The 107,007-nt window shown below is 56.3% G+C and carries 95 protein-coding genes, 2 pseudogenes and 2 riboswitches; of the genes and pseudogenes, 84 read left to right on the top strand and 13 right to left on the bottom strand.

Annotated elements, in window-relative coordinates:
* Positions 1-186: pseudogene (locus tag BLQ24_RS10045) on the top strand (hypothetical protein); the annotation flags it as partial.
* A gap of 411 nt (positions 187-597) precedes the next feature.
* Here BLQ24_RS10045 and BLQ24_RS03825 read toward each other — a convergent pair.
* Positions 598-1,563, bottom strand: coding sequence for an AEC family transporter (locus tag BLQ24_RS03825; RefSeq protein WP_090162835.1), 966 nt, complete (start codon positions 1,561-1,563; stop codon positions 598-600).
* 238 nt (positions 1,564-1,801) lie between these two features.
* Here BLQ24_RS03825 and BLQ24_RS03820 point away from each other — a divergent pair, with 238 nt between their 5' ends.
* The 12 genes from BLQ24_RS03820 to BLQ24_RS03765 all read left to right on the top strand — a co-directional run bounded on the left by BLQ24_RS03820 (position 1,802) and on the right by BLQ24_RS03765 (position 18,380).
* A complete protein-coding gene (locus tag BLQ24_RS03820) occupies positions 1,802-3,553 on the top strand; it encodes a hypothetical protein (RefSeq protein ID WP_143004245.1) in 1,752 nt (583 codons plus the stop codon).
* 28 nt (positions 3,554-3,581) lie between these two features.
* Positions 3,582-5,003 carry a zinc ribbon domain-containing protein gene (locus BLQ24_RS03815; protein ID WP_090162832.1) on the top strand — a complete coding sequence of 474 codons (1,422 nt, stop codon included), beginning with the start codon at positions 3,582-3,584 and terminating at the stop codon, positions 5,001-5,003.
* Positions 5,004-5,096: 93 nt separating this feature from the next.
* The gene (locus tag BLQ24_RS03810; RefSeq protein ID WP_090162830.1) at positions 5,097-7,952 is read left to right on the top strand and encodes a UPF0182 family membrane protein; all 2,856 of its coding nucleotides are present in this window, start codon (positions 5,097-5,099) and stop codon (positions 7,950-7,952) included.
* 87 nt (positions 7,953-8,039) lie between these two features.
* Positions 8,040-9,380: a D-serine ammonia-lyase gene (locus BLQ24_RS03805; RefSeq protein WP_090162829.1), complete on the top strand. Its 1,341-nt coding sequence runs from the start codon at positions 8,040-8,042 to the stop codon at positions 9,378-9,380.
* A 258-nt stretch (positions 9,381-9,638) separates the two neighbouring features.
* The gene (locus tag BLQ24_RS03800; protein WP_090162827.1) at positions 9,639-10,328 is read left to right on the top strand and encodes a response regulator transcription factor; all 690 of its coding nucleotides are present in this window, start codon (positions 9,639-9,641) and stop codon (positions 10,326-10,328) included.
* Between the two features lie 151 nt (positions 10,329-10,479).
* Positions 10,480-11,736, top strand: coding sequence for a serine hydroxymethyltransferase (locus tag BLQ24_RS03795; protein WP_090162825.1), 1,257 nt, complete (start codon positions 10,480-10,482; stop codon positions 11,734-11,736).
* Between the two features lie 290 nt (positions 11,737-12,026).
* A complete protein-coding gene (locus BLQ24_RS03790; RefSeq protein ID WP_090162823.1) occupies positions 12,027-13,229 on the top strand; it encodes a M20 metallopeptidase family protein in 1,203 nt (400 codons plus the stop codon).
* Between the two features lie 3 nt (positions 13,230-13,232).
* Positions 13,233-14,063, top strand: a complete 831-nt coding sequence (locus BLQ24_RS03785) for a DUF3100 domain-containing protein (protein WP_090162821.1) — start codon at positions 13,233-13,235, stop codon at positions 14,061-14,063.
* Between the two features lie 44 nt (positions 14,064-14,107).
* Entirely contained in the window at positions 14,108-14,575 is a 468-nt protein-coding gene (locus BLQ24_RS03780) for a hypothetical protein (RefSeq protein ID WP_173327752.1), read from the top strand.
* A 63-nt stretch (positions 14,576-14,638) separates the two neighbouring features.
* On the top strand, positions 14,639-15,292 hold the full coding sequence (locus BLQ24_RS03775) for an SGNH/GDSL hydrolase family protein (protein ID WP_173558218.1): 654 nt from the start codon (positions 14,639-14,641) through the stop codon (positions 15,290-15,292).
* A 13-nt stretch (positions 15,293-15,305) separates the two neighbouring features.
* Positions 15,306-16,658, top strand: coding sequence for an alanine/glycine:cation symporter family protein (locus tag BLQ24_RS03770; RefSeq protein ID WP_090162818.1), 1,353 nt, complete (start codon positions 15,306-15,308; stop codon positions 16,656-16,658).
* Positions 16,659-16,916: 258 nt separating this feature from the next.
* On the top strand, positions 16,917-18,380 hold the full coding sequence (locus BLQ24_RS03765) for an alanine/glycine:cation symporter family protein (protein WP_090162816.1): 1,464 nt from the start codon (positions 16,917-16,919) through the stop codon (positions 18,378-18,380).
* Positions 18,381-18,479: 99 nt separating this feature from the next.
* On the opposite strand, the gene BLQ24_RS03760 is transcribed toward BLQ24_RS03765, so the two are convergent.
* Complete coding sequence (locus BLQ24_RS03760; protein ID WP_090162814.1) at positions 18,480-19,988, bottom strand: histidine kinase; 1,509 nt, start codon at positions 19,986-19,988, stop codon at positions 18,480-18,482.
* 210 nt (positions 19,989-20,198) lie between these two features.
* On the opposite strand from BLQ24_RS03760, the gene BLQ24_RS03755 reads away from it, so the two are divergent.
* From BLQ24_RS03755 to BLQ24_RS03730, 6 genes are all read left to right on the top strand, one after another.
* On the top strand, positions 20,199-21,524 hold the full coding sequence (locus BLQ24_RS03755; RefSeq protein ID WP_173327747.1) for a bifunctional folylpolyglutamate synthase/dihydrofolate synthase: 1,326 nt from the start codon (positions 20,199-20,201) through the stop codon (positions 21,522-21,524).
* Between the two features lie 153 nt (positions 21,525-21,677).
* Positions 21,678-23,354 carry a formate--tetrahydrofolate ligase gene (locus tag BLQ24_RS03750; protein WP_173452365.1) on the top strand — a complete coding sequence of 559 codons (1,677 nt, stop codon included), beginning with the start codon at positions 21,678-21,680 and terminating at the stop codon, positions 23,352-23,354.
* Between the two features lie 81 nt (positions 23,355-23,435).
* On the top strand, positions 23,436-24,074 hold the full coding sequence (locus BLQ24_RS03745) for a cyclodeaminase/cyclohydrolase family protein (RefSeq protein WP_090162810.1): 639 nt from the start codon (positions 23,436-23,438) through the stop codon (positions 24,072-24,074).
* A gap of 1 nt (position 24,075) precedes the next feature.
* Positions 24,076-24,942: a bifunctional 5,10-methylenetetrahydrofolate dehydrogenase/5,10-methenyltetrahydrofolate cyclohydrolase gene (locus tag BLQ24_RS03740; protein WP_090162808.1), complete on the top strand. Its 867-nt coding sequence runs from the start codon at positions 24,076-24,078 to the stop codon at positions 24,940-24,942.
* An 86-nt stretch (positions 24,943-25,028) separates the two neighbouring features.
* Positions 25,029-25,126: riboswitch (THF riboswitch) on the top strand.
* Between the two features lie 93 nt (positions 25,127-25,219).
* Positions 25,220-25,774, top strand: coding sequence for a folate family ECF transporter S component (locus tag BLQ24_RS03735; RefSeq protein ID WP_090162806.1), 555 nt, complete (start codon positions 25,220-25,222; stop codon positions 25,772-25,774).
* Between the two features lie 44 nt (positions 25,775-25,818).
* Positions 25,819-27,150: a bifunctional folylpolyglutamate synthase/dihydrofolate synthase gene (locus BLQ24_RS03730; protein WP_090162804.1), complete on the top strand. Its 1,332-nt coding sequence runs from the start codon at positions 25,819-25,821 to the stop codon at positions 27,148-27,150.
* Positions 27,151-27,193: 43 nt separating this feature from the next.
* On the opposite strand, the gene BLQ24_RS03725 is transcribed toward BLQ24_RS03730, so the two are convergent.
* Entirely contained in the window at positions 27,194-27,781 is a 588-nt protein-coding gene (locus BLQ24_RS03725; protein WP_090162802.1) for a 5-formyltetrahydrofolate cyclo-ligase, read from the bottom strand.
* Between the two features lie 190 nt (positions 27,782-27,971).
* Here BLQ24_RS03725 and serS point away from each other — a divergent pair, with 190 nt between their 5' ends.
* From serS to BLQ24_RS03665, 12 genes are all read left to right on the top strand, one after another.
* A complete protein-coding gene (gene serS / locus BLQ24_RS03720) occupies positions 27,972-29,255 on the top strand; it encodes a serine--tRNA ligase (protein WP_090162801.1) in 1,284 nt (427 codons plus the stop codon).
* 142 nt (positions 29,256-29,397) lie between these two features.
* Positions 29,398-30,945, top strand: a complete 1,548-nt coding sequence (gene cls, locus BLQ24_RS03715; protein ID WP_242869577.1) for a cardiolipin synthase — start codon at positions 29,398-29,400, stop codon at positions 30,943-30,945.
* A 25-nt stretch (positions 30,946-30,970) separates the two neighbouring features.
* Positions 30,971-32,461 carry an aminotransferase class I/II-fold pyridoxal phosphate-dependent enzyme gene (locus BLQ24_RS03710; protein ID WP_090162799.1) on the top strand — a complete coding sequence of 497 codons (1,491 nt, stop codon included), beginning with the start codon at positions 30,971-30,973 and terminating at the stop codon, positions 32,459-32,461.
* Positions 32,462-32,652: 191 nt separating this feature from the next.
* Positions 32,653-33,969 carry an electron transport complex subunit RsxC gene (gene rsxC, locus BLQ24_RS03705; RefSeq protein WP_090162797.1) on the top strand — a complete coding sequence of 439 codons (1,317 nt, stop codon included), beginning with the start codon at positions 32,653-32,655 and terminating at the stop codon, positions 33,967-33,969.
* Positions 33,969-34,964: an RnfABCDGE type electron transport complex subunit D gene (locus BLQ24_RS03700; protein ID WP_090162795.1), complete on the top strand. Its 996-nt coding sequence runs from the start codon at positions 33,969-33,971 to the stop codon at positions 34,962-34,964. The genes rsxC and BLQ24_RS03700 overlap by 1 nt, the downstream gene beginning before the upstream one ends.
* A complete protein-coding gene (locus BLQ24_RS03695; protein ID WP_090162793.1) occupies positions 34,964-35,533 on the top strand; it encodes an RnfABCDGE type electron transport complex subunit G in 570 nt (189 codons plus the stop codon). The genes BLQ24_RS03700 and BLQ24_RS03695 overlap by 1 nt, the downstream gene beginning before the upstream one ends.
* Positions 35,533-36,210 (top strand): electron transport complex subunit RsxE, encoded by a 678-nt coding sequence (gene rsxE, locus BLQ24_RS03690; RefSeq protein ID WP_090162790.1) that lies wholly within the window; start codon positions 35,533-35,535, stop codon positions 36,208-36,210. Before BLQ24_RS03695 ends, rsxE begins: the two co-directional genes overlap by 1 nt.
* A gap of 6 nt (positions 36,211-36,216) precedes the next feature.
* On the top strand, positions 36,217-36,801 hold the full coding sequence (locus tag BLQ24_RS03685) for an electron transport complex protein RnfA (RefSeq protein WP_090162788.1): 585 nt from the start codon (positions 36,217-36,219) through the stop codon (positions 36,799-36,801).
* Between the two features lie 16 nt (positions 36,802-36,817).
* Positions 36,818-37,690 (top strand): RnfABCDGE type electron transport complex subunit B, encoded by an 873-nt coding sequence (locus BLQ24_RS03680; RefSeq protein ID WP_173327743.1) that lies wholly within the window; start codon positions 36,818-36,820, stop codon positions 37,688-37,690.
* Between the two features lie 158 nt (positions 37,691-37,848).
* Positions 37,849-38,700, top strand: coding sequence for an MBL fold metallo-hydrolase (locus BLQ24_RS03675; protein ID WP_163427759.1), 852 nt, complete (start codon positions 37,849-37,851; stop codon positions 38,698-38,700).
* Between the two features lie 75 nt (positions 38,701-38,775).
* On the top strand, positions 38,776-39,726 hold the full coding sequence (locus BLQ24_RS03670) for an alpha/beta hydrolase (RefSeq protein ID WP_090162784.1): 951 nt from the start codon (positions 38,776-38,778) through the stop codon (positions 39,724-39,726).
* A gap of 220 nt (positions 39,727-39,946) precedes the next feature.
* Complete coding sequence (locus tag BLQ24_RS03665; protein WP_090162782.1) at positions 39,947-40,885, top strand: putative manganese-dependent inorganic diphosphatase; 939 nt, start codon at positions 39,947-39,949, stop codon at positions 40,883-40,885.
* A gap of 896 nt (positions 40,886-41,781) precedes the next feature.
* Here BLQ24_RS03665 and BLQ24_RS03660 read toward each other — a convergent pair.
* A complete protein-coding gene (locus tag BLQ24_RS03660) occupies positions 41,782-42,327 on the bottom strand; it encodes a Gx transporter family protein (RefSeq protein ID WP_090162780.1) in 546 nt (181 codons plus the stop codon).
* Positions 42,314-42,748 (bottom strand): NusG domain II-containing protein, encoded by a 435-nt coding sequence (locus tag BLQ24_RS03655; RefSeq protein ID WP_090162778.1) that lies wholly within the window; start codon positions 42,746-42,748, stop codon positions 42,314-42,316. The genes BLQ24_RS03660 and BLQ24_RS03655 overlap by 14 nt, the downstream gene beginning before the upstream one ends.
* Positions 42,749-42,847: 99 nt before the next feature.
* Here BLQ24_RS03655 and BLQ24_RS03650 point away from each other — a divergent pair, with 99 nt between their 5' ends.
* Positions 42,848-43,882, top strand: a complete 1,035-nt coding sequence (locus BLQ24_RS03650) for an FAD:protein FMN transferase (protein WP_090162776.1) — start codon at positions 42,848-42,850, stop codon at positions 43,880-43,882.
* Between the two features lie 46 nt (positions 43,883-43,928).
* Here BLQ24_RS03650 and BLQ24_RS03645 read toward each other — a convergent pair whose 3' ends face one another.
* Together BLQ24_RS03645 and pdxR are read right to left on the bottom strand one after the other, a co-directional pair.
* Entirely contained in the window at positions 43,929-44,834 is a 906-nt protein-coding gene (locus BLQ24_RS03645; RefSeq protein ID WP_090162774.1) for a DMT family transporter, read from the bottom strand.
* Entirely contained in the window at positions 44,831-46,261 is a 1,431-nt protein-coding gene (gene pdxR, locus BLQ24_RS03640; protein ID WP_090162772.1) for a MocR-like pyridoxine biosynthesis transcription factor PdxR, read from the bottom strand. The genes BLQ24_RS03645 and pdxR overlap by 4 nt, the downstream gene beginning before the upstream one ends.
* Before the next feature lie 129 nt (positions 46,262-46,390).
* Here pdxR and BLQ24_RS03635 point away from each other — a divergent pair, with 129 nt between their 5' ends.
* The 21 genes from BLQ24_RS03635 (at position 46,391) to BLQ24_RS03535 (ending at position 64,454) form a co-directional block, all read left to right on the top strand.
* On the top strand, positions 46,391-46,963 hold the full coding sequence (locus BLQ24_RS03635; RefSeq protein WP_090162770.1) for an ECF transporter S component: 573 nt from the start codon (positions 46,391-46,393) through the stop codon (positions 46,961-46,963).
* A 192-nt stretch (positions 46,964-47,155) separates the two neighbouring features.
* Complete coding sequence (locus BLQ24_RS03630; RefSeq protein WP_090162767.1) at positions 47,156-47,767, top strand: hypothetical protein; 612 nt, start codon at positions 47,156-47,158, stop codon at positions 47,765-47,767.
* Positions 47,768-47,795: 28 nt separating this feature from the next.
* The gene (locus BLQ24_RS03625) at positions 47,796-48,521 is read left to right on the top strand and encodes an NAD-dependent protein deacylase (protein WP_090162765.1); all 726 of its coding nucleotides are present in this window, start codon (positions 47,796-47,798) and stop codon (positions 48,519-48,521) included.
* A gap of 1 nt (position 48,522) precedes the next feature.
* Positions 48,523-49,299 carry a 5'/3'-nucleotidase SurE gene (gene surE, locus BLQ24_RS03620; RefSeq protein ID WP_090162763.1) on the top strand — a complete coding sequence of 259 codons (777 nt, stop codon included), beginning with the start codon at positions 48,523-48,525 and terminating at the stop codon, positions 49,297-49,299.
* Between the two features lie 67 nt (positions 49,300-49,366).
* Positions 49,367-50,311, top strand: coding sequence for a DUF2156 domain-containing protein (locus BLQ24_RS03615; protein WP_090162761.1), 945 nt, complete (start codon positions 49,367-49,369; stop codon positions 50,309-50,311).
* 133 nt (positions 50,312-50,444) lie between these two features.
* On the top strand, positions 50,445-50,957 hold the full coding sequence (locus BLQ24_RS03610) for a ferritin (protein WP_090162759.1): 513 nt from the start codon (positions 50,445-50,447) through the stop codon (positions 50,955-50,957).
* A 124-nt stretch (positions 50,958-51,081) separates the two neighbouring features.
* Complete coding sequence (locus tag BLQ24_RS03605) at positions 51,082-52,341, top strand: CCA tRNA nucleotidyltransferase (RefSeq protein WP_176755856.1); 1,260 nt, start codon at positions 51,082-51,084, stop codon at positions 52,339-52,341.
* Between the two features lie 167 nt (positions 52,342-52,508).
* Complete coding sequence (locus BLQ24_RS03600; protein ID WP_090162846.1) at positions 52,509-54,161, top strand: glutamine--tRNA ligase/YqeY domain fusion protein; 1,653 nt, start codon at positions 52,509-52,511, stop codon at positions 54,159-54,161.
* A gap of 252 nt (positions 54,162-54,413) precedes the next feature.
* Entirely contained in the window at positions 54,414-55,133 is a 720-nt protein-coding gene (locus BLQ24_RS03595; RefSeq protein ID WP_163427023.1) for a prepilin peptidase, read from the top strand.
* Between the two features lie 125 nt (positions 55,134-55,258).
* Entirely contained in the window at positions 55,259-55,558 is a 300-nt protein-coding gene (yhbY, locus tag BLQ24_RS03590) for a ribosome assembly RNA-binding protein YhbY (protein ID WP_090162752.1), read from the top strand.
* Positions 55,559-55,605: 47 nt separating this feature from the next.
* Positions 55,606-56,382, top strand: a complete 777-nt coding sequence (gene truA / locus BLQ24_RS03585; protein ID WP_090162750.1) for a tRNA pseudouridine(38-40) synthase TruA — start codon at positions 55,606-55,608, stop codon at positions 56,380-56,382.
* 3 nt (positions 56,383-56,385) lie between these two features.
* On the top strand, positions 56,386-56,856 hold the full coding sequence (locus tag BLQ24_RS03580; RefSeq protein ID WP_090162748.1) for a deoxycytidylate deaminase: 471 nt from the start codon (positions 56,386-56,388) through the stop codon (positions 56,854-56,856).
* Positions 56,853-57,983, top strand: coding sequence for a glycosyltransferase family 4 protein (locus BLQ24_RS03575; protein WP_090162745.1), 1,131 nt, complete (start codon positions 56,853-56,855; stop codon positions 57,981-57,983). The genes BLQ24_RS03580 and BLQ24_RS03575 overlap by 4 nt, the downstream gene beginning before the upstream one ends.
* A 261-nt stretch (positions 57,984-58,244) precedes the next feature.
* Entirely contained in the window at positions 58,245-58,853 is a 609-nt protein-coding gene (locus BLQ24_RS03570; RefSeq protein ID WP_163427022.1) for a transglycosylase SLT domain-containing protein, read from the top strand.
* 171 nt (positions 58,854-59,024) lie between these two features.
* Entirely contained in the window at positions 59,025-60,191 is a 1,167-nt protein-coding gene (gene mtnA, locus BLQ24_RS03565) for an S-methyl-5-thioribose-1-phosphate isomerase (protein WP_090162740.1), read from the top strand.
* Positions 60,181-60,996, top strand: a complete 816-nt coding sequence (locus tag BLQ24_RS03560) for a segregation and condensation protein A (RefSeq protein ID WP_090162738.1) — start codon at positions 60,181-60,183, stop codon at positions 60,994-60,996. Before mtnA ends, BLQ24_RS03560 begins: the two co-directional genes overlap by 11 nt.
* Complete coding sequence (gene scpB / locus BLQ24_RS03555) at positions 60,997-61,584, top strand: SMC-Scp complex subunit ScpB (RefSeq protein WP_090162736.1); 588 nt, start codon at positions 60,997-60,999, stop codon at positions 61,582-61,584.
* 3 nt (positions 61,585-61,587) lie between these two features.
* Positions 61,588-62,121: a shikimate kinase gene (locus tag BLQ24_RS03550; protein WP_242869575.1), complete on the top strand. Its 534-nt coding sequence runs from the start codon at positions 61,588-61,590 to the stop codon at positions 62,119-62,121.
* Between the two features lie 66 nt (positions 62,122-62,187).
* Positions 62,188-62,331, top strand: coding sequence for a six-cysteine ranthipeptide SCIFF (scfA, locus tag BLQ24_RS03545; protein WP_090162843.1), 144 nt, complete (start codon positions 62,188-62,190; stop codon positions 62,329-62,331).
* Entirely contained in the window at positions 62,331-63,743 is a 1,413-nt protein-coding gene (gene scfB, locus BLQ24_RS03540; RefSeq protein ID WP_090162734.1) for a thioether cross-link-forming SCIFF peptide maturase, read from the top strand. The genes scfA and scfB overlap by 1 nt, the downstream gene beginning before the upstream one ends.
* A 6-nt stretch (positions 63,744-63,749) precedes the next feature.
* Positions 63,750-64,454 (top strand): pseudouridine synthase, encoded by a 705-nt coding sequence (locus BLQ24_RS03535; RefSeq protein ID WP_090162732.1) that lies wholly within the window; start codon positions 63,750-63,752, stop codon positions 64,452-64,454.
* An 84-nt stretch (positions 64,455-64,538) separates the two neighbouring features.
* Here BLQ24_RS03535 and BLQ24_RS03530 read toward each other — a convergent pair whose 3' ends face one another.
* Positions 64,539-65,837: an alanyl-tRNA editing protein gene (locus tag BLQ24_RS03530; RefSeq protein WP_090162730.1), complete on the bottom strand. Its 1,299-nt coding sequence runs from the start codon at positions 65,835-65,837 to the stop codon at positions 64,539-64,541.
* Between the two features lie 44 nt (positions 65,838-65,881).
* A complete protein-coding gene (locus BLQ24_RS03525; RefSeq protein WP_090162728.1) occupies positions 65,882-67,225 on the bottom strand; it encodes a hypothetical protein in 1,344 nt (447 codons plus the stop codon).
* A gap of 171 nt (positions 67,226-67,396) precedes the next feature.
* A riboswitch (SAM riboswitch) is annotated at positions 67,397-67,523 on the top strand.
* A 130-nt stretch (positions 67,524-67,653) separates the two neighbouring features.
* On the opposite strand from BLQ24_RS03525, the gene metK reads away from it, so the two are divergent.
* Positions 67,654-68,835 carry a methionine adenosyltransferase gene (metK, locus tag BLQ24_RS03520; RefSeq protein WP_090162726.1) on the top strand — a complete coding sequence of 394 codons (1,182 nt, stop codon included), beginning with the start codon at positions 67,654-67,656 and terminating at the stop codon, positions 68,833-68,835.
* A gap of 150 nt (positions 68,836-68,985) precedes the next feature.
* Here the strand turns inward: metK and BLQ24_RS03515 are convergent, their stop codons facing one another.
* The 3 genes from BLQ24_RS03515 to BLQ24_RS03505 are packed head-to-tail and all read right to left on the bottom strand — an operon-like array spanning position 68,986 to position 72,124.
* Positions 68,986-69,984, bottom strand: a complete 999-nt coding sequence (locus BLQ24_RS03515; RefSeq protein ID WP_090162724.1) for an acyl-CoA dehydratase activase — start codon at positions 69,982-69,984, stop codon at positions 68,986-68,988.
* A gap of 2 nt (positions 69,985-69,986) precedes the next feature.
* On the bottom strand, positions 69,987-71,066 hold the full coding sequence (locus BLQ24_RS03510) for a hypothetical protein (RefSeq protein WP_090162720.1): 1,080 nt from the start codon (positions 71,064-71,066) through the stop codon (positions 69,987-69,989).
* Positions 71,063-72,124: an acyl-CoA dehydratase activase-related protein gene (locus BLQ24_RS03505; RefSeq protein ID WP_090162719.1), complete on the bottom strand. Its 1,062-nt coding sequence runs from the start codon at positions 72,122-72,124 to the stop codon at positions 71,063-71,065. The genes BLQ24_RS03510 and BLQ24_RS03505 overlap by 4 nt, the downstream gene beginning before the upstream one ends.
* 293 nt (positions 72,125-72,417) lie before the next feature.
* Between BLQ24_RS03505 and BLQ24_RS03500 the strand changes: the two genes are divergently transcribed.
* From BLQ24_RS03500 to BLQ24_RS03380, 25 genes and pseudogenes are all read left to right on the top strand, one after another.
* Positions 72,418-73,734, top strand: a complete 1,317-nt coding sequence (locus tag BLQ24_RS03500) for an aspartate kinase (RefSeq protein ID WP_090162716.1) — start codon at positions 72,418-72,420, stop codon at positions 73,732-73,734.
* A 905-nt stretch (positions 73,735-74,639) separates the two neighbouring features.
* A complete protein-coding gene (locus BLQ24_RS03495) occupies positions 74,640-75,212 on the top strand; it encodes a MarR family winged helix-turn-helix transcriptional regulator (protein WP_176755855.1) in 573 nt (190 codons plus the stop codon).
* On the top strand, positions 75,209-77,548 hold the full coding sequence (locus tag BLQ24_RS03490; protein ID WP_090162713.1) for an ABC transporter ATP-binding protein: 2,340 nt from the start codon (positions 75,209-75,211) through the stop codon (positions 77,546-77,548). Before BLQ24_RS03495 ends, BLQ24_RS03490 begins: the two co-directional genes overlap by 4 nt.
* A gap of 63 nt (positions 77,549-77,611) precedes the next feature.
* Positions 77,612-79,402 carry an ABC transporter ATP-binding protein gene (locus BLQ24_RS03485; RefSeq protein ID WP_090162841.1) on the top strand — a complete coding sequence of 597 codons (1,791 nt, stop codon included), beginning with the start codon at positions 77,612-77,614 and terminating at the stop codon, positions 79,400-79,402.
* 147 nt (positions 79,403-79,549) lie between these two features.
* The gene (locus BLQ24_RS03480) at positions 79,550-80,167 is read left to right on the top strand and encodes a cytidylate kinase-like family protein (protein ID WP_163427009.1); all 618 of its coding nucleotides are present in this window, start codon (positions 79,550-79,552) and stop codon (positions 80,165-80,167) included.
* A gap of 38 nt (positions 80,168-80,205) precedes the next feature.
* Positions 80,206-80,403 (top strand): hypothetical protein, encoded by a 198-nt coding sequence (locus tag BLQ24_RS03475; protein WP_090162708.1) that lies wholly within the window; start codon positions 80,206-80,208, stop codon positions 80,401-80,403.
* A gap of 24 nt (positions 80,404-80,427) precedes the next feature.
* Positions 80,428-82,383: pseudogene (metG, locus tag BLQ24_RS03470) on the top strand (methionine--tRNA ligase); the annotation flags it as partial.
* A gap of 135 nt (positions 82,384-82,518) precedes the next feature.
* On the top strand, positions 82,519-83,352 hold the full coding sequence (locus BLQ24_RS03465) for a TatD family hydrolase (protein WP_090162704.1): 834 nt from the start codon (positions 82,519-82,521) through the stop codon (positions 83,350-83,352).
* A gap of 200 nt (positions 83,353-83,552) precedes the next feature.
* Complete coding sequence (gene ftsH / locus BLQ24_RS03460; RefSeq protein ID WP_090162701.1) at positions 83,553-85,736, top strand: ATP-dependent zinc metalloprotease FtsH; 2,184 nt, start codon at positions 83,553-83,555, stop codon at positions 85,734-85,736.
* 25 nt (positions 85,737-85,761) lie between these two features.
* A complete protein-coding gene (locus BLQ24_RS03455; RefSeq protein WP_090162699.1) occupies positions 85,762-87,345 on the top strand; it encodes a PucR family transcriptional regulator in 1,584 nt (527 codons plus the stop codon).
* A gap of 11 nt (positions 87,346-87,356) precedes the next feature.
* Entirely contained in the window at positions 87,357-88,181 is an 825-nt protein-coding gene (locus tag BLQ24_RS03450) for a type III pantothenate kinase (RefSeq protein WP_090162697.1), read from the top strand.
* Positions 88,181-89,197, top strand: a complete 1,017-nt coding sequence (dusB, locus tag BLQ24_RS03445; RefSeq protein WP_336433256.1) for a tRNA dihydrouridine synthase DusB — start codon at positions 88,181-88,183, stop codon at positions 89,195-89,197. The genes BLQ24_RS03450 and dusB overlap by 1 nt, the downstream gene beginning before the upstream one ends.
* Positions 89,198-89,372: 175 nt before the next feature.
* Entirely contained in the window at positions 89,373-89,777 is a 405-nt protein-coding gene (locus tag BLQ24_RS03440; RefSeq protein WP_090162695.1) for a Fur family transcriptional regulator, read from the top strand.
* Positions 89,778-89,882: 105 nt separating this feature from the next.
* The gene (locus tag BLQ24_RS03435; RefSeq protein ID WP_090162693.1) at positions 89,883-90,434 is read left to right on the top strand and encodes an NADH peroxidase; all 552 of its coding nucleotides are present in this window, start codon (positions 89,883-89,885) and stop codon (positions 90,432-90,434) included.
* A 367-nt stretch (positions 90,435-90,801) separates the two neighbouring features.
* Complete coding sequence (locus BLQ24_RS03430) at positions 90,802-91,740, top strand: LysR family transcriptional regulator (protein WP_090162692.1); 939 nt, start codon at positions 90,802-90,804, stop codon at positions 91,738-91,740.
* A 114-nt stretch (positions 91,741-91,854) separates the two neighbouring features.
* A complete protein-coding gene (locus BLQ24_RS03425) occupies positions 91,855-92,094 on the top strand; it encodes a NifU family protein (RefSeq protein ID WP_090162690.1) in 240 nt (79 codons plus the stop codon).
* The gene (gene pepV, locus BLQ24_RS03420; RefSeq protein WP_090162688.1) at positions 92,078-93,583 is read left to right on the top strand and encodes a dipeptidase PepV; all 1,506 of its coding nucleotides are present in this window, start codon (positions 92,078-92,080) and stop codon (positions 93,581-93,583) included. Before BLQ24_RS03425 ends, pepV begins: the two co-directional genes overlap by 17 nt.
* A 70-nt stretch (positions 93,584-93,653) precedes the next feature.
* Positions 93,654-94,214: an ECF transporter S component gene (locus tag BLQ24_RS03415; protein ID WP_205508017.1), complete on the top strand. Its 561-nt coding sequence runs from the start codon at positions 93,654-93,656 to the stop codon at positions 94,212-94,214.
* Positions 94,215-94,267: 53 nt separating this feature from the next.
* Positions 94,268-94,687 (top strand): tRNA (adenosine(37)-N6)-threonylcarbamoyltransferase complex ATPase subunit type 1 TsaE, encoded by a 420-nt coding sequence (tsaE, locus tag BLQ24_RS03410; RefSeq protein ID WP_090162686.1) that lies wholly within the window; start codon positions 94,268-94,270, stop codon positions 94,685-94,687.
* Positions 94,675-95,409, top strand: a complete 735-nt coding sequence (gene tsaB / locus BLQ24_RS03405; RefSeq protein ID WP_090162684.1) for a tRNA (adenosine(37)-N6)-threonylcarbamoyltransferase complex dimerization subunit type 1 TsaB — start codon at positions 94,675-94,677, stop codon at positions 95,407-95,409. Before tsaE ends, tsaB begins: the two co-directional genes overlap by 13 nt.
* Before the next feature lie 12 nt (positions 95,410-95,421).
* Positions 95,422-95,904 (top strand): ribosomal protein S18-alanine N-acetyltransferase, encoded by a 483-nt coding sequence (gene rimI / locus BLQ24_RS03400; protein ID WP_090162682.1) that lies wholly within the window; start codon positions 95,422-95,424, stop codon positions 95,902-95,904.
* Positions 95,905-95,911: 7 nt separating this feature from the next.
* The gene (gene tsaD, locus BLQ24_RS03395) at positions 95,912-96,928 is read left to right on the top strand and encodes a tRNA (adenosine(37)-N6)-threonylcarbamoyltransferase complex transferase subunit TsaD (RefSeq protein ID WP_090162680.1); all 1,017 of its coding nucleotides are present in this window, start codon (positions 95,912-95,914) and stop codon (positions 96,926-96,928) included.
* Positions 96,929-96,970: 42 nt separating this feature from the next.
* Positions 96,971-98,977 (top strand): ribosomal protection-like ABC-F family protein, encoded by a 2,007-nt coding sequence (abc-f, locus tag BLQ24_RS03390; RefSeq protein WP_090162678.1) that lies wholly within the window; start codon positions 96,971-96,973, stop codon positions 98,975-98,977.
* Between the two features lie 120 nt (positions 98,978-99,097).
* Positions 99,098-99,325 (top strand): acyl carrier protein, encoded by a 228-nt coding sequence (gene acpP, locus BLQ24_RS03385; protein ID WP_090162676.1) that lies wholly within the window; start codon positions 99,098-99,100, stop codon positions 99,323-99,325.
* Positions 99,326-99,412: 87 nt separating this feature from the next.
* Positions 99,413-100,084: a redox-sensing transcriptional repressor Rex gene (locus BLQ24_RS03380; RefSeq protein ID WP_090162674.1), complete on the top strand. Its 672-nt coding sequence runs from the start codon at positions 99,413-99,415 to the stop codon at positions 100,082-100,084.
* A 98-nt stretch (positions 100,085-100,182) separates the two neighbouring features.
* On the opposite strand, the gene BLQ24_RS03375 is transcribed toward BLQ24_RS03380, so the two are convergent.
* The gene (locus BLQ24_RS03375; RefSeq protein WP_090162673.1) at positions 100,183-100,359 is read right to left on the bottom strand and encodes an indolepyruvate ferredoxin oxidoreductase subunit alpha; all 177 of its coding nucleotides are present in this window, start codon (positions 100,357-100,359) and stop codon (positions 100,183-100,185) included.
* Between the two features lie 128 nt (positions 100,360-100,487).
* Here BLQ24_RS03375 and BLQ24_RS03370 point away from each other — a divergent pair, with 128 nt between their 5' ends.
* From BLQ24_RS03370 to guaA, 5 genes are all read left to right on the top strand, one after another.
* Positions 100,488-101,237, top strand: coding sequence for a hypothetical protein (locus BLQ24_RS03370; protein ID WP_090162671.1), 750 nt, complete (start codon positions 100,488-100,490; stop codon positions 101,235-101,237).
* Positions 101,238-101,515: 278 nt separating this feature from the next.
* Positions 101,516-101,794: a co-chaperone GroES gene (locus tag BLQ24_RS03365; RefSeq protein ID WP_090162669.1), complete on the top strand. Its 279-nt coding sequence runs from the start codon at positions 101,516-101,518 to the stop codon at positions 101,792-101,794.
* Between the two features lie 58 nt (positions 101,795-101,852).
* Positions 101,853-103,490: a chaperonin GroEL gene (gene groL, locus BLQ24_RS03360; protein WP_090162667.1), complete on the top strand. Its 1,638-nt coding sequence runs from the start codon at positions 101,853-101,855 to the stop codon at positions 103,488-103,490.
* Between the two features lie 255 nt (positions 103,491-103,745).
* Entirely contained in the window at positions 103,746-105,254 is a 1,509-nt protein-coding gene (locus BLQ24_RS03355; RefSeq protein WP_090162665.1) for an IMP dehydrogenase, read from the top strand.
* Positions 105,255-105,368: 114 nt separating this feature from the next.
* A complete protein-coding gene (guaA, locus tag BLQ24_RS03350; protein WP_090162662.1) occupies positions 105,369-106,910 on the top strand; it encodes a glutamine-hydrolyzing GMP synthase in 1,542 nt (513 codons plus the stop codon).
* Positions 106,911-107,007: the final 97 nt, after the last annotated feature.

The following is a 107,007-nucleotide window of genomic DNA, read 5'->3' as shown; positions in this document are numbered from 1 at the left end:
GGAATTTTCCCGAATACGGGTTCTCTGATCCGCCTGATGGGTGCGGTACTGATCGAGCAGAACAGCATCAGGCAGTCCCGAAAATCGATCTTCAGCCAGAAGTACTACCGGAAGATGCAGGAGGCGGGCACGAAGGAGAAGCTCGTCAGAATAGCAGAAGAACAGATCGCGCTTCTGGCGGCATGACTTTTGGCTGGCACATCGTCGCAGTTCTGTCAAGGAAACCTCTTCGAGGTGCATTCTGCATCCTTGACAGACCCGCTCCGGTGCGCCGGCGGTCAGGTAGTGGATGCAGGGCATCCCCTGCATCCAAAGATGCCTAAAGGCAATTTACACACAAATCAGGACTTGACTGGCGTACGCCGGATTACATGCGAAATCGGCCGAAAGGGTCCATTCCGCACCATGCATAAATAGATCGGGAAAAAATAGGCGAAGCATTCATGTATAGGTGTATAATCTTTTATCGGTTTGATGTGATAAAGCACCTGCAGTCCACCCGCAGTCCGCCTGCAGTCCACCCGCAGTCCACCTGCAGTCCGCCCGCAGTCCACCCGCGGTCCGCACCATGCCCGCCAATCAGCCGACCTCCCCGCACTACAGGTATCCCAGCGTGCGAAGCAGGAACAGCCAGCCGGTCAGTGTCACAGAACTCAGCAGCGTGGTAATGAGGACCGCAGCACCGGAAAGATCGCCGTTATTGCCGAAGCCTTTCGCCATGACGAAGGAAGTGACGGTGGTAGGAGAACCGCACATGATGACGGCGGCCAGCAGTGTGTCATTCCGGAACCCCAGCCAGACGGCGACGGGGATGAAGATCATGCCCAGCCCCGCCAGCTTCAGGAACACAGCGATAAGCGTCAGTTTCAGACGGGAAAGAATGCGGCCCGCCCGGATGGAAGCGCCCAGAGCCAGAAGGCCCAGGGGGGTGGCGGTAGCGCTGATGCTGGAAAGGGTCCGGTCGGCAATCACAGGGAAACGGGTGCCGGACAGAGACCAGGCAAGGCCCAGAAAAATACTGATGATCAGGGGGTTCTTCAGGATGTTCAGCAGTGTGTGCCGGAGCAGATCATGACTGACCGCCTGATCTTTTTCGTTTTCCTTCGGACCGTACACGATCAGAACCACCACGGCGAAGGCGTTGTACAGCGGGACGGCTCCCAGAATCATCATCGGGATCATTCCCGCATCCCCGTACATATTTTCGGCCAGCATCACACCCAGAATGGCAGCGCTGCTGCGGTAGGCCGCCTGAATGAATTCGCCCCGTTCCTCCGGTGCTTTGCGGCAGAGGGGGCCGGAGATCAGGGTGATCCCGCCGATGGAGAGCAGGGTGGCGGCGAAACAAAAAAACACAAACCGCCCGTTCCACGCCTCCCGGAAATTCTTGGACGCCAGATCATAGAACACCATCACCGGCAGCGGAAAAAGGAAGACGAAGCGGTTCAGTTTCGCAGTGAAGTCCTCCGGCATCAGTCCGGCCCTGCTCAGTGCCAGTCCCAGCAGGATCAGCACGAAGGCCGGCAGTGTGGTGTTGATGCATGTGATGAAGTTTTCTGCCATGTCGTTCTCCTTGTCTGTCCGGGGATCCTTCCCGGACAAAAAATATCAGACGGACGTTCGTTCGGATTTTTTTGTCAATGGAATCCATTATACGCTTTCAAACTGCAGCGTGCAAAAACCCGCTGACATTTCTGCATGGATGCGGCAGAAATGTCGGCGGGTTTGTTTGCACCCGGCACGAGATTATTGTATAATAAACTGAATTGTTATCGATAGCCGAGGGAGGGAAAATCACGAGATGAACGGTGGATTTCCGACTAACAGCTTAATATTGCTCGGACTGGCGGCGGTTGCTGTGATACTGCTGGCGGTCATCCTTTCGAAGGTGGTCCGGGGAAATCGGGAACGGAATGAGATGCTGTCCGATATCAGAGGGTCAGTGGATCAGATCCGGGATCAGGTGAACCGGCCGGAACCGGAGGATGGGAGAGGCCCTGCGGGCGGCGGACCGGGTAAGCCGGAACGGAAGAAGCAGGCAGAATCCCCGCTGAAAGCTGTGTATGTGGATAACCGGGTGCCGGGTATGGCCGGCGCTCCTGCGGGTGAGCAGGGTGGAATGCCGGAGGCGGCTGCCCAGGATGCCGGACCGGAACCGGAAGTGCCGGAGATCGCTGCGGAAGCGGCGACTGCGGAAGCGGCTTCGGACCGTCCGGCCGGGAAGGCTCCGGAGACGGAAGAATTCCATCCGGATGAATTTAATGATGTCATTTACTGGGACGGTGAGCTGGAGCGTCATGAACTGGTGCCGAAGGATTACCGGATCGTTGCCGTTGTGCAGCCGGAAACGCCGGCAGGATTTCTGGTTCGGGTTCCGCGTCCGATGCGCGTTGTCTGTGTGACCCATCCGGCTGTGCCGGCGGGGGTGCGGATACAGATTGCTCATCCGCTGGTGCCGGTGGCATTCGTGCAGCCGCAGACGCCGGCAGGCACACTGGCTCAGGTGGAGCGTCCGCTGGTTCCGGTAGTGGTGGAGCAGCCGGAGACACCGAAAGGTATTCTGGTGGCGCTGGAACCGGAATGGACAGTGAAGGAAATCGGGCAGCCGGAAACGCCGCACACGATCTCTGTGACTGTGCAGCCTGATCAGGAAGCGGAAGCCGTACAGGAAGCGGAAGAGCCGGAAATGCAGAATGTACCGGCAGAAGTGCCGGAAGCGGCAGCGTCGGCGGAAGCAGAGGTGCCGGAGGTAACGGAAGCACCGGAAGAACCTGCGGAAATGCCGGAAACCGTACCGGCAGCGGCGGCCCGGACAGAGACAGCACCGGAACCAGAGACGGCAGAAGCAGCGGATGCCGCAGCGCAGATCCGTCGGAATGCGGAGGATCTGGAGGCTCTGTTTGCCGAAATCGAAGCGGAGGCGAAGGCCAGAGGTTTCATCGATCCGACTGTGAATCTGACTGCAGCGCTGCGTCATGAGAACGAAGCGGCGGAAGCGGCGAGCGAAGAAGCGGCGCCGGCAGAAGCAGAAGCACCGAAGGCGGCAGAAGAAACGGAAGCTCCTGCGGAAGAACTCCCGGAGACACCTGCGGCAGGAAGAGTTCTGGCAGGCCGGGTGAAGGCGAATGCAGGAAATTACGAAGAGGACCGGTATCCGGAATCCGCCGGGAAGCCGGAGGATGATCGGTATCTGGGATTCCTGCAGAAGTCGGAGGAGGATCAGTATCCGGGATTCCTGCAGAAGTCGGAAGAGGATCAGTATCCGGAGTTCCTGCAGAAATCGAAGGAGGATCAGTATCCGGAGTTCCTGCAGAAACCGGAAGACAGCGAATATCCGGAGTTCCTCCGGGCAGATACACGTTTTGCTGCGGGACAGGGAATTGTCAGACAGGAGCCGAGAACGGAAAGAACGGGCAGAAGAGCGGCTGCGGCCATGGCCGGCAGAACGTCTGCCATTACGACATCCGCTGTGAAGTACGATGCGCGGGACTGTGCAACGGACAAGCACGGGAAGTCTTATACACTGGAGGAGCTGAGAGAACAGATCCGATAGTCAGGAGTAGTTAAATCTGGAGGAGAGCATGTCAGTGATACATTGTAGAAACTGCGGTCAGGAGCTGAGCGAGGGCGCCCGGTTCTGTTCCAACTGCGGGACGAAGGTGGAGGAAACGCCGTCATCCCCGCGGCAGGAACGGCCGCAGCCGCAGACGAAACTCGATGTCGAAGCTGAGCGGATCAGTTCGGAACGGGCCTCTCGTCTGTATGAGGCAGATCAGGAACGGAAGAAGAACCGTCAGACATATAACATTGATGATTTCAGCTGGGATCTGAACGGATACCCGAGCCAGGGAAGCCACCGGACGGAAGAAGTGGATTTTCACTGGGATAACCAGCGTCCGGAACGGAAACCGGAGCCGGAAGAGGATGTCATCGACTTCAGCCGGCCGGTCGAGCAGGAAGAAGTGATCGATTTCCGGCCGGAGCCGGAGGATAAGCCTGCCGAAGCAGAGGCGGCCTTCACGGAGGCGCCGGAAAGTGATCATCTCGGAGAAGAGCTGGCGGCAGAGGAAGACGGATTCGATGCGGACCATGCGAGACACAGTGAAGAGAAGATCGATAAGTTCTTCACTTACAGCACGAAGAATGCGGCGTTCCAGGATCTGCTGGACAAGGAATATTCCAAACTGGCGGATGATGATAACGTCCGGGAACGGCAGGAAACCCGCAGAATTGCAGAGGCGCACCAGTCTTCAATTCAGCAGGATCTGGATAAGCTGATGGGTCTGGTGGATTCGGCGAAGAAGGCAGACGAAAGTGCGCCGGCGGCCCCGGCCGGTTCGGCGGAGAGTCTTCCTGCGGAGGGTATTTCGGCGGAAGAAGCAGAAGTGCCGGAAGCGGAGGGAACCCAGACGGCACCGGCGAAAGCCCGTCCGGCGGAAACGGAAGAACCGGACGCTGAGCCGAAAGCGGAAGTGACGGCCGGACAGGAAGCGGCGGAAACCCAGGCGGCACCGGCGGAAGCCCGGCCTGCGGAAACGGAAGAGCCGGACGCTGAGCCGGAAGCGGAAATGACAGCCGGACAGGAAGCGGCGGAAACCCAGGCGGCGCCGGAAGACCGGCCGGCGGAAACGGAAGAATTGCCGGCGGCAGTTTCTGCCGGATCGCCGGCGAAGCGGGAAGAAACACCGGTGAAACCGGCACAGGCGCCGGAGCGGGAGCAGGCGGAGACACCGGTTTCCCGGGGCGGCGTGACGTCGAAGCCGCACGAACCAGAAGCGCGCCGGAAGGATTTCAACGATATTTTCTCGGATGACAACAAGCCGGAGCCGCCGAAGCGGAAGCATCCGGTTCTGACGGTCATCGGTATCATCGTACTGCTGATCATTCTTTTCGAGGTCGTTGTGATCTGTGTGAAGCAGTTCGCACCGAACAGCGCTTTCGGCCTGCAGATTCAGGCATTTTATGATAAGATCTTCGATCTGATCAGCGGCATAACAGGATAGCCGGCACGGAAATACCGGTACATACGAACGGAATGGAGGGACCGGTCAGAAGTGAATACTGACCGGTCCTTTATTTGTGAAGGAGGTTGCAAGATGAAGGTTGTGAAAGTCGGGCGAAAGCCCCGGGGAGGGTCCCGATGGGGCATCGTGCTTGTCGTTCTGCTGTTGATCCTGGGCCTGTTCGCAGCGCTGACCACATTTATCACGGACTGGATGTGGTTCCGGGAGATGGGTTACGTCAGTGTATTTTTCAAGAAACTGATTACCCAGCTTCAGATCGGGATTCCGCTGTTCATTGCGGTGTCCCTGCTGATTGATCTGTATCTGCGGCACCTGAAGAAACGATATTTTGAAAAAATCGAATCCCACGAGGAGACGGATCTGAAGAGACTGACCCGGATTACCCGGATCATCGCTGTCATCTTCGGTGCTGTCATTTCGCTGTATGCGGTGGAAAAACTGTGGTTCAATCTCCTTCAGTTCCTGAACAGCACGAAGGTGGAAACGAAGGATCCGATATTCCATCTGGACATTTCCTTCTACCTGTTCCGCCTGACCTTCCTGAAGGACCTGAACGGGCTGCTGATCAGCGTCATTCTGATCTTCATTCTCATGACCCTGCTGTATTACGGCGTCTTGATCAAACTGCACAGTCCGGATGTCTTCGAGCGGGACTATACGGCGGTGCCGCCGGGACAGGAGAGTACCGGTCCGGAGGGCGCATTCTGGGAAACTCCGCTGGGGCAGGCTTCCCAGGAGGTCCGGGAGCGGTTCGGCAAAAAGCGGGGGCGCCGGTTCGATCGGGACAATGTGATCGGTCTCGGTTCCATCGCTTCTGCACAGCTGATTACCCTGGGCGTGATCTTCTACCTCATGCTGGCGCTGGAGTTCTTTTTCCGGCAGTTTGATCTGCTCCATGATCATACCGGAGCAGTCTACGGCGCCGGATTCGTGGACGTGAATGTCCGGCTGTGGCTGTACCGTCTGCTGGTGCTGATCTGCCTCGCCGGTGCGTTTACGGTGGTGCATCATATTCACAAGCGGGAGTTCAAGAAACTGGTCCGGGTACCGGTGGTCCTGATGGCAGTGGGACTGGCCGGCAGCCTTGTGGCGGTGGGCGTCCAGAACCTGATCGTGTCTCCGGACGAACTGAACAAGGAATCGGCATATCTTTCCCGGAATATTAAATATACACAGTTTGCCTATGATCTGGACCACGTGAAGGTGGACCGGTTCCCGGCCGACGAAAATCTGACTTCTGCGGATATCTCGAAAAACGAGCAGACGTTCACCAATGTCCGGATCAACGACTACGACCCGGTGAAAACGTTCTACAACCAGACACAGAGTATCCGTCAGTATTACACATTCAATGACGTGGATGTGGACCGCTACCAGATTAACGGCAAGCTGACCCAGACTTATCTGTCGCCACGGGAGATTGACGAGTCGAAGATCAGCGGGACATGGCTGAATCATCATCTGAAGTACACCCACGGATACGGCGTGACCCTGTCCCAGGTGAATGCCGTGACGGCCAGCGGCCAGCCGGATGTTCTGGTGAAGAACATTCCGCCGGAATCCTCTACGAAGAGCATTCAGATCAGCCGTCCGGAAATCTATTTCGGCGAGATGACGAATGATTATACCCTGGTGGACACGAAGGAAGACGAATTCGATTACCCGGACGGCAGCCGGAACCGTTACACGAAATACACCGGGAAAGCAGGCATCCGCCTGAATCCGTTCGCCCGGATCATGTTCGCACTCAGGGAACACAGCTTGAAGCTGCTGGTCTCCACCAACCTGAACAGTCAGTCCCGGATCATGATCAACCGGAATATCGAGAAACGGGTGAAGACCATCATGCCGTATCTGAAGTATGACGACGACCCGTATGCTGTGACGGTGAACGGACGGATCTACTGGATCGTGGATGCGTATGCAACCAGCTCGCTGTATCCGTATTCGGAGCCGTACAGTGATGAAGTGGGTACCAGCAACTATATCCGGAATTCCGTGAAAGTTGTGGTGGATGCCTATAACGGAGATGTGAATTACTACATCGTGGACCAGGATGAGCCGATTGCCCGGACATACCAGAAGATCTACCCGAAACTGTTCAAAGATTTCGATCAGATGCCGAAGGAACTCCGGTCCCACATCCGGTATCCGAATGATATGTTCACGATTCAGGCCCGGATCTACAGTAAGTATCACATGAATAATGTGAAGGTCTTCTATCAGGATGAGGACCGCTGGGACATCGCCAACGAAATCTACGGCACGAAGCAGACGGCCATGACGCCGAACTACTTCATTGTGAAACTGCCGGGAGAGAAGAAGGCCGAGTTCATCAATTCTGTTCCGTTCACACCGAAGTCGAAGCAGAATATGACGGCGCTCCTGATCGCACGGAACGACGGGGATCATTACGGGAAACTGATTCTGTACCAGTTCCCGAAGTCCAAGACCGTCTACGGACCGATGCAGGTGGAGGCCCAGATCGACCAGAATACGAAGATTTCCCAGGACTTCTCGCTGTGGAGTTCCTCCGGATCCCAGTACAGCCGGGGCAATCTGTTCGTGATTCCGGTGGAGGATTCCCTGCTGTATGTGGAGCCGGTCTATCTGGAAGCGTCCAATTCGGCCATTCCGGAAGTGAAGCGGGTGATCGTGGTCTATGGTGACCGGATCGCCTACGAGTCCACTCTGGGAGATGCACTGGAATCTCTGTTTGGCAGCACCGGCGGCACGACTACGGAGGAAAATGCCAAGGACGACGGGAAAGAAAGCCGTTCCGGGGAAACCAAGACCACCATGGACTATATCCGGGATGCCCAGAAAGCATACAATGCGGCGCAGGATGCCCTGAAGGACGGAAACTGGAGCGAATACGGAAAACAGATGGATGCTCTGGAAGAGGCCCTGAACAGTGTCAAGAAATAGCGAAGATCCGGGAAGGAAACGCATCTTGCGGAGAATCCTGTTTTCCGGGGAACGTGTATGATATATTTGTGTTACAGGAGGTGTGAAATGGACAATCAGTTCGATGTCAATGCACTGGCGGAGAAGGCGCCGGTGGTGAAACAGATTGCAGCCGGGGAGGAAGTCGTCTGGGTCAACCCGAAGAAGGCGCCCCGGTTTGCGGACGTTCAGGACAGTCTCCCTTTGTCCATGGCTGATGTGAAGGATGCGGCGGACCGGCTGGACCGCTTCGCTCCGTTCATCATGAAGAAGTTCCCCGAGACGGCACCCCGGCATGGCCTCATCGAGTCGGCGCTCACGCCGATTCCGCAGATGCAGAGGCGTCTTCAGGAAAAGTACGGCGCAGATCTCGGGGGCCGGCTGCTGCTGAAGCGGGACAGCGATCTGGCGGTGGCCGGGTCCGTGAAGGCCCGGGGCGGCATATATGAAGTGCTGAAGCACGCTGAAGATCTGGCCCTGGAGCATGGTCTCCTGAAACCGGGGGATTCCTACGAGAAACTGGCGTCCGGGGAGGCGATGGAATTCTTTTCCCGGTACAAGGTGCAGGTGGGCTCCACCGGTAATCTGGGGCTGTCCATTGGTATCATGAGTGCGGCGGTGGGATTTCAGGTCATCGTTCACATGTCGGCAGATGCCCGGCAGTGGAAGAAGGATCTGCTCCGTTCGAAAGGCGTCATCGTGAAGGAATACGAGAACGATTACAGCGTGGCGGTGCAGAACGGGCGGAAGGAGTCGGATGCGGATCCGATGTCCTATTTCGTGGATGACGAGAATTCTCAGAATCTGTTCCTGGGTTATGCGGTGGCGGCGGAGCGTCTGAAGGCCCAGCTGGATGAGCAGGGAATCACTGTGGACGCTGCGCATCCGCTGTTTGTCTATATTCCGTGCGGGGTGGGCGGCGCCCCGGGCGGCGTGACGTTCGGTTTGAAGCAGCTGTTCGGGGATGACGTTCACTGCTTCTTCGTGGAACCGACCCAGGCGCCGTGCATGACCCTCGGGATGGCTACGGGCCTGCAGAACGGCATTGCGGTGACCGACGTGGGGCTCACCGGGATGACGGAGGCCGACGGTCTGGCGGTGGGCCGGCCGTCCGGGTTCGTAGGCAGTGTGATGGATCCGCTGCTGAGCGGGGCGTTCACGGTGGAAGATGGAAAGTTATATGAGTATATGCGGGATCTCATGGAGACCGAAGATATCTTCATTGAGCCTTCTTCCTGTGCATTATTCATCGGACCGGAGAAGCTGACCCGGGCGCCGGAGACCGCAGCGTATCTACGGGAAAACGGGCTGCTGGAGAAGATGAAGCAGGCCGTCCACATCGGCTGGGCGACCGGCGGGGCGCTGGTTCCCCCGGAGGTCCGGAAGAAGTATATGGAAACGTATCTGTAGTTTGTGCCGGGGCGGACGCTCCGCCCCGGTATGTACCAGAATCAGCCGGGATGACATCATTCGAATACACAGCAGGAAAACTTTCCGCGGCATCAGAAAAGCTGCGGAAAGTTTTTTTATGTGGCTGGATTGTACAGGATATCAAAATCGGTCAATGTTTTGCCGAGAATCAACATGGTCCCGCGAAAAGGGTTACGGTAGACTACAGGAAAGAGAATCGTTGTGAGGATCTGCTGACGGGGGCAGGGGTAGGATAACATGATCAAAACAATAATCGTGGATGATGAGCCGATGGTCGCTGAAATCATCCGGTATTTTGTGAAAAAAGGGGATCTTCCGCTGGATATTGTGGGAACTGCAGACAACGGAATCATCGCAGAGGAACTGATCCGGAAGTATCAGCCGGATCTGGTTTTCCTGGATATTCAGATGCCGATGAAGAACGGGTTTGAAGTGATGCGGGATCAGCCGGACACGAAGTATATCATTGTCACCGCATTTGACACATTTGATTATGCACAGCGGGCTCTCCGGCTCGGTGCGATGGATATTCTGTTGAAACCGATTGATTACGAGCAGCTGAAGCAATCTGTGTCCCGGGTGGTGGGCTGGAATTTTACGGCGAATGACACCGTCAACGATATTGTGGAATATATCAATCATCACTATGCGGAGGATATTTCCCTCACCGATCTGTCGGAGCAGTTCTTCCTGACATCCAGCCATATTGCCCGGCTGTTCAAGAAGTATATGGGGGAAAGCGTCATCAACTATGTTAACCGTGTCCGGATTGACAGTGCGAAAGTGCTGCTGGACAAGGGAATGAGTGTGAAAAACGTATCGGAAGCCGTAGGGTATCACAGCCTGAACAATTTTTATAAGCATTTCCGGAAGCTGACAGAAACCACACCGGCAGCATACTGCAGCCGGAAAGGGAACAGGGGATAGTCAAGATCGGTATATTCCAGCGCAATTGCGTGAATAGCCCCGCAGTCTGCCCGGTGATACGATGGGGACAGTTCAGAAATGAAAATCCCGGAAGGAGTATTGCTGAGACGGGGGACAGAGGTCTGCTCCCGAGAGAAAGGGTAGGTTGGAAATGCTGAAAAATACGAGAAAGTCAGATCCGGAAGTCTATGAACTTGTCTGTGAGGAATTGGAACGGCAGGAACACAACATCGAGATGATCGCTTCGGAAAGTACTGCCCCGCTGGAAGTGATGGAGCTGAGCGGTTCGGTGTTTACGAACAAGACACTGGAGGGTTACCCGGGAAAACGATTCCAGGCCGGGTCGGAAGTTGCCGACAAGGTGGAGGAACTGGCGTGGGCCCGGGCGAAAGAATTATTCGGTGCAGAACATGTCAATATTCAGTCCTACTCGGGATCCACTGCGAACTACAGCGTCTTCGCCTCGGTGCTGGAGCCGGGAGACAAGATTCTGTCCATGCGTCTGGATCAGGGCGGTCATCTGACCCACGGATCCCCGGCGAACTGGATGTCGAAATTCTATCATCATGAGTTCTACGGGGTGGATCCGGAAACAGAGCAGATTGATTACGATGCTCTGGCGGAGCATGCGAAGCAGTTCCGGCCGAAGCTGATTATCGCCGGTGCGTCTTCCTATCCGAGACTGATCGATTATGAAAGAATGGCGGAGATTGCTCATGGTGTGGGGGCATATCTGATGGTTGATATGGCCCATATTGCGGGACTTGTTGCGGCGAAAGTTATTCCGAGCCCGATTCCGTATGCGGACTTCGTATCTTCATCGACGACAAAGACTTTCTGCAGTGCGCGTTCGGGAATGGTGTTCTGCAAAGAGAAATACGCAAAAATGCTGGACAAAGGGACTTTTCCGGGCTCCCTGGGATCCCTGCAGTTCCAGACCATGGCGGCGAAATGCTGGTCCTTCAAGTATGCGCAGTCCGAGGAATTCCGGCAGATCATGCAGCGGGTTCTGGATAATGCGAAGTGCCTTGCGGCGGAACTGGAAAAGAAGGGATTCCGCTGCGTCAGCGGAGGAACAGACAATCACCTGGTTCTCTTAGATCTCAGGCCGATGAATGTGACGGGAAAGGTGATGCAGAATGCACTGGACAACATCGGCATCACAGTAAACAAGAACCAGATTCCGTTCGATCCTGCATCACCGTTTGTAACCAGTGGCATCCGGATTGGTCTGACTTCGGTATCCCAGAGAGGTCTGGGAGAACCGGAGATCAAGCTGATCGCCGACATCATGGCGCGGGTGGCGAGAGAACCGGAGAATGAGGAGGTTCTGGCCCGCTGCCGGGCGGAAGCACAGGAAATGATTGCGAAATTCCCGCTGTATCCGGAAGGCAGTTTCGACGATTAAATTCCGCCGAGCAAATTCTGTGTACTCGAAGCAGAGGCTGGAGAATATGACCGCCTGAATAATTCACCAATATAGAGTCAGAGGAGAGATCCCCGCCCGGGAAGTGAGCATACGGGCGGGGATCTTTCTGTATAGGTGTCTCCCGTATTTTGACCTGCTCTGCTTCTGTATGCATCAATAACGTTCTAAAGGGGGATAAAATGCAGAATTATCCATATTCTTTGGAAAAACTATAATTCAATCAAACCGTTATTGAAAAGCAACCGCAAAGGAAAAAGGAGGTGCAGCGGATGGGAGATATCGGAGATCGTGTTCGAAAACTGATGGATGAGACAGAAACAGCGGTCATCGAGGATTTTAAGTATATTCACCAGCATCCGGAATTAAGTTTTCAAGAGCATAATACGACAGAATTGATCAAAAAAAGACTTCAGGAGTTGGACATTGAACTGTTGGATTATGGTCTTGAAACCGGTGCAGTAGGTCTGCTTCGCGGCGCAGCGGACGGTCCCTGTATTGGCCTGAGAGCGGACATTGATGCTTTGCCGGTGAAGGAACAGTCCGGCTGTCCCTTCCCGTCTCTCAATGAGGGGGTAATGCATGCCTGCGGTCACGACTCCCACACAGGTTCTCTTCTGGCAGCAGCACGAATCCTCTCTGCCATGAGAGAGGAAATACACGGCAGTGTCAAGTTCCTCTTCCAGCCTGCTGAAGAATTAAATCTGGGGGCGAAGTTGATGGTGAAACAGGGATGTCTGGAGAACCCGCATGTGGATGCATTATTTGGTCTGCATAACTCACCGGAGATCCCGGCGGGGACCGTGGCCGTAAAGAACGGGCCATTGATGGCGGCGGTGAATCGGATCAATATGAAGATTACCGGTGCCGGAGGACATGGGGGGATTCCCCAGAGAAATGTGGATCCGATTGTCTGTGCAGCTTCCATCATATTATCGGCGCAGACGATTGTCAGCCGGAACACCAGCCCGTTTGATCCCTGTGTGCTTTCGATCTGCAATGTGCGTGCAGGAGAAGGAACGACGAATAATGTGACGCCGAATGAAGTGAGAATGTATGGAACGGTCAGGGCCTTTCGGGAAGAGGATATCGATCTTATCGAAAAGAGACTGCGTGAAATCATCGAAAATACCGCAGCTGCCTATCAGTGTGAAGGAGAACTGGAATTTATCCGTGAACTGAGTGTGACAGGGGCGAAGGAACTGTACCCTGTGGGGCTGGCGGCGGCCTCCGAAGTGGCTGTGCCGGTTGATCCGGTTCCATCCACCGGCGGAGAAGATTTCTCTGTTTTCCAGGATGCCGGAGCCAACTGTTTCTTCTACTGGCTGGGAACACGAAATGAGGAAAAAGACTGCGTCTATTCCTGGCACAGTCCGAAATTCCAATTCGATCCGGCATGTCTGAAGATCGGCGGCGGCCTGTACAGTATGTCGGTATTTAAGGCAATTGAATATCTGAAATCAGAGGAGGCGTGATGCATGAAATTTGAAAACACTAAGAAAGTCCTGCAGTCCTGGCCATTGGTACTGACTTGCTTCGTTATCGTTTGCATCAGTGAGAAGATCAACATCATCACCATCCCTGTGGGGCAGGCAAATATCATGTTTCTTCCGCTGCTCTATGCCATGGTTCTGGGTTTGCTGTGCTTCCTGATCAAACCGATTAAATGGATTGATGTGGAGTCGAGTCATAAGGCGAATACATTCGTTGTAATCGGCATCTCTGTTTTTATTGCAAAAGTTGCCGTGAACTCCGGTGCGGCGATCATCGTGATTGCGAAGAGCGGATATGTGGTCCCGCTCATCGCACAGGAATTCGGCAATCTGGGCACGATCCTCGTTGCACTGCCGGTTGCAGTCCTGCTGGGATTCAAGAGGGAAGCCGTCGGTATGACCCATTCGATTGCAAGAGAGCCGAATGTGGGGCTGATTGCACAGAAATACGGACTGGATTCACCGGAAGGCCGGGGAGTGCTGACGACATATACGGTCGGAACAGTCATCGGGACTATTTTCATGAATCTTCTCGTATCGTTTCTGGCGGCATTCACGCCGATTCACGTGTATGCCCTGGCCATGGCCTGCGGGGTGGGATCCGGCAGTATGATGGCGGCGTCCAGTGCACCGCTTCTGGCAATGTTTGAAGAGGGATCAGCACAGTACAATATGATTTCCACGCTGGCGGGTTTGAGCAACACGTTCTCGACGGCAGACGGCATTCTGATGTCGATTCTGATCGGCCTGCCGCTCTGTAACTGGTGGTACAAAAAGCTGGATCGTTATCGGTCGAGAAGGTCCGGGAAGCAGTAGTGCGGCATTTGGATAATAGAACGGGATATCAGGAGGAAAACAGTATGAAGAAAGAAATGAGTCTGGATAAATTCCTGGAAGGGCTTCTGGTCATGTTGATTACCGCAGCCATTGCGTTAGTCGGAAACTGGATCACCAGCGGATTTGCAATTCAGTTTTCGAAGGCGATTCCGGGGATGCTGATTCTGCTGGTGATAGCGGTTGCCGGGATGTTTCTGGGGGATATCACTCCGATCCCGGGCGTTATCTGGATCACCATCATTGGTATTCTGGCGGCCGTTCAGGGAAGCCCGACGGCGACGGTCGTGAATGAGTATGTGGGTCAGATCGGTTTGCTTCCGCTGGCGACGCCGGTGCTGGCCTTCGCAGGGGTGAATATCGGAAAGGACTGGGTGGAATTCAAAAAAATCGGCTGGCGGGGCGTTGTGGTTACGCTCTGTGTCATGGTCGGAACTTTCGTCGGATCGGCCTTGATTGCATGGGGACTGCTGGAAGGAATGGGAATCATTTAGGATTCCCGTTCCGGGATGAGGTCTGAAGTGCGAGATGTGCAGAAGAGTGGGGAGGTGGTGCGGATGAAAAATGTATTATGCTACGGCGACTCCAACACCTGGGGATATATCCCTGGCAAAGGCGGAGAGCGCTACGACTGGAAAACCCGGTGGACAGGACGGCTTCAGGATCTGCTGGGTGATGACTGCCATGTAATAGAAGAAGGGTTGAACAGCAGAACAACCGTGTTCGATGATCCGGTGAAGGGATACAAAAGCGGGCTGGCATATCTTCCGCCGTGTCTGGCCAGTCATAAGCCGCTGGATCTGGTGATTGTGATGCTGGGAACCAATGATCTTCATGAGCGGTTCGGCATGAATGCATACAATGTCGGAGAAGCGATGAAAAGACTGGTGGAGGAAATCCTGCATTCGGGCTGCGGGGCGGACGGAAAAGCGCCCGCCGTACTGCTGGTGTCCCCTGTCCGTATTTTAGAAACGGTCATGGATAATTTCATCGGCCAGGAAATGGGAGCGTCCTGTGTGGAAAAATCCAGGGGGTTAAGTCAGCAGATCAAACGAATTGCGGATCTGGAAGGCATATCCTTCTTTGATGCAGAAAGTGCTGTCTGTGCAGATCCGGCGGACGGGGTGCATATGAATTCTGATGCGCATGCTGCTCTGGCGGGAGCGCTGTGCCCGGTAGTACAGAAGATACTGAGGAATGTTTCGAAGTGAGGAGGTGTGACAGATGGAAGGAATAAATACGGTTCTGACGTCCATCACCGGTGTCCTGTTCGGTCCGTACATGCTGGCGGTCTATTTTGGTACGGGTCTGTACCTGACAATTCGAACGAGGGGCATTCAGTTTCGGAAAATAGGGCTGGCTTTTCGGTCGATGTTTCGGACGAAAACCAGCGGTGAGGGAGAAATCCGGCCGTTCTGGGCATTAGCTTCTGCGCTTTCCAGCTGTATTGGTGTCGGAAACATTGCAGGGGTGGCGGCGGCGATTGCCACCGGAGGACCGGGTGCGATTTTCTGGATGTGGGTTGCGGCGATCCTGGGGATGGCGACGAAATACACGGAAATCGTACTGGCAATGAAGTTCAGAGAGCAGGATGAAACCGGCCAGTGGCACGGCGGCTGCATGTATATCTGGAAAAACGGAATGAAATCCCATCCGTATCTGGCGAAAGTGCTGGGGGGAATATTCGCTTTCGCAGCAGTGTTTGTGGGACTGGTGAGCTGTAATATGCTGCAGACCAATACGGTTGTCTCTTCTCTCAGCAGGTATCACGTTCCTGGATGGACTGTAGGCATTCTATTTGCAGTACTGACAGGTGTGATTATACTCGGGGGTATTAAGAGACTTGGAAGGGTTACCTCTGTGCTGACGCCGGTGATGGGATTGATCTATGTGGCAGGCTGTATCGTCATCCTGATTCTTCACGGAAATCGCATTATCCCTGCGTTCGGACTGATTTTCTCGGCAGCGTTTAACGGACAGGCGGCAGTAGGCGGTTTTTCCGGAGCGTCCATCGCATTCGCAGTCAGGATGGGCGTTTCCCGGGGCATTATGAGCAATGAGGCGGGAATTGGTTCCTCAGCCATGATCCATTCGACGACATCGGCAAAAAATCCGTGTGAACAGGGACTGTTCGGCATTCTCGAAGTGTTCTTCGATACGATCGTGGTATGTACTGCCACTGCGCTGGTCATCATAACAACGGGTGTTTGGCATTCCGGCGCAACTTCTGCGGCGCTGAGCGCAGAAGCGTTCCGGCTGGGACTTCCGGGGAACTGGGGACATATTGTTGTTATCGTGGCCACGGTATTGTTCTCCTATTCGACTCTGCTGGGCTGGTCCTGGTATGCGGAGACCGGTGTGTCATTCCTGCTCGGCAGCAGTGTGGTCAAGCCGTTCCGGGTGATATGGTGTGTCTTCGCATTCCTCGGAGCGATCATCAATATTACTGTTGTGTGGAATCTGGCGGACACGGTAAATGGCATTATGGCCCTTCCGAACCTGTTGTCCCTCTGGGTGTTTGCCGGTGCGGCCATGAAACTGACGAAGGAACACTTTTCGAAAGGGGATAAACAATAACACAGATACTGGGATGCCAGGCAATCCAATACCGTCCACGGAAATCCGCAAGCGATTTCTGCGGACGGTATTGCATGAATTTGACGGGGAAAACCGGAGAAATAATCAAATTACATACATAAGATGCGGGATCAGAGTATATCTGAAGTGAAAAAATTCGGATAAATTATCGGTAAGGTAATTTTCTGTCTGAGTTCTGCGCAGGAGAAAAAACGGGATTTTCATAAGTGAGCAGAAACGAGAGGGAAGGAGAACAGAATGGAAACCTTTAATACCGTTATTAATACGATCAACGGGATCATCTGGAGCAATGCGCTGGTGATTCTGTGCCTGTGTGCAGGCATCTTTTTCTCGATCCGAATGAAGTTTCCTCAGTTCCGGCTGTTCCGGGAGATGGGGCGGCTCATTGTGGCAAAACCGGATACCGACAAGGGAATTACCCCGTTTCAGTCATTTGCGGCGACGGTAGGCTCCCGGGTCGGTATGGGGAATGTAGCAGGGGTTGCGACGGCGATTTACTTCGGCGGTCCGGGTGCTGTGTTCTGGATGTGGGCGATTGCACTGATCGGAGCAGGCTCCGCATTTTCCGAGACTGCTCTGGCACAGGCTTACAAGAGAATCCATGAAGGAGTGTACGTGGGCGGCCCTGCCCATTTCATGGACCGGGGACTGCATCTGAAACCGCTGGCAGTGGTTTTCGCCTGTGCGACCATTCTGGGACCGGGACTCCTGATGCCGGGGGTGCAGGTCCAGTCCATCGCTGCCACCTTCGACAATGCGTGGCACATTCCGTACTGGGTCATCGGTGTGGCATGTGTCATCCTGGTCGCTCTGGTGACATTCGGCGGCGTGAAGCGGATCAGCCGTGTGGCAGAGCTGTTGGCACCGGTCATGTGTGTGATTTATCTGGTGCTGGCCATTGTCATCATTGTACTCAATATTCGCAGACTGCCGGGCGTCATCGCCCTGATCTTCCAGTCCGCATTCGGTGCGAAATCAATCTATGCGGGGATCATGGGAAGCACGATTGCCTGGGGCGTGAAGCGCGGCGTGTATTCCAATGAAGCCGGTCAGGGTTCCGGTGCAATCATTTCCGCCTCTGCAGAGTGCAGTCATCCGGCGAAACAGGGACTGGTTCAGGCCGGATCCGTATATATTGATACGCTGCTGGTGTGTTCCTGCACCGCATTTATCATCCTGCTGACCGGAACGTATAACGTGGCGGACGCAGGGGGTAAATTGATCACCGCAAATGTGCCGAACATCACATACGGCGTGCTGTGGACACAGACTGCGCTGATGCGTTCGCTGGGAGCCTGGGTCGGAAAACTGCTGGCGGTAATTATCATCCTGTTTGTGTTCACCAGTCTGATGGGATACTACTACCAGGCGGAGTCCAATGTCCGTTACCTGTCGAAGGAAAACAAGGCCTGGACTTATGTTTTTCGCTGCGTCTTCCTGGTTTCCTGCTATGCCGGAGTTGTTGTGAACAGTCAGGTCGTCTGGAGTATGGGCGATATCGGCTGCGGCGGAATGGCATGGTGCAACATCATTGCGATTCTGCTGCTGTCCAACAAGGCGGTAAAGATTCTGCGGGATTATGAAAAACAGAGGAAAGCGGGTGTGGATCCGATGTTTGACCCGGAAGTGTTCGGCATTGACGATCCGGATGGCGTCTGGGACGAGTATGCAAAGAAGAGAAAAGAGTATCATCTGGATTAGATCGGGTAATTTCAACGGGGCTGCGGGTCAGCCCCGTTTTTGCGTGCAGGAACGGACACAGAAAGATGAAACGAACGGGGATCAGAAAAATGAAAATTCTCATGATCCGGTGGTGATCGGAATCTGCAGAAGTATGCAGGTCTTTCCGCCTTTCAGAATGCGGATGTCCATGGAGAACTGTCCTGCGAATGAATATTGCAGCTTGTCGTAGATCAGTGAAAGACCATGACCGGAATGGGATGCCCAGCCTTCCCGGATCTGCTTCAGTTCCGCAAGTCCCGGCGGAATCCCGTTGTTGATGACTTCAATGCAGATATTCTCCTGCTTCGGCGCCACGTTAATGCAGACGTACTTTTCGTAATCGTAAGACATGAATCCGTGGGTGAATGCGTTCTCGACGATGGGCTGCAGGAAATTAAACGGAACAGGGGTGTTCAGGCAGTGATCGTCGATGTTGTATTCGATCCGGAGACCGTCGCCGTACCGCAGTTTCTGGAGACTCAGATAGGTCTGCAGGTATTCGATTTCCCGTTTCAGGGACACCATTTTCATGTCTGTGACCATGGTGTACCGGAACATCTTTGAAAGATTGACGATGCTGGTATAGAGGTCATAGCGGTCTCCGGTCAATGCCATGGCTGCCATACTGTTCAGCGTGTTGAACAGAAAATGGTGATTGATTTTCAGATTTGTGATCTTTTCCTGTACTTCATTCAGATTCTTTTTCAGTGCCGTGTTCTCCTGGGCACTTGCGTTCAGCAGATGCTTCTGGTCTTCCAGCTTCGATATTGAAGAACACATCATGCAGTAACTCTGTATGCTGTTTTGAATCTGCTCCATCACATGAAGGATTCCCTGCTCTGTGCTGCGCGGCGTATCATAGTTTTCGCTCTGCCCGCCGGCGGGGTTCGGCGAAGAATAGTGCTGTCCGCCCCGCAGTACACCGATCATCCTGTCCCCGAGCCGGATAGGCATGAGATAGCATTTCATCTGCTTCGAACAGGTGAAGACGTAGTGATTCTCCTCCGGAGCGGCATTGGTAAGGGATGCGGAATAGCACGCACACGCTTCGGGATGAAATGCGGGATTGCAGCACTTGTGGCAGAGTTCGGGGTAGGAGGCATTGTGCAGAACAATCTGCTTCTTTTTGTCATACAGACAAAAAGGAATGCATATGTCGTTCAGCAGCCGGGGTTTCAGTTCACTGACAGCATTGTACAGAAGATGACGGAGCCGGTCGTTCTGACCGGGATCGTAGGCCTGCCAACTGACCGGACCGGTGGGTCCGGGAGAAACTTGAAGAGGAACGGGTACTGAGATCAATATTTCCCGAAGAGGGATCTCTCCGGTATTGATGACTTCATGAATGGAATTCGGGCGGATAGCCCGGTACATACCCGGATGGATCCGGGCCTCTTCCCCGTTGATCCTGGAAATACCGGTCCCCTCCAGAACATACAGAAATTGTTCGTGCCCGTAATGTACATGGGGAGACTGGGTGCTTCCGGGGAGAATTGTTGTAATCCCGACGCTCATCCAGCGGTTCTCTTCGTCCTTTTCGGGAAGGTACTCCCAGTCAATGTAACCCCATTCCGTTTCCTGTCTCATGTTCCCCTCCTTTCGCAATCGTATCGTCCTTTTCACATCATGCTTATTTTTTGATATTTTATCATCGGTTGTCAAGATTTGCGAAGACTATCCGGAATTGATCAAGATTGATCAATAATGACATGGCGGAGAGAAACGAAAAGATCGGAGAAGATGGTATAATCGAGGAAAAAAGAGAGTTGTACCAGTGCGGCTATGGAGGAGCAGTGTATGGATTATGAGCAGGCGATGGAATATCTCCATTCTCCGGAGTTCCTGGCGACGAAGCCGGGATTGCATACCATCCGGGAGTTACTTCACCTTCTGGGCGATCCGCAGGAGAGTTTGAAATACATCCACATTGTGGGAACGGACTGGAAGTGGGCTACGGGCGCTTTTCTGAAGAGCCTGCTGCAGCGGGCAGGTATCAGAACGGGTCTGTTCACCGCTCATTATTTCCGGTCGATCCGGGAAAGAATCTGTATCGGAGACATGCCCATTCCGGAAGAAACCCTGGGGGAGCTGACAGAAGTCCTTCGGGAGGCGGTGGACGAATTGCGCCGGGCCGGCGGTGAAACACCGACGATTTATGAACTGTTTGTGGCACTGTCATTTCTGTATTTCCGGGAAAATCGCCCGGACATTGTGATCATGGAGGCGAATCTGGGCGGGGGTGAGGATGCCACAAATGTGATACCGGAGCCGGAGGCGACGGTGGTCACACGGATTTCCTATTTCCATTTCAGCAGGCTGGGGAATACCCTGACTGATATTACCGAAGCGAAGGCAGGTGTCGTTCGGGAGGGGATCCCGGTGTTTTCCTGGATGCAGGAAACGGAGGCCCGGAGCGTACTGGAGCGGGTCTGCGAAGAAAAAAATGCGCCGCTTCACTTCGTCCAGCCGGAGGATGTCGCTCTGCTGGGCAGCCTGCAGGACGGGCAGCGAGTCCAGCTGGGAGACGATCCTGTTATGAAAATCCCGTTTTTCGGAGATTATCAGGCATATAATGCGGCACTGGCCGTGGATGTCTTTCGCTATCTGGCAGCGAAGCACGGCTGGAATCGGGGAAACAACGTTGTGGCGGAGGGTCTGGCAGAGACCCGGCTGGACGGACAGCTCACTGTGGTGAACCGGAAGCCGCTGGTGATCATTGATAATGCAAAGAATGAGGAACTGGCAGAGGTACTGTACGAATCGCTGGATACCATGTTTCCTGCACGTCAGATCACATTCGTTGCCGGTTTCGTCCGGGCGAACTTTTCGGATCAGACGATGATGGAGATGTTCATGGAACTGGGGCCGATTACGAAGCGCGTCCTCGCTGTCACGCCGGAAGGAAATCAAGTGGTTCCGGGTTCCTATGTGGCAGAAAAGCTGCGGGAGAAAGGGTACGATGCGGAGGCATTTCCTTCCGTTTCGGAAGCACTGGAGAAATGCCGCAGGTCCTATCGTGACGAAATTATCTGCTGCTTCGGATCATTCTCCCTGATTCGAAGCGTGGAACGGGCATTTCAGGAAAAATCGTGCGTCAGAGAAACGATGCATCAATTTTCGTGAATGATTATTCCGGAAAAGAGAACGAATCCGCCGTCATTTGCGGTATAATCAGATTACATGCAAAAAGAGTACGAGAAATCGGAATTCGTTTGAAAATCCGTCCGAACGGACCGGATGTGCAGCTGCGCAGGAGAAGAACAGGAGGAATCACCCATGGAAATCAAATCCGATATTCAGATCGCCCAGGAGAATACGCCGGAGAAGATCAATGTGATCGCCGACCGTCTGGGCATCAGCGATGACTACGTGGAGAACTACGGAAAGTTCAAGGCGAAGATCGACTATAACATTCTGAGGGAGAAGGCCGGACAGCCGGACGGAAAGCTGATTCTGGTGACAGCCATTACACCGACGCCGGCAGGGGAAGGGAAAACCACCACTTCCGTGGGCCTGACCGACGGACTGAACCGGATCGGAAAGAAAGCGGTGGCTGCCCTCCGGGAGCCGTCCCTGGGACCTGTGTTCGGCATCAAGGGCGGTGCGGCCGGCGGCGGCTATGCGCAGGTGGTTCCGATGGAGGACATCAACCTGCACTTCACCGGCGATATGCATGCGATCGGTGCGGCGAACAACCTTCTGGCTGCAATGCTGGACAATCACATTCAGCAGGGGAATGCGCTGGGCATCGACCCGAAGAAGATCACCTGGAAGCGGTGTGTGGACATGAATGACCGGCAGCTCCGCCATATTGTGGACGGCCTGGGCGGCCGGATGCAGGGTGTTCCGCGGGAGGATGGCTACGACATCACCGTCGCCAGTGAGATTATGGCGATTCTTTGTCTCGCATCGGATATTGACGATCTGAAGGCCCGGATTGCCCGGATTGTCGTCGGGTACACCTATGACAACCGGCCGGTGACGGCGGCGGACCTGAAGGCCCAGGGTGCCATGACGGCGCTGCTGAAGGATGCGCTGAAGCCGAATCTGGTACAGACGCTGGAGCACAATCCGGCATTCATCCATGGCGGTCCGTTTGCCAATATCGCCCATGGCTGCAACTCCGTCATGGCGACCCGGATGGCGCTGAAATTCGGAGACTATGTGGTGACGGAGGCCGGATTCGCTGCGGATCTGGGCGCAGAGAAGTTCTTCGATATCAAGTGCCGGATGGCGGGACTTCATCCGAGTGCCGTGGTGCTGGTGGCTACGGTTCGGGCGCTGAAGTATCACGGCGGCGTGGCGAAGGCGGATCTGAACGAGGAGAATCTGGAGGCACTGGAGAAGGGAATGCCGAATCTGCTGCAGCACCTCCGGAATATGAAGGAAGTCTATAAACTGCCGGTGGTGGTGGCGATCAATGCATTCCCGACGGACACGAAGGCGGAACTGGACCTGGTGGAGGCGAAGTGCCGAGAGCTGGGTGTGAATGTGGCTCTGTCCGAAGTATGGGCGAAGGGCGGAGAAGGCGGCGTCGCACTGGCAGAAGAGGTGGTTCGCCTCTGCGAGGAACCGAATGATTTCTCCTTCTCCTATGACGTAAACGACAGCATCGAAGAGAAGCTGAATGATATTGCGAAGAAGATCTATCACGCAGACGGTGTGGACTTCACGCCGGGGGCGAAGAAACAGATGAAGGAACTGACGGAGCTGGGCTTCGGCGCCACGCCGATCTGCGTAGCGAAGACCCAGTACAGCTTCTCGGATAACCCGAAGCTGCTGGGAGCGCCTTCCGGATTCCGGATCACAATCCGCAATCTGAAGATCAGTGCCGGTGCGGGATTCATCGTCGCCCTCACCGGGGATATCATGACCATGCCGGGTCTGCCGAAGGTGCCGGCGGCGGAGAAGATCGACGTGGACAGCACGGGAAGAATTTCGGGACTGTTCTAAGAGGAACGGACAAAAAGAAACGGGATGGGGCGTTCTGCCGCCCCGTCTTTTTTCACAGCAGCAGATCGACGGAGGGCGGAAATGATATTTACAGAACTGAAGGCGAAGGAATTCGTGGAAGTGCTGGCGTCGAAGGCACCGGTGCCCGGAGGCGGCGGTGCGTCGGCGCTGGTGGGCGCCATCGGCATGGCACTGGGGAATATGGTAGGTTCTCTGACCACGGGAAAGAAGAAATACGCCGACGTCCAGGGAGACATCACGGAACTGATGGGCCGGGCGGAACGGATTCAGGGGGAACTTCTGGATCTGGTGCAGGCGGATGCGGAGGCGTTCGAACCCCTGTCCCGGGCGTACGGCCTGCCGAAGGAAACGGAAGAAGAACGGGCCAGGAAGGCGGAAGTAATGGAGCGCTGCCTGGAGGACGCCTGCAGCGTGCCGATGCAGATCATGGAGAAATGCTGTGAGGCGATCGATGTGACGGAAGATTTTGCCGAAAAAGGCACGAAGATCGCCATCAGTGACGCCGGAGTCTCGGCCATGATGCTCCGGGCGGCACTGGGCGGCGCCAGTCTGAATGTGTTCATCAACACGAAGTCCATGAAAAACCGGGAGCGGGCCGCAGAGCTGAATGCCCGGGCGGAGGAGATGATCCGGGTTTATACGCAGAAGGCGGACCGGATCAGTGAAATGGTTCTGCAGCAGTTCCGGAAGGAGGCGTGATATGGCGGAAATTTTGAAGGGCGCAGAAGTAACCCGTTCCCTGAACGAGGATCTGGCCCGGCGGACCCGGATGCTCCGGGAGCAGGGTACGGAACCGGTGCTGGGGATCGTCCGGCTGGGGGAACGGCCGGATGATCTGGCCTATGAGCGGGGGGCAATGAAGCGGGCCGAAAAGGTCGGCGTCACCGTGAAGCAGTTCGTGTTTCCGGCGGATATGACCCAGGATGCACTGCTGGAGGAGATCAGGAAGATCAACCGGGATGATCAGATCCACGGGGTGCTGCTGTTCCGCCCGCTGCCGCCCCAGATTGACGATGAGGCTGTCCGAAACGAGCTGGCCCCGGAGAAGGATGTGGACGGCATCACGGATATCTCCCAGGCCGGTGTGTATGCCGGGACGGAGGACAAAGGTTACCCGCCTTGCACGGCGGAGGCCTGTATGGAGATTCTCCGGCACTACCACATTCCGCTTCGGGGAAAGAATGCGGCGGTCATCGGCAGGAGCCAGGTGATCGGAAAGCCGGTGGCCATGATGCTGCTCCGGGAAAATGCCACTGTGACGATCTGTCACACGAAAACGGTGAAGATGGACGAGATCTGCCGCCGGGCGGATATTCTCATTGCGGCGGCGGGGCATATCGGAACTGTTACGAAGGAATTCCTGAACCCGAAGCAGACAGTCATCGATGTGGCCATCAATTTCGACGAGGAAGGAAAGATGAAAGGGGACGTGGTCTTCGAAGATGCGGAGCCGGTGGTGCACAGTATTACACCGGTGCCCGGCGGCGTCGGCACCGTCACCACCAGCATTCTGATGAAGCATGTGGTGGAGGCTGCGGAGCGGGCACAGGGTTCCCGCCGGAAATAAGTCAATTTTCGTATGGATATTGCTTGTTTTTGTGGTATGATAACTAACGAAACATTACTAATATAGTGTTGACGACGAAAGTCGGATTTAGAGTAGATCTGTATGCGTGAAGTACCGGGCGGACGGGGAGTTGCCGCCGGGCGAAAAGCGAAGGCTTGCGGTATACAGATCGCATCCCGCTGCAACACTGCTGTATGACCGGGGTGCGGAGAGTGAAACTCGACGCACCCCTTTTCGTACCTCTGGTGTAGCTGTTGAACGTACAGGAGGTACGTATATGAAAGAAAAAGGTATTTTTCACAGTTCCGCCCGCAGTCTGCGGGACATCCGCACGCTGACCACCTGCGCCATGCTGGGGGCTGTCTCCATTATTCTGGGGTATTTCACGATCCAGATCGGTGATTTCCTGAAGATCACATTCACGTCTGTGCCGGTTTCGGTGTGTGCTTATCTGTTCGGACCGGTGGCAGCGCCGGTGCTGGGCGCTTCCATGGACATCATCAATTACATGATGAAGCCGACAGGCGCCTTCTTTCCGGGATTCACCCTCTCCGCCGCAGTGCAGGGGCTGATCATGGGGGCTCTTCTCTACCGGAAACCGCTTTCTCTGAAGCGGACACTGGTTGCTACTCTCATCGTCATGCTGCTGGTGGACATGGTGATGAACACCCTGTGGCTGACTATTCTGTACGGCCAGGCTTTCTATGTCATCTTCCCGGCCAGAGCACTGAAGAATATCATCATGTGGCCGATTCAGACCGCCGTGCTGTTTGCCGTGCTGAAGGGACTGGAGCGGGCCGGCATCTTCCGTCTGTTCGGCGAACGGGCATAGAAGAATACTTTTTGTAAAAGGAAACGGGGAGGAAAAGCAAATTGATGACCTATGAAGAGGCAGTAGAATTTCTGAACGCACCGAAATATTCGGAGACCCGCCCGGGGCTGGGACCTGTGACGGAACTGATGGAGCGGCTGGGGAATCCCCAGGATCAGTTGAAATATGTACATATCGCAGGGACGAACGGGAAGGGATCTACGGCGGCTTACATGGACAGCGTGCTCCGGGCGGCAGGGTACCGCACCGGGCTGTATACTTCCCCGTTCCTGGAGCAGTTCAACGAGCGCATCCGGGTGAACGGTGAAAGCATCGGAAATGAGGAGCTGGCCCGCATTACCACCCGGGTCCGGGATGCGGTGGAGCAGATGGAGAAAGATGGGAGTACGGCACCCACGATCTTCGAGATGGTGACTGCCGTGGCCTTTCTGTATTTTCTGGAGAGGCAGTGCGACATCGTTGTGCTGGAAGTGGGCATGGGCGGCCGTCTGGATGCTACGAACATTATCCGCCATCCGGAGGTAAGCATCATTACGAAGCTGGGCATGGATCACATGAATTTCCTGGGAAACACGCTGGGAGAAATCGCCTGGGAGAAGGCGGGCATCATGAAGCAGGGAACACCCTGCGTTTCCTGGCCCCAGGAGGAAGAAGCGGCGGCAGTGCTGGTCCGGGAAGGAAGGAAAAGATCCGTTCCGCTGACCTTCGCCGATCTGGAGAACGTGCGTATTCTGTCCTCGGATCTTCACGGCCAGCGCTTCCGGTTCCGGCCTTCCCCGGAGAATGATCCGGCCGAAAAGGAAATCCATATCGGAATGCTGGGAGAATATCAGGTCGGAAATGCAGTGCTGGCGCTGACAGCGCTGGAGACCATGAAGAGGAGGGGCTGGAAGATCCCGGAACCGGCGCTGGAACGGGGCATGGAAGCAGCCCGGTGGCCGGGCCGCTTCGAGCGTCTCATGGAAAACCCGCTGATGATCATCGACGGGGCTCATAACCCGGACGGCGTGGGCTCCCTGGTCCGGGGGCTTCAGAAACTGTTCCCGGAGAAGAAACTTCTGTTTGTGGCCGGTGTGCTGGCGGACAAGGATTATGACACCATGTTCCGTCTGGTCCGGCCGCTGGCGGAGCAGTTCTTCTGCGTCACGCCGGAAAGCCATCGGGCACTTCCGGGGGCGGATCTGGCAGCCCGCCTTCGGGAAGGGGGATCTCCGGCGGAGGCGTACGCTTCTGTGCCGGAGGCGGTGGATGCCGCAGTGGAAACGGCCCGCCGCAGAACGTCCGCCGGTGAAGAGCCGGTGATCGTGGCCTTCGGCTCCCTGTACTATATCGGGGAAGTCCGGACCTATGTGCGGAAACAGTACGGGGTCCGCTGACCTGCGTGGATGGGCAGGGGGTGACCTGTGCCCGACTGCGTCGCTAAATGCCCGGACGAAGGACGCCCTGTTCGGAAATCACCGCATCCATCCGAAGATCGTATTCCCCTGTCGGGATATCCTCCCGGAGCAGCCGGCCGTAGCAGATCAGCGCCCGGAAGGCATCCGTCCGCAGCAGGAAGCGGTCGTAGAAACCGCCGCCGAAGCCCAGCCGCCTTCCGTCCGGGGCGGCGGCGCAGCAGGGAACGATCACCAGGTCCAGTTCTTCCGGCGAAACCGGAAGAATCCCTTCCCGGGGTTCGGGAATATTCCAGGTGCCCGGTTCCAGATCTTTTTCCATGGAGGTGATCGGGTATGCTTCCATATGTCCGAGGGAGAGACATTTCGGAACGCATACCCGCTTATTCTTTGTCAGTGCATCCCGGATCAGAGGGTGCGTGTCGACCTCGGAAGGCATGCTGACGAAGCAGAAGATGGTTTCTGCCTCCCGGTACTCCGGCATCGCCGTGACCGCCCGGAAGACGGCATCGCTGGCGGACCTGCGGTATTCCGGGGCCAGAGATGCGGCCAGGGCCTTCGCTTCGGTGCGGATCTTTTTCTTCATTTCCTTCAGCTGCGGGTGATCAGACATAGTAATCTCCTTTCCCGGCGGGTCATCCCGCCTTTTCCTACAGCATAACAGAAAAACCGGGCAAATCCGTTGAAAGTTTCCGGCTTTTTGTAATATAATATTGAAATATATATGGGGTGCTGCATCAGCGCGGCCATGCTAACCCAAAAAAATCGGATCATCCGCTCCGGCGGGGAATGGAGTTGAGAATATGCTGGACATCAAGCGAATCAGAGAAGACTATGAACACGTGAAGGAAAGAGTCGAATTCCGCGGCAAGGGCAGTTTCGGTCTGGAGAAGGCGAAGGAACTGGACGAGAAGAGAAGAGCCCTGCTGGCTGACGTGGAGGCGAAGAAGAACAAGCAGAACACCGTTTCCAGAGAGATCCCGAAGATGAAGAAGGCCGGAGAGGACACTTCCGCTGTGATGGCGGAGATGAAGCAGCTGTCCCAGGAAATCAAGGAAATGGACGGCAGACTTTCCGAAATCGAGGACGAGCTGCATGAAGTCATGCTGAACATCCCGAACACACCGCATGAGCTGGTGCCGTTCGGAAAGGACGATACAGAGAATGTGGAGATCCGCAAGTTCAAGGAACCGACGACCTTCGACTTCGAGCCGAAGGCGCACTGGGACATTGGAACGGATCTGGACATCCTGGATTTCGACCGGGCTTCCAAGCTGACCGGCGCACGGTTCACGGTTTATAAGGGACTGGGCGCCAGACTGGAGAGAGCTCTGACGAATTTCTTCCTGGATACACATATCTATGAGCAGGGGTATACCGAGATCCTGCCGCCGTTCATGGCCAATGTGAAGACCATGACCGGTTCCGGCCAGCTGCCGAAATTTGAAGAGGACATGTTCCGCCTGAACAAGCGGGATTACTACCTGATCCCGACGGCAGAAGTGCCGCTGACGAACCTGCACTCCGACGAAATCCTGGACGAATCGGAGCTGCCGATGTATCTGACGGCATATACACCTTGCTTCCGGGCGGAAGCGGGTTCCGCCGGCAGAGACACGAGGGGCATCATCCGGCAGCACCAGTTCAATAAGGTGGAGATGGTGAAGATCTGCAAGCCGGAGGATTCCTGGGATGAACTGGAGAAACTCACCAACGACGCAGAGGCACTGCTCCAGAAACTGGGCCTGCCGTACCACGTGGTCAGACTGTGCTCCGGCGACCTGGGATTCGGCGCAGCCATGACCTACGACATTGAAGTCTGGATGCCGAGCTACGGCAGATACGTGGAGATTTCTTCCTGCTCCAACGACACCGACTTCCAGGCGAGAAGAATGAACATGCGCTTCCGCAGAGACGGCGGCAAGCCGGAATTCGTCCATGCGCTGAACGGCTCTGGCCTGGCGGTGGGCAGATGCACGGCGGCGGTTCTGGAGAATTACCAGCAGGCCGACGGCAGCGTGGTCATCCCGGAGGTGCTGCGTCCGTACATGGGCGGTCTGGAGAAGATCGAGGCGCCGCAGAAGTAGCCTGATCTGGCCTGCGTTTCCGGACAAAGAACAACCAGGCAGGCGGACGGAAAATGAACATCAGATAACGAAAGGCCGGATGGATCGATGATTCCTTCGGCCTTTTTGAAAGGAGGCGGGCCGGCGAAATACCGGCGTCGGGATGGACAGATTTCGAAGCATATTCTCAAAGATTTTCACATCCATATTCAATCGCCTCACCATCATCGTGGTGCTGTTCCTGGCCCAGGTTATGTACTTCGGCTTCATCATCTACCGGTTCGCAGCCTATGCCACTTGGATCAACATGGGATTTCGGGCCGTGTCGGTGCTGTTTGCCCTGTACATTATCTGGCGCCCCGCCAATCCGGAATACAAGATCGGCATGATCCTGGGCATGGCCATCTTCCCGGAAATGGGGGTCATGCTGTTCCTGCTTTTCGGCATGAGCCGCCGTTCCCGGACCCTGAGCCGGAGAATCGGCGATGCGGATGTCCGCAGCCGGCAGGAACTGAAACAGCAGTCCGACATCGCCGGGATCCGGGACCGGAGGCGCCGGGGCACAATCCGGTATCTCAACCGCTGGGCCGGATTCCCGGCCTGGGATCACACCACCGCCCGCTACTATCCGGTGGGGGATACCATGTTCCGGGATATGCTGGAAGACCTGAAACATGCGGAACACTTCATCTTTCTGGAGTATTTCATTGTATCTCGAGGAGAACTCTGGGACGCCATCTATGCCATTCTGAAGGAAAAGGCCGCTTCCGGCGTGGATGTCCGTCTGATCTACGATGACATCGGCAGCATCCATCACATCCCCCGGCACATTCAGCGGGATCTGAAGGCGGACGGCATCCGGGTCATGGCATTCAACACCGTGAAGCCCTTCCTCTCCCTGGTCTATAACAACCGGGACCACCGGAAGATTTCCGTTATTGACGGCTGGGTGGGCTACACGGGAGGAGCCAATGTGGCGGACGAGTACGTGAACCGCATCGTCCGGTTCGGCCACTGGAAAGATGCCGGTGTCAGGCTGGAAGGGGAAGGGGTCTGGAACCTGACCGTGATGTTCCTGACCATGTGGAATGCCTTCTCGGAAGACGACGCCGACTTCAGCATGTACCGGCCCCACGTGTGGCATCCGGAACCTTTCCCGTCGGACGGCATGATCCAGCCTTTCTCCGACAGCCCGCTGGACGACGAACAGACCGGGGAAAACACTTACATCGATATCCTGAACCAGGCCCGTCATTATGTCTATATTTACACGCCGTATCTGATCATCGACGACGATATGGAGCGGGCCCTCCGGCTGGCGGCGAAGAGAGGGGTGGATGTGCGGATTGTCACGCCGGGCATCCCGGACAAGCCGCTCATCTTTGCCATCACCCGTTCCTACTACCGGAGCCTGATGGAGGCGGGAGTGAAGATCTACGAATATACCCCGGGGTTCATTCATGCAAAATGCTGTCTGAGTGACGATCAGGTGGCCGTGGTGGGCACCATCAACTTCGACTACCGCAGTTTCTACCTTCATTTCGAGTGCGGCTGTCTCTTCACGGAGACCGAAAGCGTGATCCGGGATCTGTCGGCCGACTGCCGGGAGACCCTGCGCCGGAGCCGGCAGGTCCGGAAGGACGATTTGAAAAAGCATCCGTTCGGCACGATGGCGGCGTTCTTCTTCCGGATCTTCAGCCCGCTGTTCTGACCGCCGTCCAGGGGAGGGTACCAGTATGCAAAAAAAACAAAGCGAAAAACGACCGCCGGACCGGGCCGCCGCTTCGGCGGCAGGAAGCGCCCTGGGGCGCTTCCTGGGCGGCTACGCCGCCCGGGGCCCGGTCCGGTTTCATATGCCCGGTCACAAGGGGGCCCGTTTTTTTCGGAAACTGGGATACGGGGAACTTCTGGGGGAGCTCCCGGATCTGGATATTACAGAAATTCCGGGGGCGGACAATCTGTTTCATCAGGAAGAAGGGGGCGTGCTCCGGGAAATGTCGGAGCAGTACCGGCGGATCTACGGCGTCCGTGCCAGTTTTCCTCTGGTGAACGGGTCCAGCTGCGGTCTGGAAGCCGCAATTTACTATGCGGCCCGGCAGATCCGGCCGGTTTTCCTGACGGCCCGGAACTGTCACAAGGCCGTGTTTAACGGTCTGGAGATGGCCGGGGCGAAAACCAGTTGGGTGTATCCGGAAGTGCTGCCGGAAGGGATCAGCGGCCCGCTGACCCCGGAGGAAGCGGAGCGTGGGTTCCGGGAAATGCCGGAGGCCGCAGCGCTGATCGTCACCAGCCCGAATTATTACGGAATCCGCAGTGACATCCGGCGCCTGGCGGAGACGGCCCACCGATGGGGAGCAATCCTGATTGTGGACCAGGCCCACGGCGCCCACCAGGTTCTTTTCGACCGGGTGGAGGGAAGCCGGTATGCGGCGGAAAACTGCGGGGCGGACATTGTCATCGACAGTACCCACAAGACCATGGCCTCCTTCACCCAGACGGCGCTGGTGAACCTGAACGGAGACCGGGTGGATCCGGATGTGTTCGGAAATGTGCTGGAGAAGTTCGAGAGCAGCAGCCCCTCCTATCTGATGATGCTGTCTCTGGCTGTGAACGGGGAAATCACGGAGCACCGGGGAGAGGGGCTGGTCCGAAGGTGGGCAGGGGATCTGGACTGGTTCCTGCCCCGGGCGAAGCGGATCCCCGGGCTCAGGGTGCTGGAACACCCGATGCTGGACCGGACGAAGATCGACCTGGATATGAGCCGCCGGGGGCTGAACGGACAGCAGCTGGCGGCGGAACTGGAACGGCGGGAAATTGTGTGTGAGATGGCATCGGGGAATTTCGTGATGTGTCTTTCCGGAATCGGGAACGAGCGCCGGGATTACGAACGGCTGCTTCGCGCACTGGAAGAGATTGCGGCGGCCGGGAAGGCGGGGGGGACGGACGGAAATGCGGCCGGTTTTGTCCCCGGTTCCTTCCGGCTGGAGCAGCGGGACATTCCGACGCAGTGCGAATGGGTGGCTCTGGACCGGGCGGCAGGAAGGGTCTGCGGCAGACAGGTGACGCCCTATCCCCCGGGAATCCCGGCGGTATGCCCGGGGGAAGTGATGACGGAGGCGGCGCTGGAAGCGGTCCGGGGATGCCTGGAGCGGGGAGAAGAAGTGATGGGCATCCGGAGGGATCCGGCAGAAAACGGCGGCTGGACAGTGTACTGCGGGATGAAGTGATGTACTTTTTTTGGTGCACGATGTGCCAATGTGTTAGGAATGTGTTAGATTTCTGCGGTTCCGGTGTGATTAAGGTGATGGGCACGGCTGATTTGCCGTGCTTTTTTTTATAAACCGATGTATAATGTATGCGTATGGTTATCTGTCGGAATAATTATTAAGTATTTTTTTAGGAAAGGAAGGTTTCAGAGATGAGTTCTAATGCTAAGCATTTGCCAAGCATTAATGCCGGTCATTATAAGAACACGGCTGCTTGTGAAACCGAAATCATGCCAGTACCTGCTGTGGTGAGAATTCCGCTTTCCCAGCATATTGGTAAGCCATGCGATCCTGTCGTTCAGAAGGGCGATGAGGTGAAAGTTGGCCAGCTGATCGGTGACACGGATGCTTTCGTGAGTGCACCTATTTATTCGAGCGTGTCTGGAACAGTTACGGGGATCGACACGATTCGTTCTGCAAACGGCGGGTATGATACCCGGATCGTTATTGAGACAGACGGAAAGCAGACCCCGTGGGAGGGCATCAAGGCCCCGGAAATCACAGATTTCCAGAGTTTTGTGAAGGCAGTCAGGGACAGCGGCCTCGCCGGCATGGGCGGTGCGTCTTTCCCGGCACATGTCAAGTTCAGCCCGAAGAATCTGGACGAAGTTGATACGCTGATTGTCAACGGCGCAGAGTGTGAGCCGTTCATCACATCAGACCATAGAACGATGCTGGAAGCACCACAGGATGTCATCGACGGTGCGAAGGCGATCGTGAAGTGGATGGGCATGAAGGAAGGATACATCGGCATCGAGGAGAATAAGCCGGATGCGATTGCCAAGCTGCAGGGAATGATCAAGGAGCAGGGAATTGACAATCTGCATGTGTTCCCGCTTCTGTCCAGATACCCGAAGGGAGCAGAGCGTGTACTGATTCAGGAAGTTACGGGCCGTGTCTGCGATGCAGGCGTTCTGCCGGCGGATGTGGGCGTTGTGGTTTCCAACGTTTCTTCTGTCGCTTTCCTGGGACAGTATTTCAGAGACGGTATGCCGCTGATTCAGAGAAGAGTCACTGTGGACGGCAATGCAGTGCAGAACCCGAAGAATGTCATGGGTCTGTTCGGCACACCGGTGAAGGATATCATCGATTTCTGCGGCGGATACAAGGGAACGCCGAAGAAGATCATCATGGGCGGACCGATGATGGGCCGTGCGACGATCACAGACGAGATTTCCCTGGTGAAGAACAACAACGCCATCCTGGTATTCGATGAGTCCCAGGCGTTCATTCCGGACGAAACACCGTGCATTAACTGCGGAAGATGCCACGAGGCATGCCCGTTCGGTCTGATGCCGATGAAGTTCGCAGACGCCTATCTCCACAAGGACGTGGACGTTTTGAATAAGTATGCAATCATGCAGTGTATGGGCTGCGGCAGCTGCTCATTCATCTGCCCTGCGCACCGCCCGCTGAGTTTCATGAACACGCTGGCGAAAGGACTGGTTAAGGAGGCGTCGAAGAAGTAATGGATAATAAATCATTGACCGGAACATTATCAGTATCTTCAGCACCTCATATTGTCACCAAGCTGGATACTGCGAAAACAATGCAGTGGGTGCTGATCGCACTGGCCCCTGCGTTCATCATGAGTATCGTAAACTTCGGAGTGAGATCCGCTCTGCTGACCATCGTCTGCGTGGCGGCATGTGCTTTCTTCGAATGGGGTTACGAGAAGTTAATGCACAAGGATATCACCGTAGGTGATTTCTCCGCCTGTGTTACAGGTGTGATCCTGGCATTCAATATGCCGTCCAACTTCCCGTTCTGGATGGCGATTATCGGCTGCTTCACAGCGATTGTTGTGGCGAAGCAGCTGTTCGGCGGCATCGGCAGAAACTTTGCCAACCCGGCGATCGTGGGACGTATCGTTCTGCTGCTGTCCTTCACAACACAGATGACCACCTGGCCGGTTTCGAAGGTTCATCCGGCTGTGGATGCAGCCACAGGTGCGACACCGATGTCCTTCGTGAATCTGGGCGCAACACCGAAGAACCTGCCGGCACTCAGTGACATGGCCCTCGGTTTCACCGGCGGTGCCATGGGTGAAGTCAGTGCAGTTGCCATTCTCATCGGTCTTATCATTCTGATCTGGAAGAAGATCATCAGCCCGATCATTCCGTGCTCCATGATCGCAACGATCTTCGTCATCGCACTGATCTACTACGGTGTGAAGGGCGGAGACTACAGCGCACTGCACATGGCTATGTACCATGTACTGGGCGGCGGTGCCATGTTCGGAGCGGTATTCTGTGCGACAGACTATGCCACTTCCCCGAACATGAAGTCCGCGAAGCTCATCTACGGTATCGGATGCGGTGCTGTGACGATGGTAATTCGTCTGATGTGCTCCTATCCGGAAGGTGTTTCTTTCGCAATCCTGTTCATGAACGTGGCAACACCGCTGATTGACAAGTATGTGGAAGAGCGTCACTTCAGAAAGAGATTCGGAGGTGAGAAGTAATGAAAAACAATACCTATGATGAATATATCAAGCCGGTAGTGGTACTGGTGGTGATCTGCCTGGTGGTAACAACCCTCCTGGCTCTGACCTACAGTGTAGCGAACCCGATTATCATCAAGAACACGAAGGCTGCTGCGGACAAGACGAGAACGGAGCTTCTCTCTCAGGCAGACTCTTTCACGAAGTATGACGGCAAGCTGAAGGTAGAGGAAGCGGGCAAGGTCTACGTTGATGAGTGCTACACAGCCAACAATAAGTCCGGTATCGTTTGCACCGTGAAGACGAAGTCCTTCGGCGGTCTTCTGACCATGATGGTCGGTATCGACAAGAACGGAAAGATCACCGGTGTCAGTGTGACGAACCACTCGGATACCCCGGGTGTCGGAACGAAGGATATGGAGCCGGATCATCTGAACCAGTACAAGGGACTGGACAAGCTGAAGTCTACGAACATCAAGTCGGATGATTCTGTTCAGACCATCACCGGTGCGTCTGTAACCGGCAGTGCGATTCACTACGGCGTCTACTGCGCTCTGGATCAGTACAAGTTAATGGGAGGTGTCAAGTAATGGCTAAGGAAAGCAAACTGCGGTACCTGACCAACGGTCTCATCAAGGAGAATCCGTCCCTGGTTCTGGTATTGGGAACCTGCCCGACGCTGGCGACCACTTCCTCCGTACAGAACGGAATCGGAATGGGCCTGTCCACCATGGCAGTACTCATCTGTGCGAATATCGTAATTTCAATGCTGCGGAAAGTCATTCCGGACAAGGTCAGAATCCCGTGCTACATCGTTGTGATCGCCGGATTCGTAACTGTTGTCCAGCTGCTGCTGCAGGCCTATGTTCAGGCACTGTATGCCGCTCTGGGACTGTATATCCCGCTGATCGTTGTAAACTGTATCATCCTGGGAAGAGCCGAGATGTTTGCGAATAAGCACGGCATTGTGGATTCCGCACTGGATGGTATCGGCATGGGTCTTGGCTTCACGCTGACGCTGACCATCATGGGTTCCATCCGTGAGCTGATCGGTGCGGGCACCTGGCTGGGCATTCCTATCCTGTCCAAGTTCATCCCGGGCATGGGCATCTTCAATCTGGCTCCGGGCGGATTCTTCGTATTCGCTCTGGTAATGGCTTCTGTCCACTATCTGACCAGAGACAAGTCCAAGATCAGAGAGACGGTTGGTGAAACAGACCTGTTCCGTGAAGCGCAGGAACTGAAACAGAAGAAGAAGGAGGCGTAACGGGATATGTCAATATCATCACTGGTTGTAATCGTTATCAGCATGGTGCTGGTAAATAACTATCCGCTGGCCCAGTTCCTCGGTATCTGCCCGTTCCTGGGTGTATCGAAGGATCTGGATTCCGCCAAGGGCATGGGATACGCCGTCGTCTTCGTCATGGTGGTTGCTACGGCTGCCACATGGCCGATCATGCAGGTGCTGAATCACTTCAACATCGGTTATCTGCAGACGGTGGTCTTCATCCTGGTCATTGCGTTCCTGGTACAGCTGATCGAAATGTTCATGAAGAAGAGCATGCCGTCTCTGTACACAGCGCTGGGTGTATACCTGCCGCTGATCACAACGAACTGTGCGGTACTCGGTGTTTGTATCTCTAACATCGACAGCAACTATAACTATCTGGAATCCCTGCTGAACGCATTCGGCGCCGGCGTCGGCTACATGCTGGGCATGATGCTCATGGCGGGTGTCAGAACAAAGTTCGCTGATGATTCCCACATTCCGGAGTCCTGGAGGGGATTCCCGATTGTACTTACAGCTGCAGCGATCATGTCCCTGAGCTTCATGGGCTTCAGCGGCATGTTCTCATAAATGAAGGAGGAACAGAATGAGTTCTATAGTAATTCCTGTAATACTCGTAGTGGCGGTGGGCTTCGTTGCCGCGGCGGTTCTGTCCTTCGCATCGAAAGTATTCTACGTGGCAGTTGACGAGACAGCGGCGGCAATCCGTGCGGAGCTGCCGGGTGCGAACTGCGGCGGATGCGGATTCGCAGGATGCGATGACTATGCCAACGCACTGGCTGGAGATCATGATCTGCCGTGCAACCGCTGTGCAGTCGGCGGACCGGCTGTGGCAGAGAAGATCGCAGGGATCCTGGGCGTTTCCGCCGGGGATGAAGAGCGCCAGGTAGCCGTTGTTATGTGCAACGGTGTCAACGGTGCTTCGAAGAAGGTCATGGAGTATACAGACCTGAAGTCCTGCAAGGCTGCGAAGTCCGTGTTCGGCGGTCTGAACGCCTGCACCTACGGGTGTCTGGGACTGGGGGACTGTGTGGACGCCTGCCAGTTCGATTCCATCCACGTCAGAGACGGTGTGGCCTGGGTCAACAGAGATACCTGCACCAGCTGCGGTGCCTGCGTGAAGGCATGCCCGAATCATCTGATCCGGCTGGCACCGGAGAAGAACCTGGTCTTCGTACGCTGCTCCAACAAGGACAAGGGCGGCCAGGCCATGAAGGCATGCTCCAATGCCTGCATCGGCTGCAAGAAGTGCGAGAAGGTCTGCAAGTTCGACGCAGTCCATGTCAATGATAACCTGTCTTACATCGATCCGGAGAAGTGCAAGAACTGCGGTATGTGTGAGAAGGAGTGCCCGACCGGCAACATCATCAACATGAGACTGGTTGCAAATGTGGCGAAGAAAGCGAAGGCGGCTGCTGCTGCGGCAGAGGCCCCGAAGCAGGAAGCTGCACAGGCATAACCATAACAACGGCCCGCGGAAGGCCGCTGGCGATTCCTGAGAATCGTGATCAGAAGCCGGGACCGTTGGTCCCGGCTTTTTTTGACTGTTGTCCCGTCTTTCCGGCCGGAGGGAGGAACGGGAAAGAAATGACCGGAAATCGAAAGGAGAGGGAGGATATGAAAGTCACAGTACTGATTGAGAATACGGCGGGTGACCGGCCGGAAGGGCTCGCCTGCGAGCACGGTCTCAGCCTGTATATCGAACACAGCGGCCGGAAGTATCTGCTGGATTCCGGCGGCTCCGACCGTTTCATCCAGAATGCAAAACTGCTGAACATACCCCTGCAGGAAGTGGACACGGCCTTCTTGAGCCATGGCCATTTCGACCACTCCGGGGGATTCGCAGCGTTTTTCCGGGAGAATGATCACGCACCGCTGTTCATGATGGATCATGCCGGGGCGAAATACTATTCCGCAGCCTCCGGAGAACCGGAGTACATCGGCATTCCGGACGAACTAAGGGAACACTTCAGTGACCGAATCCGCTATGTCCGTGAAAAAACAAAAATCACCGAAGGGGTCTGGCTTCTCCCCCACACCGCCCCGGGACTGGACCGGATCGGCGTCCGGGTGAAGATGTTCCGCAAATCCGGGGACGAGATGATCCCGGACGACTTTTCCCACGAAATGAGTCTGGTCATGGAAACCGAAAAAGGCCTGGCAGTGTTCAACAGCTGTACCCACAGCGGCCTGGAAGTGGTCATTGAAGAAGTGAATGCCGCCTTTCCGGGGCAGCCGGTGTCGGCCTTCGTGGGCGGCCTTCACATGCGGGGCGTAGATCCGAATCCCATGTTCTGCCTCTACACCGAGCAGGAGATTCAGCGGCTGGCCCAGTTCCTGCGACGCCGCAGGGTGGGAGCGATCTGGACCGGCCACTGCACCGGCCCGATGGGCTTCCATCTCATGGAGAAATATCTGGGGGATGAGGTAATGCACCAGCTCACCACCGGAGAGACCTTTGAAATTTAGTCCGGCGTTTCCGGAGGACAAAAAAATGAGCGCCCTTCCGATCGTTTTTTGTCCATTAAGAAAAGGAGGAGCGGAATGCGGGGATCCATCGATCCGGGAGAAAAAAACAATATCATTGTGGTGTATGACGACATCCTGTTTTCGGCGCCGCCGGGGCCGGATGGTGCGGCCCGGCCTCTTCTGCTGTCGGTGATGATGGAAAGCGGATGGCGGGATGCGAAGCGGGTCTACCGGCCGGAGGATCCGGAGGAGGATGTGTCCCGGAAGCCTTGCATTCTGTGGTTTCCCGGAGGGGGCTGGACCCACGTGGAGCGGAATTTCATGAACGGTGAAATGGCTTTCCTCGCCCGGGCGGGTTATGTGGTGGTTTCGGTGAGTTACCGGACATCTGCACAGGCACACCTGCCCGGCCAGCTGGAGGATGCCGCATCCGCTCTCCGGTTCCTGGGGGAGCATGCAGGGGAATACCGGATTGACCGGTCCCGGATCGGTGTGATGGGACGGTCGGCGGGGGCGTATTTCGCCGTATGGCTGGGTCTGAATGAGATGCTTCCGGGAACCGGGGAGATGCCGGGGCGGGACGGGCTTCCGGCGGTCCGGGCCTGCTGCGACCTGTTCGGCCCGGTGGATCTGGAAAGGCTGATCGACTACGAACTGTCTCCAAACGCATTTCCGAAGTCCCGGGTATCCAGGCCGAAGGACAGTCACGCCGGAAAACTGCTGGGACTGAACGGGAGCGAGCCGCCGGAGGAGATCCGGAGAATGGCCCGGGAGATGAGCCCGCTTCACCATATTACGGACCGGATGTGTCCCCTGCTGATTTTGCACGGGGACAACGACCCGGTGGTGCCTGCGGAAATTTCCGGGGACCGGCTGTACGATGCGGTCCGGGCGGCCGGGCTGGAGAACCGGGCGGAATATCTGACGGTCCGTCACGGGGGCCACGGATCCCGGGAATTCTTCCAGGAAGAAACGAGAGAACGGATTCTGGATTTCTTCGGGCGGACACTGGGCTGTGAGGTGTGATGCGTCTTAGCCGGGGGGATGCATGGGTCAGCGCCGGGAGATGCATGCCTGCGCCGGGGGATGCATGGGTCAGCGCCGGGAGGGTTCTTTACAAGCCTGCTCTGCTGGGGTAAAATAATCGGAGTATATTGTGAACTGCTGCCGGCGGAGGCGCCGGCGGATTCGGTCAGATCCTGCAGAAGAGGGCGGGAGCTGCGTCGATCATAAGAGAGGTAATACTATGAGTGAAGAGAAAATCATTGTAACAGGACACAAGAACCCGGATACCGATTCCATCTGTTCTTCCGTCGCCTACACCTACCTGAAAAACCAGACTGCAGGGGATCACTATGTGGCAGGCAGAGCCGGCGAGATCAGCCCGGAGACCGCTTATGTTCTGAAGCGTTTCGGCATCGAGGCGCCGGAACTGGTGGAAGACGCTTCTGGTCGGAAAGTGATCCTGGTGGACCACAATGAGACAGCCCAGGCCGTGAACGGTTTCGAGAATGCGGAGCTGGTGGAAGTGGTAGACCACCACAAGATCGGTGACATTCAGACCATTGCGCCGATCTATTTCCGCTGTGAGCCGCTGGGATGCACCTGCACGATCCTGACGAAGATGTATGACGAAGCAGGTGTGGAAATTCCGGAACAGATCGCCGGCATTCTGCTGAGCGCAATCCTGTCCGATACTCTGGCATTCCGTTCCCCGACCTGCACCGATGCGGATGTGGCGGCCGGAAAGAAACTGGCGGAGATCGCCGGTGTGGATGCGGATCAGCTGGCGGAAGGCATGTTCGAGGCCGGTGAGAATCTGGACGGGAAGACGGCAGAGGATATCTGCTACAGCGATTTCAAGATCTTCGAGCATGACGGTATGAAATTCGGTGTGGGCCAGGCCAGCTTCATGAGCCCGGCGAACCTGCAGAAGGCAAAGGATATGCTGCTGCCATATCTGCCGGAAACACTGGCGAAGGACGGCACAGCCATGGTATTCCTGATGCTGACGGATATCCGGGAGCAGAGCAGTTACGTGATCTTTGCCGGTGACCAGGCAGAAGCTACGCTGGAGAAGGCCTTCGGCCAGAAGAAGGAAGAAGGCGAAGACGGCATGCTGCTGGAGGGCGTTGTCAGCCGGAAGAAGCAGATGATTCCGCCGGTTCTGGAGGCGCTGGGTTAGGCTGCGGCATTCGAAACACGGATACAGATGATGATGGGGCTGCTGCCTTGAACGGTGAAAACCGTTTCGGGGCGGCGGCCTCTTTTTTTTTTCGTGTGAGACTGGAGCATGCGGGGGAATGTGCGGCGTGCGTGAAACCGAGATGCGGGGGATATGGGGCAGCGTGGTACGTGTGCCGCAACAGTTGGGCCAGGATACGGGTGGCAGTGGCCGAGCAGTGGACGGGCAGTGGACGGGCAGTGGACGAGTAGGGGCCGAGCAGTGGACGGGCAGTGGATTGTATACAAACCGTGATGTTAATACTGATGCATGGAAATGGAAGGGGAGAGTGTATACGAAGCGTGATTGAATAATGATGGAAGGTGCGGAATGGAGCTTTTCCCTGTTTTCGCATCTGTATTACGCCGGGCCAGGGTGCGAAAATAAAATTAAATCTTGAGTAATCTATTCCTTGTTCGCACGAAGGTGCGGAATGAGGCGAAAACGTATTTTCGCACTCTGTGGAGAGTGTGAAAATATACTTCTATTTGAATGAATATTAGATCACATCGAAAACATCATTCTGAAGTGTCCATCGGGCAGGAAATTCGTTTTGATATGTGCATACTTTCAAGCGAAATTGAATGGTTATGCGGCCGCTGAAAAAAAGCAACCGATCAATCGATGCGTGCACGAAGCGGCCAGGTGCGAAAACAGGATTTTTCGGATTTCCGCACCTGCGATTATCCGGTCGCCTTCATGGCTGGCCGAAAACAGAAGTTTGAAGGTGCGGATTCTGAAAAAAATTGGAATCCGCACCCGCCCGGTCGTCCGAACCCCATCATTCGCCCGCCTGTACTCGCCCGCCTGTGCTTGGTATTCTGTACTTGGCCGCCCGCCGCCTGCCGCCCGCCCCGCTACCGGAAAAGCTGCTTCGGCACCTTCCGGTCCAGCACCGCTGCCAGAATGCCGATCCCGATGCCGGCGGCCATGCCGGAGAATACCAGCACCGGAAAGTAGATGAACATTTTCGCATTCTCGATGACCAGCGCTGCCACAATCAGCTGTCCGAAGTTGTGGGCGACACCGGCGGCCATGCTGACGCCGATTATAGAGAACCGGCCGGTTCTGCGGAGCAGCGCCATGACCAGCAGGGAGGTCAGTCCTCCGGCCAGTGAGTACAGCATGGCGAACACGCCGCTGAACAGCAGCCCCGAAAGGCCGATGCGCACCAGATTGATGGCCAGCGCATAGCGGAAGTCCATTTCATACAGGGCGATGATGATCACCAGATTGGCGAAACCCAGCTTTATGCCGGGGATGCCGATATTAACCGGGATGAGAAATTCAATGTAGGAAAAGATCAGCGCCAGAGCGGCGAACATGGCTCCTGTGGTGAGACGCTTCGTTCGACGGGCGCTGTGGTCCCGGGGAGAGGCGCCGCCGGTATTACGAATAGACATCGATCTTTCCCTCCTTTCCCGCAGCCCGGATTTCCACGCTGACCCGGTTCGGCAGGCAGACGATGCTCTGATTGGTCTCGCTGATGGGCTTGTGATGTACGCAGATCTGATTGTGGCAGGAAGCGGAGGCCATGAACACCTTTCCGTTCCGGATCCTGACCACATTCCGGTGGCTGCCCCGGCGGATCGTAATGGTTCGGCTGACGGACAGCGGATAACTGCCGTAGATTTCTCCGTTCACCCGGATCACGGCTTCCGCACCCCGGCTCCGGCCCAGCAGGGACGCTGCAGCCAGAGCGATTCCGAGAAGGAGAAGGACCAGGAAGAGGACGATATCCGCTTTCCGGATGCTTCTCCGGAGGAACTGCCAGGTGGTGGGTTCTGATATATTCGGTTTTCGATTTTCCGGTCTTTGATTCATAAGGGTGATTATAGCATACTTGCGGCGGGATATGGTATAATCAGATATTATTGTCTGACCGGGAAGGCCGGGTCAATCTGCAAACAGGAAGAGGGAAATATGCGGGGAAACAGAAGGAAAATCGGGAGCTTGCTGGTGATTTTTTGTCTCACTCTGGGGCTGGCTCTGCCCCTGGCGGGCTGCGGGAAGACAGAACCGGTCACGAAGGAAAGCTACTACTTCGACACGGTCTGCGACATCACGATCTATGACATGGAAGGCATGTCGGAAGACCGGGCGGAGAAGGCGATCCGCGGGGCTTTCCGGCAGTGTTCGTATTATGAGGATACGCTGTCGAAGACCGTGAAGGGCAGTGATATCTGGAAGATCAATCACGCCGCAGGAAAACCGGTTAGGGTGTCCGATGTGACCCTGGAAGTGCTCCGGGATGGCATCCGGTTCGGGGATTTGACAAAGGGAACATTCGATATCACGGTCGGAAAAGCGGAAGATCTGTATGATTTTCATGCGGAAAAGCACGCAGTGCCGACGGACCGGCAGCTGGAACAGGCTGTGAAGTACATTGACTACCGGCAGATTCGGATCAGCGGAAACCGGGTGTCCATGGGAACAGCGAAGGGGGAAGTGGACCTGGGCGGTATAGCGAAGGGGTATATTGCGGACCGGGTGGCCCGGTATCTGAAGCAGAAGTGGAAGGTGTCCTCCGGCATTATCAGCCTGGGAGGCAACATCGTCTGCATCGGGTCGAAGAACGGGGAAAGTTTCAATGTGGGCATTGACCGGCCGTTCTCGGACCGCAGTGAGATCGTGGGGTCCACGAAAGTGAAGGACGCCACGCTGGTGACTTCCGGGGTTTACGAGCGGTACTTCCGGAAGAACGGGAAGCTTTATCATCACATCCTGGATCCGAAGACCGGGCGGCCGGTGAATACAGACATTCTGGGGGTGACCGTCGTGGCCCCGGACGGACGCTCCGCCAACTGCGACGCCCTGGCCACCACCTGCCTGATTCTCGGGAAGCAGGATGCGCTGCGCTTCATGAAGAAGCACTTCCCGTCGTACAAGGTGTTGATTGTGGACCGGAAGTACAAGGTCACGAAGTCGAAGAACATGGCGTTTCAGCCGGCGGAATAGGGGTGGATCAAGCGGTTGATGAAGAGGCGGAGGATTCGCCGTCCGGTCAGTCCGCCGCCCCCGCCTTCCGTTCCGGCCGGCACAGGAGAGCCAGCGCAATGATCACCACCACCAGCCCCAGGAGGGACAGGATGGAAGGAATCTCGTGGTAAATCAGCATGCCGAACACGGTGGCGGCAGAAGGCTCCCCGGCCGAGGCCAGAATCGACGCTTTTCCGGATTCCACCCGGGACAGGGCGATGTTGTACAGCAGAAACGGAAGCACGGAGACACAGAGGGCCTGCAGAAACAGGAAGGCCCAGTGGGGCACCGGCGCAGCGGCAGTGTAGGTCAGGATTGCCCGGTGATTCGCCAGCGGGAAGGTGACGATCGCCACGGACAGAAGGCTGTAGAATGTGGTGGTCAGCGGGTGGTACCCCCGGTTGGATGCAATGCGCATGGAGATGACCTGCATGCCGTAGCAGAAGGCGGATGCGATGCCGATGAGGATGTTCAGCGGCGTCACATTCCCGGCGGAACCGTTTTCCAGTACGCCGCTGACCAGCACACAGCCGAAAATGGCCAGAAACATACTGCCCACCTTTGCTTTTGTAATGGGCTCATGGAAGAGAATCCGGGCGGCGAACAGCACGAAGACCGGACTCATGCCCAGAAGCACGGCGGCCAGGGAGAGGGTCAGACGGAGAATGGTTTCCTGATAGAAGGCGTTCAGGCCCAGGGTGAAGACCGCACCGCCCAGCAGGAAGATCCAGAGATCCTCCAGCCGGAAACGAAGCAGCTTCCGGTCCACGATCAGAATCAGAATCAGCAGCATGATCACTGCTGTCAGCATCCTGCCGTACAGGATCGTCATATTGTCCCAGTGTTCATCGGCCATGGTCCGGACGAAGGTGCCGGAGGTACCCCAGAAGATGCCCGACAGCAGAGGCATCAGCGTATAGAACAGATTCATTCTTTCTTCTTCCTTTCTGATTTCTTTTCTAATTCCCTCCACCCGGCGATCATTTCCTCCACCGCTTCCCGGATTTCCCCGAGGGGGATCTGATTATAATAAAAAATCAGGTCCGCCGATTCCTGCTCCATGAGATCCGTCTGGGGGATGACCTGGAGCCGGAGCGCCCGGGCAGCGGCGCAGAGTTCCCGAGGGGACACCCCGGAACGCACGTGAAGGGTGATGTTGATGCCGGAATTCTTGTTCACAGCCCGGACGAAATCTCCGCCGGACTCTTCAATGGCCCGGAGCACCAGGCTCAGTTTCCGGGCGTAGAGTTTCCGCATCTTCCGGATTTCCGTCCGGTACCAGCCCCGGTGCATGAACTCCGCCAGGGTCAGCTGCTCGGTCTTCGAACTGGTCTGGTCGTAGCGCCTCATGATCTTTTCCCGGAAAATCCGGCTCATGTCCCCGGGGAGGATCATATAGGAAAGACGGATGCCTGCAAACAATGTGGAGGAGAAAGACCCGAGGTAAACCACGTCCGAGTCCGGACTCAGCCCCTGCAGCGCCGGCACCGGTCTGCCGAAATACCTTAGTTCGCTGTCATAGTCGTCTTCGATGATGATGCTGCGGTTCGTCTTCGCCCACTCCAGCAGTTCGTACCGGCGGCCCACCGGCATGACGGTTCCCGTGGGGAACTGGTTCGACGGCATCACATAGACGGCTGCCGGAATATTCTCCGGCAGCTTCTCAATCACGATCCCGTCTTCCGCCACCGGAATCCGGGCCACGGTGAATCCCCGGTCCCGGAAAATATTCTGCACCGGAAGGTACCCCGGATTCTCTGTGGCCACCAGCCCGATATCCATCTCCTGCAGGATCCGGGACAGATGGTTCATCAGAGACTGGGTACCGGCGCTGATCACCACCTGGTCCGGAGTGGACACGACTCCCCGGGACAGATAGGCGTACCGGGAGATTTCCTCCCGCAGCACCGGTTCTCCCTGGCGGTCTCCTTCGGACAAAAGCCGGGCGGGATGATCGGTCAGTATACTGGACATGCATTTCTTCCACTTCACGAAATCGAAGGATTCCAGATCGTAACGATACAGGGTGTCCTCTGTTCTGCGGAGGATCCGGTCATATTCCCCCTCTGCGGGAACGCCGCCCCGGGCCGGGGCCGGCGCACGCCCGGTTTTCAGGTCTGATGCGTAGTATCCGGACTGGGGATGATTCTCGATATATCCTTCCACCATCAGCTGATTATATGCCGACTGGACAGTGGTGATACTGATGCCCAGCTGGCGGGAGAGGTTCCGCAGAGAAGGCAGTTTCTCCCCCGGCTCCAGATCCCGGGTGATCAGCGCATTCTTCAGATAGTCGTATAACTGTAAGTACAGAGGTCGGGAAGAACTGTCATTGAATTCGATAGAAATCGGTTTCATTTCCGCTGTATCTCCTAACTGTATATCTGAAAAAGAAAATAATTGAGTATTTGAAAGATAACATTATGATGCTATTATATGACACAACAAAGGGATTGGCAAGAACACGCATAAGGAGGCGTATTGATTATGGAACGTGTGAAGACCGATACGAAAGTGATGCGACTGGTGCTGGCGGCCCTGATGGCCTGCCTGATCCTGGTGGGAACCAGTCTGTTCAAGATTCCGGTGCCGATGACCCAGGGATACGTTCATCTGGGGGATGCGATGATTTTCCTGGCCGTCATGCTGCTGGGCAAGCGGGACGGTGCTCTGGCAGCCGGTATCGGCTCCGCACTGGGCGACCTGCTGGGCGGATATGCCTTCTGGATGCCGTGGACATTTGTGATCAAGTTTCTGATGGCATTCCTGATGGGAATTTTCATCGAAAAGGTGGGAGCGGACCGCCATGTGACCAATGAGGGATACCGGATCACCTGGGTGGATCTGCTGGGCATGCTCGTCGGCGGAATGGAAATGGTGGCCGGCTACCTGGTGGCGGAGCGGTTCATCTACGGTAACTGGGCCACGGCAGTGATCGGTGTTCCATGGAATATCGGACAGTTCGTGGTGGGCGGTGCGCTGGCGGTCATCATCGCCGGAGCCCTCTGTAAGACACCGGTTCGGAAGTACTTCCTGGGAAAGGGCCGTCAGAATGCCTGACGGAAGGGAAGCGAAACGACAGAAAAGCAGAACGAAAAAGATAGCGAAACGAAAGCAGAATCGAGATATGCCGGGATTTCCTGCGGGGAAGCCCGGCGTTTTTCTGTGCTTGTGCGGTTATTTCCGGCAGAAACGGGTATGAAGAAGAATCAGCCGTCTTCGGCATAATGGCGGCGGAGAGGAAGATTTTCATTGAGGAAAGAACTGAACTATTTCTATATTGACGGGGAATACGGGGGAGATCAGGACTGGTTCCGGGATCCCATGATGAAGCTGGGAGGCTGCGGAGCGGCTACGGCCATGGACAGCAGCATCTGCTTCGACCGGTACAAGGGAACGGAGATCAGCCCGCTGGATGTGCACAACCTGACGCGGAAAGATTATGTGAAATTCAGCAAGGTGATGAAACCGTACCTGTCCCCGCGCTGGAGCGGCATCAACCGGCTGGACATCTATATCGACGGATACGGAAAGTATCTCCGGGACCGGGGGGAACACCGGATCACGATGACGGAACTGCCCGGCCGCACGCCGGAAGCCGCAGCCTTCGACGCAGTGAAACGTCAGATTGACGGCGGTTACGTGATCCCGGCCCTGGTGTTGTTTCACCGGAACCCGGCGATGCGGGATTATGTCTGGCACTGGTTCATTGTGAACGGATATGAAGAGGGGGAGCGGAACGGGAAGAAGGAAGCCCGGATCCGCACGGCCACCTACGGAGATTCCGAATGGGTGGATTTCCACACATTCTGGGATACCGGATATGACGAAAAGGGCGGGATGGTGCTGTACCATCTTGCATGAGTAGTTCATGGCGGACAGGAGGTGTATCATGGACGAACGACTGAAGAAGATCATTGACGAGAGCAGCAACATTGTGTTTTTCGGCGGCGCCGGGGTTTCTACAGAGAGTGGTGTGCCGGACTTCCGATCGGAATCCGGGCTGTATCATGCGAAACAGAAATACGGCCATTCTCCGGAGACCATGCTGTCCCACACGTTCTATGTGAATCACCCGGAAGCGTTCTATCAGTACTATAAGGAGAATCTGATTCACCCGGAAGCCCGGCCGAACGCAGCCCACAGGGCGCTGGCGAAGCTGGAGGAGATGGGAAAACTCCGGGCGGTGATCACCCAGAACATTGACGGTCTTCATCAGAAGGCGGGATCCAGAACGGTATATGAGGTACACGGCAGTGTGCTGCGGAATTACTGTGAGTCCTGTCATAAGTTCTACGATGTGAATTACATCATGGATGAATCCCACTGTAAGGACGGGGTGCCGTACTGCACCTGCGGGGGACGGATCAAGCCGGATGTGGTTCTCTATGAAGAGGCGCTGGACCAGCGGGTTCTGGGCGCAGCGGTGGACGCCATCGAACGGGCCGACTGCATGATTGTAGGCGGAACCTCTCTGGTGGTGTATCCGGCGGCGGGTCTGATCAACTACTTCCACGGGAAGCATCTGGTGCTGATCAACAAGTCCGCGACGCCGTACGATTCGAAGGCCGATCTGGTGATCAACGACGCCATCGGCAAGGTAATGAGCATGGAGTAATATGAATATACTGGTAACGAATGATGACGGAATCCGGGCGGCGGGGATCCGGGCTCTGGTGCAGGCTCTGTCCGGAGCGGCGGATGTATTCGTCTGTGCGCCGGACAGCCAGCGGAGCGGGAAGAGCCACTCCCTGAGCATCACGGAATCTGTTTCGGTGATGCCCGCCCGGATGCCGGGGGCGGCGTCAGCCTTTGAGACCACCGGAAGTCCGGCGGACTGTGTGAAACTGGGACTGCAGCTGGCAGAAGAAGCGGGTATGCCCATCGATATGGTCTATGCCGGCATCAATCTGGGCGGCAATATCGGCTGCGACACCCACTATTCCGGCACCGTGGGGGCCGCCATGGAGGGCGCCTTCTTCGGACTGCCGTCGGTGGCGGTGTCTGTGGAGAGCATGAACGGAAGCCATGACATCCGACATTTTGACATGGCCTGCGAGCTGGCGCTTAGGGCACTGGAGGAGGCGCCGAAGCTGCCTCCGGGCACCATTCTGAATATCAATACACCTGACATTCCCCGGGAAGAACTGCAGGGCGTCAGGCTGACCCGGCTGGGCCATCGGTATTACAACGATACCTTCCGCCGTCAGCCGGACGGCAGTTACAGGCTGGGCGGAAGCCCCCACCGGGTGAAAGAAGACGATCCGGAAGGTCTGGATGTGACGGCGGTCAGAAGCGGCTGGGCATCGGTCACACCGATCCACTACGATTACACGGATTACAGCAGTTTCGATATCGTCCGGGACTGGGTATCCGGAGACCGGGATCCGGAATAGAGGCAAACAGAAGACGAGCGATGAAGAGAAGGAGTTTTTGCCGGCGGCACCGCACCCCGGCGTTGTTATGAATAGTACAGATATCTTCGAACACTGTTTCGACCACCTCACGGAGGAGGACATTGCAACACTGAAAGCATTCTTCCGGGGATACGACTACCAGGGGGCGACCTATACGTTCCTGTCCAGCTATATCTGGCGGAAGGATTATGACCTGTGCTGGGAGGTCATCGGGGACTATCTCTGTATGGCCAGCCTGGACCAGGATCATGAGGAACCCACGGCGATCATTGCGATTCCGCTGACAAAAAACGGGACCTATGATACGGCCGGCCTCCGGGCCACGGTTCTGGAGGCGAAACGCCGGTTTGATACCCACGGGATTCCGTTCGAAATCACCAGCATTCCGGGGCATATGGTTCACCTGCTGGAGGAAGCGTTCCCGGAAGAGATGATTTTCGAGCACGAACGGGATGATGACGAATATGTCTACGAGAAGGAGAAACTCATCACCCTGAGCGGCCGGGCGCTGCACAAGAAAAAGAACCATCTCAATTTTTTTCTGAAGAACTACGAATATGAAGTCCGTCCGGTGACGAAGGATCTGCTGCCGAAGCTGTTCGCTCTGAGCGATGCAGTGGAGGGGGATCATGAACGCACCGAAGAACAGAGACACAGTATGGAAGCGGAGAAGCGGGCCATCGCCGAATTTGCAGATCATCTGGAGGATCCGGATGTATATTCTGCGGCGGTTTTCATGGACGGCCATCTCAGAGCTTTCGCCATGGGGGAGCGGCTGAGCGGCGACACGGCGGTGGAGCATTTCGAGAAAGCGGATGTCAACTACCGGGGTCTGTATCAGGTGATCTGCCGGGAGTTCTGCCGCACCCTGCCGGAAGAGATTGTCTATGTCAACCGGGAGGAAGACATGGGACTGGAAAATCTCCGTCATGCGAAGGAGGCACTGAAGCCTCATCACATGGCGGAGAAATATACCGGAACATTCCGGTAGGGCTCTGATCTCTGTTCCTGAAAATGAATTGTATATTTTTCTGCTGAAGTGGTATACTTGGGACGTAGTAGTTCGAGGGCACTGCCGGAAGGGATCATCCGATGTGCCCCCACTCATGTAGAGGAGGATAGACATTATGGATAAGAAGGTCAGAGATTTAATGAATGACCAGATCAACAAGGAGCTGTACTCTGCGTATCTGTATCTGGACTTCGCTAACTATTATGAGGAAATGGGTCTGAAGGGATTCGCAAACTGGTTCACCGTTCAGACACAGGAAGAGCGTGACCATGCGATGCTCCTGCTGCAGTATCTGCAGAAGAAGGGCGAGCATGTGGAACTGGAGCCGATCGCCAAGCCGGATGTCAAGCTGGAGAGTGCGCTGGGCGTTCTGCAGGCGAGTCTGGCCCATGAGCAGTATGTCACGGGACTGATCAACGATATTTATGCGGCGGCATACGAAGCGAAGGATTTCGCCACCATGCAGTTCCTGGACTGGTTCGTGAAGGAACAGGTGGAGGAAGAGGACAACGCCACAACGAACATTCAGAAGATGGAGATGTTCGGAAACGACTCCCGGGGCCTGTACCTGCTGGATCAGGAACTGGGTGCCCGTGTGTATGCGGCGCCGTCGCTGACGGTATAGAAGTGCATGGGACCGGCCGGATGACCAACGGGTCATGCTGAAACCGGGCGGACCCCGGAACCCGGCAATATCTGCCGGGTTCCGGGGTTTTCTGTTATTCACATCTTTTTTCAGGGAGGATCGGATGGTGCCTTTTCGGGATCACATCGCAATGAATATGCCGGAATACGTCCGCCAGGCGCTCGCTATGCTGGAGGACGCCGGGTTCGAAGCCTTCGCCGTAGGAGGCTGCGTGCGGGATTCGATTCTGGGCAGAACACCGAATGACTGGGATATCTGTACAGCGGCGCTGCCGGAGGAAACCGGGGCGGTTTTCGCCGGTTACCGCACCATCGATACCGGCATGAAGCACGGCACCTGTACGGTGCTGATGGACGGGGAATCCCTGGAAATCACCACGTACCGGATTGATGGAATTTACAGCGACGGACGGCATCCGGACCGGGTATGGTTCAGCCGGGATCTCCGGGAGGATCTGGCCCGGCGGGACTTCACGGTCAATGCCATGGCGGTGGACCGAAAGGGCCGGCTGGTGGATCCTTTCGGCGGCCGGGCGGATCTGGCGGCGCAGCTGATCCGGGCGGTGGGGAAACCGGAGGACCGGTTCCGGGAGGATGCGCTCCGGATCATCCGGGCCCTTCGTTTCGCCGCCGTGCTGGGTTTCCAGATTGAAGAAGAAACAGCGGATGCCGTCCGCAGTATGGCAGCGCTGTGCCGGGGAACGTCCCGGGAGCGGATCTTCATAGAACTGACTAAACTTCTGATGGGGGATTCTGCTGCTGCGGTTCTGACGGAGTATCGAGGCAGCATGTGCTCCTGTCTCGGCATGGAAATTGCAGAACCGGAACGGCTCGGCCTTCTCCGCCGGGCGCCCCGGGACCTGCCCCTTCGCTGCGGGATTTTCTTCGGTCCCGGGGCCGGCCGGGTCAGGAACGGTCTGAAGGAACTGAAGGCAGATAACGAATTGATCCGGGCGGCAGAGAAGGCCGCAGAACTTTCGGAAGATCCGGCGATCCGGGGGGTTCTGGAAAATGATGCGGCGAGGATGCGGCTGCTTAGGGATCATGGTCCGGAGGATCTGTGCCGGGGCATCCGGCTCCGGAGCTTGCTGTCGGAAAGTCAATCGGAAATAGACGATCGTATAGAGAGCAACCGGGTTTCCGCCGATGAATGGGAGAACGGGTGTCGGGCTGTGGAACGGATTCTGGAGCGGAAGGACGCCTGCTGGAACCGGTCTCAGCTGGCGGTGAACGGCGGCGACATCCTCCGCACCGGTGTGCCCCGGGGACCGGAAGTGGGACGGATTCTGGACGGACTGCTGGAGGATGTGATCAGCGGCCGGGTGCCGAATGACCGGGAGCGTCTGCTTCGCCGGATCCGGTGACAGAAATGAGGGCAGAATGCTGCCGGAATGCGGGGGCGATAAACAATTTCGCCGTATTCCGTCCGGTTATTTTTTGTGCTATAATCAATCTATTATCGTAGCAGATTGTCTGCCGCTGGAGGCGCCGGAGCGTCAGAGAAACGTATTACAGAATGGAGAAATGCAGAATGAGTGAAACGAATACTTCTACGAATTTCATCGAGAATATTATCGACGAGGACAATGCGAAAGGAACTTACGGGGGCAAGGTTTACACCCGGTTCCCGCCGGAGCCGAACGGATATCTGCATATCGGTCATGCGAAATCAATCTGCCTGAACTTCAGCATTGCGCAGAAATACGGCGGTAAGTGCAATCTCCGTTATGACGATACGAATCCGGTAAAGGAAGATCCGGAATATGTGAAGGCCATCGAGGAAGACGTGAAGTGGCTGGGATTCCAGTGGGAGAAACGCTGCTGGGCATCGGATTACTTCGATCAGATGTATGAGGCGGCGCTGGAGCTGATCCGTAAGGGGAAGGCCTACGTGGATGACCAGAGTGCAGATCAGATCCGGGAGACCAGAGGAACGCTGACAGAACCGGGGGTGGAGAGTCCGTTCCGCAGCCGGACGGTGGAAGAAAATCTGCAGCTGTTCGAAGAGATGAAGGACGGGAAGTACGGCAACGGAGAGAAGGTGCTCCGGGCGAAGATAGATATGTCCTCCCCGAACATCAACATGAGGGACCCGGTCATCTACCGGATCGAGCATTCTACCCACCACAATACCGGGGACGCCTGGTGCATCTACCCGATGTATGATTTCGCCCATCCGATCGAGGATGCCATCGAAGGAATCACCCATTCCATCTGCACCCTGGAATTCGAAGATCACCGTCCGCTGTACAACTGGGTGCTGCAGGAAGTGGGGTTCTGGCCGAACCCGCCGAAGCAGATTGAATTCGCCCGTCTGAATGTGACGAATACCATGACATCCAAGCGGAAACTGCGGAAACTGGTGGAAGACGGCGTGGTGGACGGATGGGACGATCCGAGAATGCCGACCATTTCCGGCATCCGCCGCAGAGGCTACACACCGGAATCCATCCGGAATTTCTGCAGTGAGATCGGCGTGGCGAAATCCAACAGTCTGGTGGATCAGGGTATGCTGGAACACTGCGTCCGCAGCGACCTCCAGAACAAGGTGGAGAGCCGGAATGTGATCGAGAATCCGATCAAGTGTGTGATCACGAACTACCCGCAGGACCGTCAGGAAATGGTGGAAGTGGAAAACAACCGCAATGTGCCGGAAATGGGAACCCGTCAGATCCCGTTTTCCAATGAGATCTACATCGATGGTGCGGATTTCATGGAGGTGCCGGTGAAGAAGTACTTCCGTCTGTTCCCGGGCAACGAAGTGCGGGTGAAGGGGGCCTACTTCATGACCTGCAACGAGGTGGTGAAGAATGAGGACGGCTCCATCCGGGAACTGCGCTGCACCATTGATCCGGCCACCAGGGGGGGCGATTCCCCGGACGGCCGCAAGGTGAAGGGTACCATCCATTTCGTGGATGCGAAGACAGCGGTGAAGATCCGGGTCAGAAACTATGATAATCTGATGCTGCAGGACGAGAACGGTGAATTCTCGGTGAATCCGGCGTCCATCTCCGAGGAGATCTGCTATGCGGAACCTTCTCTGGGGGAGGCGAAGCCGGGAGAACGGTTCCAGTTCTTCCGCCACGGATACTACATTGCGGATACGAAGCTGACGACAGATACAGAGAAGGTCTTCAACCGCATCGTCGGTCTGAAGAGCTCCTGGAAGCCGGAGAAGAAGTAACCCGGAAGAGGGAGGTGAGGCGGGAAGCGCCTTCGCCTCTCTCTTTTTTTTGGATGCCGGTAAGCCTCTGCCGAAACGGTTTCTGCCTCTTTCCCCGGCATTTTACACCGGAATAAGGTCTGATTCATCCCGGATTCCGCCGGATTCAGAAACGTTTCGTTGACATCCTGGGGATCTGTGGTTACAGTAAGTGACATAGAAAACGTGAAGTGCGGCAGGAAACGAAGGGCTGTGAACGGAAAGGAGGCCGGATTGGACGCATATATTCCCTATATTGTTGTAATTCTGCGCAGTCTGGCCGCTGCAGCGGCAGGCATATTCCTGGGAAACGGTGCAGTATATTTCTTCAACCATATGCCGCCGGTCTGGTTTACGGAATACGGAGAGGAACCGTCGGAAGAACTGCGGGACCCCTATACCCAGCGGGTGAAGAGCTGGCCGTGGAAGTTTCTGTTCTCCATGCTGTTCGTCGGCGTGGGTATCTGGATGGTGAACCGGAACTGGCGGGCGGCAGCAGTGACCCTCGCTGCCGGATGGCTGCTGGTGGAAATGGGAATTGCGGATCTGAAATACCGCATTGTTCCGGACCAGCTGGTGATTCTGCTGGCCGCATCCTCCGTGGGCATGCTGCCGTATCACGACGGCTGGAAGGATTTCCTGCTGGGGGCTCTGGCCGGCGGGGGCCTGACCTTCCTCACTGGGCTTGCCGGGAAACTTCTGACCGGCAGGTTCGGCGCAGGCGGCGGTGATATCAAGGCGTTCACCGCCATGGGGCTGGTGACCGGGCTGTACGGCATCGTATTTGTCTATATTCTCTCGGCACTGTTCGCATGTCTTCACTTCGGCGGTCTGCTGCTCAGAAAGAAGGTGAAGAGAACCGATTCCCTGCCGCTGATGCCCTATGCGGCGGCTGCATTTCTGATCTACTTCGTGTTTTTCTGGGGGCGGCTGGAGATCTGGCTCAGGATTTGAAGGGATCCGGGGGAGGCGCAGCAGAAGCGGCACGGACTGTGCGGACCGATATCGGTGGCACATACCTCTCCGCCGTGGTACAATGAATTATTACATTGGATGAAATGAATTTGAAAGGAACATATATGATCACAGGAAAACAGAGAAGTTATCTGAAGAGCCTGGCCAACGGCATTGACCCGATCGTGAATATCGGAAAGTCCGAGCTCACGGATTCGGTGGTGAATGCGGTGGATGAGGCGCTGAACGCCCGGGAACTGGTGAAGGTGAAGATCCAGGACGGTGCAGAGTGCAGGCCGAAGGAAGTCTGTGAGGAACTGGCGGGCCGGCTGAATGCAGAATTCGTCCAGGCTATCGGAAAGAAATTCGTGCTGTACCGGCAGGCCCGGAATCCGGAGAAACGGAAGATCGTTCTGCCTCGGTAGACAGGACGGAACGGAAGGCAGAACGGGACGGGAAGCAGGTATGCAGGATGAAGAACGTATTGTTAACGGTGGAGTATGACGGCACGAATTTCGCCGGATGGCAGCGGCAGCCGTCGGTCCGGACGGTGCAGGGGGTTCTGGAAGAAGGGCTCAGCACCGTGTGCGGATACCCGGTAACTGTGGAGGGGGCCAGCCGTACGGATGCCGGCGTCCACGCACTGGGCGCATCGGCGGGATTCCGGGGCGACTTCGGCATTCCCGTGGAACGGATTCCCCTGGCGGTGAACCATATCTTCCGGGGCCGGACGCCGTCTCCGGGGGTGAATGGAGACCTCCGGATTGTGCAGGCCCGGGAGGTGCCGGCGGATTTTCATCCCCGGTTCGATGCGAAGGGAAAGAAATACCGGTACATCATCCGGAACCGGAAGGAGATGCCGGTTTTTCTCCGGAACTACCGTTACCATGTGGAGAAGCCGCTGGATGTGGAACAGATGAAATCCGCTGCCGCCCAGGTGGTCGGAACCCACGACTTTGCCTGCTTTCAGGCGACGGGTTCCTATCCCAGGAGGACGACCGTACGTACCGTTTATTTTTTGTCGGTAGAGGAAGGCAGAGAAGGAGACATCGTCATTGAAGTAGGGGGCGACGGATTCCTGTACAATATGGTGCGGATCATTGCAGGCACCCTGACGGATGTGGGGCTGGGGAAGATCCCGCCGGAAGCGATGGCGGACATTATTGCGGGACGGGACCGGTCCCGGGCGGGGCACACGGCGCCGCCCCAGGGGCTCTATCTCGTGGAGGTATATTATCAGGAGGCATGAAACATGTCAGAGTATGTTGATGACAGAATATCATGGGATGAATATTTCATGCAGATGGCGGAGCTGACGGCGAAGCGGTCCACCTGCCTCCGTCGGCAGGTGGGAGCGGTGATCGTGAAGGATAAGCACATCATCGCCACAGGCTACAACGGGGCGCCGAAGGGGCTGAAACACTGTGCACAGCTGGGGGGATGCCTCCGGGAGAAGCTCCATGTGCCGTCGGGAGAACGGCACGAGCTATGCCGGGCGCTTCACGCCGAGCAGAATGCGATCATTCAGGCGGCGACCCTGGGTCAGAGCATTGAGGGCGGCACGATCTATGTGACACATCATCCCTGCAGCATCTGTGCGAAGATGATTCTGAACGCAGGCCTTGAGCGGATCGTGATCCGGGAAGGATACCCGGACACACTGGCGAAGGAGATCCTGTCCGAAGCCGATCTGGAAGTGGACAGACTGGAGAGAGAAGAATGACAGAGATCACAGTTACGAAAATGATGGTCATCCTTTCTTTTGCGGTGGCAGTGGGGATTGCGGCGTTGGTGACGCCCCTGGCGATTCGTCTGGCTCCGAAAATCGGCGCCATGGATGTTCCTAAGGACGGGCGGCGGATGCACGATCACGCCATGCCCCGGTTCGGGGGGCTGGCAATCTATGTGGGCTCCATGGTGCCGATTCTGTTCTGGCTCCACAGTGATCCCCGGATCCGGGCAGCCGCGCTGGGGGGAACCCTGGTCTATCTGCTGGGCATCACGGATGATCTGAAGAACCTGAATGCGAAGCTGAAGTTCGGATTGGAGACGTTGATTGCGATTCTGATGTACGCCATGGGTCTCCGGATCCGGTTTATTTCCACCTTCTTTTTTGGGGACGGCAACTGGCAGTTCGGCGAGGGACTCTGTTTCGTGGTCACGGTTCTCTGGATCGTGGGCATCACCAACACCATCAATCTGGTGGACGGTCTGGACGGTCTGGCGGCGGGGGTGGCATCCATCGCTGCGGTGTCCATCGCCTACGTGGCCTATATTCACGGAGACACCTACGGCATGACGGTGGTGTGTCTGGCCATGGTGTGTCTGGCGGGGGGAGCAGTGGGCTTCCTGCCGTATAACTTTTATCCTTCGAAAATTTTCATGGGGGACGGCGGTTCGCTGTACCTGGGATTCATGCTGGCCTCTCTTTCCGTGGTGGGGCCGCTGAAGCAGTCCACTCTGGTGGCGATCATTGTGCCTGTGGCGGTGCTGGGTATTCCGATTTTCGACACCTTCTTCGCCATTGTGCGCCGGCTGGTGAACCACCGGCCTATCATGGAGGCGGACAAGGGGCACCTGCACCACCGGCTCATCCGCTCCGGTTACGGACAGCGGCGGGCGGTGCTGATGATCTACGGCATCAGCGGCATCATGGGAATGACGGCGATTCTGATCAGCCGGAATCTCTACAAGGATGCCTTCGCCCTGTTCTGCATTGCCGTGCTCTATGTCTATGTGTTCCTCACTGATCCGAATCACAAGCTGCCGATGATGAAGGCGGTGGATGTGAAAGCGGAAGAGGAACGGCAGGAGAAGGCGGCGAAGCATCCGAAGACAGACAAAGAATAACCGGGCATCCGGTCGTTATGATTTCTTAAGGAACGGGACTAAGGAATCCTTAAGAAAGCCCGGATTATTAAGAAGTCTTAAGATTGATCGTATACAACAGTGGTAAATAAACAATTAACAGGCGGAAATTTAGTGTATGAGTGCTAAATTTCCGCCTGTTTTGTGTTGAGAATGTGAAAAGATTTCTTAAGAAATTGAAATACTGCCGGCGCCTCCGATATAATGGGACCATCAATTGGAAAGCAGATTGGAGGGTACGGTATGCGGAATATCAGAATGAAGAAGTGGACGGGTGTATTGCTGGTGGCGCTTCTGGCAGTGTGCATGATCCTGATTGCAGGTGCGGCACAGAAGTCCTATGGCGCTGTGAACAACAGCAAGCAGGCAGGCTATTCCGCATATATCCGGAAGGTGAATCCGCGGGTATCCAAGAAGAGTGCTGACAGCATGGCGGGATATTTCATTCAGTATGCGAAGAAGAACAAGCTGAATGAGCGCTATCTGATGGCCATGGCCCAGTGTGAGAGCACGTTCAATCAGCGTGCCTACAATTCCTGCGGTTACTACGGACTGATGCAGACCACCGCCCACCTGGGACGGATGTTCGGCGGTGTGAGCGCCGGCTCCCTGCTGAATGCGAAGCACAGCATCCGCACCGGAGCGGGTTATCTCAGATATAATATGAATGCATTCAACAACAATTATTTCAAGGCGATCTCCGGGTATGTGAACGGCACCGGCGCTGTGAAGAGCGGGTACTACAGAAAAGAACCGGCCAGAAGAAGAATTGCAATCAAGAAGAACATCGACCGTTTCATGAAGACCCACCACTACGAGGTGAAGCAGACGGTGCGTGACACACTGAAATGAAAGGAAAGCGATCTGACAGAGACGCTTTCCGTGATGAAAACCGTATGGGATCCGTTCCCGTACGGTTTTGTTTGTATGCCGGAAATATTGCCCCCTTCCGGATTCAATGCTAAAATAGGTTATTATATTTTTCGGACCGGGGCGTCCTTTCGGGAAAGGAAGAGCAGATACATGGGGATTGACGATATTTGTACGGTTTCCTACACAGAGGAAACGGGTCTGGTCATTCTGGATCAGACGAAACTGCCGAATGAAGAGGTTTACGTCCGGCTGGAAACGAAAGAAAGTGTCTGGGACGCCATCCGGAAGCTGATGGTGCGGGGGGCGCCCGCCATCGGTGTATGCGCCGGCTACGGTCTGGCGGTATCCATGGAGCGGGATGATTCCCGGGACACTGAAACGTTCCGCCGGCACGTCCGGGAGACGGCGGCATACCTGAACAGTTCCCGGCCCACGGCAGTGAATCTGAGCTGGGCGCTGGAGCGGCTGTGCAGCCGCCTGGACCGGTATCTTCAGAACCCGTCGGAAAACGCCGTGGGAAGCGCCGGAGTGGCGGAAGGAATGAGGGCGGAAGAAAAGACGGCGGAAGGCATGAGGAACGCAGGGGCCGGTACTTTTTGTCCTGACATCTCCGGGGCGAAGCGGGTTCTGTTCGACGAGGCAGAGAAGATCCGGCGGGAAGACGAAGCGGCCTGCCGGAAGATGGGCGAATTCGGCCTCACCCTTCTGAAGCCGGACATGGGCATTCTGACCCACTGCAATGCGGGGACCCTGGCCACGGCGAAATACGGCACCTGCCTCTCTCCGATCTATGTGGGGCAGGAGAGAGGGTATGATTTCCGTGTGTTCGCTGACGAAACCCGGCCGCTCCTGCAGGGCGCCCGGCTCACTTCCTGGGAACTGATGAAGGCCGGGGTGGACGTGACCCTGATCTGCGACAATATGGCAAATCAGGTGATGAAAAACGGCTGGATCGATGCCGTGGTGGTGGGCTGTGACCGAATGGCCGCCAACGGGGACGGGGCGAACAAGATCGGCACTTCCGGCGTGGCGGTGCTGGCGAAGGAATACGGGATTCCGTTCTATATGTTTGTGCCGACTTCCACCATTGATCTGGAGACGAAAACCGGAGAGGATATCGTCATTGAACAGCGGGACGGAGAGGAAATCGGCAGCATGTGGTACCAGCGGCCCATGGCGCCGGCGGGCGTGAAGAAATATAACCCCGCCTTCGATGTGACGCCGTCCCGGTACATCACTGCCGTGGTGACGGAGAAGGGAATTGTCCGCCCGCCGTACGAGGAAAATCTCAGAAAGATCATGGAAGATGAGCTATAAAGTCCGGCTCCCGGTTTTCGAGGGGCCCTTCGATCTGCTGGTGTACCTGATCGAAAATGCCCGGATGAGCATCTACGACATCCGGATTTCCGAAATCACCGGCCAGTATCTGGAATACATTCAGACCATGCGGGAACTGAATGTGAACGTCGCTTCGGAGTTCATGGTGCTGGCGGCGGAGCTGCTCCGGATCAAGTCGAAAATGATGCTGCCGGGGGTGCAGGACGCCGGCGGGAATGTGGTGGAAGAAGATCCCCGGAGTGATCTGGTGCGCCGGCTGGTGGAATACCGGAAGTGCCGGGCCGCCGCCGGGAAACTTGCCGAAGCGGAGAACGTCATGGAAGATGTCTTCACGAAGCCTCAGGAAGATATTTCGGCGTTCCGGGACAACCCGGAGGAGTATCTCCGCCTGGACATCCAGGAGTTTGCAAGGGCCTTCCGCCAGTTCCTCCACCGGAAACGGCGGCTGGAACGGGTCAGGCGGCACTACTCCGTGCTGCGCCGGGACCGGGAAACCCAGGAAAACCGGATGCGTTACATCCGGGAGCTTTTCCTGCCGGCCAACACCGGGCGGGCCGTTACCCGGCGGAATTTCGCAGAACTGGTGCCGGATGGGGGGAGCCGCCGGGATGTGATCGTCAGTTTTTTGTCTGTTCTGCAGATGACCCGGGATCATTACCTGGATGTGGAGCAGAAGTCGCTGTACGGAGAGATCTTCGTCATGAACGGCGGCCGGAGCCTGGAGCATTTCGTTCCCCGGGCAGAAACCTTCGGGGAAGAAGGCGGGGAGGAAACGGAGGAGTAATTGTTCACCAAGGAAAGAATGAAAGCCGCCCTGGAGACCATGCTTTTCGTCTGGGGCCGGCCGCTGGCGGCGAAGGATGCGGCGAATGCGCTAAATATCAGTGAACAGGAGTGCACCGATCTTCTGCTGGAGCTGGCCGGGGAATACGACGAAGCCGGCCGGGGCATCCGGATCCGCCGCATGGGACGATCCTTTCAGATGGCCACGGACCCGGCGAACGGAAGCTTCGTCCGGCGGCTCTGCACCCCGGTGAAGGTGAAGCGGCTGTCCCAGGCTGCCCTGGAGGTGCTGGCGATCATCGCCTACCGCCAGCCGGTGACAAAGGGTGAAATTGAAGCGATCCGGGGCATCCGCTGCGACCGGGTGGTGGAAGGGCTCCGGCAGAAGGACCTGATCCGGGAATGCGGACGGTCCACCGGGGTGGGGCGCCCGATTCTCTACGGAACCACAGACACATTTCTGCAGCAGTTCGGCTTCGCCACCCTAAAGGAACTGCCGGAGATCAACGATATCGGAGACGTCATCGGGATTGAGGAAGATGAAGAGGGGACGAACCCCCGGCAGATCCGCATGAAGATGGAGGAGTGAGAAATGATCGATAATGTCATACTGGTGGGGATGCCTTCCAGCGGGAAAAGCACCGTGGGCCGGGAACTGGCCCGGGTTCTGGGACTCCGGTTCGTGGATTTGGACCGGCTGATCGAGGCCCGGGAAGGAATGCTGCTGCAGGAGATCATCGATACGAAGGGGAACCACTACTTCCTCTCTGTGGAAAAATCCGTGTGTGAAACCTTCGGGGAAACCGGGTGTGTGGTGGCCACCGGCGGCAGCGCCATCTTCGCAGAAGAGGCCATCGAACGGATGCGCCGGCAGGGAAAAATTGTATATATCCGTATTTCCGAGGAGACCTGTGAGCAGCGGCTGACGAATCTGGATTCCCGGGGCGTGACCCTGGAGCCGGGTCAGACCATTGCGGATCTCTACCGCTACCGCATTCCGTATTACGAAAAACATGCGGATCTGACCGTGGACAGTGATGACCGTACAGTGGAAGAGGTGGTGGAGGAAGTGAGCTGCCTGCTGGCTCCGAGCCTTGACAAATCCCCGGGCGGCGGAGTAAAATAAAACGGGTGTAACGTGGCGGAGCAGGGCCTTCGCCAACACATAGATGCAGAGAAAGGCGTGATGAATATGAAGAGAATCAAGACCATCGAGACGAGAAACCTGAAGGCGAGCATCGCTGACGGCGGCTGCGGAGAGTGCCAGACTTCCTGCCAGTCCGCCTGCAAGACTTCCTGCGGCGTTGCCAACCAGAAGTGTGAGAAGAGCCTGTAATGGTTCATCAGTACAAGCTGAACGGCTATAACATTGTTCTGGACGTGAACAGCGGTTCTGTACATTGCGTGGATGATGTCGCTTATGACATCATCTCGTTTTTTTGTGAAGCGAAGGACCGGGGACTGGAACCGGACCGGGACCGCATCCAGCGTGAGATTCTGGCGAAATACGCTGACCGGGACGATGTGACGCCGGAGGATATTGACGATACCTTCGCAGATATCGATGAACTGACGAAGGAAGAGAAACTGTTCGCAGAGGATATCTTCGAACCGAGTGCAGGGGTTCTGAAGGAACGGCACACCGAAGTGAAGGCGCTGTGCCTCCATGTGGCCCATACCTGCAACCTGAACTGTTCCTACTGCTTCGCAAGCCAGGGAAAGTTCCACGGGGAGCGGGCCATCATGAGTATGGAAACTGCGAAGCGGGCCATCGACTTCCTGGTCGAAAACTCCGGAAACCATGTGAATCTGGAAGTGGACTTCTTCGGCGGGGAACCGCTGCTGAACTGGGACGTGGTGAAGGGTACCGTGGCCTATGCCCGGTCCATTGAGAAAGAACACGGGAAGAATTTCCGGTTCACCCTCACCACGAACGGTGTGGGCCTGAATGACGAAGTTATGGAATTCGCAAACCGGGAAATGCACAACGTGGTGCTCAGTCTGGACGGAAGGAAGGAAACCCATGACCGTCTCCGGAAGTTCGTGGACGGCCGGGGCAGCTACGATGTGATTGTTCCGAAGTTCCAGGAATTCGTGAAGCGCCGGGGGGACAAGGAATATTACATGCGGGGCACGTTCACCCATGACAATGTGGATTTCACGAAAGACCTGTTCCACATGGTGGATCTGGGGTTCGACCGGTTGTCCATGGAACCGGTGGTCTGCGATCCGTCGGAACCATATGCACTGACAGAGGAGGATCTGCCGAAGATCTACGAGCAGTATGAGATTCTGGCGAAATACATGCTGCAGAAAGAGAAGGAAGGACATCCGATTACCTTCTATCACTACATGCTGGATCTGACCGGAGGCCCGTGTATTTACAAGCGGATTTCCGGCTGCGGCTCCGGCACGGAGTACTTCGCCGTCACCCCGTGGGGGGATCTGTTTCCGTGCCATCAGTTTGTGGGTGAAGAGCAGTTCAAGATGGGGGACATCTGGAACGGCATTCAGAGAGAAGATATCCGTCAGGATTTCAAGATGTGCAACGTCTATGCCCGGGAAGAGTGCAGAGACTGCTGGGCCCGGCTGTACTGCTCCGGCGGATGCGCCGCCAATGCGTTCCACGGCACCGGCGATATCCGCGGTGTATATGAGTACGGCTGCGATATCTTCCGGAAGCGGATGGAATGTGCCATCATGATGCAGGTTGCGGAACGGATGGATCCCGTAGACGCACAGGAGTAGAAAACCATGAGGATCAATAAATATATCGCCGGCGCCGGCATCACCTCCCGCCGGAAGGCGGATGAACTCATCCGCCGGGGCCGGGTGACGGTGAACGGAAAGAAGATGACGGAGCCGGGGTATGACGTCAGGCCGGGGGATACCGTGTCCGTGGGGGGCCGGAAAATCCGGTCGGAGGAGAAGAAGGTTTACTACCTGCTGAACAAGCCCATCGGCGTCATCACTTCGGTGAATGATGAGGAGGGCCGGTACACGGTGGTGGATCTGATGCAGGACGTGGAGCAGCGGGTCTTCCCGGTGGGACGGCTGGATTACAACACCTCCGGACTTCTTTTCATGACCAATGACGGGGACTTCGCCTATCATCTGACCCATCCGAAGAACCATGTGGGAAAGACCTACATCGTCCGGATTGCGGGCAACATTACGAAGGGGAAGGTGGAACGCCTTCGCCGGGGCGTGGACATCGGCGGTTATGTGACCAGACCTGCCGATGTAGAGGTGATCATGTGGACGAAACATTCCACCCAGCTTCGGGTCACCCTCCACGAGGGGAAGAACCGGCAGATTCGCCGGATGTTCGCAGCGGTAGGGCATCCGGTGCAGGAGCTGACCCGGATTTCCTACGGCAATGTGACGCTGGGTCACCTGAAAGCGGGCCAGTACCGGAAACTGAATCCGTCGGAAGTGAATTATCTGATGGGACGTTAGCGCCCATAGAAGAAGCGGGCCGCTGCCGGCGGGGAAGGGAGTATGAAATTCTCCCTTTCCCGCCGGGGGCGGCCCGCCTTTTTTCTATTCTTCCGATGTGAAGGCGTTCAGGAAACGGTCCAGAGACGCCCGGTCCGGGAAGATCGCCCGGGCCGATTCTTTTTTGCCTCCGCCCCGTGCCCCGAAGCCTGAAGATAGATCCTTCACACAGGCGCCGCACTCCGTTCCCGGCCGGCCGTCGGACACCAGCACCACCGTACAGGCCGGGTCCGCCACCAGCGCAATCCGGTCCGGGCAGTCCGGACTGATCCGTTTCGCGATCTGAAACAGGTCGTCCACGCTCAGATCTGTATAGTGACGAACCAGCCGGGGCTTCATCACCCGGCGCAGTTCTTCCGTTTCGGCCTCGGTGAGACGCCGCTTCAGCCGGTGCAGGGTTTCCAGGGTTTCCCGGTTCTTTTCTTCGTAGGCGGCGAATTTCGCCGGAAGTTCTCCGATGCCGGAACTCAGGGCGGTGCCGATGTCATACAGGGTGTTGAACTGATCCCGGTAGTGCCGGAGCGCCCGGCCGCCGCACTCGAAAAAGATGCGGGACATGCCCTTGTTCGGTTCGATCCGGTAGATCTTCAGAATGCCGATCTGCCCGGCGGAGGAAGGGTGGGTGCCGCAGCAGGCACAGCAGTCCGCCGGGTTATCCGGGTCGCCGATGGTGACCACGGAAATGTCCCGGTCGATTTTCAGTTTCTTTCGCAGCGGCATTTTCTCTGCCTCTTCCCGGGTGGAGAAATAGTCTGTCCGGATCGGGGCGTCGCTCATGATGACCCGGTTGGCCTCCTGCTCCGCCGCCATGGCCATTTCCCAGGTCAGACGTTCATACCGGGGGCTGCCGTCCGGATTGCGCACGCTGTCTTCACACCGGAAATCAATGTCGATGGTGATGGCGTCCTCTCCCATGTGGAAGCCCCGGTTGGCGCCGCCGAACAGCCGATAGACTGCGCCGGAAAGGATGTGCTCCCCGGCGTGCCGCTGCATATTGTCGAAACGGTTGTCCCAGTCGATCTCCATTTCCACCGTGTCCCCCGGAGTTAATAACATTTTTTCGGGGTTATCGACATGTATGATGTGGACAAGTTCGTTATCCACATCGTTTACATGTACAACCGGGTAGGATTCCGGGGAATTTTTTCCCCGGTTCCGGGGATCATTTATGTGGATAACCCGGCCTGTGTCGCAGTGCTGCCCGCCTTCCTCCGAAAAAAACACGGTGCGGTCGAAGGTCACCTGGAAATCTCCGCTGCAATCCGGCCGGGGGCTGACCCCGGTGACCTCTGCCCGGGTGCGCCGGAGGGTTACATCAAGCTGGTATAATCGTTCTGCTGTCATTTCAGATCCTTCTTTCCGGGCCGGGGCCGATGCTCCGGCCGCTGTTATTTCTGTATAATCTGCTCCAGAAATGCGTTGAAATCCGATTCGCCGCTTTCCAGAAACATATTCATCACCGGTTCATTGAAAACATAGGCCTTCTCCATGGTGAGCTGGCTGTTCACCGGGGAGGCGACCAGGTTCAGCTCCATGGTGACGCTGTCCCTGTATGTACTGGCGGAGAGGATCAGCTGTCCGCTTCCTGTGATGTGGTAGATCCCCATCAGATCATCGTAGAGGTGATAGGACTTCTTCGCCACATGATTGTTGTCCTGATGGTAGATCATCAGAGAGTAGCCGTCCTCCTCATCGATGTACATGGCCCGTTTCGTCAGCTCGGTGGAGTCGATGCCGAACGCATTGGGAATTCCGTTGTACCGATATACCGTGACATATTCCTTGTGGCTGAGATTCAGGTAAGCTTCCTGATCGGAAATCTCCATGGAGGAGACCACTTCTGCCCCGGTCACCACCATATCCGGCCCTGCCATGGCCCGGGTCACATCGTCCGAGGCGTCGGGCAGGAGTTCCCGGAAGGCCCTGCGGATGTCCGCGGACATGCCCCCGGCGGCGGGTTCCCGGCCGAAGGTGAGGCGGATCACATGCAGACGGTAGCGGTAGATTCCGTTGTCATCGTACCCGGTCAGTGCCCGGCAGAGGGCGGTTTCCCCGTAGGGATCGGTTTCCACTTCGTTCTGATAGAATGACTGCAGCGGCAGCCCGGGGAATAATGCACTGTTTTCCTCCGCACCGGAAAGATACCGCAGGCCCTCTTCGTCGTGCTCGCAGGCCCGCATGATATAGTAATTGGCCAGCTCCGCCCGGTTTCTCATCATGTGGCGGACGCAGGTCATGCGGAACAGCAGCAGCCGGTCCTTCTCGGACAGCTCGTCCGCCGACCGGAGCAGGAAATCGTAACCTTCCCGTCCCTCCGGCAGCATCACCTGATGGCGGCGGCTGATCCGCACGGCTTCATGAAACAGATGCACCGCCTGATTCTCTGTGACGGCGATCTTCTCCGCTCCCAGTCCGCCGATGAAGGAGTTCTCCGTACGGGTTCGTGCGGGCTCGGTGCCGTCCAGCAGGTATTCGAACCGGTCGAACCCGAATTCGATGGCATCGAAATAGAAGTACTGATGCATTCTTTCCCAGCCGGGCTCCGTGTTCTCCCATTCCAGGCCCATGCAGACCACGCCCATGAGCCGGGTGTCCGTGACCCAGCCCCGGCAGAACCGGAGGGCATCCCGGCGCACCGGGTATTCCAGCTTCTTCTCATATTGCTTTTCGTCCTGCCCGGGGGAGGCATCCTGCAGTCCGCCCGGGAGTACTCTGAATTTGAATTCTGTCAAAAAAATACCTCACATTCGTTCGTCCGCCGGCATACCCCGCAGGACGCTCTGTTATCCTGCAAGTATACTATCTTACCGGTTTCCGGGCAAGGGGGCGGCGGATTCATACAAGGAAGCGGAATTGTATAGTGTTCCGCTGCGGGAATTCGTGTACGATACTAACGAATAAAGACCTTATCGAGAGCGGCTGAGGGAATAGGCCCGTTGATGCCCGACAACCTGTATCCACCGGAAGGTGGGTGCAAGGTGCCAAATCCTACAGGACATGACAGAGAGCCATGTGCCTGAAAGATAAGGAATGATGCGTCAGACATTCCTTTTCTTAGATCGATAAGAAAAGGTTTTTTCTTTTTTCATAACAGAATTACGTAACGGATCCGCGGTGTGGTGCTGACGACCTGCGGCCCCGGGTCCATGGAGGAATGAAGATGAAGAAATTATTTACATCAGAGTCCGTAACAGAAGGACATCCTGACAAGATCTGCGACCAGATCTCCGATGCGGTTCTGGATGCGATCCTGGCAGAGGATCCGGACGGCAGAGTTGCCTGTGAGACAACCGTCACCACCGGCCACGTTTTCGTCATGGGTGAAATCACCACCAGCGCCTATGTGGACATCCCGAAGATTGCCCGGAATGTGATCCTGGACATCGGCTATGACCGGGCGAAATACGGATTCGACGGATCCACCTGCGCCGTTGTCTCCGCCATCGATGAGCAGTCCGGCGACATCGCCATGGGTGTGGACGATGCGAAGGAACACAAGGAAAGCGAAGTGAAGGATCCGTACGATGCGATCGGTGCGGGAGACCAGGGCATCATGTTCGGCTTCGCCTGCAACGAGACGCCGGAGCTCATGCCGATGCCGATTTCCCTTGCCCATAAGCTGGCGCTTCAGCTGACAAAGGTCCGTAAGGAAGGCGTTCTGGATTATCTCCGTCCGGATGGAAAGACCCAGGTCACCGTAGAGTATGATGATGACAAGGTGAAGCGGATCGACACCGTTCTGATTTCCACCCAGCATGCGCCGGAAGTGACCCAGGAACAGATCCGGAAGGACATCATCGAGAAGGTCATCCGGCCGATCATCCCGGCGGAGCTGCTGGACGATGAGACGAAATATCTGGTGAACCCGACCGGCCGTTTCGTCATCGGCGGACCGCAGGGAGATTCCGGACTGACCGGACGGAAGATCATCGTGGATACCTACGGCGGCTACGCCCATCACGGCGGCGGCGCATTCTCCGGAAAGGACCCTACGAAGGTGGACCGTTCCGCCTGCTATGCGGCCCGTTATGCGGCGAAGAACCTGGTCGCTGCCGGTCTGGCAGACAAGGTGGAGATTCAGCTGGCCTACGCCATCGGCGTGGCGAAACCGGTTTCCATCATGGTGGATTCCTTCGGCACCGGCAAGCTCAGCGATGAAGAACTGGCAGAAGTGGTGAACCGTCACTTCGACATGCGGCCGGCTGCCATCATCGACAACCTGAAGCTGCGCCGTCCGATCTACCGTCAGGTGGCTGCATACGGCCACTTCGGCAGAACTGACATCGATGTGCCGTGGGAACACACAGATAAGGTGGAAGAGCTGAAGGCAGAACTGAAATAATGAACCAATAACGGGGCGCTGTCCGAACGAAAAACGTAATCGTTCGGGCAGCGCCCCGTTTTCATGTGGACCCGCCGCCGGCATCCGGCGGGTCAGCATATGTATTCGGGTCTGCGGGATGCCGGCCCGAATACGCAGGATGACCGGGAATCAGCGGGCATCGTCCAGCCGCTCGGAAGCTTTGATCGAAAGCTCGCCCCGCTCGCAGCGGTTGCCCCAGCCGTCGATCAGCCGGCCGTCACGGTAGACACAGATGATTTCGCAGTTGTTCGGACACCGGCCGCAGGTCACTTCCCTGGTGACGAATTCCATATCTTCGACAGAAAAGTCGAAGACTGCACGTTTCACATTGCGGCGGGCCAGGATGGCGGCGCCGATGGCGCCCATCAGATGGCCGTTCTCGTCCACGATGATCGGACAGCCCAGCTGGCGTTCGAAGGCCTTGACGACGCCGATGTTTTTCGAGACACCGCCCTGGAAGACCACCGGGGACTGAATTCGCTTTCCCTTTCCCACGTTATTCAGGTAGTTGCCCGCAACAGCCTGACAGAGCCCGGCCACAATATCCTCCTTCGTGTGGCCGACCTGGATCTTGTGTACCAGGTCGGATTCTGCGAATACGGTGCAGCGGGCGGCGATCTGTGTCGGGTGCTGGGACTGAAGGGCGATCTCCCCCATTTCCTCCACCGGAATACCGAGACGGCGGGACTGGGAGGAAAGGAATGCCCCGGTTCCTGCCGCACACAGGGTGTTCATGGCATAGTCGATGGCGATGCCGTTTTCGATGAGGATGATTTTCGAGTCCTGTCCGCCGATTTCCAGAATGGTCCGGACGTCCGGGTGGAAGGTGGTGGTTCCCACAGCGTGGGCGGTGATTTCGTTCTTTACCACCGCGGCTCCCAGGATGGTTCCCACCAGTTTCCGGGCAGAACCGGTGGTGCCGGTGGCCACGATCTGGTACCGGTCCCGGTCGAAGGGCTCTTCCAGCAGTTTCACCAGCTTCTTGACGGCACCGATGGGATTCCCCTCCGTCCAGATGTAGCTGCTGGAGAGAATGTTGTTATTTTTGTCTATAATGACGCCCTTCGTGGAGATGGACCCGACATCGACGCCCAGATAGACATATTCTTTCTGATTTTCAGGTGTCATAGCTAATTGACCTTCTTTCTCATTTCGATCATGTCATAGAATGCTTCCAGCCTGGTCATGAGACTGGCGCTTCCGGTCTGTGTATCGTAGGTCAGATACAGGATCGGAATCTTGTACTCTTCTCCGATCCGCTGCAGCACCGGCATAACATCGATCTCCGGTGTGCAGCCGGCGGACTTCAGGTGAACGATTCCGTCATACCCTTCTTCGGCACATTTCTTCGCATACCAGATGTTGGCCGTGGATGTGGGGCCCATTTCGTAGGTACAGTAGTCCTGGATCCGGACATGCAGATTCTTTTCGCCGGGGTAGTGGAGATTGCGGTTCGTCAGATTCATCCAGCGGTGGACCTCCACCCCCATATCGGCCAGTGTCTGCTCCAGATCCAGATTGGAGAATTCATCCATAATGGTGAAGTATTCCCCCACCAGACCGACCCGAAGCGGCCGGGGTCCCTTGTTCAGCGGCACCGTATCGAAGGCTTCCCGGCAGCGGTTGTAGCCGGCCTGAATATCTTTCAGACTGTTCGCCTGGGACATGTCACGATAAAACCGGCGGAGTACGTTCCGGAAAGCCCCTTTCTCCGTTTCGAACCCGCAGTTTTCGTAGTACCTCGCTTCGATGTCATCGATATCTTCGATCATCTTCAGAGCTTCCATGCCGTACTTCAGTGACCGGACCGGGCTGATGTCCGGACAGAGTTTTTTCAGCGCCTTCAGATAATCCTTGTTTTTTCCGGTGGTGTATTCTGCAAAGTTGATATAGCCGAAGGAATACCCCAGATCCCGCAGAATCTGTTCTGCCAGTTCTCCGTAATAGCCCAGACGGCAGTAGCCCATGGACATCAGCAGGGTGTCGGCACCTGCCTCCAGGGATTCGATCATACTGCCGAGGATCGTTTTGAACGGTGTGCAGACCATGTCCGGCGCATACTTCGCTCCCAGTTCCATGGTTCGTTTCGTCATGCGGGGCTGCATGACGTAGGTCTGCTCCAGTCCCTGTTCCACGAAATACCGGATGGCGTAATTGTACCGGGCAATCATGGGAAATGAGATTTTCTTCTTTTCTCTTGTCTTCGTCATGCCATTTCTCCCTCCCTCTGATCTCTCTTCGCTCCGGCACATGCGGCGACCGCACGCCTCTCTGCTTCCTCGTTCAGCCGGTCTTCCGTGTCTCCGTGATTCATCCGGAGAATGTCGATGAAACTCTCCAGACGGGTTTCTACGCCGGCAGTGCCGGACTGTGCGTCCAGCGTCAGTTGAAGAATCGGAACCCGTTTCCCGTAGGCCTTCCGGATGATCATTTCGTTGACCATGGAATCCAGGGCGCAGGGGTAGCAGGACAGGAGGATGATGCCGTCCAGATCATTGATATGCATGGCCAGGCTGCCGGCCAGTTCTTTCGAGAGCTCCCACTTCAGAGTTGGAGAAAGCTCATGGGCGGTGGCCCGGGCTTTTTTCCGGTTTACCAGGTCGGAACGGATCGGAAGTACGTCCAGCTGACGCAGTGCATCCAGCACCGGCTTTCCGATGTATTCGTCCTCGATGATATAGCTGTGCCCGGCGACCGCGACACGCAGCCGGTCTTTTTGTCGATAAAGCGCCTCGGTCTTCTTCGCAAGTTCGGCAATTTCATTCTCCATGGCCTTCTGGCTGTTCCGGTACGCCCGTTTCGCTTTCGGGCCAGGCACGCCCAGGCGGCGGCCCATTTCCAGAAAGGCGCTTTCCTCTTTCTCCCGGCACTGCACATCCACGCTGTAGGACAGGATCCGGAGATTTCGGCCCCGGAAGATGTTGCTGACGATGTCCGGCAGACCTTCGAAGGTGGTGCACATATTCCGGCGGATGCCGTAATCGACAATCCGCGGAACCAGAATCATGTCGCAGTGTCCTGCCAGTTCCTCCACATGCCCGAGGTAGATTTTCACCGCCAGGCACATTTCGTCAATGGCCGCCTTGGTGCCGTTTTCCAGGATCCGGCGGTTGGTCGGCGGACTGACGACGATTTTCATTCCCAGTTCTTCGAAGAACGTCTTCCACATCGTGATCTGACGGGGGTACAGCAGCGCCCGGGGTATCCCGATGGTGAGGGGCTCTTTGTCATGGAAAAGAGGATTTGGTTTGTATTTCTTCTGTTTCATATTCTCACCTCTATGACAGCGGATTGGCAGAAAAGATCTGCCGCCACATAATGTATTGTATTTCAGTAATGTGCGAACGGTAATACACAGAACGGGTTTTTTGTCTGAATCCCGGGGCTTTCCCGCCGGGCGGGGGATGCTGCAGAATCTCTCGGAGGACAAAGGATATAAATTTGTTGTAAACCAATAATTATCGTTGCGAAATTAGTGGATCGGAAATATAATAGTCTCGTATCGCCCGGAGGAAGGGAGGTACTGAAACAGAAATGAATCATGATCAAGGAGAGAAACATATGGGGATTAAAGTTGCGAAGTTTGGTGGATCTTCCGTGGCGGACGGCATTCAGCTGAAGAAGCTGAAGGATATCATTCAGGCGGATCCGGACAGGAAATACGTGATTGTGTCTGCGCCGGGGAAACGGTACAGCGGAGACAGTAAGATCACGGATCTTTTGTATATGTGCCAGACGCAGCGGCAGCATAATATTCCGTATGATCAGCTGTTCCAGGTCATCACGGACCGGTACAGTGCAGTGAAATATAATCTGAACATCGATGTGGATCTGGACAGCCGGTTCGAGGAGATCAAGGGGAATCTGGAGAAGGGCTGTTCGGAGGATTACATCGTCAGCCGGGGCGAGTATCTGTCGGCGATTCTGGTGGCGGCCTACCTGGACTTCGACTTCGTGGATACGCAGCCGCTGATCTTCTTCGATAAGCGGGGCCGCCTGATGGCGGAAGAGACCAATGCGGCTCTGGCAGAGGAACTGGCGAAGCACGAACGGGCGGTCATTCCGGGATTCTACGGTTCTTCGAAGGAAACCGGAGAGGTGAAGGTGTTCTCCCGGGGCGGTTCCGACGTCACCGGCTCCGTTGTCGCCCGGGCGGTGCAGGCGGATATGTACGAAAACTGGACCGATGTTTCCGGCCTGCTGATGGCGGACCCGCGGATTGTGAAGGATCCGGAGCCGATCAGCCGGATCTCTTATGTGGAACTGAGAGAGCTGTCCTACATGGGCGCCAGCGTGCTCCATGAAGATGCGGTCTTCCCGGCCCGGAAGGCGGGCATTCCGATCAACATCCGGAACACGAATGAACCGGAAGATCCGGGCACCATTATCACCACAGAGGCCGAGGAAGATCAGCAGAAGATCATCAGCGGCGTGGCCGGAAACAAGGACTTCACGGTCATCGCAATCTACAAGAACATGATGAACAAGGAAGTCGGCTTCCTCCGCCGGGTTCTCACGGTGCTGGAGGATATGGACATCAATTTCGAGCATGTTCCGACCGGCATCGACACCATTTCCGTGGTGATCTCCAATGATGAGCTGGACGGAAAGCTGGAGGATGTGGTGGATGCACTGGAGCGTCAGCTGAATCCGGACGACATTACGGTACACGAGAATATTTCCCTGATCGCAGCGGTCGGTACCGGAATGAACCGCCGTCTGGGAACGGCGGCGAAGATGTTCTCCGCTCTGGCAGAAGCGGGGGTCAACATCCGCATGATCGATCAGGGATCCAGTGAGATCAATATCATCGTCGGCGTGGACACCGAGGACTTCGAGAAAGCCATCCGGGCGATTTACAATGCTTTCGTTGCATAGCGGGGCGTAATTGAATTTCAGAGATGCCATTGCACTGAGCCATGACTCATACTCAGTGCGGTGGCATCTTTTCTTGTATGGAAAGGCCGGGCGGGGCGGTCGTCCAGGCGGTAGGGCGGTCGTCCGGCAGGTGGGGCGGTCGTCCGGCAGGTGCGAAAATCCCGTTTTTTCGAATTTCGCACCTGGTTTCCGCCGGTTTGGCCGAGAATCAGGGACGACACGATTCTGCCGGGTGCGGAAATGAAAAAATCCTCGTTTCCGCACCCGGCTGTTTGAACACCAAATTATTACATTGTAATTATTTTACTCGAATCGGACACATCGTATACAATCGCCGGATGATCCGTCTGTTCTGCCGGCAGTCACAGTGGCTGTCGGGATGATCGATCGGCAGCTCGGTTATTTTTTGTCTAACACACCCTCAAATAGGTACGATCTGTCTGCGGAGGCAGGTGCGAAAATCCGGTTTTTTCCAGTATCGCACCCTCTGAAGCGGCGGTAATATATTAATCAAGTTTTTCTGTCAGATTCGCACCCTGGAAACGGCGTTTTGGGGTGCGATTTGGGCACATTTGGGCAATTCCGCACCTGCGCCATACAGTATACACGCCAAGGCGGCTTGTGGATCGCCCGTCCGGACCTGAGAAGCGGCCGATCATAAACAGTCCGCCGCCCGGATCCGAGAAATGCCCTGATTGTATACAATCTCCCCCGCATTGCCGGATCAAGGCTGTCGGATTTACGAAAAATGGAGGGCATTTTCTCATTGACAGCAGTCCGGAATGGGGGTATGATGATTAACGCTGTGAAAACTTAACGATGTTAAGTATTGGCAGGGATAATTATTTCGGATGAAAATAGTTCCCTGTGTCCGCTGGAGGATGCGGGGGCTTTGCGAGGCAGGCATGACGAACGAGTATAAGGAACGGAATGATGAAAAAGCGGATGAAAAACGGCCGGAGGATGCGGCGGAACGGTGGGACCGGGATTTTGTCCGGGAACTGCATGCGATCCGGCGTCCGAAGATCCTGAAACGGATCCCTGGGCTGAATAACGGGGAGGTTTGGATCCTCGGGGCGATCTGGGGACTTGAACGGGAACGGCAGATGGAAAGAATCCGGGTCAGTGAGCTGGTGAAGATGATGCACTGTCCGGCGCCGGCGGTATCCCGCCAGCTGAAAAGTCTGGAATCCCGGTCCTTCATTCTGCGGGAAACGGATCCGGAAGACCGGCGGAATACGCTGGTCTCTCTGACGGATGCGGGGATTGCGAAGGCAAAGGAGATGGAAGCGTGCCTGAATGAGTTCGCCAGAGGCGTATACGAGAGAATGGGCGCGGAGGACATGGAAGAGTTGATCCGGCTGCTTCGCCGGCTGCGTCACATTCTGGAGGAAGAAGAAGGCCGATGGATGTCCGCCGGAAGAAACCGGAAGGAAGAAGCGCCGAAAAAAGGGAAGAAGAAAGGAGAAATGCGATGAGAAATCTGCTCAGGAATCTGAAGCCATACTGGAAGACGGTGATTCTTCTGATCGCCCTTCTGATGGTGCAGGCATACTGTGACATGGCACTGCCGCAGTATACGCAGGATATCATTGATACCGGCATTCAGAACAAGGGCATTGAACATATTCTGCCGGAGCGGCAGCCGGCGGACGAGTACCGGGCCGTCCAGATCTTCATGACGAAGGGGGAGAAGAAGGAATGGCAGAGTATTTATGAGAAATCCGGAACTTATTACAAATTGAAAGTAACAGATGAGAAGCGTCTGGAGAAACTGGATGAAAAGTTCATGACGCCGGTGGTGCTGACCTATCAGCTGGGACACACCAGTGTGAAGACCTTCAAGAAGACGGTGAAGCGCTCCCTGAAGCAGAATGGTTTCGGAGCTGCCGGTTCGTCCGGGGCGCAGAAGAAAGCACAGGAGGAGATGCTGAAGAAGATCGACGCCATGTCCCTCAGTGAAATGGAGAAGACGTTCCATATGGACATCCGTTCCTTCCGGGCGAAGGATGAAAACGGCCGGATGAAGACGTATGTGGATATGCGCAGCATCATGGGAGATATGATCCGGAAGGGAACCATGGACGATGCCCAGATCCGGAAGGCGAAGCGTCAGATGCAGAAGACCATCGACTCCGTCGGGAGCGAGACCCTGAAGGCCATGGGAATCCGCTATGCTGCGGAGTGCAACAAGGCGGCGGGGATCAACGTGAACCGGATGCAGAAGTCCTACCTCTGGCGCTGCGGCGGCAGAATGTTCGCCATGGCGCTGCTGATGATGCTGGTGGCATCCATGGTGTCGTTCTTTGCTTCCCGGGTAGGCGCCAATGTGGGCCGGGATCTGCGCAGGGGCATGTTCCGGAATGTCATGGCTTATTCCAATGCGGAGATGGATCAGTTCTCCACTTCGTCCCTGATCACCCGGTGCACCAATGACGTGCAGCAGGTGCAGATGGTCAGCACCATGATGCTCCGGATGGTGCTCTATGCACCGATTATGGGGGTGTGGGGCATTGTGAAAGTGGCGAACACCCACGCACATATGAGCTGGGTGATCCTGGCCGGTGTGGGAGCGATTGTGTTCCTGGTACTGATTCTGATGGCCCTGGCGCTGCCGAAGTTCAAGATCATGCAGACGCTGGTGGACAAGCTGAACGGGGTGTCCCGGGAAATTCTCACCGGTCTTCCGGTGATCCGTGCCTTCGGCAGGGAGAAGACGGAGGAAGAGCGGTTCGACCGGGCGAATGTGGAACTGAAGAAAACCCAGCTCTTCACCAACCGGGTCATGACGTTCATGCAGCCGTCCATGATGCTGGTCATGTTCAGTCTGTCCGTCCTCATCACATGGGTGGCAGCCCACCGGATCAACGACGGCACCATGCAGGTGGGTGCGATGACTGCCTTTATTACATATAGTATGATGATTGTCATGGCGTTCATGATGATCACGGTCATGTCCATCATCCTGCCTCGGGCCGGTGTGGCGGCGGACCGGATCCACGAAGTCCTGATGACGGAGACGTCCATTGTGGAGAAGGCGGATGCAGAGGCCATTGAAACGAAACAGGGCCGGATCGAATTCCGGCATGTGGGTTTCCGTTATCCGGGGGCAGAGGACAATGTTCTGACCGACATTGATTTCACGGCGGAGCCGGGACAGACGACGGCCATCATCGGCAGCACCGGATCCGGGAAGAGCACCATGGTGAATCTTATCCCGCGGTTCTATGACGTCACAGAGGGAGAGATTCTGCTGGACGGCCGGGACATCCGGGATCTGAAGCTGGCGTCGCTCCGGGAGGAGATCGGATTCGTGCCGCAGAAGGGCATTCTGTTCTCCGGTACCATTGCTTCCAACCTGCGGTTCGGAAGACCGGATGCGGCGGACGAGGAGATCCGCCGGGCGGCGGAAATCGCCCAGGCATCCGAATTCATCGACGAGAAGGAGGAAGGCTACGACAGTTATATTGCCCAGGGCGGCAATAACGTTTCCGGCGGTCAGAAACAGCGTCTTTCCATCGCCAGAGCGATTGCGAAGAAGCCGGCGCTGTTCGTGTTCGACGACAGTTTCTCTGCGCTGGATATGAAAACCGACGCAAAGCTCCGGAAGGTGCTGGCGGAGGAAGAGAAGCAGGCGACGAAAATCATTGTGGCCCAGCGGATCAGCACGATTCTGCATGCGGAGCAGATCATCGTGCTGGATGAGGGCAGGATCGTGGGCAAGGGAACCCACGAGGAACTGATGCGTTCCTGCGAAGTGTACCGGGAAATCGCCCAGTCACAGCTTTCGAAATCAGAATTGGAGGCGGTATAAGTGGCACAGAACGAAACAATAAAAAAATATAACCGGCCCCGGCACCACGGACCGGGCGCCGGCATGGCCCCGGGCGAAAAGCCGAAAAACTTCCGGAAGTCCGCCGGAGACCTCATGCGCTACATGGGGCGTTACAAGATCGGCGTGTTTTTCGTCATGATCTTCGCCGCGGCGGCCACCGTGTTCCAGGTCATCGGACCGAAGATCATGGGACGTGCCACCACGGAGCTGGCGAACGGTCTCATGCGTAAGATCGCCGGCACGGGGGGCATCGACTTCGGCGCCATCGGCAGAATCCTGCTGTTCACCCTGGGCCTCTACCTGACCAGTGCGGCGTTCAACTTCGTGCAGGGATGGATTATGACGGGAATCACCCAGAAAGTCGTCTACCGCATGCGCCGGGAGATTTCGGAGAAGATTAACCGGATGCCAATGAAGTATTTTGAGAGCCGGCCTTACGGCGAAGTCCTGTCCCGGATCACCAACGACGTGGATACCCTGGGCATGGGTCTGAACCAGAGCATCACCGCCATCATCACGGCGGTCTGCACCATCGTCGGCGTTATCGTCATGATGCTCACGATTTCACCGCTCATGACCCTGATTTCTCTGGTTATTCTGCCGTTGTCTGCAGGCCTTCTGACCCTGATCGTGAAGTTTTCCCAGAAGTACTTCAAAGTACAGCAGAGTGCGCTGGGCCGGATCAACGGTCAGATCGAAGAGAGCTTCTCCGGTCAGCAGGTCATCAAGGCCTTCAACCGGGAGCAGGAGACCGTCGGTGAATTCGACCGCACCAACGATGTTCTGTACGAATCGGCCTGGAAGTCCCAGTTCATCTCCGGCATCATGCAGCCGATGATGATGTTTGTGGGGAACCTGGGGTATGCCGGCGTGGCCATTTCCGGCGGATTCCTGGTGATCCGGGGAACCATCGGTGTGGGGGACATCCAGGCATTCATTCAGTATGTGAAGAATCTGACCCAGCCGCTGACCCAGATTGCCCAGGTGATGAACCAGGTGCAGTCCATGACGGCGGCCTCGGAGCGGGTGTTTGAATTTCTGAACGAGGCGGAGGAGTCAGAAGATCCGGCTTCCCCGGCATTAGCGGAAGGGACAAAAGGAAACGTGACCTTCGATCATGTACGCTTCGGCTATGATGCGGATCAGACCATCATCCACGACTTCAGCGTGGATGTGAAATCCGGCGAAAAGATTGCCATCGTCGGTCCGACCGGTGCCGGAAAGACCACCATCGTGAAGCTGCTGATGCGGTTCTACGATGTGAACAGCGGGGCGATCCGCCTGGACGGCCATGACATCCGGGATTTCCGGCGCCGCGATCTCCGGGACAACTTCGCCATGGTTCTGCAGGACACCTGGCTGTTCCAGGGAACGATTATGGAGAATATCCGGTACGGACGGCTGGACGCTACCGACGAGGAAGTCATTGCGGCGGCGAAGGCGGCCCATGCGGACCATTTCATTCGCACGCTGCCGGGAGGCTACAACATGGTACTGAATGAGGAGTCCTCCAACGTCTCCCAGGGGCAGAAACAGCTGCTCACCATCGCCCGGGCGATTCTGGCGGACAAGAAGCTGCTGATTCTGGATGAGGCGACTTCTTCGGTGGATACCCGGACGGAGGAATTGATCCAGTCAGCCATGGATTACCTCATGAAGGGGCGCACCAGCTTCGTCATCGCCCATCGTCTTTCCACGATTCGTGATGCGGACTGCATCCTGGTGATGAACCACGGGGATATTGTGGAACAGGGAACCCATGACGAACTACTGGCCCGGGGCGGGGTCTACGCTGATCTGTACAACTCCCAGTTTGAAGAGGCGGAAGCGTAGTCTCATAACAAAAAAATCCAAGGCAGTTTCCGGGTCGCCCGGTCATTGCAATCTGCTTTCCGGTGCGGGGAAACACGGTGATACGTGTTTCCTTTGCACCGGAAATGTTATATAATAATGAATAACTATTTAAATTGGAGGTATGCAATGAAGAAACTGATCACGATCAGCCGGGAGTACGGCAGCGGCGGAAGAATCGTCGGGGCGAAATTGGCCGAGCGGATCGGTGTTCCGTTTTATGACAGGGAGATCATCGACATGGCGGCTCAGAAGAGTGGTCTGTCCCGGGAGATCATCGAGAAGGCGGAGCTCCGGGCGAAGAGCCAATTCTCCTATACCTTGTCTTCCGCAGTGAATTTCACGGAAGGCGCTGTGGCGGACACCATGTCCATGAACGAGAAACTGTTCCTGGCGCAGTTCGACGTCATCACGCAGATCGGCGAGCTGGGAGAAGGGGTCATCGTGGGCCGCTGCGCAGACTATGTACTCCGGGATTTGCCGGGAGTGACGAATGTGTTCGTTCACGCCAGACTGGAGGACCGGATGGAGCGCTGCATTCAGGTTTACGGAACGGACCCGGCGAAGGCGAAGCGGGAGATCCTGTCCTATGACAAGGCCAGACGGAACTATTACAACTACCATACGTCCCAGAAATGGGGAGATTATGTCAACTACGATCTGGCCATCAATACCAGTCATGTGGATGAGGATTGTGCGGCGGATCTGATCGTGGAGTACATTACGAAGCGGAATAACAAGCACTGATCGGAGGATCGGCGCAGGATCACGTCAGGAGGTAGGACATGAAGAAGAACGAGAAAGACATTTCTGTGAAGGCAGCGTTGAAGGCAGCGGCGGCGATCGTCGGCGTTGGCATGGTTGCGGGAACGACACTGGTTCTCGGCATGAACAAGATCATGAAAGATATCTTCGTGAATGACGAATGGCCGGATGAAGAGTGGTCCAGTGATGACTGGGCGGATGAGGATCTGGACCAGTAATAAAGACAGAAGGAAGGATTTAGAAGAATGGCTGAAGAGAAAGCACCGAAAGGTAAGTTTTATATCACGACTCCGATCTACTATCCGAGTTCCAAGCTCCATATCGGACACACATACTGCACCGTCATGGCGGACGCCATGGCCCGGTACAAGCGTCTGTGCGGATATGACGTCCGGTTCCAGACCGGAACCGACGAGCATGGCCTGAAGATCATGCAGAAGGCGAAGGAGAAGGGGGTTACACCCCAGGAGTATGTGGATGAGATCGTCGGCGGAATTCAGGATCTGTGGAAGACCATGGAGATTTCCTATGATGACTTCGTCCGTACCACCCAGCCCCGACATGTGAAGCGGGTGCAGGCGATCTTCGAGAAGATGAATGCGAAGGGGGACATCTATAAGGGAAAGTACGAAGGCTGGTACTGCACGCCGTGTGAATCCTACTGGACCGAGAGCCAGCTGGTGAACGGCTGCTGTCCGGACTGCGGCCGCCCGGTGGAATGGACGTCGGAGGATGCGTACTTCTTCCGCCTTTCGAAGTATCAGGACCGGATCCTGGAACTGTTCGATCAGCACCCGGAGTTCCTGCAGCCGGATACGAGAAGACATGAGATGATTGAATTCGTGAAGCAGGGACTGGATGATCTGTGCATCTCCCGTTCTTCCTTCGACTGGGGTATTCCGGTACCGGGGGATCCGAAGAGTGTCATCTATGTATGGCTGGATGCGCTGACGAATTACATCACCACCCTGGGATATCCGGATGACACGGCGGAATTCGAGAAGTACTGGCCGGCGGATTATCATCTGGTGGGGAAGGAAATCGTCCGGTTCCATTCTGTGATCTGGCCGGCGATGCTGATGTCCCTGGAACTGCCGCTGCCGAAGCATGTTCTGGGCCACGGCTGGCTGCTGATCGACGGCGGAAAGATGAGTAAATCCAAGGGGAATGTGGTGGATCCGGTTTTCCTGATCGACCGCTACGGCATCGATGCGCTGAAATATTTCCTGCTCCGGGAGTACACATTCGGTCAGGACGGCGTCTTCACGAACGAAGTCATGCTGAAGCGCATGAACTTCGATCTGGCTAACGACCTGGGCAATCTGCTGTCCCGTACGGTTGCCATGATTGAGAAATACAACGACGGCATCACGCCGGATGCAGCGACAGAGGACGACATCGACCGGGAGTTGAAGGAAGTGGCTCTGGGGGTTGTGCCGAAGATGGACGCCCACATGGATGATTTCCAGTTCAACTATGCGCTGGAGGACATCTGGGAACTGGTTCGCCGGGCGAACAAGTATATCGACGAGAAGACACCGTGGATTCTGGCGAAGGACCCGGAGAAGAAGCCTGAGCTGGACACCTGTCTGCACAACCTGGCAGAGTCCCTGCGCATCATCTCCATCCTGATTATCCCGTTCATGCACACCACGTCCGAACGCATGAGAGCACAGCTGGGTCTGCCGGAGGACAGTGCCTGCTGGGAAGATGCCTCTGTGTTTGACCGGATCCGGGGGGCGAAGGTGACAAAGGGTGATCCGCTGTTCCCGCGTCTTGACATTGAGAAGGAACTGGCGGAACTGGAAGCTATCAAGGCGAAGACCATGGCGGAAGCGAAGAAGAAGGCAGATAAGGAAGCGAAGCAGTTCGTGGAGAAAGATGCCATCGATTTCGACGATTTCGGGAAGATCGACCTGAAGGTGGGTACGATCATGAAGGCAGAGAAGCACCCGGATGCGGACAAGCTTCTGGTATTCAAGGTCCGGATCGGCACAGAAGAACGTCAGATCATTTCCGGTGTGGCAGAATACTATCAGCCGGAGGAACTGGTCGGAAAGAAGGTGATCGTGGTGGCGAATCTGAAACCGAAGAAGCTGCGGGGACTGGAGTCCAAGGGCATGCTGCTCTTCGCAGATGACGGGAAGAAACTTTCCATCGTCACAACCGACGCCGACGACGGAAGCAGCGTGCAGTAGCGCAGGCGGCCTGTTAAGATGCACGATGAAGATGCGTAATGAAGATGCACGAGGCAGGAAGAAACGAAAAGAACAGAAATCGTCCGGGGCTCCGGCCCCGGCGATTTTCATGTGGAGAGGACGGAATAGACGAAAATGAGGCTGTTCGACGCACACACACATCTGAATGACGAGGATTACACGCAGGAAGCCCGGGAGGAAGCGGCGCAGCGGATCGCCGCTTCTGACGTGGCCTATATCATGGACCCGGGCAGTGACCTGGCCACATCCCGGCAGGCTCTGGCAGATGCCCACGCCTACAGCTGGTGCTACGCCGCGGTGGGGTATCATCCCCATGAAGCGGATCATCTGACGGAGGAGATTCTGGCGCAGATCCGGGAAATGACGAAGGATCCCAAGGTGAAGGCGGTGGGGGAAATCGGCCTGGATTTCCATTATGATCTGTCGGACCGGGAGAACCAGCGGTACTGGTTCCGCCGGCAGCTCCGGATGGCCAACGAACTGCATATGCCGATCATGATTCACACCCGGGATGCGGATCAGGAAACCATGGACATTCTGAAGGAGGAGGGGGCCTTCTCCCCGGAGAGGAAGAGCTGGTTCCCGAAGCGGCCGGGTCCGGAGGGCACAGAGACGGAGGACGCCAGAGTGCTGCTTCACTGTTATTCCGGCAGTGCGGAGATGGCGGAGCAGTATGTGAAGCTGGGGGCCACCATATCCATCTGCGGCCCGGTGACGTTCAAGAACAACCGGAAGACCCGGGAAGTGGTCCGGCGGATTCCGGAGCAGTATCTGACGGTGGAAACGGATGCGCCGTACATGACGCCGGAGCCTTACCGGGGCCGGCCGAATCTGGCGCCTTATGTGGAATTCACCTGCCGGAAAGTGGCGGAACTCAGGGGTATTTCCTACGAAGAAATGGCGGAAATTACCTGTCGGAACGCAATGCGGTTCTATGATATCCGGTAGAACGGACGGATATTGGAGTGCGGCGGGCCGGCCTCGTTTTGGGGCCGGGCTGCCGCACGATTTTTTTGTTGCCTGAAACAGTGTTTCTATCTTCATTATTGAATCATTTTAGAGCGTGTGCTAAAATTAGTTGTTACTATGGGATTGGTATCGGAAAGTTGTAATGAAACACGAAAATTGTGACAAGCAGGAGGCGTACTTTGAATAAATTCGTGAAGAACATTGTCATATACATCGTCATTTTCGGCATTGTGCTGGGAGTTGCGGCGCTGTACAGGGGGGCTGCGGACGGAAGTACGAAGGAGGTTTCCTTCTCCACCATGGCGTCCTACCTGAAGAATGACAAGGTCCAGTCGCTGAATATTACGAACCAGAAGATCACCGCGAAGCTGAGCAAGGAGAAGACTGTGTATGCTTATGCGCCGGGGGCTCTGGAGATTGAATGGCTGGAACAGAAGTATGTATATAAGATGGTGGATAACGGTCAGCTGAAGATGGAGACCGATCCGCCGAGCCATACCAGTACGATCATGTCGATTCTTCCGACGTTGATCATGGTCATCGCACTGGGATTCCTGTTCTATCTGATGATGAATCAGGGGGGCAACGGGAAGGCGTTCCAGTTCGGGAAGAGTCGGGCGAAGCTCTACCGGGGCGATGAAGGAAAGAAAATCACTTTCAAGCAGGTAGCCGGCCTGAAGGAAGAGAAGGAGGAGCTGCAGGAGGTGGTGGACTTCCTGAAGGATCCGCGGAAATACAATGATGTAGGAGCGAGAATTCCGAAGGGAATTCTGCTGGTCGGTCCGCCGGGCACCGGAAAGACCTATGTTTCCCGGGCTACAGCCGGGGAGGCCGGTGTTCCGTTCTTTACCATCAGCGGTTCTGATTTCGTGGAAATGTTCGTCGGCGTGGGTGCGTCCCGTGTCCGGGATCTGTTCGATCAGGCGAAGAAGAATGCGCCGTGCATTGTGTTCATCGACGAAATCGATGCGGTGGGCCGTAAGAGAGGTGCAGGCCTGGGCGGCGGCAATGACGAACGGGAGCAGACCCTGAACCAGCTGCTGGTGGAGATGGACGGATTCGCAGAGAATTCCGGCATCATCATTCTGGCAGCCACGAACCGTCCGGACGTACTGGATCCGGCCCTGCTTCGTCCGGGCCGCTTCGACCGTCAGATTGTCATCGGCATTCCGGATGTGAAGGGCCGGGAGGAGATTATCCGGGTTCACTCGAAGAATAAGCCGCTGGCGAAGGAGGTTTCCCCGGAAATCATTGCCCGCCGCACACCTGGCTTCACACCGGCGGATCTGGAGAACCTGCTGAATGAAGCGGCGCTGATCACCGCCAGAAGAAACGGCAGATGGATCCGCATGGCGGAGATTGAAGAGGCGACCACGAAGGTCATGGCGGGACCGGCGAAGAAGAGCCGTGTGATCAGCGAGAAGGAGCGGAAGCTCACAGCATATCATGAGGCGGGACACGCTGTGGTCATGCGCAGTATTCCGGGTTCCGATCCGGTGCACCAGATCACAATCATTCCGAGAGGCTCGGCCGGCGGATTCACCATGTGGCTGCCGACAGAGGACCGTTCCTTCGAGACGAAGAAGGACATGGAACACCAGATCATGCACCTTCTGGGGGGACGTGTCTCGGAAGCACTGACGCTGGACGACATCAGCACCGGTGCCAGCAACGATATCGAGCGGGCCACGGACATTGCCCGTTCCATGGTCACGAAGTACGGTTTCAGCGAGAAGATCGGACCGGTCAACTACAGCGATTCCGACGACGTGTTCCTGGGTCGGGATTTCAGCAAGACGAAGGCTTATTCCGACAGTGTTGCATCCGAGATCGATCATGAGGTCAGAGATATTCTGGAGAGAGCTTACCAGGAGACGGAACGCATTCTGAAAGAGCATATGGATCAGGTCGTTTCCGTTGCAGAAGCCCTGATGCGTGTGGAAACTCTGGACGGAGAACAGTTCGAAGAACTGTATACCGGGAAGATCGATGCCGAGGGCATTGAGAAGCAGGTCCGGGAACATGAGGATAAGATCCGCCGTGAGAACGAGAAGGAAGCGGCGGAATCCCGGCAGATCCGGAAAGAAGAGGAAGAAGCCAGAAGGGCTGCAGCATCCGAGGATGAGAACGGACAGGGCCCGCGGGTGATTCGTCTCACCATTGACGATCAGAACGGCGGACTCGCCATTGAAGATTCCGCCCATCCCGGGAAGAAGGAACCGGCGGAAGGAGCCGGTCGTCCGGAGGCGGAGGAAACCCCGGCGGAAGAAACCCGGGGAGAGAATCCGCTGCCGGAGAGTCCGGATGCGCCGGAGACCCAGGACGGGAAGACCGACAAGGCAGATAATGCAGACGGGGAATAGACAATACGAAAGGATATGGTGATTCATGAAAATCGCAGTGAATGATTGCCTCAGTTTGGAGAAGATGACACCGAGTATCCTGGCAGCAGGCCGGCGAAATATCGGGAACCGGGTTCGCTCGGTTTCCGTCATGGATGCCACCGACGCAGAGCGGGCGGTGGCGGAGAATGGTGTGAAGGAGCAGCTGGTGCTGACCTCCTTCGTCGGACTGGACAACGACATCGAGACGAAACGGGATATCGTGGATGCGCTGGCCAGAGCGGGCATCGCAGCCCTGGTGGTATTCCATCAGAAGAACGGACTGACGACGCTGGGAGACGATGTGGTGAAGGCCGCCGAGAATATGGGGCTGCCGCTGATTGTCATTCCTTCCGACAATCCGGCCCAGTACCGGGATGTGATCGAACAGGTCATGGACGAGCTCCGTTATGGAGATAACTTCCGCAACGGTCTGATCAACAACACAATTTACCATCTGCTGGATTTTGAGAAGCACAGCAACTTCCAGTCTGCGCTGAAGGAAGCCGCCCTGAGTAATAATTTCCAGGTCGTCCTCCTGTCCCGGGATTTCAATCCGATCCTGGCCATTGAAACCAGACAGAAGGTGACTATCGAGGATGCCATCCGCATGGGGAAGAATCACGATGTGGAGCAGTCCGGCATCTACACCTTCATCGACGTGAACGGGGTCCTGACATACTGGGGACCGATCTCGGTGAACGGAGAGAAGTACTTCCTTTTCATTGTGGACAACGAAGACAATTACTCCGCCGGGGAGATTTCCAAGCTGGCCGAGATCATCGAGCTGGCCATGGGAATGTGGAAGTATACGCCGAAGCGGGACGTCAAGGCGGAGTTCATCAAGGCGATGGTCAGAGATAACAAGTCCCTGGCTTATTCCCTGAAGGACGAAATCGGTCTGGATCCGGATACGATCCTCAGCGTGTTCACCGCCCGGGGCATCGAGAATGAAGAAGGGAACGAGATTATTTCCCGTTATGAGAGCCAGGAGAGCCTGGAGGTCATGCGGGTTGTGGACGGAGAAGAAACCAGCGCCGTGGTGGTGAAGCACGGCGAGTCTCCGGAGAAGGACAAGTTCGCACAGAAGATGGCCTGCCTCGCCATGTTCGACAGCCTGAAGGAAATCGGGAAGACGGTGCGGATCTTCCACTGCACCGGCATCAACGGCATCGAAGGTGCGGGGGATGCCTTCCGTCTGATCGGAGAGACCTGGACTTTTGTGGAAAGTGTCTTTCCGTATAAGCGGGTGTTCACGAAGTACGAGCTGGCACTGGTGTCCAACTGCATCAATCTGCAGGTACAGGGCGGCCACCTGAAGAAGACCTACATCGACCTGCTGGAACCGTTCCGCCGGGAAATGGGTGAGAACAAGGCCAAGCAGCTGCTGGAAACCCTGGAGACCTTCGTTCTGGACGCTGGTATGAACAGCGGAAAGACGAGTACTTTCATGGGAATCCACACGAATACGGTTCAGTACAGACTGAAAAGAATTAATGAAATACTGGGTGCGGAGATTACCGGAAACCGGGTGATTCCGGGTCTCACCATGGCCCTGGCACTGAAACGTCTGGAAAGGGTAGTGAAGTAGCAGGTAACAGCATGTTATTAGCATTTGATATTGGAAACAGCAATACTGTACTCGGGGTGTTCCGGGACGGAGAATTGCTGACGAACTGGAGAATTGAGACGGACAGCCACAAGTCCGCAGATGAATACGGAATGCTGGTGAAGCAGCTGTTCGCCGATCAGAAGATCGACAGGAAGGACATCGATGACGTCATCATCGCCACCGTTGTGCCGTCGGTGCTGTACACCATCCGTCACATGGTCATGAAATACTTCGGCATCGTGCCCATCGTCGTGGAGTCCGGCATCAAGACCGGACTGATCGTGAAGTACGACAACCCGAAACAGCTGGGGGCGGACCGGATCGTCAATGCGGTTGCCGCACACCAGAAGTATGGCGGTCCGCTGATCGTCATCGACCTGGGAACGGCCACCACATTCTGCGCCATCTCTTCGAAGGCGGAATACCTGGGCGGCACCATCGCACCGGGGGTGAAGATCTCCTCCGAGGTGCTGTTCGAAAAGGCGGCCAAGCTGCCGAAGGTGGAACTGGAAGATCCGGGACACACCATCTGCCGGAATACCATTCTGGGCATGCAGTCCGGTCTGATCTACGGCCACATGGGCATGGTGGAATTCATTGTCCGCAAGATGAAGAAGGAGCTGGAGAGGCTGGACGGCACCGGCCAGCCGGTGCGGGTCATCGCCACCGGCGGACTGTCTACCATGATCAGTTCCGGTGTGGAATGCATCGACGTTGTGGACAAGATGCTGACCCTGGAAGGCCTGGAGTTCATCTATGAAAAGAACCGGCATCACGGCCGGCGGGCCCCGAAGAACGAGGAGGGACTGGTATAGTGATTCCGAATGAAAACAGGATCACGAAAATCGGAAATTTCGAGCCGGAGAATCCGTTTTTTCTGGCTCCCATGGCAGGATTGACGGACGCTCCCATGCGGCGCATATGCGGTGAGATGGGAGCGTCTCTCGTCTATACGGAGATGGTGAGTGCGAAGGGGCTGTACTACGGGGACCGGAAGTCGGACCTTCTGCTCTTCCGCTATCCGGAAGAGAAACCCACTGCATTCCAGATCTTCGGCCATGAACCGGACATCATCGCCTATGCGGCGGAGAAACTGGATGAGCGGGACCATGTGATTCTGGATATCAATATGGGCTGTCCCGTTCCGAAAATCGTGAAAAATCAGGAGGGTTCCGCCCTCATGAAGCAGCCCCGCCTGGTGGAGGAAATCATCCGGGCGGCGGTGAAGCACACCTCGAAGCCGGTGACGGCGAAGATCCGGGCTGGATTCAATGATGAGAGCCGGAACGCTGTGGAAGTGGCGAAAGCCATCGAAAACGGCGGCGGTGCGGCGGTGGCGGTGCACGGACGCACCCGGGAGCAGTACTACGCCGGCCGGGCGGACTGGGACATCATCCGGCAGGTGAAGGAAGCGGTCCGCATTCCGGTCATCGGAAACGGCGATATAACGGACCCGTCCTCCGCCGGAGCCATGATGGAGCAGACCGGATGCGATTTCGTCATGGTCGCCCGGGCCGCCCGGGGCAATCCCTGGCTGTTCCGGGATCTGGACGACTGGTGGAACGGACGGGCGCCCCATCCTGCCCCGTCCATGGCCGAGAAGAAAGCCATGATGAAGCGGCAGCTCCGGGACATGATCGAACTGAAGGGCGAGTACGCCGCCGTGCGGGAGATGCGCAGCATCAGCGGATGGTATCTGAGGGGCGTTCCGGGGAGTGCGAAGATGCGGGGGATGCTCAACCGGATCGACGATGCCGATACATGGTACCGGGCCATCAGTGAAATCCCGGAGGAGAGGCCTTCCTGCGGCGCCGGAGAGGACAAAGAATAACCGGGAGAACGTGCGGAAAGAGCGATCTTTCCGTGCGTTTTTTTTGCAGGAAAAATTTTTCGATAAAATAACAATAATTATCGTTTTTATTATTGACATAATCCCTCTGCCGTGATACATTATAGTTGTTCCAAGCGAAAGGCGTAGAAATGAAAGGAGTAGGACAGAAAAGTATATGATCAAGCACAGCAGACAGCGTGACTGTATCAAGGCTTTCCTGATGACCCGAACCGATCATCCGACCGCCGAGACGGTGTACCAGAATATCCGGAAGGAGATTCCGAACATCAGTCTGGCGACGGTCTATCGTAACCTTTCCCTGCTGACAGAAATGGGAGAGATCCAGAAGATCAGTACAGGGGAGGGACCGGACCGGTTCGACGGCAACGCTGCGCCGCATAACCATTTCGTATGCCGGCACTGCGGCAGAGTCCTGGATCTTGAGATGGACAGCATCGAAGAGATCAACGACATTGCCGGAAGGAGTTTTCAGGGGAAAGTCCTGGGACATGTGACCTACTTTTATGGAATCTGTCCGGACTGTCTCGCGCAGGAGGACCGGGAAGATGCGGTTTCCTGATAACAAGTCAATCAATTCAGCCGCACAGCGCGGCGGGCGATAATAGGAAAGTACAGGATCCGTTCCGGGGATGAAACCGGATCGGAACAGAAAGGAAAGGGTAACATTATGAAGTATGTATGCACAGTTTGCGGTTATGTCTATGAAGGTGAATCTCTCCCGGCAGATTTCACATGCCCGGTATGTAAGGCTCCGGCTTCCAAGTTCCAGGCACAGGACGGAGAGATGACATGGGCTGCTGAACACGTCATCGGTGTTGCGAAGGGCGTCAGTGAAGATATCATTGCGGACCTGAGAGCGAACTTCGAGGGTGAGTGCTCCGAAGTCGGTATGTACCTGGCGATGAGCAGAGCTGCATTCCGTGAGGGTTACCCGGAAGTCGGTATGTACTATGACAAGGCTGCCCATGAAGAGGCAGAGCATGCGGCGAAGTTCGCGGAGCTGCTGGGTGAAGTCGTTTCCGACAGCACAGCGGAGAACCTGAGAGTCCGTATCGAAGCAGAGAACGGCGCGACAGCAGGAAAGACAGACCTGGCGAAGAGAGCGAAGGCTGCGGGTCTGGATGCAATCCATGACACAGTTCATGAGATGGCTCGTGACGAAGCGCGTCACGGCAAGGCATTCCAGGGCCTGTACAACAGATATTTCGGCAAGTAATCGAAGACAGATAGCAGACGGCCGGTCCCGGTGCCCATCGCACCGGGACCGGTATTTTTTTACATAACGAAAAAAATACCGGCATGCGGTTTCGCATGCCGGTAATCTTCCAAGGGATTTCTAACATGAAGATCCGATATCCTGCTCAATTGATATCATTATGGCTCATCGTTCCCCTCATTGAGATGACAGATGGTGGTGTGTTGTTAATGTTCTGTCATCCTGTTCTCATTATAGTGTAGAGCTGAGGGAATGTAAAAATAGAATGAATGAACCATAAATTAAGTTAAACTTAAATATGTACTGTGCTACAATAAGAATATCATGATGGATCGTACGCCGTTCAACACAGAAAGGATGACAACATATGGATACGGCCAGATATAAAGCATTTATTGTAGCAGCGGAAGAGGGGAGTATTTCCAAGGCGGCTGAGAAACTGGGATACACACCTTCCGGCATCAGTCAGCTGCTGAAGGCCCTGGAGACGGATCTGGGCATCGCGCTGCTGAACCGGGGGAAAAAGGGGGTGCGTCTCACGGAGGCGGGGGAGAATCTCCTGCCGGACTTCCGGGAGATCGTGCGCCTGGAACGCAATGTGTTTGACAAGGCCCAGGCGGTCAACGGACTGGAGCGGGGCAGCGTGGTCATCGCCTCCTACCCGAGCGTGTCGGTTCACTGGCTGCCGGAGGTGATCAAGAAATTCCAGGATGATTATCCGGGTGTCCGGATCAACGTCCGGGAGGGTGTGCGTCAGGAAATCACCGACTGGCTGGATCAGGGGGTGGCGGACATCGCCTTCTTCACCTACAAGGAAGGCATGCCCTACGACTGGATTCCCCTGGCAGAAGACCGGATGGTGGCGGTGATTCCCCAGAACCATCCTCTGGCCGGCCGGACCAGTTACCCTTTGTCCTACTGCAACAACGAAAAGTTCATTATGCCGGCCCTGGGCAGAGATGAAGACGTGCTGGCGCTGTTCCACGAGAATCATATTCACCCGGAGATCCGCTTCTCCACCCAGGAGTCGGTGTCTGTTTTGTCCATGGTGGAGAAAGGCCTGGGCATGAGCATCATGAACGAGCTGTCCACAGAGTATGCGAAGGAATATTCCAAGTTCAACGTGGTCCGGCTTCCGGTGGATCCGCCCCAGAGCATCACCGTGGGCATTGCCCTCCGGTCCGAGGATCAGGCGGCGCCGGCCACGAAGATGTTCATCAAGTATGCGGTGCGGGAACTGACCCGCAGCGAGGTGCAGTATTCCGGGGAAGACGCCGGGAAAGTGCTGGACGAACAGGGAATTTAGGGTATAATTAGCAGGTATGCGGTTTCGGAAGGGAGACCGGGGGTATAAGAAAACCGTTCATTATTGAAATTTACCGGCTGCCCGGGGCAGCCTTATCAGAAAGGAAGTAGTAATATGGCAGAGAAAGTATCCAGAGAGAAAGTGGAAGCGGCACTGGGAGAAATCCGCAAGGTTCTGCAGCGGGACGGCGGAGATCTGGAACTGGTGGATATCACCGAGGATAACCAGGTGCAGGTGAAGCTGCAGGGACACTGCGTCGGATGCCCGGGTGCGCAGATGACGCTGAACATGGTTGTGCAGCAGATTCTGCAGGAAGCGGTTCCGGAGGTGACCGGCGTTGTCAACGTCCAGTAACGTGGAACGGATATCCGGAGAGCTGGAAGAATGGATCGGCCGGAGCAGAGATGCTGCGGCCGAAGCCTTGTCAGAACTGATTTCTATACCGAGTGTACAGGCGAATCCTGTATCGGTTCGTCCCGGAGAGAATTTTCCTTACGGGCAGGCCGTGCAGGATGCTTTTGCGTACATGCTTTCCCTGGGACGGGAAGCAGGATTCCGCACCTGTGACATGGATCACCGGGCGGGCCACATCGAATTCGGAGACGGCGAAGAGACCGTGGGCGTGCTGGCCCATCTGGATGTGGTGCCGGCGGGGGACGGATGGCAGTTCGACCCCTTCACGGCGGGCATCTCCCCGGAGGGGATGATCCGGGGCCGGGGGGCGCAGGATGACAAGGGACCGCTGATGGCTGTTTTTTTTGCCATGAAGGGACTGAAGGAGATCGGCTTCCGGCCGGCCCGGAAGATCCGGCTCATTCTGGGACTGGACGAGGAGACGTCGGGGGACGGTCTGGAATATTATCTGAAACGGGCCGGGATGCCGGACCTTGGCTTCACCCCGGACTCGGAATTTCCGGTGATTCACGGGGAGAAGGGAATCCTGGAGTTCAGTCTGGCGAAGAAGCTTCGCCGGAGCGGCCGGAAGGGGCTGGATCTGCGGAAACTTTCCGGCGGGGATGCGGTGAATGTGGTGCCTGGAAGTGCCCGGGCGCTGGTGAACAGTCCCCAGCCCTCCCGGTACGACGCTGTCTGTGAGAAGGCCCGGCGCTTTTCGGAGAAATCCGGGTTTCCGCTGCAGACGAGGCGGAGTGGAAAGTCCCTGGAAATCAGGGCGGAAGGGTTGGCTGCCCACGGGTCGGTGCCGGAAAAGGGGCGGAATGCCATTTCCATTCTGCTGGCGTTTCTGGGAGAGCTGTCCTTCGTGAATGAGGATGTGAATGAATTCATCCGCTTCTATAATGAATACATCGGATTTTGTACCGACGGGTCCGGGCTGGACTGCGCCTTCCGGGACAGCCGGTCCGGTGCCCTGACTTTCAATGTGGGGATGCTCCATTACGACCGGGAGGCGGTCGGCGTGGATTGTGACATCCGGTACCCGGTAACCTGCCGGGGCGAACAGATCTATGAAGCCATGATGCCGGTGCTTGACCGGTTTGGCATGGGGCTGGTGAAGCGGGAGGAGGAACCGCCCCTCTGGTTCGAGCCGGATGATCCACTGGTGGAATCCCTCATGGAAATTTATCGGGAAGAAACCGGCGACCGGGAAGCTCTGCCCCTGGTTTCCGGCGGGGGAACCTACGCCCGGGACTGTCCGGGCACCGTGGCCTTCGGCGCACTGTTTCCGGGGGATGAGGACCGCATGCATATGCGGGACGAACAGATCACCGAAGAACGCTACCTGCAGCTGATCCGTATTTACGGAAAAGCGCTGATCCGGCTGGCGGGAGAACGGCAGGATCCCCGGGATGCGCAGAAGGCACGGGATGTACAGAACACATAGAATACACAGGATGCATGGAACCGCAATCCCTGCACCCGCAGGAATACAGGAGGAACGACCTTTGGAAGATATGAACACGAACCACCGTTACAGAATGGTACAGCTTGCCACGATGGCCATGATGACCGCCATCTCCAGCGTCCTGATCATGCTGATCACTGTACCGTTCCCGTTATTCCCGGATTTCCGCTATGACCTGGCGGATGTGCCGATTCTGATCACTGCCTTTTCCTTCGGACCGGTATCCGGTCTGATCGTGACGGCCATCGCCAGCGCCATTCAGGCCTTCGCCCTGGGCCAGGCCGGTCTCATGGGATTCATGATGCATATGGGTGCCACCGGCATCTTCGTCATTGTGGCGGGCTGCATTTACAAGCATCACAAGACCAAGCACGCCGCCCTTCTGGGCCTGGTGCTGGGCACGCTGGCCATGACTGTGCTGATGTGCATCCTGAACCTTGTGCTGGATCCGATCTTTTGGGGAACGCCCCGGGAGGCGGTGCTCCGCCTGCTGGTGCCGGCCATCATTCCGTTCAACCTGTCCAAGGCGGGCATCAATTCTCTGATCACCTTCCTCATCTATAAGCGGGTATCGAAGCTGATCCACCGGGCGGAAGACCGGTCCCGGTAGGCGGCCTCCTGCTTTCTGCGGAGGAAGACAAAAAAAGAAGGGAGGACGATCGGATGAGGGAAATCCGTATCCGAAATGAGGAAGATACGAAGGCCTTCGGCCGGAAACTGGCGGAGGAACTTGAGGCGGGGGACATTCTGGCTCTGATCGGCGATCTGGGCACCGGGAAGACGACCCTGACGAAATCCGTGGCAGCGGGACTGGGGGTCACTGAGGACATCACCAGCCCCACATTCAACATTGTGAATGAATACCATTCCGGACGGCTCCCGCTGTACCATTTCGATGTGTACCGGCTGGAATCCGGTGCGGATCTCTTCGAGATCGGCGGGGAAGAGTACTTCGATGCCGGCGGGGTCTGCATCATCGAATGGGCGGATCTGGTGGCGGAAGCGCTGCCGGATGATACGAAAGTGATATTCCTGGAGTACGGGGCACAGGAAGGAGAGCGGATATACAGATGTACATTTTAGTAATCGACACAACCGGCCCGGTGGGCTCCTGTGCGCTGCTGGAGCCGGAAACCGGCGCCATCCGGCAGAAAACGACGGAGGAGCCCATGGCCCATCTCCGGCGTCTTGCCGGGATGATGGAAGAACTGGTGCAGGAAACCGGATGTTCGAAATCGGAAATCGGTGCGGTGTCCGCCTCGGCAGGGCCGGGCTCCTATACCGGGATCCGGATCGGGGTCACCACAGCCCGGATGACCGCCCAGGCGCTGGGTGTTCCGTGCCTGAAGGTGCCGACCCTGGCCATGTTCCGGCCCCTGGCCGGGGACACAGGCTGCGCCGTCATCTTCAACGCCCGCCGGGGGCAGGTCTACGGCGCTGTGTATGGACCGGGGGGACAGGAAGTCCTGGCTCCGGGCCCGTATATGCTGGAGGATGTGACGAAAGCGGCAGAGCGTGCCGGTCTGAATCCGGTGTTCTACGGTGACGGAATCGATGCATACCGGGATTCCCCGAAATACGGGAACCTGCTTGCGGGAAAGGTCTTCGCCCCGAAGGCGGAACGGTACCAGACCGCCGAACTGGCAGCACGTTTCGCGAAGACCCTCTGGGAACAGGGAGACACCTGCAGCGTGGAAGAACTGCTGCCGGATTACATGCGGAAGACCGAGGCGGAGCAGAAGCTGGCGGACGGTTCCCTGGCCCGGGCCAGGGCGGCGAAGATGGCGAAGTTCCGCAGCCGGTAGAGGAGAAGCCCGATGGAAGAACTGAAGATCCGCAGGGCGGAAGGGGCCGATGCGGCGGCTGCGGCTGCTCTGGAGGCACTGTGCTTCTCCTGCCCCTGGACGGAAGAAGAGCTTCTGAGCGATATCGAAGAAAATACAGTGACGGACGTCATTCTGGCGGAGACGGGCGGAGCCCTGGTGGGTTATCTGGACATCCTGACCATCCTGGACGAATGTGACATCCGGCGGGTGGCGGTGCATCCGGCCTTCCGGCGGCAGGGCATCGCCTTTTTTTTGCTGGAAGCCCTCTTCCGGGAGGCGGACCCGGCCGGTGTCCATCGGTATACCCTGGAGGTGCGGGAAAGCAACCGGGGAGCTCTGGCGCTGTACCGGCAAGCCGGGTTTGCAGAAAACGGCAGAAGAAAAGACTACTATGACAGGGAAGACGGCGGGAAAGAGGATGCGATTCTGATGGAAAGGAAGACGGATCCGGAGAACCGCTGCGGAGGAAAGTGATCATTATATGAAAGACGGCAGATTTATTACAATGGGGATCGAATCCAGCTGTGATGAAACATCCATCGCGCTGGTGGCCGACGGCAGACACATTCTGTCCGATGTGATCTCTTCACAGATCAGCATCCATACGAAGTTCGGCGGGGTGGTGCCGGAGATCGCTTCCCGGCATCACCTGCAGAATATCAACCGGGTCATGGAACGGGCGCTGGAAGAGGCGGACATCACGCTGGATGAGGTGGATCTGATCGGCGTCACCAACGGGCCGGGGCTCATCGGCGCTCTGGTCATCGGTGTGGCGGCGGCGAAGGCCCTGTCCTTCGCCCGGGACATCCCGCTGGTGGGGGTGAATCACATGCACGGCCATGTGAGTGCCAACTACCTGCAGTACGAAGATCTGGAACCGCCCTTCATGGCGCTGATCATTTCCGGGGGCCACACGAACATTGTGGAGGTCACCGATTACAACACCTGCACGGTGCTGGGCGGAACCCGGGACGATGCGGCGGGAGAGGCCTACGACAAGGTTGCCCGGGTCATCGGCCTGGGGTATCCGGGGGGACCGAAGATGGACCGGGCGGCCCGGGAGGGAAATCCGGATGCCATCCACTTCAAGCGGGTCTACCTGGAGAAAGGCAGCTATGACTTCAGTTTCAGCGGGATCAAGACCCAGGTGCTGAATTATGTGAATCAGGAACGGCAGAAGGGCCGGGAGATCAATGTGCCGGATCTGGCCGCCAGCTTCCAGCAGGCGCTGCTGGACGTGATCATCCAGAAGACCATCGCCGCCGTGCAGGAACGGGGGGAGAAACGGGTCGTCATGGCCGGCGGCGTCTCCGCCAACTCCCATCTTCGGGAGCAGATGCAGGCGGCCTGTGATGCGAACGGCATCCGGCTCTATCGGCCGGATCCGGTGCTGTGCACTGACAACGGCGCCATGATCGCCGCTGCGGCGTATTACAAGTATCAGAAGCAGGGTCCGGACGGGCTGGACCTTGACGCATATGCCAACTTGCCCTTATAATATTTGTTCGTAACTTGAGAAACCGGAGCGGGAGAGACAGAAATGATTGTATTGTCGGCGACTGACATCTGTAAATCATACGGGACCGATGTGATCCTGGAAAACATCTCATTCCATGTGAATGGAGGGGATCGGATCGGCATCGTGGGGGCCAACGGCGCCGGGAAGACCACATTGCTGGACATCCTGTCGGGCCGTTCCCGGGCAGACAGCGGCAATTACTTTATTTCCGGTGATCTGAGCGTCGGCTATCTGAAGCAGAACGACAGTTTTGAAGAGGACCGGACTCTGATGGAGGAAGTCCACGAGATCTACGGGGGTTATGAACGGCAGGAGCAGGAACTGGCATCCCTGTCCGGTGCGATTGCAGATCTGGCGGCGGCCGGAAAGACGGATACAGATGAATATCAGGGGCTGATGCGGCGCTACGGCGATCTCCAGGACCGGTTCGACCGGGACGGAGGCTACAGCTGGAAGAGTGAAATGCGGGGCATCCTGCACAGCATGGCCTTCGGGGAAAACTACTATGATAAACCGATCCGTTCCCTGTCCGGCGGCGAGCGGACCCGGCTGGCCCTGGCCTGTCTGCTGATGCGGAAGCCGGATCTCCTGATGCTGGACGAGCCGACCAACCATCTGGACATCGGAATGCTGAAGTGGCTGGAGCAGTTCCTCCGGAACTACCGGGGTACGGTGATCATGGTGTCCCACGACCGGTACTTCCTGGATCAGCTTTGTACCGGTATCTTCGAGGTGGAACATCATCACCTGAAGACCTACCGGGGAAATTACACTGAGTTCGCCCGGCAGAAACAGGAACAGCGGGAAGCGGATCTGCGGGCATACAACAAGCAGCAGACCGAGATTCAGCGGCAGGAAGAAATGATCCGCAGGTTCAAGCAGCACGGCACTGAACACCTGGCCAAGCGGGCGGCCTCCCGGGAGAAGAGACTGGCCCAGATGGAGCGGGTGGACCGGCCGGAGGCGGAAGTCGGTTCCATGAAGATCCATTTCCACCAGAACTTCCAGAGCGGGAAAGACGTGCTGTTCGCCGAGGGCATCGGCGAGCGGTTCCGCACGGAGGACGGGGTGCGCCGTCTTTTTGAAAATGTGGATTTCGATATCAAGCAGGGAGACCGGATCTGTATCGTGGGACCGAACGGCATCGGAAAGACCACCCTGCTGCGTATCATGATCGGGGAACTGGCACCCACGGAAGGATACCTGAAGGTGGGCCACAATGTGGAATTCGGCTACTACGACCAGCGCCAGCAGCAGCTGGATCCGTCGAAAACGGTGCTGGAGGAAGTGCATGATTCGTTTCGGCTGTACAAGGACGGGGAGGTCCGGGGAATTCTGGGCCGGTTCCTGTTCCGGGGCGATCAGGTCTTCACCCAGGTCGGCGCCCTGTCCGGCGGAGAGAAAGCCCGGCTGGCACTGCTGAAGCTGATGCTGTCTGGTACGAATGTACTGGTTCTGGATGAGCCGACGAACCACCTGGACATTGATTCCAAGGAAATCTTCGAGGATGCCCTGCTGGAATACCCGGGTACCGTGATTGCGGTATCCCATGACCGGTACTTCCTGAACCGCGTCGCCACGAAGATCTTCGAACTGGGTCCGGAGGGGATCACCCGTTTCGAGGGGGGCTACGATTACTACGAGGAGAAGCGCCAGGAGATCGGATCCGGGAAGCAGTACATCGGAGAAATCGAGAGTGCGGTGGGCGCTGCGGAGAGACAAAGAGAGCAGGTGGCAGGCGGCCGGGAAACGGCGGATCCTGAGAACGGCTCCGGCTCGGTTTTGTCCGCAGAAGAGGAAAGACAGCGAAAGAAACAGCAGCAGGCCGAGGAACGCCGTGTGCAGCGGGCCAGGGAGAAGCTGGAGGCGGAGATCGAGAAACTGGAGGCGGAGATCGCAGCGCTGCAGGAGAAGATGTGCGACCCTGCCATCAGCTCCAATTCGAAGAAGCTCCGGGAACTGGATGAACAGGTGCAGGCGGATCAGGCAGCATTGGATGAGGCCTACGACGCCTGGTCGGAATTATAGTGCAGAAAATGACAGAGAGGTGAAGCAGCGGACCACTTCTTGATGAATGTGGAAATTGTTGCAATTCTTCGTTCTGTCAATTATAATTAGATTGTTAAAAGTAAAACGGGAGGAACTGACATGGTGTTTGATAAGATCAGAGATATCATTGTAGAGCAGCTGAGTGTGGACAAGTCGCTGGTGACGGCGGATACGAATCTCATGAAGGATCTGGAGGCGGATTCTCTGGATGCAGTGGAGATCATCATGGGCATCGAAGAAGAGTTCGGGATTGAAATTCCGGATGACGAAGCAGAGAAATTCCAGACAGTAGGTGATCTGGTCAAGTATGTGGAGAATGCCAAATAAGCAATGACGATCTATGGACACTGACCCGCCTGTTCGGCGGGTTTTTCTGCCTGGAGCGGTAGAGCTGAGAACAAGGAGTGGAAGAGAGTGAAACGGAAGAACGGAAAGATTTCCAATGCAGTCATCAGAAGACTGCCCCGGTACCGCAGGTATCTGAGAGAGTTACAGAAACAGGGAGTGGAGAAGATTTCCTCCAATGATTTCAGTGAACTGATCGGATACACGGCATCCCAGATCCGGCAGGATCTGAACAATTTCGGTGATTTCGGACAGCAGGGATACGGATACAGTGTGGATGGCCTGTACGAGGAAGTCAGCAAGATCCTTGGGCTGGATCATGACTACAAGATGGTGCTGGTGGGCGCCGGCAATCTGGGACAGGCGATTTCGAAGTATGCCATGAGTATTATCGACCAGGGGTTCCAGCTCTGCGCTGCTTTTGATATCAAGCCGGAACTGACGGGGAAGAAAGTGGAAGGCATTACGATCTATCCGTACGAGGAACTGGAATCCTATGTCTCCGAGAATCAGATTGATATCGGCATCATCTGCGTGAACAAGGGGAATGCCCAGGAAGTGGCGGATAAGCTGTATTCCGCCGGGGCCCGGGGAATCTGGAATTTCGCACTGGTGGACCTGGTGGTGCCGGAACAGGTGGCACTGGAGTCCGTCCATCTGGCGGATACCCTTCATTCTCTGGCTTACCATATGAATGATATCCGCCGGAAGAGCAGTGGGGCGGAAGGAAAGAAGAAATAATCGGATCATTGTGTCGGAGCTGCTGCCTGTGCGCCGGTTCCGGCATAGAAAAAAGCCGTTCCGCTGGATGCGGAACGGCTTCCTTCGATTCAACTCGATTATTCAGCTTCTGCCGGAGCGCCTACCGGGCAAACGCCTGCGCAGGAACCACAGCTGATGCACTTGTCCTCATCGATAACGTAGGCAGTTTCACCCTGGGAAATAGCCTCTACCGGGCACTCTGCCTCGCAAGCTCCACAGCTGATGCAAACTCCGTCATTAATCTTATAAGCCATAATTGTATCCTCCTTATAGCAGATTGTATAATTTGATCAACTCCGATTATAGCAGAAAGGATGCGTGAAGTAAAGTGCTTGTTTATTCTTTAACAGGTCCCAGCGGCACCGGGAAAAGCTACCAGGCCATGAATCTCTGCCAGGAACTGCACATTGAAAGTATGATCGACGACGGCCTCTTCATCTACCGGAACCGGGTGGAAGCCGGAACCTCTGCGAAGCACGAGAAAACCAAGGTGGGAGCCATCAAGGCGGCGGTTTTCGTCCGGCCGGAGCACCGGGAACAGGTAGCGGCCCGGATCCGGGCGCTTCGTCCCCGCAGTATTCTGATTCTGGGCACCTCTGACGACATGGCGGATAAGATCGCATCCCAGCTGGGGCTGCCTCCAGTGATGAAACGGATTCACATCGAGGACATCACCACGCCGGAGGAACGGGGGGTAGCGCAGCGTCAGCGGAATCTGCAGGGAAAACATGTCATTCCGGTGCCCACCATGCAGCTGAAACGGGACTTCGCCGGATATTTCATGGACCCGCTGCGCATCTTCAAGAACAGCGGCATCGGCAGCGGCTACAGTGAGAAGACGGTGGTGCGGCCGACCTTCAGCTATATGGGCGAGTTCTATATTTCGGAACACGTCATCACTGATATTGCAGAATGTGTGGCGGAGCATACGCCCCATGTGAACCGGGTCATGAAAGTCTACGATAATATGTCCTCTGACGCTCTGGTGATCTCCGTCATGCTTTCTGTGGACCGGACGGGCAGCATCTGGGCATCCGCCTCGGATTATCAGCACCGGCTGGCCCGGGAAGTGGAAAATATGACGGCGTTCAATGTGGTGAAGGTGGATATTCAGATCCGGGAGATCTCCTGAGCCAGGCGATCTCCTGAGACACACCGGGGATTTTCGGGCAGCAACGGGAAATCCCCGGATCTACCGTGAATCTCTGCGGTGCACCGGGGACCGCCCGGAAATTTCGAAAAATCTGTTGACATCCGGAGGGCCTGAGCATACAATAATAACTGTTGATTGGCACTCGTTGAATGTGAGTGCTAACAGGACGGCAGGGTGAACCGGAGAAACCGGGGATGCCCGTTCGAAGAGAAACAGCGCATTACTTATAACAGATCAGATACACAGGAGGTAGAGAAATGAGTTTTGGAATCAAGCCGCTGGGCAGCAGAGTTGTGCTGAAGAAACTGGAAGCAGAAGAGAAGACCGCAGGCGGAATCATCCTGACGAAGGCAGAGCAGGAACAGCCGCAGATGGCAGAAGTTGTCGCAGTGGGTCCGGGAACCTCTGACGAACCGATGGAAGTCAAGGCGGGAGACAAGGTTGTGTTCGCTAAGTACGCCGGCACAGAAGTGAAATACGAAGGCGAAGACTACACGATTATGAAGCAGAGTGATATTCTGGCCGTTGTGGAATAATCACGGGATATCATTTCAGACAGAATAGAGACAGTGACCATACAGGAGGTAAGGAATCATGGCTAAGGAATTAGTATACGGCGAAGACGCCAGAAGAAAACTGCAGGCAGGTGTAGATAAGCTGGCCAACACAGTGAAGATCACCCTGGGACCGAAGGGCAGAAACGTCCTGATCAGCAAGACATACGGCAGCCCGCTGATCACCAACGATGGTGTTACTATTGCGAAGGAAGTGGAGCTGGAAGACGGCGTGGAGAACATGGGCGCCCAGCTGGTGAAGGAAGTTGCGACGAAGACGAACGATGTGGCCGGTGACGGTACAACCACAGCTACACTGCTGGCCCAGTCCATCATCCGGGAAGGATTCAAGAACGTAGCTGCCGGTGCGAACCCGATGATCCTGAAGAAGGGTATTCAGGGTGCAGTGGACAAGGCTGTGGAAGAGATCCGAAAGACTGCCAAGAAGGTGGAGACGAAGGAAAGTATCGCACAGGTTGCTTCCATTTCCGCTGCAGACGAGACGATCGGCGGACTGATCGCAGATGCCATGGAGAAGGTGGGCAACGACGGCGTTATCACCGTAGAAGAGTCCAAGACCATGGGAACAACCCTGGACGTGGTAGAAGGTATGCAGTTCGACAGAGGATACCTCTCCCCGTACATGGTGAATGATACAGAGAAGATGGAAGCGGTTATGGAGAACCCGTACATCCTGCTGACAGACAAGAAGATCTCCAACATCCAGGATCTGCTGCCGGTACTGGAGCAGATTGCGAAGATGGGCAGCAAGCTGCTGATCATCGCAGACGATGTGGAAGGCGAAGCGCTGGCCACACTGGTTGTCAACAAGCTGAGAGGAACACTGGACGTTGTTGCTATTAAGGCGCCGGGCTATGGTGACAGACGGAAGGCCATGATGGAAGATATCGCTGTACTGACAGGCGGACAGGTCATCAGCAGTGATCTGGGCATGGACCTGAAGGAAGCGACTATCGACATGCTGGGCCGTGCAGGCACAGTGAAGGTGGACAAGGATAACACCACCATCGTCAGCGGCGCAGGTGCCAAGGAAGCGATCGATGCGAGAATTGCTGCCATCAGAAAGCAGGAGGAAGCATCCACATCCGATTATGACAAGGAAAAGCTGCAGGAGAGACTGGCGAAGCTGGCCGGCGGCGTAGCTGTCATCAAGGTCGGTGCTGCCACAGAGGCCGAGCTGAAGGAGAGAAAATTCCGGATCGAGGATGCGCTGAACGCAACGAAGGCTGCGGTAGAAGAAGGCATCGTTGCCGGCGGCGGCACAGCACTGTGCGAGACGATCCCGGCTGTGAAGGCTTATGCCGAAACACTGGAAGGTGACGAGAAGACCGGTGCGAATATCATCGTCAGAGCACTGGAGGAGCCGGTTCGCCAGATTGCAGAGAATGCGGGCTTCGAGGGAAGCGTTGTTGTGGCGGAAGTGAAGAGCCGTGACGCAGGCGTCGGATTCAACGCTGCGACGGATGAGTACGTGGATATGATTGCATCCGGTATCGTGGACCCGGCGAAGGTTACGAGATCGGCCATCCAGAACGCTGCGTCCGCATCCGCACTGCTGCTGACAACAGAGGCTGGCGTTGTGGAAATCAAGGAAGATACACCGGCCGTACCGGCTGCTCCGGCAGGCGGAATGGGCGGCGGAATGGGCATGATGTAATGTCCGTCCGGCGAAAAGCTGAATACAGATAGAAGAGCTGCCGCTCCTGGGATCATGAGGACCCCGGGAGCGGTTTTTGGCCCTTTGAAGAGGTTTTCAAGAGGTGCTTCAAACAGTGCAGCGAACGTTCTTTCCCGTCTTTTTTCGATCTTGCCAACCATCAGAAAATGTTATAAAATAGGTTAAATTCAACCGAAAGGTTTGATTTTTTTGTCTCATGACGTCGAAACGTTTGGAATATACAGGAGGAAGAAAATGGCGCATTACTTTGACGAACCGTCCAGAACATTCAACGAATACCTGCTGATTCCGGGCTATACCTCGGAAGACTGCACCGTAGAGAATGTATCTCTGAAGACACCGATCGTGAAATTCAAGAAAGGTGAAGAACCGGCACTGAGTGCGAATATTCCGCTTGTATCCGCGGCAATGCAGGCAGTATCTGATGACAAGATGGCTGTAGCGTTGGCGAAGGAAGGCGGAATTTCTTTTATTTACTGTTCCCAGTCCATTGAGAATCAGGCAGCCATGGTGAAGCGGGCGAAAGAATACAAGGCCGGTTTCGTCAGAAGCGACAGCAACCTCCGTCCGGACCAGACACTGCAGGATGTTCTGGATCTGAAGAAGAGAAGCGGTCACTCCACCATCGCCATCACCGATGACGGCACGGCGGAAGGCAAGGTTCTGGGTATCGTCACCAGCAGAGACTACCGTGTCAGCAGAATGGATCCTTCCACGAAGATCAGCGAATTCATGACACCGTTCGAGAAGCTGATCTACGCCAAGGACGGCTGCACACTGAGTGAGGCGAATGACATCCTCTGGGACAACAAGCTGAATGCACTTCCTGTAATTGACGACAACCAGCGGCTGGCCTACTTCGTCTTCCGGAAGGACTATGACAATCACAAGTCCAATCCGAACGAACTCCTGGACGAACACAAGCGCTATGTGATCGGTGCCGCAGTGAACACGAGAGACTACGAAAAGCGTATCCCGGCCCTGGTGGAGGCGGGCGCCGACGTATTCTGCTTTGACTCCTCCGAAGGATATTCCGTATGGCAGGAGAAGGGCCTGAAGTGGGTCAGAGACACCTACGGCGACTCCGTGAAGATCGGCGCCGGCAACGTTGTAGACGCAGATGGTTTCAACTTCCTGGCGGAACACGGTGCAGACTTCGTGAAGATCGGCATCGGCGGCGGCTCCATCTGCATCACCCGTGAGCAGAAGGGCATCGGCCGGGGCCAGGCTTCTGCCGTACAGGCGGTTGCGGAAGCCCGGGACAAGTACTTCGAGAAGACCGGCGTATATATTCCGATCTGCTCCGACGGCGGCATCGTATACGATTACCACATGACCCTGGCACTGGCCATGGGCGCAGACTTCATCATGCTGGGAAGATACTTCGCCCGCTTCGATGAGTCCCCTTCCAACCGGCTGATCATCAACGGAAATTACGTGAAAGAATACTGGGGCGAAGGTTCCAACCGGGCCCGCAACTGGGAGCGGTACGACCTGGGCGGCGACCCGAAGATGAAGTTCGAGGAAGGCGTGGATTCCTACGTTCCGTACGCCGGCGGACTGAAGGAGAACGTACAGCTCTCCCTGAACAAGGTGAAGTCCACCATGTGCAACTGCGGCATGACCGACCTGGCTTCCCTGCGCAGAGATGCGAAGATGACCCTGGTATCCGCCACATCCATTGTGGAAGGCGGCGCCCACGACGTCATCCTGCGGGATTCTGCCCAGAACACCATCCGGTAGCGTTCCGCCCTGCGGTAACTGAATCAGTGTGATGCGCATGCCGGCGGTATGCGCATCCTTTCGTTACGAAACACCCCGACGAGACTTAGACAAAAAATAATAAGGAGATCGTTCATGGAGAAAGACTTGATCATCGTCCTCGACTTCGGAGGACAGTATAATCAGCTCATCGCCCGCAGAGTCAGAGAGTGCAGCGTATACTGCGAGGTGCACCCGTACACTATTTCATTAGAAGAGCTGAAAGCGAAGAACCCGAAGGGAATCATCCTGACGGGGGGACCGAACAGCGTATTCGATCCGGCCTCCCCGCACTACGATCCGGCCCTCTTCGATCAGGGCATTCCGATCCTCGGCATCTGCTACGGCGCCCAGCTCATGGCCTGGAGCACCGGCGGCACCGTGGAAACGGCACCGGTCAGCGAATACGGAAAGACCGAAACATCCATCGACCGGACCGGCCGCCTGTTCGGTGACGTGGCAGAAACCACTACCGTCTGGATGAGCCATACAGACTACATCTCCAAGGCACCGGAAGGATTCCGGGTTACGGCCCATACCCCGGTCTGCCCGGTGGCCGCCATGGAAAACGACGAAAAGAAACTCTACGCCGTCCAGTTCCATCCGGAAGTGACCCATACGGTGGAAGGCACGAAAATCCTGCGCTCCTTCGTCATGGGTCCTTGCGGCTGCAAAGGCGACTGGAAGATGGACGACTTCGTAGAGAGAACCATTCAGGAAATCCGGGAAAAGGTGGGTGACGGAAAGGCGCTGTGCGCCCTGTCCGGCGGCGTGGACTCCTCAGTGGCTGCCGTACTCATGTCCAAGGCCATCGGGAAACAGCTCACCTGCGTCTTCGTGGACCACGGCCTGCTCCGGAAGGGCGAGGCGGAGAGTGTGGACAAAGTCTTCGGGCCGGACGGTCCCTATGACCTGAACTTCGTCCATGTGGACGCCCATGAACGGTATTACGAAAAACTGAAGGGCGTCACAGAACCGGAACAGAAACGCAAGATCATCGGAGAGGAATTCATCCGGGTCTTCGAGGAAGAAGCGAAAAAGATCGGCGCCGTGGACTACCTGGTGCAGGGCACCATCTACCCGGATGTCATCGAGAGCGGCCTAGGCAAGTCGGCCGTGATCAAGTCCCATCATAACGTGGGAGGACTGCCGGACCACGTGGATTTCAAGGAAATTATTGAGCCGCTGCGCATGCTCTTCAAGGATGAGGTCCGGGCGGCGGGACTGGAACTGGGCATCCCGGAAGACCTGGTTTACCGTCAGCCGTTCCCGGGTCCGGGACTGGGCATCCGGATCATCGGCGAGGTGACCGCTGAGAAGGTGAAGATCGTGCAGGAAGCGGATGCGATCTACCGGGAAGAAATTGCGGCTGCCGGCCTGGCTCGCAGCATCAACCAGTATTTTGCGGCACTGACGAATATGCGTTCCGTCGGCGTCATGGGAGACTTCCGCACCTACGACTACGCTGTCGTCCTCCGGGGCGTCACCACTTCCGACTTCATGACGGCGGAGGCGGCGGAGATTCCGTGGAACGTCCTCCAGCGGATCATGAACCGCATCGTTAACGAGGTGGACCACGTGAACCGCGTCTTCTACGACTTGACATCGAAACCGCCTGGAACGATTGAGATGGAGTAACTCCCCCTGAGAACGAGCCGGAGGCGAAGTTCGAAGGGCAGGAGTTACCCACGCGAGGGTTGCCCGGGAAGGCGAGTCGGAAGACGAAGGCTGAGCG

The sequence above is a fragment of the Eubacterium pyruvativorans genome (genome assembly GCF_900102225.1).
In the GTDB taxonomy this organism is placed as follows: Bacteria; Bacillota; Clostridia; order Peptostreptococcales; family Anaerovoracaceae; genus Aminicella; species Aminicella pyruvativorans.
This window is presented reverse-complemented; position numbering and strand designations above follow the sequence as displayed.

Bases quoted from the DNA above. Each gene is read 5' to 3' on its own strand.
- BLQ24_RS03625 (WP_090162765.1), top strand. From the start codon at position 47,796: ATGGACGAACGACTGAAGAAGATCATTGACGAGAGCAGCAACATTGTG.
- BLQ24_RS03505 (WP_090162719.1), bottom strand. From the start codon at position 72,124: ATGAAACAGAAGAAATACAAACCAAATCCTCTTTTCCATGACAAAGAG.
- BLQ24_RS03605 (WP_176755856.1), top strand. From the start codon at position 51,082: ATGGTGCCTTTTCGGGATCACATCGCAATGAATATGCCGGAATACGTC.
- BLQ24_RS03760 (WP_090162814.1), bottom strand. From the start codon at position 19,988: ATGAGACAGGAAACGGAATGGGGTTACATTGACTGGGAGTACCTTCCC.
- BLQ24_RS03615 (WP_090162761.1), top strand. From the start codon at position 49,367: ATGAATAGTACAGATATCTTCGAACACTGTTTCGACCACCTCACGGAG.
- mtnA (WP_090162740.1), top strand. From the start codon at position 59,025: ATGGGGATTGACGATATTTGTACGGTTTCCTACACAGAGGAAACGGGT.
- BLQ24_RS03415 (WP_205508017.1), top strand. From the start codon at position 93,654: ATGAACACGAACCACCGTTACAGAATGGTACAGCTTGCCACGATGGCC.
- BLQ24_RS03535 (WP_090162732.1), top strand. From the start codon at position 63,750: ATGAGGATCAATAAATATATCGCCGGCGCCGGCATCACCTCCCGCCGG.
- BLQ24_RS03370 (WP_090162671.1), top strand. From the start codon at position 100,488: ATGAATCTCTGCCAGGAACTGCACATTGAAAGTATGATCGACGACGGC.
- scfB (WP_090162734.1), top strand. From the start codon at position 62,331: ATGGTTCATCAGTACAAGCTGAACGGCTATAACATTGTTCTGGACGTG.
- BLQ24_RS03440 (WP_090162695.1), top strand. From the start codon at position 89,373: ATGATCAAGCACAGCAGACAGCGTGACTGTATCAAGGCTTTCCTGATG.
- BLQ24_RS03725 (WP_090162802.1), bottom strand. From the start codon at position 27,781: ATGTCTGATCACCCGCAGCTGAAGGAAATGAAGAAAAAGATCCGCACC.
- BLQ24_RS03635 (WP_090162770.1), top strand. From the start codon at position 46,391: ATGGAACGTGTGAAGACCGATACGAAAGTGATGCGACTGGTGCTGGCG.
- metK (WP_090162726.1), top strand. From the start codon at position 67,654: ATGAAGAAATTATTTACATCAGAGTCCGTAACAGAAGGACATCCTGAC.
- BLQ24_RS03665 (WP_090162782.1), top strand. From the start codon at position 39,947: ATGAGTGAAGAGAAAATCATTGTAACAGGACACAAGAACCCGGATACC.
- tsaE (WP_090162686.1), top strand. From the start codon at position 94,268: ATGAGGGAAATCCGTATCCGAAATGAGGAAGATACGAAGGCCTTCGGC.
- BLQ24_RS03500 (WP_090162716.1), top strand. From the start codon at position 72,418: ATGGGGATTAAAGTTGCGAAGTTTGGTGGATCTTCCGTGGCGGACGGC.
- BLQ24_RS03550 (WP_242869575.1), top strand. From the start codon at position 61,588: ATGATCGATAATGTCATACTGGTGGGGATGCCTTCCAGCGGGAAAAGC.
- rimI (WP_090162682.1), top strand. From the start codon at position 95,422: ATGGAAGAACTGAAGATCCGCAGGGCGGAAGGGGCCGATGCGGCGGCT.
- BLQ24_RS03465 (WP_090162704.1), top strand. From the start codon at position 82,519: ATGAGGCTGTTCGACGCACACACACATCTGAATGACGAGGATTACACG.
- BLQ24_RS03815 (WP_090162832.1), top strand. From the start codon at position 3,582: ATGTCAGTGATACATTGTAGAAACTGCGGTCAGGAGCTGAGCGAGGGC.
- BLQ24_RS03530 (WP_090162730.1), bottom strand. From the start codon at position 65,837: ATGACAGCAGAACGATTATACCAGCTTGATGTAACCCTCCGGCGCACC.
- BLQ24_RS03785 (WP_090162821.1), top strand. From the start codon at position 13,233: ATGAAATTTGAAAACACTAAGAAAGTCCTGCAGTCCTGGCCATTGGTA.
- BLQ24_RS03740 (WP_090162808.1), top strand. From the start codon at position 24,076: ATGGCGGAAATTTTGAAGGGCGCAGAAGTAACCCGTTCCCTGAACGAG.
- BLQ24_RS03810 (WP_090162830.1), top strand. From the start codon at position 5,097: ATGAAGGTTGTGAAAGTCGGGCGAAAGCCCCGGGGAGGGTCCCGATGG.
- acpP (WP_090162676.1), top strand. From the start codon at position 99,098: ATGGTGTTTGATAAGATCAGAGATATCATTGTAGAGCAGCTGAGTGTG.
- BLQ24_RS03430 (WP_090162692.1), top strand. From the start codon at position 90,802: ATGGATACGGCCAGATATAAAGCATTTATTGTAGCAGCGGAAGAGGGG.
- BLQ24_RS03770 (WP_090162818.1), top strand. From the start codon at position 15,306: ATGGAAGGAATAAATACGGTTCTGACGTCCATCACCGGTGTCCTGTTC.
- BLQ24_RS03820 (WP_143004245.1), top strand. From the start codon at position 1,802: ATGAACGGTGGATTTCCGACTAACAGCTTAATATTGCTCGGACTGGCG.
- BLQ24_RS03695 (WP_090162793.1), top strand. From the start codon at position 34,964: ATGAAAAACAATACCTATGATGAATATATCAAGCCGGTAGTGGTACTG.
- BLQ24_RS03700 (WP_090162795.1), top strand. From the start codon at position 33,969: ATGGATAATAAATCATTGACCGGAACATTATCAGTATCTTCAGCACCT.
- BLQ24_RS03750 (WP_173452365.1), top strand. From the start codon at position 21,678: ATGGAAATCAAATCCGATATTCAGATCGCCCAGGAGAATACGCCGGAG.
- rsxE (WP_090162790.1), top strand. From the start codon at position 35,533: ATGGCTAAGGAAAGCAAACTGCGGTACCTGACCAACGGTCTCATCAAG.
- guaA (WP_090162662.1), top strand. From the start codon at position 105,369: ATGGAGAAAGACTTGATCATCGTCCTCGACTTCGGAGGACAGTATAAT.
- BLQ24_RS03650 (WP_090162776.1), top strand. From the start codon at position 42,848: ATGCGGGGAAACAGAAGGAAAATCGGGAGCTTGCTGGTGATTTTTTGT.
- BLQ24_RS03685 (WP_090162788.1), top strand. From the start codon at position 36,217: ATGTCAATATCATCACTGGTTGTAATCGTTATCAGCATGGTGCTGGTA.
- BLQ24_RS03495 (WP_176755855.1), top strand. From the start codon at position 74,640: ATGACGAACGAGTATAAGGAACGGAATGATGAAAAAGCGGATGAAAAA.
- BLQ24_RS03805 (WP_090162829.1), top strand. From the start codon at position 8,040: ATGGACAATCAGTTCGATGTCAATGCACTGGCGGAGAAGGCGCCGGTG.
- BLQ24_RS03365 (WP_090162669.1), top strand. From the start codon at position 101,516: ATGAGTTTTGGAATCAAGCCGCTGGGCAGCAGAGTTGTGCTGAAGAAA.
- BLQ24_RS03730 (WP_090162804.1), top strand. From the start codon at position 25,819: ATGACCTATGAAGAGGCAGTAGAATTTCTGAACGCACCGAAATATTCG.
- BLQ24_RS03375 (WP_090162673.1), bottom strand. From the start codon at position 100,359: ATGGCTTATAAGATTAATGACGGAGTTTGCATCAGCTGTGGAGCTTGC.
- BLQ24_RS03680 (WP_173327743.1), top strand. From the start codon at position 36,818: ATGAGTTCTATAGTAATTCCTGTAATACTCGTAGTGGCGGTGGGCTTC.
- BLQ24_RS03655 (WP_090162778.1), bottom strand. From the start codon at position 42,748: ATGAATCAAAGACCGGAAAATCGAAAACCGAATATATCAGAACCCACC.
- BLQ24_RS03600 (WP_090162846.1), top strand. From the start codon at position 52,509: ATGAGTGAAACGAATACTTCTACGAATTTCATCGAGAATATTATCGAC.
- BLQ24_RS03455 (WP_090162699.1), top strand. From the start codon at position 85,762: ATGAAAATCGCAGTGAATGATTGCCTCAGTTTGGAGAAGATGACACCG.
- BLQ24_RS03765 (WP_090162816.1), top strand. From the start codon at position 16,917: ATGGAAACCTTTAATACCGTTATTAATACGATCAACGGGATCATCTGG.
- BLQ24_RS03775 (WP_173558218.1), top strand. From the start codon at position 14,639: ATGAAAAATGTATTATGCTACGGCGACTCCAACACCTGGGGATATATC.
- BLQ24_RS03485 (WP_090162841.1), top strand. From the start codon at position 77,612: ATGGCCCCGGGCGAAAAGCCGAAAAACTTCCGGAAGTCCGCCGGAGAC.
- tsaB (WP_090162684.1), top strand. From the start codon at position 94,675: ATGTACATTTTAGTAATCGACACAACCGGCCCGGTGGGCTCCTGTGCG.
- BLQ24_RS03670 (WP_090162784.1), top strand. From the start codon at position 38,776: ATGCGGGGATCCATCGATCCGGGAGAAAAAAACAATATCATTGTGGTG.
- BLQ24_RS03580 (WP_090162748.1), top strand. From the start codon at position 56,386: ATGTCAGAGTATGTTGATGACAGAATATCATGGGATGAATATTTCATG.
- BLQ24_RS03475 (WP_090162708.1), top strand. From the start codon at position 80,206: ATGAAGAAGAACGAGAAAGACATTTCTGTGAAGGCAGCGTTGAAGGCA.
- serS (WP_090162801.1), top strand. From the start codon at position 27,972: ATGCTGGACATCAAGCGAATCAGAGAAGACTATGAACACGTGAAGGAA.
- pdxR (WP_090162772.1), bottom strand. From the start codon at position 46,261: ATGAAACCGATTTCTATCGAATTCAATGACAGTTCTTCCCGACCTCTG.
- BLQ24_RS03425 (WP_090162690.1), top strand. From the start codon at position 91,855: ATGGCAGAGAAAGTATCCAGAGAGAAAGTGGAAGCGGCACTGGGAGAA.
- BLQ24_RS03795 (WP_090162825.1), top strand. From the start codon at position 10,480: ATGCTGAAAAATACGAGAAAGTCAGATCCGGAAGTCTATGAACTTGTC.
- BLQ24_RS03575 (WP_090162745.1), top strand. From the start codon at position 56,853: ATGACAGAGATCACAGTTACGAAAATGATGGTCATCCTTTCTTTTGCG.
- truA (WP_090162750.1), top strand. From the start codon at position 55,606: ATGAAGAACGTATTGTTAACGGTGGAGTATGACGGCACGAATTTCGCC.
- BLQ24_RS03755 (WP_173327747.1), top strand. From the start codon at position 20,199: ATGGATTATGAGCAGGCGATGGAATATCTCCATTCTCCGGAGTTCCTG.
- BLQ24_RS03355 (WP_090162665.1), top strand. From the start codon at position 103,746: ATGGCGCATTACTTTGACGAACCGTCCAGAACATTCAACGAATACCTG.
- rsxC (WP_090162797.1), top strand. From the start codon at position 32,653: ATGAGTTCTAATGCTAAGCATTTGCCAAGCATTAATGCCGGTCATTAT.
- BLQ24_RS03660 (WP_090162780.1), bottom strand. From the start codon at position 42,327: ATGTCTATTCGTAATACCGGCGGCGCCTCTCCCCGGGACCACAGCGCC.
- BLQ24_RS03490 (WP_090162713.1), top strand. From the start codon at position 75,209: ATGAGAAATCTGCTCAGGAATCTGAAGCCATACTGGAAGACGGTGATT.
- BLQ24_RS03710 (WP_090162799.1), top strand. From the start codon at position 30,971: ATGCAAAAAAAACAAAGCGAAAAACGACCGCCGGACCGGGCCGCCGCT.
- BLQ24_RS03735 (WP_090162806.1), top strand. From the start codon at position 25,220: ATGAAAGAAAAAGGTATTTTTCACAGTTCCGCCCGCAGTCTGCGGGAC.
- surE (WP_090162763.1), top strand. From the start codon at position 48,523: ATGAATATACTGGTAACGAATGATGACGGAATCCGGGCGGCGGGGATC.
- BLQ24_RS03675 (WP_163427759.1), top strand. From the start codon at position 37,849: ATGAAAGTCACAGTACTGATTGAGAATACGGCGGGTGACCGGCCGGAA.
- BLQ24_RS03515 (WP_090162724.1), bottom strand. From the start codon at position 69,984: ATGACACCTGAAAATCAGAAAGAATATGTCTATCTGGGCGTCGATGTC.
- BLQ24_RS03780 (WP_173327752.1), top strand. From the start codon at position 14,108: ATGAAGAAAGAAATGAGTCTGGATAAATTCCTGGAAGGGCTTCTGGTC.
- BLQ24_RS03645 (WP_090162774.1), bottom strand. From the start codon at position 44,834: ATGAATCTGTTCTATACGCTGATGCCTCTGCTGTCGGGCATCTTCTGG.
- tsaD (WP_090162680.1), top strand. From the start codon at position 95,912: ATGAAAGACGGCAGATTTATTACAATGGGGATCGAATCCAGCTGTGAT.
- BLQ24_RS03800 (WP_090162827.1), top strand. From the start codon at position 9,639: ATGATCAAAACAATAATCGTGGATGATGAGCCGATGGTCGCTGAAATC.
- scfA (WP_090162843.1), top strand. From the start codon at position 62,188: ATGAAGAGAATCAAGACCATCGAGACGAGAAACCTGAAGGCGAGCATC.
- BLQ24_RS03560 (WP_090162738.1), top strand. From the start codon at position 60,181: ATGAGCTATAAAGTCCGGCTCCCGGTTTTCGAGGGGCCCTTCGATCTG.
- abc-f (WP_090162678.1), top strand. From the start codon at position 96,971: ATGATTGTATTGTCGGCGACTGACATCTGTAAATCATACGGGACCGAT.
- BLQ24_RS03480 (WP_163427009.1), top strand. From the start codon at position 79,550: ATGAAGAAACTGATCACGATCAGCCGGGAGTACGGCAGCGGCGGAAGA.
- groL (WP_090162667.1), top strand. From the start codon at position 101,853: ATGGCTAAGGAATTAGTATACGGCGAAGACGCCAGAAGAAAACTGCAG.
- BLQ24_RS03450 (WP_090162697.1), top strand. From the start codon at position 87,357: ATGTTATTAGCATTTGATATTGGAAACAGCAATACTGTACTCGGGGTG.
- BLQ24_RS03510 (WP_090162720.1), bottom strand. From the start codon at position 71,066: ATGACGAAGACAAGAGAAAAGAAGAAAATCTCATTTCCCATGATTGCC.
- yhbY (WP_090162752.1), top strand. From the start codon at position 55,259: ATGATCACAGGAAAACAGAGAAGTTATCTGAAGAGCCTGGCCAACGGC.
- BLQ24_RS03745 (WP_090162810.1), top strand. From the start codon at position 23,436: ATGATATTTACAGAACTGAAGGCGAAGGAATTCGTGGAAGTGCTGGCG.
- cls (WP_242869577.1), top strand. From the start codon at position 29,398: ATGGACAGATTTCGAAGCATATTCTCAAAGATTTTCACATCCATATTC.
- BLQ24_RS03790 (WP_090162823.1), top strand. From the start codon at position 12,027: ATGGGAGATATCGGAGATCGTGTTCGAAAACTGATGGATGAGACAGAA.
- BLQ24_RS03570 (WP_163427022.1), top strand. From the start codon at position 58,245: ATGCGGAATATCAGAATGAAGAAGTGGACGGGTGTATTGCTGGTGGCG.
- BLQ24_RS03825 (WP_090162835.1), bottom strand. From the start codon at position 1,563: ATGGCAGAAAACTTCATCACATGCATCAACACCACACTGCCGGCCTTC.